Raw genomic sequence first — 115,343 nt, forward strand, 5'->3', positions numbered from 1 at the left:
TTGGATTCGTTACAGATAAGGCTGGCTTTTACTTTGGTATTCTCTGTATTTGTGTTGTTGGCATTCTGGCTTTCGAAACGACACGCCAGAAGCTGGCCACAGAAAATCGTCGTCAATCGCTTTGGAATAAGCTCCGGGAATATGAAAACACAGCATGGCGTAGATCTGGTTCCCTGGAATGATGTTGCTCGTATGGATCTCTTCTATAGCCATCCTCGATTACCACCCTGGCTACGCATTGGTCTTCGGCCGGGCGCATTCAGCGAACAGGTGGAAAAGCCCCGTTTACAACGCATGGGCATGGGGCTCGATGTCAACATCCCGGTATCGGTGGACGTCGCACCGGAAGTAGTACTGCAAACAGCTCGGCAGTATTGGAAGGAGGCTGAGCACATCCGTAGCTGAAAGATTGGCCCTAACGCGTTGTCGTGTGTGGCGCTTGACGGTGGCCGACCGGCGCGGGTGCAAATGGAGTGCCACGGTCAAGCGTCGGTTTCGAACAGCTTGTTGGTCGTAAAAAGGTTGGTCGATGTCCATCGGTGTGGCTGTCAAAGCGCTAGTTGTCTGGTTTGCGATACTGGTCCTTGCCGTATTGAACGGGTTGCTGAGGGAAAAGGTGCTTGTTCCGAATTTTGGTGCGATCCCAAGTATGGTATTGAGCGGTGTTTTGCTGAGCATCATTATTCTCGTGCTCGCTTATCTTCTCGTGTCTTGGGTAGGTGGGCAGGGATCAAGGCAGTTCTTGCTCATCGGGGTAGGTTGGCTGGTACTAACGTTGATTTTCGAGTTTTCGTTCAGCTTGTCTCGTGGCGCGGAGCTTTCCAAACTTGTTGAGGCCTACACTTTCAAAGGTGGCAATCTTTGGCCGCTTGTACTCGTGGTTACTGCGGTATCGCCATGGCTGGCCGCCAGGCTCAGAGGTTTGCTCTGATGGGCGGTACGCTTAGCAAGGCGGTCAAGCCGTTCGCCTGCGGCTCACTCGAGCGCTCATCACTTCGCGTCCGCTCGCACGTGCCTTCAGCGTTGCCCGCCGATCAGGTTGGAAGGTCGGAAGACCGGCTACCTTGACGTGGGAGCTTTGCAATGGAATATGGGGGCAAATGCGTGGTGTTGGTGTCACAGTCGGGTTACTCGGAATCACACAAGGCCCTGTTGCGACAGTTCATCGATGACGGTGTCGAACTGTTCTGTGCCCAAGGCAAGGAATGCGAAAAATGGGAAGAGGCGATGGATGGCTTGTGCGTTCAATTGGATGCTTCGGGTGAGAAGCCAGGGGCATTCTGCACAACCACGTGCCACCCGAACGAGTCGATCGAGGAAGTGGTCGAGTTCGCGAAAAACTGGAACATTCACGAGGGGCGGTATTGCGACGTAAAGGTTTTCGAGATCTGACGGTTCCAGCATGCCACGGGCTGCGCTCACCCGGGCACTCATCACGCCGCTCCCGCCTTTGCCATGGTTGCGCGAGCCGGGCACCGCTGTCCCGGGTGTTCGCCCGAAAAAGGACCATGGGTTCCCGGCACGAAGCAGAGCGGGTGGCAGACAACCGGACTGCATCATGAAAGGTGCATCGTCTGTATCGGGGGTGACGCATTTTGCGGTTGATGTCGAATGCTTCGGTCAGTGCGTGGGAAACCGATGAGTGATTGGACGGGGTGAGGAGTGGGCAGACATGACATCCGGGATTGTGTGCCCGAAGGGCTGGCTGCCTACCCGGATTCGATGCGCAGGCTTGCCTTCGTGGGAGCGTCGATTGTGGTATTGCGGTACGAAAGCGTGAATAGACTCGTCGCGGTTGAGGTGTTCGAATTGAGCACGGGGCGCCCGTCCAACCCGGTGTGGCGCCACTACCTGCAGAACCCGTTTGTGGGCAACTCGCACGAACATCATGCCGCGGGCAGCTGGGGCCACGGCATCGCCTGGAGCCCTCGGGGCCGGTGTCATGGGTAGACAGGTCAAGGCGTGGGCCTCTCTGGAAGGGATGCTCCTCTGGTTGGTCCCAGTCATCGTCCTGTTGCTTTTGAATCAGCGTCCATTGGGGCTGGATATCACTGCAACTGAAACGAGCGGTCTGGGTAGAGTTTCCGCGTTTCCCGGAGTATCGGCCATTCATCTCTTCGCCGCGTTGGTGCTTCTTTTCCTGATGGGGTTGGAGGGTGAGACGGAACGATTGATACGCTTCGTACTAGGGGTGGGGGCGGTTTGTCTCGGCCTGTACTCTCTGTGGTGGCCCGGGGTGATGGCGACGTCATTCCCATTGGCGATCGGTGGCCTTTTTGCCGCCCTTCATGCGGCCTCTGGAAAATCGGCGGTGAGAACCGAATGAATCGGCTGGCGTTTCCGGCACCAACCGAGTTGCGTGTCGATCCGCTGAAGGTGAAGGGAGAATCAACACATGACGATACGGTGTCCTCGTACGCTGCGCCCAGCCGGACATCGGGCGTTTCGCAGTTTGCTGCAGTGGGCAGCATCGTGATCGCGAAAATATCGCGCCATGCCAGCCGCCGCTCAACCGGGCGTTGGATTCAGGGAGCTTGAGTATGCGGGTCGAGGAGCGACTTTCCGCCGCGAGAAGCAAGCTCTCGCACTTTGGTCAGGAGGTGCGGGCGTTGAGAGCCGGGGGTTTCCGGTACGCAGTGTTTTTCGGTTTCTTGATGGTGCTGCTGGCTCCGATTCTAGTGCTGGAAATCATCGTGCTCCTCGTGTTTGGTTTCGATCTGGAGATCATGCAGACCCGAGACGCAGCGCTTTCGACTGAAATTGACGTGGAGGAAGTGCCCAAAGAGTTCAGGCCACTGATTCCGCTGGCGATGAAATGGGGCATAGGTGATTCCGAGACGCGGGAGGCAAGGATCAAAGCGGCGTCGCCGTCCGAACTCAAGCATCTGGAAGAAGAAGTGGGGCCACAGATGCAGGGAATCGCGGACTGGCTCGATAGTTACTCGGAAGCAGCGCTGGGCGGGTCGGCAACGGCGGGATACTTCATATTTCTGCAGACGGCATATGAAGAGGTGTCCGATTATCTTGAACGGTATGATCGCCGATAGGGGGTGAGGACTGTTCGCTGTGCTTGCTCGGAGGTTATGCCGTCTGCACCTGCCGAAGCCGGGATTTGGGTGTGTCGACCGGGCCTGAAGACCGGGCAGGTCGCCGCTTACCGCGGCGATAGACCGAAGGAAACGTGTGGCCTATGGATCTGTCTTTGATCGCACTGCTGGCCGGCTGCTTGTTGTTGGCAGGTCTCTTGTACTATGTGATCTTTGTCCGGCGCGAGCATCCTGTCAGCCCTTGGGGGAAATCGAGCCTTGTAACCCTGGTGTTTTTGTTGATCCCGGTTCTGCTCATTGCGTTGTGGTACCAGGCGGGGGCTCAGGATCGGCTGGTCCAGATCGGGTTCACGCCATATCCCGGGTTAGTCGCCAGCAGCGGTGTGGCCACCGGCTTGGGAGAGAGGCCCGTCTGGGTTTTCTCGGTCGACGGTGGGGCAGAGCCGGTTCTGGAGTTTTACAGGCGCCCAGACAACCGCAAGGGCTGGGTGCTTGTTTCCGACGGGCGGTCTCTGCTGCTGTTCGAGCGGGAAGGGAAGTCGGTTGCGGTATCTGCGGTGGCGGATAGCGTGGCGTTCACGATGTTGAAAGGCGGTTGAGGGTCCGGCATCGTGTTCGGGCGGTTCGCCGTTGCGTTCATCCCGCGACTGCCCGGAACGAGCTGGGTACCGGGCGACCTCGGCATGAGATCCAGAAGACCAGTGGACGGGACGCGATGGAAAAGCTGATTGGGAAAACCATCCGGATTGCGGGCATGATCATTGAGATTGTGTCCGATGACGGAGAAAGCTGGCAGTGCCGCAACCTTACGACCAGAGAAACGGTTGTGATGAAAAAGGCCGTGATCGAAAGGGCGATCAGGCTGGGCCAGGCCGAAGTGGTGTCTGCTCCAGAGGGTCACTAAGAGACGGCGCGGTACAGGTCGTTGTGAACGGGTGTGCCACCTGAACTCCGGGGATGCATGGGGCATATCTTTCGCACGGCTCGCGGAGCAAAAAATTGCCGGAAGCGGATCCATCTGGGGACAATAGGCTGGAAGAGTGAGAGAAGGTCACGTCACCCGGGTATTGGGGATGGAAAGGGATGTCTCAATCCAAATACTTTGAAGACGGAGGTTGGGAGAGGGTGCAAGCGCCCTTGCGGGCAGTCGATCCCATTCTTGAAACCTTTGCGAACGCGAACGGCCTGGTCGTTTCACACAACGACAGAGGCTGGCCCTCACGGTCAATCGTCTGGTACCGCGATGATGTCCGTTGCCTGATACAACTCTATTTGGCCTCCGAAGAGGCGATCACCTTCGACCTTTGGCTGTGCGCATCTCAGGACCGGGGAAAGGATCGCTATTGGATCAAGGAAACGCTGCTCAAGGACAAGCCGGTGGAAGCATTCGCATCGCAGCTACCGTTTCTGTTGGAGTCCGGTCGGGAAAAGCTCGTCGAATGGAGCATGGCACCGGAGGCAATGGAATATGCGGTTACCACAAACTGAAGGGTCGCTGACAATCGGGTCGTGCCGCAGGCAGTTTTGCACCGCTCCCGAACGGCCCGTATTCCGCGCCTGTTCTCTCGAACCGCCGGCCTTGCTTCGCACGAACGATCTCTCCGTATCCGGTGCCGTCGAGCGAGGTCATGTGCGCTCCCCGATTGATGGCATCTGGCAGGATCGAGGGTCGCGATGAAGTTCAGACAGGGGGCGAAAAACGATTCAAAAGCCATAGCGCAGCTTTTTGCGTCGGTGTTTACCGATTCGGACGGGGACGATGAGGGGTTGTTGATCAGTCAGTTGGCCGCAGGTCTGTTCGAAAGCACGGATGAGCAAGATCTTTACAACTTTGTCGCCGTCGACGTCGGCCGGATAGTCGGGTCGATCTTTTTCAGCCGTGTGACTGTTGAGCATGGGCTGGACGCCTTCATCCTGGCACCGGTTGCCGTGCTGAGCGACCGTCAGGGTGAAGGCATAGGACAGGGATTGATCAATCACGGCCTGGGTGAACTGAAGCGCAGAGGCGTCAGCCTGGTCCTGACCTACGGAGATCCAATGTTCTACCGAAAGGTCGGTTTCCGTCACGTTTCGCCAGAGATATTGAAGCCTCCCTTTGAACTTACGCAGCCCGAAGGATGGCTCGGTCAATCACTGGTCGACGATCCGATCGAGGCTTTTTCCGGCAGGCTCACCTGTGTCGAAGCCTTGAGCTCCCCGGTGTATTGGTGACTGAGCCATGCGGGCAGGCGCAAACACATTGGCGGCCGGGACCTTCGTGGTGTCCGCTCGGATGCCCGGCACGCCGTTTGTTCCAGCGAGTGGTCCGTGGGTGTCGACATCAAGGGTGCCTCGGCTTGTTTTCCGACTGCGTCGAATGGGGGCCTGAAAGATGGTCTACGAATGTCGCCTGAACAAGGTGGGACGGCAGCACCTCTTTGCCGGTGTACTGACCATCGCCGGACTCTGGCTGTTGAGCCGCTTCGACGTCGCCGGTGCCGGGTATTGGTGGGCGTATGCCATCGGGATTGCATTGGCCATTGCGGCTTCTTACCTGATTGGGAACTCCCGGGTACGCGTCGCAATAAGCGGTGAGACCGTGACGGTCGAGCACAGCGGCATGGTCCATGCGAATCTCTCGGTCGACGCGATAGCCAGCGTCGCCGTGAGCGGCTCCGACAGCACGTCGAGAATCGTGGTTGTAACCAGCGACGGGTCGAAGTACTACATCCCGTGCGAATGCTTCAGCCAAGCCGAAGTCGACGGGTTGCTGCAGGCGCTGGGCAAGTCATGACATCGCATCCAGACTGCTCGCCTTCGTGCTCCGTACCCGGAGATCCGAGGCCGGCCGGCGCCTTTGTGCTGGCGCCAGTCGTCACGGTTCACACTGATGGCCGCTCCGTCTGGGACGCTATCGACCTTGGCCGTGTGGCGAGCGGGCCCGGGGCATGAGCCAGCTGTTTCGGTTTCCGGGCGCGCTTGAACGCGATCCTGCCATCGACGAATGGATGCGGGCGCATGTCGACGTACTCGGCACCCTCGCAAGGCAGTGGTTTGACGTCATGCGGACCCGTGGAGACGATGTCCGCGAGCTATTGCACGATGGCCATCCCACCGCGTGTGTCGGGGATGCGGCATTCGCCTACGTCGATGCATTCAAGGCCCATGTCAATGTGGGATTCTTCCGTGGCGCCGGGCTTCCCGACCCGGGAGGCCTGCTGGAGGGCAATGGCCGGTTCATGCGCCATGTGAAGCTCAGGCCCGAGTGCCAGTTCGACGTCGCGGGGCTCGAGGCGCTGATCGAGTCCGCCTACGTCGACATGAAGCGTCGTCTCGAACAGGACTGACCCGTGAGCGCGCTGCACGACAATCCCGTCGAGCCGCTTTCGGCCGGGGTGTCCCGTCCGCCGCGCGGCAAGGCAGATGGCGCTGCCGACGTTGTACCAATGACGGTCCCTGCCCACCGCTGTCCGAACAACCGCATCGCGCCGAGGACGCCGAACCCTTGCACCTGGTGATGTTCGACATCGATGGAACGCTGGTGGATTCCCATGGGTTCGATGGCGATCTTTTTGCGCATGCGGTCAGGTTGGAGCTGGGCGTGCAGGTCGATGGCACCTGGCAGTCGTATCGGCACGTGACCGATAGCGGTGTCCTCGAAGAGGTGCTGCAGCAAAACGTTTCAGCAGGCGAGCGGCCGCAGGCCTTCGAGCGGGTCAAGCGCCGCTTTGTCGGCCTGGTTCAGGACTACATCGCAAAGAGACCGGCCGGATTGGCGCCGATTCCGGGTGCTCCGCAGCTGATCAAGGCGCTTCGCTCGAGGCCCGGTGCCGTGGTGGCGATCGCCACCGGGGGCTGGCGCGAGACGGCCGAAATGAAGTTGAAAGCCGTGGGGATCGAGTTCGGAGGTTTGCCATTCGCCACATCCTCCGACGCAACGGCGCGAATCGATATCATGCGACTGGCCGAGCAGCAGGCGCGCCTGTTCGGGCGCATTACGCGGCGAACCTATTTCGGTGATGCACCATGGGACAAGAAAGCGAGTGCGGACCTCGGTTATGACTTTCTGGCGGTTGGGACGCGGGTCGAGCACCCGCGCAGCTTCGACGACCTGTCGGATCAGGAATCGGTGCTCAGTGTGCTCGGCGTATGAGCGTCCGCTGCATCAGGCGCGGGGCCCCGGCCTTGCGTTGCGGCTGCAACCTGGCGGCGTGCCTGCAGCGGGCGATCGATGTATGCCGCCACCTGATGTCGTCTTGAGTGCCGGGAGGGCATGACATGCGCCTTTCTTCTGCAGACAGATCATTCGTGGAACGCCGCGAGAGACGGGTGAGACAATGGCCTGTCGTAGGCACTGGCTGCCTGGTACTGATCGCGGCATACGGGGCCTGGTTATGGTGGCGCCTGCCGTACCTGATAAACCCGTGGCAGGTGATCGAAAGCCTCGAAGCGGGGACCTTGTCGGAATCGATGATGAACGTGATGGTCGTCATGTTGCCGGTGGTGGTGGCTGCGCTGCTCGTGTTTGCCTTGGTGGTCGTGCTGTTGTGGTTCGTGGCATTGTCGAACGAGCGCCGGTTGCTGGGTCTGCTGCGCACGCTGGAGGCGGCTTCAGGAGATGGCACAGGGAAAGGCGGTGGTTGACGTGCAATGGGGTAGCCGGAGCGTCACGGTCGAGATGTCGAGCCATGTGGTCGAACCGCACGATGCGCACGATCGGTCGTCCGGGCCCTGAGCGCTGCTTGACGGGGGCTGCGTGAGTCAGCGGATCGCTTTCTATCTGCACAACAGGACATACGGCTATTTTTCCAATTTCGCGCCCTACGCGGTATATCTGGAAGGCAGGATATGGCCGACCACGGAGCACTATTTCCAGGCGCAGAAGTTCGCAGGGACACATCACGAAGAGACGGTGCGACGCGCCAAGTCGCCGATGGAGGCGGCAAAACTCGGACGGGACCGAACTCGCCCGTTGCGGCCGGATTGGGAGCGGGTCAAAGACGATGTCATGCGCCACGCATTGCGCGCCAAGTTCACGCAGCATCCCGACCTGTTGGAGCACCTGCTCGCCACGGGCGATGCGGAGATCGTCGAGCATACGTCGAACGACAGGTACTGGGGGGATGGTGGTGACGGCAGCGGAGAGAACCGGTTGGGGAGCTTGCTGATGGAACTGCGCGCGGCGCTGCGAACCGAGGCGTAGGGGTGGCGGGGCAGGTGGTCTGCGACATACGCCGCTACCGGTCTTGTGACCTGCGGTCGCTCGGGCGCATCTATGCGGCGTCGATACGTCACCTGGGTCCCCAGCGGTATACGGAATGCCAGGTCGCGGCATGGTCGAGCTTTCCCGACGAAGGCGGGCGTTTCGCCAACTGGATCGAGGACGCGTCGACCATCGTGGCGGTCACCGAACAAGGCGAATGCATCGGCTTTGGCGGTATCGAAGAAAGCGGTCATATCACCGCGCTGTTCGTGTCGCCGCCGTACCAGCGGCGCGGCGTCGGGTCGCGACTGCTCGAGCGACTGCTGTCAGTGGCCGGAGACAGCGGCTGTCGAACCGTCAGCACCGCGGCGTCGGAGTTTTCGAGGCCGCTGTTCGAGCGGTTCGGTTTCCGCGTACAGGAGATCGAACAGACCGTGTTCAAGGACGTGACGTTTCAGCGCTACCTGATGCAGTCACGGCTCTGAACCGACCCGCCACGAACAGGAGGACGCATGGAACTGCACGAAAACTGGGACGTCGTGAAGGCGCTGTTTCGGGATTCTTTCAGATCGTCGTTTCATTACGCGATCGCAACCGTCGGTAAGGACGGCCAGCCGCATGTCACGCCGATCGGCTCACTGATCCTCGGCGAACCGGGGTGCGGGTTCTATTTCGAGCGATTCACGCAGCGCATGCCGCGCAACCTCGGGGCCGACGGCCGTGTCTGCGTGCTCGCCGTGAACAGCTCCCGCTGGTACTGGTTGAAGGCGCTGTTCCAGGGTCGCTTCGCCAGTCCGCCGGCGGTCCGCCTTTATGGTGTCGCCGGGCAGCTGCGTCCTGCGGACCGGCGCGAAAAGGCGCTGTGGCTGCGGCGGGTGCGACGGGTCAGGTTCAGCAGGGGTTATGCGTCGATGTGGGCGGACATGGATCGCGTGAGGGAGATCCGGTTCGACCGCATCGAACCGGTACACATCGGCGCCATGACGCGTGGCCTCTGGCCGGCGCAAGCGGTGCCCGACGACGCCTGAAAAGGGATCGCTCCCTGGCGACTCGGGCACCGGCGGCCGATGCCAGACCCGGGTGGGAGCGCGGGGCTCCCCCGGTGGGTCATACGAAGAGATTGACGTCGGCCTGTTGGGCCCGCGGCAGGAAGCTGGCGGCCCCGACCCATTCCTCGATCTCCGGTATGAAGTCGTCCTTGCCGTAGTCGAACAGGTCCACGGTCATCTGGCAGGCCACCAGTTTGACCTCGGCCTCGATGCACAGATCGCGCAGTTCCTCGATCCGCGCGACGCCCTTCTTGTCCATGGTCTTGCGCATCATGCCGGTCGCCATGGCCTGAAACCCGGGGACCAGCGACATCACCGAGGTCGGGATCGGCAGGTCCCGGCCGCGCAGCCAGTTCGGGCCTTCGGGCAGTTTCATCGGCATCGCCGGATTACCGAGCGGCGACACCTTCAGGTCGAGTTCCTTCTTCAATAGCGACAGGCCGTAGAAGGTGAAAAAGATCGCGACGTCCCAACCCAGCGCGGCGGCCGTGGAGGCGAGGATGAACGGCGGGTAGGCCATGTCCAGCGTGCCCTTGGTGGCGATGATGGTCATCGATGGCGTGTGGGCGGCCGCCCGTTCGGCCATTTTCTCGTCGAACCGTTGGTCGAACCAGGCGTCGAGATCGGGAATCGGCAGTTTGGCCATTGCGGCTGCATCGTTCATGGGATGGTTACTCCTTTGTTCAGACCTTGCGGATGCGGAAATGGAATTCGCCGTCGGCCTCCTGGCTCGACAGCATCTCGTTGCCGGTCTGGCTGCAGAACGCGTCGAGATCCTTGACCGAGCCCGGGTCCGACGCGGTGATCTCGAGGACCTCGCCGGTGTGCATCGCGGCCAGTGCCTTTTTCGTTCTGAGGATCGGCAGCGGACAGTTCAGACCGCGTGCGTCGAGGGTGTGGATGTCTTGGTTCATCGTCGTGCTCCTTGGTCTTCGTTCAACCGCTACTGGAGGCTTCAAGTCGACCGGTCGGTCAACTTTCGGCACAAAAAAAGTCAGCTCTCGGCGGCCCTTTCGATCCTCAACGTCTTGATCGCCGGCCCGAGGATGCGCACGACCTCGGGGTCGTTGCGCGACTTGGCGAGCAGGATCACGCCTTCGAGGAAGGCCAGCATCGCCTGCCCGGTCGCGGCGGTGTCGAGCGGCGCGATCACCCCGCGCTCGACCGCCTCGTCCAGGGTCTCGTGGAAACGCGCGCTCGCCTTCTGGAACACCGCATTGATCTTGGCGCGCAGGACCTCGTCGCGGGTACTGACCTCCAGCGCCAGATTGCCGAACAGGCAGCCGGGCATGCGGCCTTCGAGGTCCTTGGCCGCCTTCTGCCAGTAGTAGGCCGCGTCGATCAGGTAGTCGAGGCGCTCGAGCGGCGGCAGGTCGCGATCGAACGCCTCCGCGACGAAACCGTGCGCCCAGTCGTCCGCCATGTCGTCGATGACCGCCATCGCGAGGTCCTGTTTCGACGGAAAGAAGTGATAGAAGCTGCCCTTCTGCACATTGGCGAGGTCACAGATCTCCTTGATTCCGACGTCCGCATAGCTGCGCCCGTGAAACAGTTCGCGGGCGGTGCTCAGGATGCGCGTTCTTGTGTCGGCGGCGAGGTTCATGGAACCGCATTGTAGTAGACCGGTTGGTCAAGTCAAGCGCCCTGGCTTGTCGTGACGGGGGGCGATCGCTGCCGCGTGCGTTCTCGACCGGTACGGTCGTGCCGTCGGCGCGTTGACGGCTACTGGAACTTGATCCGGCCGCGCAGCTCTTCGGCCGTGGTCTGGACGTCGCGCAGATTGCCGTCCGCGTCCGTCCCCACGATGACGCCCTTGCCGGCGACCGGGATCACGGTGTCGATCTGGAAGCGTCCCGTGGTGCCGCGGATGAAGCATTCTTCGTCGAAGTACAAGCGGTCGCCGGTCGCGCCGACCGCGTCGGATTCGATGGTGTCGAAGCCGATCAACCGCTGGATGTCGGTCGCGTCCTCGACCTCCGCGTCGGTGACGGTCTGCTGTGCCGGGTCGATCAATAGCGCTTTCATGATGCTCTGGTGCTCTCGTTGGTTCAGGCGGTGGCGTGCGACGCGGGGGCGAATCGCGCATGGCCATGGTTGTTGCGGGTCGGTGCGGGGCAATGCCGCTTGCGTCTCCAGGCTGACAATCTAACGAGCGATGCCGATGCGGGCCAGTTGGAAGTTTGAAAGACGTCGATAGCTGCCGGCTATTGACGCAAGGCATGCCGTCAAGCCGCAGTCGCGCTCGGGACTCACCCGAAGGCGCGTCGTCAGTCGTCGAGCTTGTTGCGGATCGCTTCGGCGATCTCGGCGAGGCGTTGCGGGTCGGTGATGCGTTGGTCGAGTCGATCCGTGACCGCGAAGGTGTCCTGCGCCTCGGCCCCGGCGGTGGCGATCCGCGCGTGGTGCAACCGCAGCTTCTTCGCCGCGAACGCCTGGCCGACCAGCGACAACAGGCCGGGGCGGTCGCTGGTCTTGAGGATCAGCAGCGTGACCGCCCGGTTTTCGTCCTGCTCGAAGTCGATCTCGGACGGCATCTGAAAGCTCTGCAGTTGGCGCGGGATGCGCGGCTGGCCCTTCGGCGGTTCGGCGTCGTTGAGTCCGTCTTCAATGAAATAGCGGATGCCCTGCAGTCGTTCCTCGACGTCGATCTGCGAACCATCCTCTTCGAGCACCAGGTAGCTGTTGACGCTCAGTCCCTGAACCGTGGTCTGGATGCGTGCGTTGAGGACGTTGAGTCCGAGTTGGTCGAGCAGGGCGGTGGAGTGGGCGAACAGGTCGTCACGGTCGGGCCCGTAGACGAACAACTCGGTGCAGCGGTAGACCTTGTCCTGGCGCAACGCGACATGAATCCGGTCGATGGCCTTGCCCGGCGGCCACAACAACTCGGCGTGCCAGATGATCGCGTCAACCGAGTTCTGCAGAAAATAGTCTGAAGTGAACGACATCCACAACAGGTTCAGCTGTTCGTTGTCGTAACCCTTTTTCAGCAACACGATCCGCGCCTCCGCCTGGCGCTCCGAGATCACCTCGTCGGGATCCTGGGGCTGATCGAGGCCGCGTTCCAGTGCGGCAGCGGTGCGTGCGTGGAGTTGATCGATCAGGGCGGCCTTCCACGAGTTCCAGCGTGCCGGGTTGGTGCCGCGCATGTCGGCGACGGTCAGCAGGTACAGGTAGTCGAGCCGCATCCGTGTTCCGACCCGGCTGGCGAACTGCTGGATCACATCGGGATCGTCGATGTCCTGATGCTGCGCGGTGTGCGACATCACCAGGTGGAAACGCACCAGCCACGCGATCAGGTTGGCGTCGAATTCGGAAAGGTCGTGGCGCAGGCAGAACTCGCGCGCATCCGCAGCCCCGAGTTCCGAGTGATCGCCACCGCGTCCCTTGGCGATGTCGTGAAACAGGCCCGCGAGGTACAGCAGCTCGGGTTTCGGCAGCTGCGCATAGACCTGGTTGCAGCGCGGACACTCCTCGGCATGCCTGGCCAGCGCAAAGCGCCGCATATTGCGAATCACCATCAGGATGTGTTCGTCGACCGTGTACACGTGGAACAGGTCGAACTGCATCAGCCCCGACACCGTGTTGAACGCCGGCAGGTAACGCCCGAGTATGCCGTAGCGGTGCATGCGGCGGGTCGCATGTGTGAGGCCGTCGTGCTGGCGGAAGATCTCGATGAACAGCGCGCGTGCGCGGATATCGCGGCGGAAGCGTTTGTCGATCAGATGGCGGTGCGCGCGGATCAGGCGGATCGTGCTGGCGCGCACGCCCTGGAGTTCCGGATGCTGTTGCAGGATCAGGAACAGCTCCAGCATCGCCAGTGGATATCGCGCGAAGATCCCGGTGTTGACCACCTCCAGGTAGCCGCTGCGAGCCTGGAACCGGCGGTTGATCGGCACCGGATCGCCGAGTTCGTTGTTCAGCAGGATCGCTTCCTCGAACAGCTGCAACAGCATCTCGTTGAGGCGCTGGATCTCGATCACCCGTCGGTAGTAGTCCTGCATGAACTGTTCGACTGCGAGATTGGCGCTCGCATCGGTATAGCCGAACTGTTTCGCCAGGGCGCGCTGGTGTTCGAACAACATCCGGTCTTCGTGGCGGCCGGTGAGCAGGTGCAGTGCGTAGCGCACGCGCCACAGGTGTTCGGCGCCGCGATGCAGCTGCCGGTATTCGTGGTCGTTGAGGAAGCCGTGTTCCACCAGTGCCGCCATCGTGCTGACGCCGAAGTGGCGTTTCGCGACCCAGCCGATCGTCTGGATGTCGCGCAGGCCGCCCGGTCCCTCCTTGAGATTCGGCTCGAGGTTCTGGCCGCTGTCGTCGAATTTCGCGTGCCGCTGGCGCTGTTCCTCGAGCTTGGCCGAGAAGAACTCGCGGCTCGACCAGAAATTCTCCGGACTTATGGCCTCGGTGAGTTGGTCGAACAGCGCGTGATCGCCGGCCACCAGCCGCGATTCGACCAGGTTGGTGATCACCGTGATGTCGGCGCGGGCCTCTTCGACGCATTGCTCGAGGCTGCGCACGCTGTGCCCGACCTCCAGGCCTATGTCCCAAAGGAACATGATCAGCGGCTCGATGTGCTCGGCCAGCTGTTGTGGCTCGACCGAGGTCAGGATCAGCAGATCGACGTCGGAAGCGGGGTGCAACTCGCCCCGACCGTAGCCGCCGACCGCGACCAGGCTGGCCTGCGCATCGTCCGGCAGATAGCGACACCAGACGCGGTGCACGATCGCGTCGGTGAACAGCGCCGCCTGGCGCACCAGCAGGCTGGCGCGCGTGCCCTGGGCGAACCGTTCCGCCAACAGCGCGCGTGCGTCGCGCAGGGTCTGTTTGAACGCGGTCAGCGGCGCATCGCCGGCCGCAATCCGCCGGTCGAGCGCTTCCAGCAGGGAATCAGTCATCTTGCTCAGGCAGTCGCTGCCTGCCGCTCTTCGGCGCGCAGGGTCAGCACCTCGTATCCGGTCGGGGTGACCAGCACGGTATGTTCCCACTGCGCGGACAACTTGCGGTCCTTGGTGACCACGGTCCAGCCGTCGGGTAGCAGCTTCACGTTGCGTTTGCCCGCATTGACCATCGGTTCGATCGTGAACGTCATACCGGTCTGCAGCGCGATGCCGGTGCCGGCTGCGCCGTAGTGCAGCACCTGGGGGTCCTCGTGGAAACCGCGACCGATGCCGTGCCCACAGTATTCCTGCACCACCGAATAGCCGTGGCTCTCAACGAAACGCTGGATCGCGTGTCCGATGTCACCGAGCCGGTGGCCGGGCTTGACCAGCTCGATCCCTTTCCACATCGCCTGATGGGTCACGTCGACCAGGCGTTGCGCGAGAATCGAAGGCTGGCCGATGAGGAACATCTTGCTGGTATCGCCGTGGAAGCCGTCCTTGATGACCGTGACGTCGATATTGACGATGTCGCCGTCCTTGAGAATTTTGTTCCCGGGAATGCCGTGGCAGACCTGGTGGTTGACCGAGGTGCAGATCGATTTCGGGAAACCGCGGTAGTTCAGCGGGGCCGGCACCGCGCGCTGTTCGTTGACGATGTAGTCGTGGCACAGGCGGTCGAGTTCGTCGGTGCTGACGCCGGGTCTGACGTGGTCGCCGATCATCTCGAGCACCTCGGCGGCGAGGCGGCCGGCGACGCGCATCTTCTCGATCTCGTCCGGCGTTTTGATGATCACGGCCATCGGCGCCCCTCAGCTGCTATTTGGGTTCGAAAATCAAGATCTTGGCGTCAATTCCGCATTGAGGCCCGGGGTCGCTTATGGTATAAAACGCGCCGCTTGGCGGCAATGACCGCTTAGGCGCCCTGTTTGCAGGGTTAATTTTTAACGACACACACGTACCGCTAAGCGGCGCCTGGGTGCCCGGTTCAGGCCGGGTCGGTCGTCGCGGTCCGTGGAGGCTCAACCCAACCGTAATACCGGAGTATTCATGAGCAACGTTTCCATGCGCCAGATGCTTGAAGCTGGCGTACATTTCGGCCACCAGACCCGTTACTGGAACCCGAAGATGAGTCCCTTCATCTTCGGCCATCGCAACAAGATCCACATCGTCAACCTCGAAAAGACGTTGCCGTTGTTCAACGACGCGATGAACTTCGTCGGCAAGCTGTCGTCGAACGGCGGCAAGGTGCTGTTCGTCGGCACCAAGCGTTCGGCGCGCGACGTGGTGCGCGAGGAGGCCGAACGCTGCAACATGCCGTTCGTCAACCACCGTTGGCTGGGCGGCATGCTGACCAATTTCAAGACCATCAAGCAGTCGATCAAGCGCCTCAAGGAACTCGAGGCGATGGATGCGGACGGCTCGATGGCGGCACGCTTCCATAAGAAAGAGGCGCTTACCCTGCGCCGCGAGAAAGACAAGCTGGAGCGCAGCCTGGGTGGCATCAAGGATATGAACGGACTGCCCGACGCATTGTTCGTCGTCGACACCGGGCACGAGAAGATCGCTGTCGCCGAGGCGCGCAAACTGGGCATTCCGGTCATCGGTGTGGTGGACACCAACAACGATCCGGACGCCATCGATTACGTGATCCCCGGCAACGACGACGCCATCCGTGCGGTGCAACTCTACGTACAGGGCGCGTCCGCGGCGATCCTCGAGGGCCGCGCCGCAGCGGCCACCGCAGCGGCATCCGGCCGCGGCGAGACGGCGGATACGACAGCCGGCTGAGTTACCGGGCCGGGTCGACATATCCAGACAAAACGCCCCTGTCCGGCTTGCCGGCCGGGGGCCGTTTGTTATCAGAAAGATTCTGCGAATTGAGGAAATACGAGCATGGCGATCACCGCTTCCCTGGTAAAGGAACTGCGCGAGCGTACCGGCGCAGGCATGATGGAATGTAAAAAGGCATTGACCGAGACGAATGGCGACATCGAGGCGGCCATCGAGAACATGCGCAAGTCGGGTCAGGCCAAGGCGGCGAAGAAGGCCGGCCGCACGGCGGCGGATGGCGTGATCGTGATCGCCGTCACCGACGGCGGCGCGCGCGCTGCGATGGTCGAGGTCAACTGCGAGACCGATTTCGTCGCGAAGGACGACAATTTTCGCTCCTTCGCCGATGCCGTCGGCGAGCGCGTCCTGCAGAGCGACGTCGGCGACGTCGATGCGTTGATGGCGTTGCCGCTGCACGAAGGCGAGGACACCACGATCGAGGAGGCGCGTCAGGCGCTGGTGTCGAAGATCGGCGAGAACATGAACGTGCGCCGCTTCGTGCGCAGCGCCGCGCAGGGTGCGATCTTCAGCTACAGCCACGGAGTGCGCATCGGTGTGCTGATCGATCTGAGCGGCGGGGACGAGGCGCTGGGACGCGACCTGGCGATGCACATCGCGGCGAGCAACCCGATCTGCGTCAGCGAAGACCAGGTGCCGGCCGATCTGCTGGCGAAAGAGCGCGAGATCACCGAGGCACAGGCCAAGGAGAGCGGCAAGCCGGACAACATCGTCGAAAAGATGGTCGAGGGCCGGATGCGCAAGTATCTTAGCGAGATCACCCTGCTCGGGCAGGCGTTCGTCAAGGATCCGGACACCACGGTGGGCAAGCTGCTGAAGGCAAGCGGCGCCACGGTGAACGGGTTCACGCGTTTCGAGGTCGGCGAGGGTATCGAGAAAAAGGTCGAGGACTTCCGCGAGGAAGTCATGGCCCAGGCCGCCGCCGCCCGGGGCGAATAACCGGTGCGCCCTGCGCCTCGGCGCAGGGCAGTGCCCCGCACCCTAATCAAACGAGGTCGGTCCAGTCCTTCCATGCCAGAACACCCTGCCACGCGCCGGATACTGCTGAAGCTGAGCGGCGAGGCCCTGATGGGCGACGGTGATTTCGGCATCGATCCGGCGGTCATGCAACGGATCGCCGGCGAGATCGCCGAACTGGTGGCCGACGGTGTGCAGATCGGCCTGGTGATCGGTGGTGGAAACATCTTTCGCGGCGCCGGTCTCGCGGGTGGCGGGTTCGACCGGGTCACCGGCGATCACATCGGCATGCTGGCGACGGTGATGAACGGTCTGGCGATGCAGGACGCGCTGCGTAAACAGGGCGTGGATGCACGCACGCTGTCCGCATTCCGCATCGACCAGGTATGCGAGTACTACAGTCGCGATGGCGCCGTCCGTCACCTCGAGGCAGGCCGGGTCGTGATCCTCTCGGCCGGCACCGGCAACCCGTATTTCACGACCGACACCGCGGCCAGCCTGAGAGCGATCGAGATCGGCGCCGACGTGATGATCAAGGCGACCAAGGTCGATGGTGTCTACGCGGCCGATCCGGTCAAACACCCCGATGCCGACTTCTATCCCCGCCTGAGCTACGATCGCGTGTTGCGCGAGGGGTTGGCGGTCATGGACGCCACGGCCGTGGTGTTGTGCAAAGAGCAGGCTATGCCGCTGCGGGTGATGAATATCAACACGAAAGGTGCGCTGCGGCGCGTCATCAGGGGTGAGTCGCTCGGCACCCTGGTCACGAGTGGAGAGGAGTCATGATTGACGACATCAAGAAAGACGCGGCCGGCCGAATGGCCAAGAGTGTCGAATCGCTGAGTGATAACCTGGCGAAGGTGCGCACCGGTCGGGCCCATCCGAGCCTGCTCGATCATCTCACGGTACCGTATTACGGCTCCGAGGTGCCGATGAAGCAGGTCGCGAACGTCGGCGTCGAAGATGCGCGGACCCTGACGGTGCAACCCTACGAACAACAGATGGTCAGCGTGGTCGAGAAGGCCATCCGCGAGTCCGATCTCGGGTTGAACCCGAACTCGGCCGGCACGCTGATCCGCGTGCCGATGCCGCAACTGACGGAAGAGCGGCGCCGCGATATGACCAAGATCGTACGTCACGAGGCCGAGCAGGCGCGGGTCGCGGTGCGCAACATCCGTCGCGACGCCAACAACGATCTCAAGGCGCTGGTGAAAGACAAGCTGATCTCCGAAGACGACGAGCGCAGAGGTCAGGAGATCATCCAGAAGCTGACGGATCAGCACGTCAAAGAGATCGACGAACTGCTGGAAAAGAAAGAAAAAGACCTGATGTCGGTCTGAGGCCGCCGAGGCAGCAATGTCCGACGGTGCGCAAACGGGGGAGAGCCCGATTTCATCCGGGAAGGTGCCGGAGCACGTGGCGATCATCATGGATGGCAACGGTCGCTGGGCCGAGGCGCGTGGCCAGGCCAGACACGCCGGGCACAAGGCGGGTGTCGGCAGCGTGCGCAGCACGATCGAGGAATGTATCCGGCATGGCGTGAAGGTGCTCACGCTGTTCGCGTTCAGCAGCGAAAACTGGCGCCGCCCGGCGGCCGAGGTCAACCTGCTGATGGATCTGTTCCTGACGGCGCTGCAACGCGAGGTCAAACGCATGCAGAGCAACGAGATCCAGCTCCGCGTGATCGGTGACATCACGGCGTTTCCCGACAAGCTGCAACGGCGCATCCGCGCCTCCGAGGACGCGACGCGCGCCAACCAGCGCCTGATCCTGCAGATCGCCGCAAACTACGGTGGACGTTGGGACATCACCCAGGCCGCGCGCCGACTGGCGCACGCGGTGCGCAGCGGCGAACTCGATCCGGATACGATCGACGAGAAGGCATTCGCGAACGCGACCACGCTGGACGGCCTGCCGGATCCCGATCTCTTCATCCGCACCGGCGGCGATCTGCGCATCAGCAATTTTCTGTTGTGGCACTGCGCCTACACCGAGCTGTACTTCACGCCGGTGCTGTGGCCGGATTTCGACGCCACGCAGTTTCGACTCGCCCTGGACGAATTCGCCAGCCGTCAGCGACGTTTCGGACGGACCGGCGCACAACTCGAGAAGGCCGACTAGTGCTCTGGCAGCGGGTACTGACCGCGCTGGTCCTGATACCCCTGGTGGTGGCCGGCATCCTGAAGCTGGACACCGTGGCGTTCGCGCTCGTGCTCGGGGCGTTCGTGATGCTGGGTGCACTGGAGATGGCGCGTCTCGCGCAGCTGCACCAGCGCCCGGCACAGGTCCTGTTTGCGGTCGGCACCGCGTTGGCGCTCGGCCTCGCCTGGCACTTCCTGCATGGCGCGGCGCTGCAGGCCGTGCAATGGGCGATGGCGCTGTGGTGGGCGGTGACCACGGTCATGCTGTTCTCCAGACGTCGCGAGTTGCGTCGGATCGAGGGTTCCCGCCCGTTGATCCTGGTGCTCGGTGCGCTGGTGCTGGTCAGTGCCTGGATCTCGGTGGTCGACCTGCACCGGGTCCGGCCCGGTGGTCCTGCGCTGGTGCTGTACCTGTTCGTGCTGATCTGGGTCGCCGATTCGGGCGCCTATTTCGCCGGACGCGCCTTCGGTCGGCGCAAGCTGTCGCCGTTCGTCAGTCCCGGCAAGACCTGGGCGGGCGTGTTCGGTGCCCTCGCGGGTGCGGCGCTGAGTGCCGTCGCGCTGGTGCAGGGCGGCTGGGCAGGGGCTGCGACGGTGCCCGGCATGGTGCTGCTGGTCGCGCTTGTCACCCTGCTCTCGATTGGCGGAGACCTTTGGGAAAGCCGGCTCAAGCGTGAGGCGGGGGTCAAGGACAGCGGCCAGCTGTTGCCCGGACACGGCGGTGTTCTGGACCGCATCGACAGCCTGCTGGCAGCGGCGCCGGTGTTCGCGCTCGGTGCCGTGCTGTTGGGGACGACCACATGAGAGGCATCGCGGTCCTGGGTTCGACCGGGTCGATCGGGCTCAGTACGCTCGATGTGGTCGCGCGTCACCCCGATCGTTACCGGGTGGTCGCGCTGAGTGCGAACAGCGATGTCCAGGGCATGCTGGCGCAATGCCGGCAGTTCGGTCCGGAACTCGTGGCGATGGCGGATCCGGACAGCGCGCGTGCGCTGGCCGCGGCGCTCCGTGAAGAACACCTCGCCATCGAGGTGATGGCCGGTCCCGAGGGGCTGGAGGCGGTCGCCACCCATCCCGGCGCCAGTGATCTGATGGCCGCGATCGTCGGTGCCGCGGGCATGCTGCCGACCCTCGCGGCGGTCCGCCTGGGACGGCGCATCCTGTTGGCCAACAAGGAATCGCTGGTGGTCGCCGGGGGGCTGTTCGTCGCGGCGGCGCGTGCCAGCGGGGCCCTGGTCCTGCCGATCGACAGTGAACACAACGCGGTGTTCCAGTGTCTGCCCGCGGATCGACCGGCCGGTCTCGCCGGGGCGGGTGTCGAGCGTATCCTGCTGACCGCATCGGGCGGCCCGTTCCGGCGCTACGCGATGGCGGCGCTGCGCGATGTGACGCCCGCGCAGGCTTGCGCCCACCCGAACTGGCAGATGGGTCGCAAGATATCGGTCGATTCGGCCACCATGATGAACAAGGGCCTCGAGGTGATCGAGGCACACTGGCTGTTCGACGCCGCACCGGAGCAGATCGAGGTGGTCGTGCACCCGCAGAGCGTGATCCACTCGATGGTCCAGTACGTCGACGGCTCGGTGCTCGCGCAGCTCGGCAACCCGGATATGCGAACGCCGATCGCGCACGCGCTGGCCTGGCCGGAGCGGCATGCCGCCGGGGTCGCGGCACTGGACCTGTTCGCGGTCGGGCGGCTGGATTTCGAACCGCCGGATATGCAACGCTTTCCCTGTCTGCGCCTGGCCTTCGAAGCGGTCGCCGGCGGCGGCACCGCACCGGCCGTGTTGAATGCGGCCAATGAAGTCGCCGTGGCACGCTTCCTCGAGGGGCGGCTCGGATTCGTGCAGATCGCCGAGGTCGTCGAACGCACCCTGGCGGAGTTCGCACACGGCCCGGCCGACGACCTCGAGACCCTGCTCGGTGTCGACCGGCGTGCCCGTGCAATGGCGGAACAAGAGGTGGCCGCGCTGGTCTGACTAAACGATGGACGACCTCCTGCTGAAAGTTGGCGCATTCATAGTCGCGATCGGGCTGCTGGTCTCGGTGCACGAGTTCGGGCACTTCTGGGTCGCGCGGCGCCTCGGCGTCAAGGTGCTGCGGTTCTCGATCGGTTTCGGTCGCCCGCTGTGGCGGCGACAGGCTTCACCGGACGCCCCTGAGTACGTGATTGCGGCGATCCCGCTGGGCGGCTACGTCAAGATGCTCGACGAGCACGAGGGCCCGGTCGCACCCGAGGAGGTGCACCGCGCGTTCAACAGACAGTCACTGTGGGTCCGCTCGGCGGTCGTCGTGGCCGGTCCGCTGTTCAATTTCCTGTTCGCGATCTTCGCATTCTGGCTGGTGCTGACCCTCGGTGAGACGGGCATGCGCCCGCTTGTCGGTGCGGTGACCGCGGATTCGCCGGCGTCCCGGGCCGGGTTCAGTGGCGGTGACGAGATCCTGTCGATCAACGGTCAGCCGACGCCGACCTGGTCGCTGGCGGTCCAGGAGATCGCTGCGGCTTCGGTCGGCGAGCCGACGCTGCGCGTCGGCGTGCGCGACGCCGCCGGCAACGAGCAGGTGCGGTCGATCCCCTCGAGCGAGGTCGGCGATCTGGCGGAAACCAAGGATCTGCTGGCACATCTCGGTGTGACGCCCGAGCGTCCGGCGGTCCCGCCCGTGATCGGCAGGGTGATCGCTGGCGAGCCCGCCGATGCGGCCGGCCTGCGCGCGGGTGACCGGGTCGTCAGCGCGGATGGTGAGGCTGTTCCCGATTGGGGGCACTGGGTGGACTACGTGCGCGAGCGGCCCGGTGCCGAGATCCTGTTGCAGATCGAGCGCGGCGGACAGCCCCTCGAGGTGCGTCTGACCCCGGCACCGCTGGTGCAGGACGGTGCCGTGATCGGGCGTATCGGTGCCGCCAACCAGCCGGCCCCGGAGCTGATCGCGCGTTTCGAGGTCGAGTACCGCATGGGGCTGGCGGAGGCGATGCCGGCCGCGGTACAGCGCACCTGGGAGTATTCGGTGCTGACCCTGAAGGTCATCTGGCGCGTGCTGACCGGCGAGGCGTCGATCCACAACCTCAGCGGTCCCATCACCATCGCCGATGCAGCGGGCAAGACCGCGAGCATCGGGTTTGTGTACTTCCTCAAGTTTCTGGCGATCGTCAGTATCAGCCTCGGCGTGCTCAATCTGCTGCCGGTGCCCGTGCTCGACGGCGGACACCTGCTGTACTTCGCGGTCGAGGCGATCAAGGGCAGTCCGCTGTCGGAAGCGGCGATGATTCAGGGACAGAAGATCGGCCTGCTGATGCTCCTGGGCCTGATGACCCTGGCGTTCTACGTCGATATCCTGCGCATTATCGGTTAGCCCGGGCGGACCCGGCGCTGCAGTACTGCGGGTGTGCACAGCTTGCGCTCGCGTACCAGCCTACTTTTGGTCTGACTGATACCCTATAATCGCGAATCTTCCGCCGGCCGGCACCCGATCACGTGCGTGCCGCGATCACAAGTAAGGGTGTTCGAGAGAGATCAGATGCGGGCTTTACTCTGGTGCGTATTGTTGCCTTGGCTGGGGTTCGTCGCGCAGGCCGGGGCGGTCGGTTTCCAGGTAACGGACATTCGCGTCGAAGGTCTGCAGCGGATCACAGCCGGTACCGTATTCAACTACCTGCCGGTCAAGCCCGGCGACCAGGTCGATCTGAAACAGACCTCGGACATCGTCCGGGCACTCTACAAGACCGGCTTCTTCAAGGATGTCCGACTCGAAAAGCAGGGCAGCGTACTGGTCGTCGTCGTGACCGAGCGGCCGGCTATCTCTGAGATCAATTTTTCCGGCAACAAGTCGATCGACAGCGACGCCCTGAAGCTCGGGCTCAAGGAGATCGGGCTTGCGGAAGGACGCACCTTCGAGCGTTCGGTGCTCGAGAAGATCGAGCAGGAACTCGAGCGGCAGTATTTCAACCAGGGCAAGTATGCGGTCAAGCTGACGTCCACGGTGACGCCGCTGGAACGCAATCGCGTGTCGATCGACATCAATGTCGTGGAAGGCAGGACGGCGCGTATCAAGAAGATCAACATCGTCGGCAACCAGAACTTCGACGAAGATGACCTGCTCGACGAGTTCGAACTGTCGACCGGCGGGTGGCTGTCCTGGCTGACCCGGGACAACCAGTATTCGCGGCCCAAGCTGGCCGGCGACCTGGAGGTGCTGCGCTCCTACTACCTGGATCGCGGCTACGTGAATTTCAAGATCGAATCGACCCAGGTCACGATCACCCCGGACAAAGAGGACATCTACATCACGATCAATGTCACCGAAGGCGAGGTGTTCTCGATCAGTGATATCCGTCTCGCGGGCGACATCGAGGGAGAGCCGGACGAGTACTTCCCGTTGATCCACCTGCAGCGGGGACAGCCGTTCGCACGCAAGGCCGTGGTCGAGAGCAGCGACCGCATCTCCGCGAAGCTGTCCGACCTCGGTTTCGCGTTCGCGAACGTCAACAGCATTCCCGAGATCGACGAGGAAGGCAAAACCGTCGCAGTGACGTTCTTCGTCGACCCGGGCAAGCGCGCCTACGTGCGGCGCGTCAACATCAGCGGCAATTCGCGCACCCGCGACGAGGTGATTCGCCGCGAGTTCAGGCAGATGGAGTCGACCTGGTTCTCCGGGGAAAAACTGAAGCTGTCGCGCGAGCGCGTCCAGCGCACGGGTTACTTCGACGGGGTCTCGGTGGAGACGCCCTCGGTTCCGGGCTCGGCCGACGAGGTCGACATCAACATGACGGTCACCGAAAAGCCTTCCGGTTCGCTGCTGGCGGGTATCGGGTTCTCGCAGTCGGATGGTGTCGTGGTCAATGCGTCGATCAGCCAGGACAACTTCGCTGGCACTGGCAAGAAGGTATCGCTGGCGTTGAAGACCAGCAGTGCGAACCAGCACTACCAGGTGTCGTACACCAACCCGTATTACACCGTCGACGGCATAAGCCGGGGTTTCGACCTGAGCTATCGTTCGACCGACTTCGACGACCTCGATACCGCCGACTACAAGACAGACGATCTGATTGCCGGCATGAGTTTCGGCATCCCGTTGAGCGAGTTCAACCGGTTCAATTTCGGCGTCGCCCTGCATCACATCGATTTCGAAGTGGGTTCACAGCCGTCGGAGGAGGTGCTGCAGTTCGAAGAGGACGAGGGCAACCAGTTCCTCAATCTCGAACTCACGCTGAACTGGCGTCACGACTCGCGCGACACGGCGATCTTTCCGAAGGCCGGTGCATTGCAGTCGTTGTTCGCCGAGGCCAGCGTGCCGGGCAGCGATCTGAGTTACTACAAGATCTCGTATGAACACCGCCGCTACTGGCGGGTGGCTGGCGAACTGGTGTTTTCGTTGAGCGGCGAGATCGGATACGGCGATGCGTACGGCAAGACCACCAGCCTGCCGCTGTGGGAACATTACTACGGCGGCGGTCCGGGAACGGTGCGCGGTTTCGCCGCCCGTTCGATCGGGCCACGTGACTCGCAAGGCGATCCGATCGGTGGTAATGCGATCTATGCGGGAAGCGCCGAACTGCTGTTCCCCCCGCCGTTCCGTGGCGCCGGTGAATCGGTGCGCCTGGCGGCGTTCGTCGATGCGGGTGCGGTGATCGACACGCGCGATACCGACCTGTTCGATACCGATGAGTTGCGTTATTCGGCAGGCCTGGGCCTATCCTGGTTGTCGCCGGTCGGCGCACTCACGATAAGCTACGCCATACCGTTCCAGGCAGACGACCAGGACGAGAAAGAAGAGTTTCAGTTCTCGTTGGGTACAACGTTCTGAAGTTGAGGGGTGAAATGATGAGATTCCGATGGATGGCCATACTGCTGGCCGCCGCGAGTTGCCTTTCGGGCATTTCATCCGCAGCGGAGGTGTCGGTCGCGGTGGTCAATGTGGCGCGCCTGCAGAACGAGGTGCCGCAGATGGCGCGGGTGCGCGAAAAGATCAAGCAGGAGTTCGTCGCGCGCGAGGCCAAGATCACGGCGCAGGAAGAACAGATCGGGCAGCTCGAAGAGAAACTGGTGCGGGATCGCAGCAATATCAGCGATGCCGAGGCGAAGAACCTGCAGCGCGACATCCGTTCGCGCACCCTGCGATTCGAGAACGCCAAGGAAGAACTGGAGAGTGACCGGCGCCTGCGGCTCAACGAAGAGATGGACCGCCTGCGCCGGGTGTTGTCGGAGGTGATCGCAGAGGTCGCGAAGGCCGAGCAACTGGATATCGTTCTGGAGAGCGGTGTCACCTGGGCCTCCGAGCGCGCGAATATCACCGACAAGGTGCTGGCGCGCATGCGCGAACTCGACCAGGCCGCGAAGTAACGGGTCGCATGGGGTTCACGCTTGGACACTTGGCGGAGGTGGCCCGCGCGCAGCTGCGCGGTGATCCGCAGATCGTGATCGAAGCGGTGTCGACCTTACAGGATGCGCGGCCGGGCTCGATCAGCTTTCTCGCCAACCGCCGCTACCGGTCTTATCTCAAGGACACCCATGCGTCCGCAGTCATCCTGGAAGAACAGGACGCCGCCGATTGCCCGGTAGCGTGTCTGGTCACCGACAACCCCTACCTGGCGCACGCGCGCGTGATGCAGGCCCTGCATCCCGACCCGGCCGTCGAGCCGGGGGTGCATCCGACGGCCATCGTGGAACCGGGTGCAACGGTGGCCGACACGGCGCAGATCGGCAGTAACTGCTACGTCGGGCGCGGCGTCACGATCGAGGACGCGGTGGTGATCGGCCCCGGCTGCGTCGTGCTGGAGAATGCCCATGTGGGTGCGAATTCCCGCCTGGTCGCGTCGGTTACGCTGTGCCCGGAGACCCATCTGGGCCGGCGTTGCCTGATCCACCCGGGCGTGGTGATCGGTGGCGACGGTTTCGGTCTCGCCAACGATCAGGGCGCCTGGCAGAAGGTGCCGCAGATCGGCCGTGCCGTTCTCGGCGACGACGTCGAGGTCGGTTCGTGCTCGTCGATCGATCGCGGTGCGATCGGCGACACCCTGATCCACGACGGCGTGAAGATCGACAGCCAGGTGCATATCGCGCACAACGTGGAGATCGGCGAGCATACGGCGATCGCCGGTTGCGCGGCGGTGGCCGGATCGACCCGCGTCGGCGCCTATTGCACCATCGCCGGCGGGGCGGGCATCACCGGACACGTCGAGCTGACCGACCGGGTGCACGTCTCCGGGGTCACCTCGGTAACGCGATCGATCACCAAGCCAGGGGTCTACACCAGCACGGTCCCGGCGATGGAGCATTCGATATGGATGAAGAATTTCGCGCGTCTGCGCCAGCTGGATGACATGGCGCGGCGCATCAAGCAGCTGGAGCAACAGCTGGCCGCATTGCAGCGGTAAGCCGATAAGTACGGCCGAGATGGGCGGGTACCTCTGGGACGCACCGACCGGACAACTAGAAACATTCCTTGGAGGTCACTTTAGACGCTATGGACATACTCCAGATTCAAAGCATGCTGCCGCACCGTTACCCGTTTCTGCTGGTGGACCGGGTGCTCGAGAGCGAGCCCGGCAAGCGGCTTGTCGCGATCAAGAATGTGACCTTCAACGAGCCGTTCTTCCAGGGGCATTTCCCAAGCAAGCCGGTGATGCCCGGTGTATTGCTGATCGAGGCGATGGCCCAGGCCACCGGACTGCTGGCGATGGAGAGCGCCGATGTGCCGAAGGAGGCCATCTACTACCTGGTCGGTGTCGACAAGGCGCGTTTCAAGCGCCCGGTCGTACCCGGCGACCAGCTGGTGTTCGAAGTCGAGGTGCTCAAGCACAAGCGTGAGATCTGGGTTTTTGCCGCCGAGGCAAAGGTCGACGGCAGCGTCGTCGCGTCCGCCGAGATCATGTGTACTGCGCGGAATCTCTGAACGTGATCGATCCGCACGCACTGGTCGACCCGGACGCGGAACTGGACGAGGGCGTCAGCGTCGGTCCGTTCAGCGTGATCGGTGCGGGTGTGCATATCGGCCGTGGCACCACGATCGGACCGCACGCGGTGATCAAGGGTCCCTGTCGCATCGGTCGGGACAATCGGATCTTTCAATTCGCGTCGATCGGCGAGGATCCCCAGGACAAGAAATACGCCGGCGAGCCGACCTCGCTGGAGATCGGTGACCGCAACCAGATCCGCGAATTCGCGACGGTCCACCGCGGCACCGTGCAGGACGAGAGTTGTACCCGCGTTGGCAGCGACAACCTGCTGATGGCGTATACGCACGTTGCCCACGACTGCCGCATCGGCAATCACGTGATCCTCGCGAACGCCGCTTCGCTCGGTGGTCATGTACGAATTGCCGACTGGGCGATTCTCGGCGGCTTCAGCATCGTCCATCAGTTCTGTCGCATCGGTGAGCACTGTTTCACCGCGATGGGCAGCGCGATCAGCAAGGATGTGCCGCCGTACATGATGGTCGGTGGCCATCCGGCGCGGCCGCATGGCATCAACAGTGAAGGGTTGCGCCGGCGGGATTTCTCGGCGCAGCAGATCAGCAACATCAAGCGGGCCTACAAACTGCTCTACAGGTCCGGGCTGGCACTGGCCGAGGCGAGTGCGCAGATCGCCAGCGCGGCGGAGCAGAGCCCGGAGTTGCGCGTGATGGTCGATTTCCTCGCAGCGAGCGAGCGCAGCATCGTACGTTGACCTTGGCGATGGGGCTGCGGATAGGCATCGTCGCCGCCGAACCCTCCGCCGACCTGCTGGCGGCCGGTCTGATGCGTGCGCTGCGTGAACAACTTCCGGGGGTACGCTTCGAAGGTGTCGCGGGTCCGCTGATGCAGGCGGAAGGCATCGACCAGTGGGCGCCGATGGACAGTCTCTCGGTGATGGGCCTGTTCGAGGTGTTGCGTCACCTGCCGCGCCTGTTGCGGCTGCGCAGTCGGTTGTTGGCGCGGTGGCGGGATACGCCGCCCGCACTGTTGATCGGCGTCGATGCCCCGGATTTCAACCTGACCCTCGAGCAACGCCTGCGTGACAGCGGGGTGCCGACGGTGCATTACGTCAGTCCCACCGTCTGGGCGTGGCGCAGCGGACGGGTCAAGAAGATCCGCAGCGCGGTAGACCTGCTGTTGACGATCTTTCCGTTCGAGACCGACTTCCTCGCCGCACGTGGTGTCACCGCCCGCTACGTCGGGCATCCGCTGGCCGCCGAGATGCCGCTCGCACCGGATCGCGACGCCGCCCGCCGCGCCCTGAAGATCGACCCGGCGGCGCCGGTGCTCGCGGTGTTGCCCGGCAGTCGGCGCAGCGAGGTCAGCCGCCTGACGCGGCCGTTCGTGCAAACGGCCGCGGCCCTGCACGCCGAGCAGCCGCGCCTGCAGATCGTCGTACCGCTGATCAACGAGGCCACCCGCGCGCTGTTCGAGGCCGATTGGCGACGCTATGCGCCGCAGCTGCCGGTCTCGATGTCGCTTGGCACCAGCCGCGCCGCGATGGCCGCTGCCGACGTGCTGCTGCTCGCGTCCGGTACCGCGACCCTGGAGGGCCTGTTGAGCAAGCGTCCGATGGTGGTCGGTTACAAGGTCAATCCGGCCACCTATGCGGTGGTCCGCTGGTTGCGCCTGCTCAAGGTCGAGCACGTCGCGATCGCGAACCTGCTGGCCGGTGAGCGCCTTGCCCCGGAACTGATCCAGGATGCGTGCGAGCCCGAGCGGCTGCTGCCGCCGTTGCGCGATTTCCTTGCCGACGCCGGGCTGCGGAACAGGATCGCGGCACGCTACACCGAGATCCACCGCACCCTGCGGATCGACACCAACCAGGAGGCGGCGCAGGCGGTGGTGGCATTGCTCAGGGAGCGCGGCCTTGTCTGAAGGATGGCAGTGTGGGATCGACGAGGTCGGCCGGGGACCGCTGGCCGGTCCGGTGGTCGCCGCCGCGGTGATTCTCGACCCGGCGCGGCCGATCGAGGGGCTGGCCGATTCGAAGGCGCTGAGCGCGCGGCGGCGCGACCTGCTGTTCGAGCAGATCTGCACCCATGCGGTCGCCTGGGCGGTCGGTCGCGCCGAGGTCGCCGAGATCGACCAGCTCAACATACTGCAGGCCAGCCTGCTGGCGATGCAGCGCGCGGTCGCGGGGCTGTCGCCGGTACCGGTCAGCGCGCTGGTGGACGGCAACCGGCTGCCGCAGCTGCCCTGCCCGGGGCGCGCGATCGTCGGCGGCGATGCGATCGAGCCGTGCATCTCGGCGGCCTCGATCGTCGCCAAGGTGCTGCGCGACCGCGAGATGGTCGCGATGGATGACCGCTATCCCGGCTATGGCCTGGCGCGGCACAAGGGTTATCCCACCGCCCAGCACCTCGCGGCGCTGCGCACCCTGGGGGTCAGCCCGATCCATCGCCGGTCGTTCGGGCCGGTGCGGCGGATCCTCGCCCAGCCGTGAGTGAACACGAATAATAAATTCTTTTATCAGTTGGTTATCGTTTAAAAGTGATGTTGTTTAGAGGATATGGCGCTACCGCCACGTGCACCCAGAACACCGGTCGTGTCGCGCTGGCGGGCAGGCGAGCGGACGGGTATTCTCTGAACCTCCTGCCTCATCCAGCGTGACACCGATTCGCCCGATGGCCGCCGAGTTCGTCCACCTCCACGTGCACTCCGAGTACTCGCTGGTGGACGGTGTCGCGCGCATCAAGCCGCTGGTCAGGCGGGCGGCCGAACTCGGCATGCCGGCGGTCGCGCTCACCGACCAGTCGAACATGTTCGCGCTGGTGCGTTTCTACAAGGCGGCGATGGCCGCCGGTATCAAGCCGATCGGCGGCGTCGATGCCTGGGTACGCAATCCGGACGATGCGAACAAACCGGACCGGCTGATCCTCCTGGTGCAGAACCGCGACGGCTATCGCCACCTGACCGAGCTGGTGTCGCGCAGCTATCGCGAAGGCCAGCACCTGGGACGCGCGATGATGGAACTCGACTGGTTCACGCCGCAGTCCACGGCCGGGCTCATTGCGTTGTCCGGGGGACGCGAGGGCGACGTCGGTCGGGCGCTGATCGCCGGCAACCAGCGGCTCGCCGAGCAGCGCCTGGACGCCTGGCTGGCGTTGTTCGGTGACCGGTTTTACCTGCAGCTGGTGCGTACCGGGCGCGAGAACGAGGAGGACGCGGTGCACGCCAGCGTTGCGCTCGCCGCGGCCAAGGGCGTGCCGGTGGTCGCGACCAACGGGGTCTGTTTCCTTACCGCCAACGAGTTTCAGGCGCACGAGGTGCGCGTCTGTATCCACGAGGGGCGCACCCTCGACGACCCGCGCCGGGTAAAGGGCTATTCGCCGCAACAGTTTCTGCGATCGCCCGACGAGATGGCCGAACTGTTCGCCGACATACCCGAGGCGCTGCAGAACGCGGTCGAGATCGCCAAGCGCTGCAACCTCGAGATCACGCTGGGCAAGAACTTTCTGCCGGACTTCCCGATCCCGCAGGACATGACGATCGACGACTTCTTCCGCGCCGAGTCGCGCAAAGGTCTGGAATGGCGCCTGCGACGCATCCTGGATCCGGACGCCGCCGACTTCGCCGAGCGCCGCAGGCCGTACGACGAGCGTCTCGAGATCGAACTCGACGTGATCACCAAGATGGGCTTCCCCGGCTACTTCCTGATCGTCGCCGACTTCATCCAGTGGGCCAAGGACAACGATGTCCCGGTAGGTCCGGGGCGTGGTTCGGGTGCCGGGTCGCTGGTCGCATATGCACTCAAGATCACCGATCTCGACCCGCTCGAGCACGACCTGCTGTTCGAGCGCTTCCTCAACCCAGAGCGCGTCTCGATGCCGGATTTCGACGTCGATTTCTGCATGGACAAGCGCGACCAGGTCATCGATTACGTGGCGCGCAAATACGGCCGCGACTCGGTATCGCAGATCATCACCTACGGCTCGATGGCGGCCAAGGCGGTGGTGCGCGACGTCGGCAGGGTGCTGGGGCATTCGTACGGCTTCACCGACAGGGTCGCGAAGATGGTGCCGTTCGAGATCGGCATGACGCTCGACAAGGCGCTGACCGAGAGTGAAGACCTCAAGCAGGCGTACGACAGCGACGAGGAGGTCACGCAGCTGATCGACATGGCCAAGCAGCTCGAGGGCCTGGCACGCAACGCCGGCAAGCATGCCGGCGGCGTGGTGATCGCGCCCGGCAGGTTGACGGATTTCAGCCCGCTGTACTGCGAGGCCGACGGCAGCAACCTGGTGACCCAGTACGACAAGGACGATGTCGAGGCGGCCGGGCTGGTCAAGTTCGACTTCCTCGGCCTGCGCACGCTGACGATCATCGACTGGGCGTTGAAGACCATCAACCAGGTGCGTGCACAACAGGCCCAGCCGCCGATCGACATCGCGGCGATCCCGATGGATGACAAGGATGCGTTCACGCTGCTGAAGAGTGCCGAGACCACCGCGGTATTCCAGCTCGAATCGGCCGGCATGAAGCAGCTGATCAGCAAGCTGCAGCCGGACTGTTTCGACGACATCACCGCGCTGGTCGCGCTGTTCCGCCCGGGTCCGCTGCAGTCCGGCATGGTCGACGACTTCATCGCACGCAAGCACGGCATCCAGGAGGTGGTCTACCCGCACCCGGATCTCGCGCCGATCCTGGCATCGACCTACGGTGTGATCCTGTACCAGGAGCAGGTCATGCAGATCGCCCAGGTGCTGGCCGGGTATACCCTGGGCGGTGCCGACCTCTTGCGTCGGGCGATGGGTAAGAAAAAGCCCGAGGAGATGGCCAAGCAGGGCGAGATCTTCCGTACCGGCGCGGTCGCGCGCGGCGTCGAGGAGTCCACCGCGACCTATATCTTCGACCTGATGGAGAAGTTTGCCGGGTACGGTTTCAACAAGTCGCACTCGGCCGCCTATGCGCTGGTCTCCTACCAGACGCTGTGGCTGAAGACGCACTACCCGGCCGCGTTCATGGCGGCGGTGTTGTCGTCGGACATGGACAACACCGACAAGGTGGTGACCTTCATCGAGGAGTGCCGTGCGATGCGGCTCACGGTCGAACCGCCGGACGTGAACCGCTCCGCCTACATGTTCACGATCGACGGTGACGATACCGTGATCTACGGCCTGGGGGCGATCAAGGGTGTGGGCGAGGGTGCGATCGAGGGGATCGTCGAGGCGCGCGGGGCCGGTCCGTTCCGTGACCTGTTCGATTTCTGTTGTCGCATCGACCTGAAGCGTGCGAACCGCCGCGTGCTGGAATCGCTGATCCGGGCCGGCGCGCTCGATCGACTGGGCGCGAACCGCGCGACGCTGATGGTGCATCTGCCATTCGCGCTGAAGATGGCCGAGCAGTGTGCGGCGATGCAGGCCACCGGGCAGGACGATCTGTTCGGCATGTCCGAGCCGCAACCGGCGCAACCGACCACCGGCGTGGTGCCGGACGCGGTCGACGAGTGGGATGATGACCAGCGGCTGGCCGGCGAGAAAGAGACGCTGGGCCTGTTTCTGACCGGCCACCCGATCGATTTCTATGAGGCCGACCTGCGCCAGTTGGTGAATTCTCGGATCGCCCGGCTGACGCTCGACGACGTGCGCGAGACGCGCGGTCGTCGTGGCGGCGGCAAGAAGGTCGTGGTGGCGGGCATGGTGGTGGCGGTCAACCGGCGCAATACGCAGAGCGGCACCATGGCCTCAGTGTTGCTCGATGACAAGACCGGCCGGATCGAGGCGACGTTGTTCAGCCAGGCCTACGAGCGCTATCGTGACGAGGTCGCGAACGATCGTGTGCTGGTGGTCGAGGGCACGCTGGTCCACGATGAGTACCGTGGCGGCCTGAGTATCCGGGCCGATGCGGTCTGCAGCCTGGAACAGATCCGTATCGAACGCGCCGCGCTGGTCGAGGTGTGTCTGCGCGGCGAGGTGCTGCGTGAGCGTGGACTGGGTGTGGCAGCGGCGACCGACGCGCTGCGCACGCTGCTCGAACCGGTGCGCGGGGGCGCCTGCGAGGTGCGCGTCGTGTATCGCCGTGGCGGTGCCGAGGTCGGTCTGCGACTGGGTGCCGGGTGGCGGATACGGCCGGGCGACGCCTTTGTCCGGCAGGCGCAGCGACTGGTCGGCAGTGACGCGCTGGCGTTTCGTTTCCGTGCCGCACCGGCGAAGGCGCAGGCGACGGCGCCGGCGATGGATTTTGCACACTCGGGCTGACACGCCGGTGCGTCACCCCTCATCCGACCGCTGTGGCCCGGCGCAATCGGTTATCATGGCCGCCGGCAGCACCCTCAAACCCGATAGCGACGATGAATCTTGACTTTCTCGAATTCGAGCAGCCGATCGCCGAGCTGCAGGCCAAGATCGAAGAATTGCGCCTGGTCGGCAACGACAACGAGATCAACATCCAGGAAGAGATCGAACGCCTCGAGGGCAAGAGTCGATCGCTGACCGAATCGATCTTCTCGAGTCTCACGCCGTGGCAGATCTCGCAGCTCGCACGTCATCCGCTGCGGCCCTATACGCTCGACTATGTGGCGCGGCTGGTCGACGACTTCGAGGAACTGCACGGTGACCGCACCTTCGCGGACGACAAGGCGATCGTCGGCGGATTGGGCCGCATCGACGGGCGGCCGGTGTTGCTGATCGGCCACCAGAAAGGCCGCGACACCAAGGACAAGATCCACCGGAACTTCGGCATGCCGCGACCGGAAGGGTATCGCAAGGCGCTGCGCCTGATGCGCATGGCCGAGCGATTCGGATTGCCGATCATCACCTTCATCGACACGCCGGGGGCCTACCCGGGGGTCGGTGCCGAAGAGCGGGGCCAGAGCGAGGCGATCGCGCGCAACCTGTTCGAGATGGCCGGCCTGCGCACGCCGATCATCGCCACGGTGATCGGCGAGGGAGGGTCCGGGGGGGCGCTCGCGATCGGCGTGGCCGACCGTCTGATGATGCTGCAGTACAGCACCTACTCGGTGATCTCGCCCGAGGGCTGCGCCTCGATCCTGTGGAAGGACGCCGAGAAGGCGCCGCTCGCCGCCGAGGCGATGGCGATCACCTCGAAACACCTCAAGGATCTCAAACTGATCGACGACATCGTTCCTGAGCCGCTCGGTGGAGCGCACCGCGATCCGGATGCCGTCGCCCGCAACCTGAAGAAGGCGCTGTCGGCAGCGCTCGACGACGTGGCCGATCAGCCGGTCGATCGCCTGCTCGAGCTGCGCTACGAGCGACTGATGTCGTACGGTGTCGTCGCCCGCTGACCGGTCGTTCCGTCCGCAGCAGCTGCTGCCACTCATCGTCAGCGACCTGCCGCGACCGGCGTCCTACTGGGTCGGGTTCAGTGGCGGGCTCGACTCGACCGTGTTGTTGCACGCGCTCGCCGTGCTGCGCGCCGAACTGCCGGCGCCGCTCAGGGCAGTACACATCGATCATTGCCTGCAGCCGTCGTCCGGTGATTGGGCCGTCCATTGCCGTCAGGTCTGCGATGCACTCGGCATCGAACTCATCAGCCTCGTCGTGGATGCGCGTGCGGCGCCCGGTGAGAGTCCGGAGGCGGCCGCGCGACGTGCCCGCTACGCGGCGATCTCGGGCGCGCTGGGCCCGCAGGCGATGCTGTTGACGGCCCATCATCTCGACGACCAGGCCGAGACGTTGTTGCTGCAGCTGCTGCGCGGCGCCGGGGTCGAGGGCCTGGCGGCGATGCCGATGCTGCGGCCCTGGCAGGACCAGTGGCACGCCCGGCCGCTGCTCCGTTGGTCGCGTGCGGCACTGCGCGACTGGGCGCAGACCCAGGGGCTGCGTTGGGTCGAGGACCCGAGCAATGCGGCGACCGCCGCCGACCGCAACTATCTGCGCCAGCGGTTGATGCCGCTGTTGCACGCGCGCTGGCCGGGTGCCTCGCAGGCGATCGCGCGCAGCGCGGTGCACTGTGCCGAGGCCGCCGAGCTGATCGCCGAACAGAGCCGGGTCGAGTTCGACCGGGTGGCCGATGCCGAGGGCCGACGCCTGCGCGTCGACCGGTTGTGCGCATTGCCGCCGGCGGCGGCGCGGCACCTGATGCGCAGCTGGCTCAAGGTACTTGGTGCGCCGCCGATCCCGCACCGCCGCCTGCATGAGGCGCTCGGGCAATTGTGCCGGTCGCGCGCGGACGCCACGGTGCGAGTCGCCTGGGAAGGGGTCGAGCTGCGCCGCTTTCGCGGCGAGGTCTGGTTGCGGCGTTCGACCACGCCACCGTGCCCGGCGGGTCTGCTGCACTGGGGCGGAGGAGACGTGCTGGATCTGGGCCCGGGCATCGGTCGCCTGCGCCGACACCTTGCCCCGGGCGGTATCGACCGCGAGCGCTGGGAACGGGGCAGGGTCGAGGTCGGGTTCCGTGCGGCCGGACTACGCTGCCGCCCGGTGGGTCGACAGGGCAGTCGCAGCTTCAAGAAACTGGCCCAGGATGTCGGCATGCCGCCGTGGCTGCGGTCGCTGGCGCCGTTGCTGTACATCGACGGCGAGATCGCGGCGGTCGCCGACCGGGTCGTGTGTGAGCCCTTTGGCGCGCAACCGGGTGCGTCGGGATGGCACCTGGTCTGGGAAGACCCCGGCGATTGACGGCGGGCAATGGCGGCAACGCGTGGCGCGTCGTCGGGGACCCCGGTAAGCTCCCCCGCAGAATGCACGCGCCGGAAGCCCATGACCTTTGTTGACAGCTACGCCGCGCGCCACCCATGGCGTGGCGTCACGGTGAACCTGCTGCTGTTGGCCGCGCTCGCACTGCTGGTCTACGGACTGCAGGCGCCGATCCTGACGCTCGAGAAGTTCTATTTCTTCAGCAACACCGTCAGCCTGTACGGTGCGCTGCAGACGCTTGCAGCGGAGCAGGAATGGGGGCTGTTCGCATTGGTGGGCACCTTCAGCGTGCTGTTCCCGGTGATCAAGATCGTGCTGCTGCTGCTGATATGGAATCTCGATGCGGCGTTCGGCGACGCCCACCGGCGCCACCTCGCCTGGCTCGCGGCGTACAGCAAATGGTCGATGCTGGACGTATTCGTGGTTGCGCTGCTCGTTGTATCGGTCAAACTCGGCGCGATGGCCCAGGCGCGCGTCGAGATCGGCGTCTATGCATTCGCCAGCAGCGTGATCCTGACCATGCTGCTGTCGAACTGGATCGGCCGCCATGCCGTCGAACCGCTCGCGTCGGCGCCGTCGAAACGATCGAACGAGGAGTGAAAGCGATGCATGTGACCCTGGTACACGTATTCGTAAAGCAAGCTCATCTCACCGAGTTTGTCGAGGCCTGCCACCTGAACCACGTGGGGTCGACCGCGGAACCCGGCAACCTGCGATTCGACATCCTGCAGGATGCAGCGGATCCAACGCATTTCGTGCTGTACGAGGCCTATGTCGACGAGTCGGCGGCCAAGGCACACAAGGAGACCGCGCACTATGCCGCGTGGCGCGACCGCGTGGCCGACATGATGGCCCGCCCGCGCGAGGGGCAGCCCTTCGTGGGGTTGTATCCGGTGGTTTGAATCCTTGCCCACCTTGGGGTCGCCACCCGCTGTGCGATACAATGCCCGGTTTACATCCGGGGGCCAGCATGCGCGACATCAATCCCATTACGAACAGCATCGCCGATCTGAGAGGGCGTCTCGCGTCCCTCAGGGGGTATCTTTGACTACGAGGGCAAGCAGGAGCGCCTGACCGAGGTCCAGCGGGAACTCGAAGACCCGGGTGTCTGGAACGATCAGGAACGTGCGCAGTCGCTCGGCCGCGAACGTGCCTCGCTCGAGGCGGTGGTGGTCAACATCGACGAGCTCAGTGCCGGCCTGGCCGATGCCGCCGATCTGCTCGGGATGGCGGTCGAAGAAGGGGACGCCGATACGGTCGACTCGATCGCCGCCGATGTCGAGGGCTTCGAGGAACGTATCGCCGAACTGGAGTTCCGCCGCATGTTCTCCGGCGAGCTGGACGAGGCGAATGCCTTTCTCGACATCCAGGCCGGTTCAGGTGGCACCGAGGCGCAGGACTGGGCCGAGATGCTGCTCAGGATGTACCTGCGCTGGGGCGAACAACACGGGTTCGGGACCGAACTGATGGAGGTCTCGCCGGGCGAGGTCGCCGGGATCAAATCGGCGACCATCCGCTTCGAGGGCGAGTACGCGTTCGGCTGGTTGCGTACCGAGACCGGTGTGCACCGGTTGGTGCGCAAGTCACCGTTCGATTCCGGCAATCGTCGGCACACCTCGTTCAGCTCGGTGTTCGTATCGCCGGAGATCGACGATTCCTTCGAGGTCGAGATCAATCCGGCGGATCTGCGTATCGACGTCTACCGCGCTTCGGGTGCCGGTGGACAGCACGTCAACCGTACCGAGTCGGCCGTGCGTATCACCCACCTTCCGACCGGTACGGTCACGCAATGTCAGAACGATCGCTCGCAGCACAAGAACAAGGACCAGGCGATGAAGCAGCTCAAGGCGAAGCTGTACGAGCTGGAGATGCAGAAGCGCAGCGAGTCGCAACAGGCGGTGGAAGACAGTAAATCGGATATCGGCTGGGGCAGCCAGATCCGCTCCTACGTGCTCGACCAGTCGCGCATCAAGGATCTGCGCACCGGTATCGAGACGGGCAATACCCAGGCAGTGCTCGACGGTGGCCTGGACCTGTTCATCGAGGCCAGCCTGAAGAGCGGGCTTTAGACAACGGAGAAGCCGCTGCGACGCGTCAACCATCGCGGTGCGTTGCGGCCACACAAGACATGACAGATCAGCAGCAAGACCAAAACAAACTGATTGCGCAACGGCGTGCCAAGCTCGCCGCGATTCGCGAGAACGGCAATGCGTTTCCCAACCGGTTCCGGCGCAATGTGCTGGCGGCCGAACTGCACGACCGGTTCGGCGACAAGAGCAAGGAAGAACTGGAACAGCTGCACCAGCGGGTCTGCGTCGCGGGCCGCATCATGGCGCAACGCGGTCCGTTCATCGTCATCCAGGACATGTCCGGTCGGATCCAGTTCTACGTCGACAAAAAGAAGCTGTCGCAGGAGATCCTCACCCGGATCAAGGGGTGGGACATCGGTGACATCGTCGGCGGTGAAGGACCGGTACACAAATCGGGCAAGGGTGACCTGTACGTCTATCTCGACGATGCGCAACTGCTGACCAAGTCGCTGCGCCCTTTGCCCGAGAAGTGGCACGGTCTGGCCGACCAGGAACAGCGGTACCGGCAGCGCTACGTCGACCTGATAGTGAACCAGGAGGCGCGCGATACCTTCATCCTGCGCTCGCGTATCATCGAGTACATCCGCCGCTATTTCGTCGACGCCGGCTTCCTCGAGGTCGAGACGCCGATGATGCAGGTGATCCCCGGTGGCGCCGCGGCGCGGCCGTTCGTCACCCATCACAATGCACTGGACATGGCGCTGTATCTGCGTATCGCGCCCGAGCTGTACCTGAAGCGCCTGGTGGTCGGTGGCTTCGAAAAGGTCTTCGAGATCAATCGCAATTTCCGCAACGAGGGGCTCTCCACGCGACACAACCCCGAGTTCACGATGATCGAGTTCTATGAGGCCTACGTCGATTATCACCACTGCATGGACCGCACCGAGGAACTGCTGCGCGGTATCGCGCAGAATCTGCTCGGGACCCAGCAGGTCGAATATCAGGGCGAGACCTACGATTTCGGCAAGCCGTTCGCCCGGATGTCCGTCAAGGAGTCGATCCTGCAATTCAATCCGGATATCGCGGCGGGCGACCTGGACGACCTCGGGCGCGCCACTGCGCACGCCCGGCGACTGGGTGTCGATGTAAAACCGAGTTACGGACTCGGCAAGGTGCAGGTCGAGATCTTCGAGAAGACCGTCGAGCATCGCCTCAAGGATCCGACGTTCATCACCGCGTATCCCACCGAGGTGTCGCCGTTGGCGCGGCGCAACGACGAGGATCCGTTCGTCACCGACCGCTTCGAGTTCTTCGTCGGCGGACGCGAGATCGCAAACGGCTTTTCCGAGTTGAACGACCCGGAAGACCAGGCCGAGCGGTTCCGTCACCAGGTCGAGGAAAAGGAGGCCGGCGACGAGGAGGCGATGCATTTCGACGCGGATTACATCCGGGCCCTTGAACACGGGCTGCCGCCTACTGCCGGCGAGGGCATCGGTGTCGACCGCCTGGTCATGCTGTTCACCAACTCACCGTCCATCCGCGACGTGCTGCTGTTCCCGCATATGCGCCTCGAGGCCTGAGCGGCATCCGCGCAATTTCTCTCCGTTGAGTGCGTCCACGCACGCCCGGCGCAATGTGCCGGACGTGCGCGATGACGCGTAAAAAATTGATCTCGATCAATAATCCCGTTCCAAATCTGAGGAATTATTGACAGCGTTTTGTCGCCGGCCTCCTCCGCAGTATCCAAGAATAATAAGGCGATCGAACCGGGAAGCGGTCATCACTGCCTAGGCCCACGTGGTCGAAAAGAAACCACTGCGGACACCTCGGGTGTCGGGGAGAAAAGACCGAATGACGGAACACAAACCCAGTCTTCGCAGACGTTCGATCGCATGGCTGTTGGCGGTCGGGGTTGTTATTGGCATCCTGTTTTGGGGTGGTTTCAACACGGCGATGGAGATGTCGAACGAGATGACGTTCTGCATCACCTGCCACGAGATGCGCGACACGGTGTACAAGGAATACCAGGAGTCCGTGCATTTCCGTAACCCATCCGGTGTACAGGCGACCTGCGCCGACTGCCATGTGCCGCGTAGCTGGGTCCACAAGGTCGCGCGCAAGATCCAGGCGACCGGCGAGCTCTACCACAAGGTCGTCGGTACCATCGATACACCGGAAAAATTCGAGGCCAAGCGCTGGGAACTGGCGAACCGCGTCTGGGACAAGATGCGTGCCACCGATTCGCGCGAGTGTCGCAACTGCCACCATTTCACCGCCATGGACCTCAGCGAGCAGGATCGATCGGCGCGTAAGAAGCATGCCGCAGCACCGGAAGAGGGAAAGACCTGCATCGACTGCCACAAGGGTATTGCGCACGAGTATCCCGACCGTCCGAAGGATGCCGACGAGGTCGCTTCGCGATGAAAGTGCAGCGTGCAATGTCAGTCTCGATCCTGCTGCTGGTCCTGCTCGCGCCCGCAGCGGCGGAACCGGACGAAGGGACCTTGTTGCGGGCTGCGCACGAGGGCAGGACCACGGATGTCGGGCGGTTGCTCGAATCGGGTACCGACGCCAATGCACGCAACACGCTCGGCAAGACAGCGTTGATGTTCGCTGCCGAAGAGGGTTACGAGGAGATCGTCGGACTGTTGTTGGAAAAAGGCGCCTACGTCAATGCGCAGACCAAATCCGGCTGTACCGCATTGTCGCTGGCTGCCGAGAATGGTCAGCTGCGCGTCGTCGAGCAGTTGTTGCACAGCCGTGCCGACGTGTCGATCAAGACGCGCGCTGGAGAAACCCCGCTGTTCATGGCCGCGCGCAGCGGCGTGGTCGAGATCCTCAAACGGCTGGTCGATGCGGGCGGCGATCCCGGCGCCAGGGACCGACACGGTCGGACGGCACTGATGGCGGCGGCCGAGAACGCGGAACCGGAAGCGGTGACTTTCCTATTGTCGCGCGGGGCCGTGCCGGATGCCGTGGATCGACACCACGCGAGTGCACTGATGTTTGCCGCAGCCGCGGGTCATCGTGCGGTGGTCGAGGCGTTGATCAGTGGCGGTGCGCCACTCGACCAACGCGACGATCTCGGTTCGACAGCGTTGCTGTGGGCCGCGGAGCTCGGTCGCGTGGATTCGACCGACGCGTTGCTGGAGGCCGGCGCGGACGTCAACGCGCGCAACAACGAAGGATGGACCGCGCTGTTCGAGGCCGCCTACAACGGTCACGCCGAGGTGGTCGAGGCACTGCTCGCCCGGCATGCCGACACGCTGATCAAGGATACGGCCGGCATGGCAGCGGCCGACTATGCCGCGGATCGTGGGCACCCGGCGATCGCATCGCGGCTACGTCAGGCGGGGCCACGGCAGGAGTGACCGCCAAGCGCCGTCGTCGCTGATCCCCACCTGATCAGGCGGCGCTGCGGAACGGACTGCGGCGCAGTCGACTGTGCACCTTGAGCGGCCGCAGCAGCAGCGATTTCGCGGTCATCGCTTCCGGTTGTTCCATGCCCATCAGTTGCAGCACGGTCGGCGCGATGTTCGACAGGCCGCCGACGCACGACAACTGCCAGGTGTCCTCGTCCATCACCAGGCAGGGGACCGGGTACACGGTGTGCTGGGTGTGCGGCTCGTCGGACAGCGGGTCGATCATCTCCTCGCAGTTACCGTGGTCGGCCGTCAGTATGACCGAATAGTCCGCGGCAACCGCCGCACCCAGCACCCGACCGACTTCCCGATCCAACGTCTCGACCGCCGCGATCACCGCGTCGCGCTCGGCGGTATGGCCCACCATGTCGCCGTTTGCGAAGTTCACCAGGATGAAGCCGTAGCGCGCGCTTTCGATCGCGTCGACGACTGCATCGGCGACCTTGGTCGCGCTCATCTCCGGCTGCTGATCGTAGGTGCTCACCTGCGGCGAGGGTACGACGTGTTGGCTCTCGGCCGGATATGGCTCGGCGCGCTGGCCGTTGAAGAAGAACGTCACGTGCGCGTACTTCTCGGTCTCGGCGCAACGGAACTGGGCGATGCCATGCGCGCTGACGACCTCGCCGAGCGTGGTGGCCGGGCGCTCCGGCAGGAACGCATAAGGGAGATCGTAGCGCTCATCGTAGGCCATCAGGCAGGTGACCCGGTTGAGTGGTGCGTCGCGGCGATCGAAGCCGTCGAAATCCGGCAGCCCCAGTGCGGCGACCAGCTGTCGCGGCCGATCCTTGCGGAAGTTGAAGAACACCACTTCGTCGTCGGCCCCGACCGGTTGGAACGGTGGCAGCAGGATCGGCTGGATGAACTCGTCGTTGTCGCCCGCCGCGTGCGCCGCCCGGATCGCGCTCTCCGGGGTCAGGGCGTGGTGACCCTCGCCGTGTACCAGTGCCCGCCAGGCCTTCTCGGTGCGATCCCAGCGCCGGTCCCGGTCCATCGCGTAGTAACGTCCCATCACGCTGGCGATCGCACCGCCGGCTTCGTGCAACGCAGGTTCCACGTCGGGCAGGAAATCCGGCGCCGAGCGCGGTGCCGTGTCGCGGCCATCAGTGATCATGTGCAGCAGGGGTCTCACGCCGTGCTGGTGGCAAAGGTCGATCAGCGCCCCAAGATGCTTGAGGCTCGAATGTACGCCCCCGTCTGAGACCAGACCGAGCAGGTGCAGCGGACGCCCGGCGGCAGCCGCACGCTCGACCGCCGCCAACAACGCCGGATTGCGGAAGAACTCGCCCTGGTCGATCGCATCGTCGATGCGCACGATGTCCTGGCGGACGATGCTGCCGCAACCCAGCGTCAGGTGTCCGACCTCCGAGTTGCCCATCTGTCCGTCGGGCAGGCCGACGGCCGGCCCCGAAGCGTGCAGCGCGGTGTGCGAATAGCGGGCGAAATAGGCGTCCAGATTCGGCGTGTTGGCGAGTGCGACCGCGTTGTTCAGACGTCCTGGATTGATGCCGAAACCGTCCATGATCACCAACACCACGGGACGGCGGGGAACACCGTTGAATCTGCTCATTGACTACACTGCCTCATCTGACGAGGCGCTGCCGGCCGCGAATGCCTGATGCGACGAGGCAGCGCTGTTCAACAAATAATAGACACGATTCGTGCCAGGGGTCTGCAGCGGGAAACCCGACGCTGTGACCGGTTTTTTGCGCATCAGTGCAGTGCGTCGGCGTCGCCGATGCTTCATGCCGGTGCGCGACGCGATCCTGTCACACAGCGGTGCCGGATACGTGGCATCCTTCGGCAGCGGGCCATCGGTTATTTGACGCTGGTCACTTAAGTCGCATTTGTAGGCGCCGGATCGTCCGGGGCCTGTAACGGCACGCGGAAAGCGTGCTAAATAGCAACGCGTCCGGACGGGGCAGTAAACACAAAGGAAGGGGGTCAGGTGAGTACTCAATTGGCGGGAAACGATCAGGCGAACACGCAAGCGGCGGGTCACAAATGGGTGTATGCGTTCTCGGAAGGTGACGGCAGCGACAAGAAACTGCTGGGGGGCAAGGGCGCCAATCTGTGCGAGATGACGCAGATCGGTCTGAACGTGCCGCCCGGGTTCGTGATCACCACCGAGGCCTGCCTGCATTTCCTGGATTCCGGCACCAAGACGGTCCCGGACGACATGATGAGCCAGGTCCGCGAGCATATGGCGCGCGTCGAGGCGGCGACCGGAAAGGGGTTCGGTGATCCGGCGAATCCATTGTTGGTTTCGGTGCGCAGCGGTTCGGCGATGTCGATGCCGGGGATGATGGACACGATTCTCAACCTCGGTCTGAACGCCGAGACCTTGCAGGGCGAGATCCGCCAGACCGGCGATCCGCGATTCGGTTACGACGCTTACCGGCGTTTCATCCAGCTGTTCGGCAAGGTCGCGATGGGCGTACCCGACGAGTTGTTCGACAGGGAGTTCGACCAGGTCAAGCAGGCGGCCAATGTCAAAGAGGATGTCGGTCTGTCGGCGGAAGATCTGAAAGACATCAGCGGTCGCTTCCTGCGGGTGTTCCAGGAACACACCGGTCGCCCCTTCCCCGAAGACCCGTACGAGCAGCTGGAGATCGCGATCAAGGCGGTGTTCGGCTCCTGGATGGGCAAGCGCGCGGTCGACTATCGGCGCGAGTTCAAGATCACCCCGGACATGGCCAACGGCACCGCGGTGAACGTCTGCACCATGGTGTTCGGTAACCGTGGCAACGATTCCGCGACCGGCGTTGCATTCACCCGCAACCCCGGGACCGGCGAAGACAAGCTGTACGGCGAGTATCTGGTCAACGCCCAGGGCGAGGACGTCGTGGCGGGCATCAGAACGCCGAAACCTATCCATCAGCTCGCGGTCGAGATGCCCGAGATGGCGCGTCAGCTCGACCAGCTGCGCGATCGCCTGGAGTCTCATTACAAGGAGATCCAGGATTTCGAGTTCACGATCGAGCGCGGGGTCCTGTACTGCCTGCAGACACGCAACGGCAAGATGAACGCGGTGGCGATGGTGCGCACCTCGGTCGAGATGGTGAACCAGGGCCTGATCACCAAGGAGCAGGCACTGCTGCGCATCAACCCGATGCACCTCGAGCAGATGCTGTATCCGCGCCTCAATCCGGGTTTCAAGGGCGAGCCGATGGCCCAGGGCCTGCCGGCGTCACCGGGCGCGGCATCGGGTTACGCGGTGTTCGACGCGGATCGCGCCGAGGTGCAGGGCAAGGACATGGGACGCCCGGTGATCCTGGTGCGCGAGGAGACCAAGCCCGAGGATATCCATGGCTTCTTCGCCTCGCAGGGCATCCTCACCAGTCGTGGCGGCAAGACCTCGCACGCCGCGGTGGTCGCACGCGGCATGGGCAAACCGTGCGTCGCCGGCGCCGAGGGCATCCATGTCGATGTGCAGCGACGCGAGGCGCACGTCGGATCGCACGTGATCCGCGAGGGCGAGATGATCACGATCGACGGGTCCAGCGGCAACGTCTACTTGGGTCAGGTGCCGATGGTCGAGCCGGAATTCTCCGATGAGCTGAAACGCCTGCTGCAGTGGGCGGACGAGTTCGCCTATCTGCGCGTGATGGCGAATGCCGACACGCCGGAAGATGCGGCGCGCGCGTTGAAGTTCGGCGCGCGCGGCATCGGCCTGTGCCGCACCGAACGCATGTTCAACGCGGTCGACCGTCTGCCGGTGGTGATCGAGATGATCGTCGCCGATACGCTCGAGCAACGCCAGGCCGCATTGGATCGCCTGCTGCCGATGCAGCGTGGGGATTTCCGTGCATTGTTCGAGACCATGGCACCGCGTCCGGTCACGATCCGTCTGCTCGATCCGCCGATCCACGAGTTCCTGCCCAGCGAGCGCCAGTTGCAGAGTGACATCGAACGACTGATGCACCTGCGTGATTCGGTGCAGGGCGTCGAGGTGCTGGCGGGATCCCTGATGCTGCTGGAGAGCGAGATGGCCAAATCCGGTCGCGATTCGATCAAGCAGATCGTCAGCCTGGAGATGGTCGAGGCGACCCTGGCGAAGAAAGAGCAGATGCTGCGCAAGGTGCGTGCGCTGACCGAGGTCAACCCGATGCTCGGTCATCGCGGCGTGCGTCTCGGGATCACCTTCCCGGAGATCTACCGGATGCAGATCCGTGCGATCCTCGAGGCCGAGGCCGAGTGCCTGAGCAAAGGGCTCGAGGTGCATCCGCAGATGATGGTGCCGCAGGTGTGTACCGCCGAGGAACTTCGCTGGATCAAGAAGTATGTCGACGAGATCCGCGCCGAGGTCGAGCAGAAGACCGGACAGACATTGACCTGCCGCTTCGGCACCATGATCGAGGTGGTACGTGCCTGTATGCGTGCCGAGTGTCTCGCCGGAGAGGCTGACTTCTTCTCGTTCGGCACCAACGACCTCACCCAGGCGACGTTCTCGTTTTCGCGTGAAGATGCCGAGAACAAGTTCCTGCCGATGTACAACGAGCGCGGCATCCTGCACGACAACCCGTTCGAGGTGCTGGACACCAAGGGCGTGGGCAAGTTGATGGAACTCGCGGTGCAGTGGGGGCGTTCGGCGAAGTCGGAACTCTCGGTAGGGATCTGCGGCGAACACGGCGGGCATCCGTCATCGATCGCGTTCTGTCACAAGGCCGGCCTCAACTATGTCTCCTGTTCGGCCCCGCGCGTACCGGTCGCGCGCCTGGCCGCGGCGCACGCGGCGCTGAGCAGCTGATCCGCTGAAGTGCGGTCGCCTGGCCCCGGGTCAGGCGGCCGCCAGATGGCGTTCGCTCAGCGCGAACATCAGCAGTGCCCACATCACGACACTGTTGTCACGCCGTCCGCTGTCGTGCTGCTGCTGCAGCTTGTGCAGGTATCCCGGGTTGAACAGCCCGTTTTCGGTCATCGCGGGTGCCAGCACCTCGCGGCGGTATTTCTCGCGCAGCGGTCCGCGGAACCACTCGGCCAACGGGATGGAGAAGCCCTGTTTGGGACGGTACATCACCTCATCCGGCAGGTAGGGCCGGAGGGCACGTTTGAACAGGTGCTTGCCATCGCCGCCGGACAGCTTCCACTCGGGCCGCAGACCGGACATCCACTCGACCAGCAGATGATCGAGCAGGGGTACCCGGACCTCGAGTGCATGCGCCATGCTGGCGCGGTCCACCTTGTGCAGAATGCCGACCAGGAAGGTTTTCAGGTCCAGGTATTGCACCAGTGACAGCGGATGGTCGGTAGGTGCCTGGGCGGCGTGTTCGCGCAGTACCTGGACCGCGTTGTATCCGGCGAGTTCACGTTTCAGCTCGGTGCTGAACAGCGACGCGCGCTGTCCGTCGGTCATGCGCGAGACGCTGTGGAACCAGGCGCCGACGGTGTCGCGGGCGAGGGACTGGAAGGTCGTCTTGGCACGCAGGAACTGAGGCGCCCAGTCCGCTTTCGGGTACAGGGCGCCGAGTGGTCCGAACACCGTACGGCGCAGCGCCAGCGGCAGACGACTGCGCAGCTGTTCCTCCGCCAGGTGCAGGCGGTAGCGCCGGTAACCGGCGAGGTTCTCATCGCCGCCGTCGCCGGACAACGCCACCGTGACGCGACGCCGGGCCGCTTCGCAGACGCGGTAGGTCGGCATCGCGGAGCTGTCGGCGAACGGTTCGTCGAAAAGCCAGCCCATCCTGTCGACCAGGTCGAAGTCGTCGGCCTTGACGGTGTCGGTCTGATGGTCGGTGTGATAACGCTCGGCGACCTTGCGTGCATGCTCGGTCTCGTCGAACGCCGCGACGTCGAAGCCGATCGCGCAGGTCTTGACCGGCTGCTGTATCAGGCCGGCCATCATCGCGACGATCGCACTGGAGTCGACGCCGCCGGACAGGAATGCGCCCAGCGGCACCTCGGCCACCAGCCGCACGGCGACCGCCTCGCGCAGGCGCTCGATCAATTCCTGTTCGGCATCGGCCTGGTCGGTCACGCCGTTGTCCGCAAAAGGGATGTCCCAGTACCGGTTGCTGCGCGGCAGGGTCGACTGACCCTGTTCGATCAACAGGGTGTGGCCGGGGGGGAGCTTGCGCACCGCGTCGAAGATCGTGCGCGGCTCGGGAATGTAACCGTAGGCGAAGTAGTCCTCGATGGCGCGCGGGTCACGGGCGCGTGGCAACTTCGGGTGTGGCAGCAGGGCCTTGAGTTCGGATCCGAAGACCAGGTGACCGTTGGGCAGCAACGCATAGTACAGCGGCTTGATACCGAGCCGGTCGCGGGCCAGGAACAGGTGCCGCCGGCGTTGATCCCAGATCGCGAACGCGAACATGCCGCGCAGGCGTTGCACGCACGCCGGTCCCCACGCCTGCCAGGCGTGGAGTATGACCTCGGTGTCGGAATGCGTGCGGAAACGGAACCCCAGTGCTTCCAACTCCGGGCGCAGCGCGGTGAAGTTGTAGATCTCGCCATTGAATACGATCGCCAACGAGCGGTCGTCGTTGAACAGCGGTTGCTGGCCGCTGGCGATGTCGATGATCGACAGGCGACGATGACCCAGTGCGACACCTGGCTCGACATGAATGCCCGATTCGTCCGGGCCGCGGTGGGTGATCGCGTCGGTCATCCCGCGGATCAGTTCCGCAGGCGGTGGATCCATGCCCCGAGTGTCAAAGATTCCGGCAATACCACACATGTTGCGTCAATGCGCGATGCCGCGCTGTTGCATGAGTCGGTCGTACACGCCGCCGTAGGCGGCGATCATCTGCTTCATACTGAATTGCTCGGCCACGCGCCGGCAACCGGCGTCGCCGTGGCGCTGCCGCAGATCCGGATCTCCTGCGTACCCGGCCATCTGATCGGCGAGCGCCTGTGCGTCGCCGGCCGGCACCCGTACCCCGGTGCGACCGGCCTCTACCAGTTCGGCGTTGCCGCCAACGTCGGTCGCGATCACCGGCAGGCCACTGGCCATCGCCTCGAGAATCGTATTCGAGATACCTTCGGCGAGCGAGGGCAGCACGAACACGTCGAAGGCACGCATCAGCTCGGGTATGTTGTCCGCGCTGCCGGGCAGCCAGGCCTGCCCGCTGAGTCCCGCGTCCGCGAGCATCGCCAGGCACGGGTCCCGCAGCGGACCGTCGCCGACCATCACCAGGCGCATGCGCCCGGCCAGTTCCGGCCGCTGTTGGCAGAGCGCGATGAACGCGGCCGTCAGATTCCCCTGATCCTTGACCCCGTGCATGCGCCCGACCGTACCGAAGACGACGTCGCCGCCCGCCGCGAAACCGGGAGGGAGAACCGTGCTGCGTCCGGCATGAAAGCGGGCGTTGTCGACCCCGTTGTAGATGCGGCTCACCTTGTCCGCGGCGATCCCGACACGTCGCACCAGGTAGTCTTCGAGTTCCCGCGACAGGGCGATGAACCGTTGCACCAGCGGACTGTGCAGGCGGCGCAGCCAGCGATAGCCGCGGCGGCTGCCGTCCGGGTCGCTGACGTCCCAACCGTGTTCGCCGTGCACCCGGCACGGGACGCGTGCCAGCCAGGCCGGGATCTGCGCCTCCAGGCATCCGATGTTTCGACTGTGCACGACGGTCGGACGGATTTCGCGAAACAGCTGGTAAAGACGACCCCACATCGCGAAGTCGTGGCCTGGGCGCTTGTGCATCTCGTAGATCGCGACATCACCACGCAGGATACGGTCACGGAACGCGGTCGCCTCGGTCAGACAGACAATGGCGTGGCGGTAACGGTCGGCGGGCATCTGGTTGACCAGGTTCACGACGCCGTTCTCGAGTCCGCCGACCTGCAGGCGGTAGATCACATGGGCAATCAGCGGAGGCGCGTCGTCGCTGACGGCAGCAGGCGGCAAGTTCGGGCCCCCAGAGGTTAGCGGACAGTGCAGGGTGGCGTGATTATCGCAGCCGCGCCGGCCCTGTGAAAGACCGGGCGCGGCATGCGCCCGATCAGCCTTCCAACATGTTGCGGACCTCGGCGATCTCGTCCGCCGAACCTTCCATGTCGACGATCACGACCTCCGGTTCCATGCCGATCTTCGCGAACGCAGGTACGTTCGACCAATCGGCGTCGCTGCCGGCGCGACCCTTCAATGCGAGGTTCTGCAAACGGGCGACCGTCACGACGTCGGCGTAGGTCGGCGCCGGGCCGGGGTCGTAGCTCAGGTCCTGGCAGGCGACGGGGATGTTCGCCAGCGATGAGGCGAAGTTCCAGTGCTTCAGGATCGTCGCACCGATGTCCGGTCCGAGTTCGCCGATCAGGTCGGAGAGTAATTCAGGATCGATGTTGAAACCGAATTCGTCTTCGAGCTTGGTGAGGATAGGCAATGCCCCGATATTGTGGATCAGGCCACCGAGCATCGCTTGTTCGTTCTCGAGCATCGGGAGGTTGTTCGCCAGCACGCGGCTGATGGCAGCGACCTGCAGGCTGTCGTCCCAGATCACCCGGAACTGTCGGTCGAGTGCCTCCGAGGTCGCCTGGAAGATCTGTTTCATCGCCAGGCTCACGACCAGGCTGCGGACCATCTTAAGGCCGAGCCGTGTGACCGCCTGCTGGATCGAGTCGATCTCGACCCGGCCCCGGTAGAGTGGGCTGTTGGCCACCTGCAACAGGCGCGCCGACAGCGCCGGGTCACTGGCGACCATGCGTGCGATCGCGCCGGCGTTGCTGTTCTCGCTTTCGACCTCGTCGCGCACCCGCAACGCCACCTCGGGGAGGGTCGGCAGCTGGATGCGGTTGTGTTCGATATCGTCGCGGATCTCTTGCGCCAGGTTGTTGGCCTTAGCTGCGTTGAGCATGGGGGCTCCGTCGTAGGGTGATCGATACCAGTACTGCGGACGGGAGGCGCAAAACTTGAGTGTAAACGGGCGATTTCAGCCCGCGTCAGTCGCGGGAAACGGGTAGGGCAGTGCGCGCAACTCGAGGACCGGTCCGGAAGCGTCGCGCAGGCGGACGTCACCGGCCTCGGCACTGCTGATCTGGAGCACCGCGAGCACCTCGAAACCGCCGTCCGGTGACGGTGCGGCGGCGACGATCCGCCCGGCACCTTGGCCGGATTCGCTGCTTGGCGAGTAGACCTCGGTGCCAGGTTGCGGCCGTTCCTCGCCGGAGATGTGGGCGTGATACATGCGGCGTTTGAGTTTGCCGAGGTACTGCATGCGCGCGACCACTTCCTGGCCAGTGTAACAACCCTTGGTGAAACTCACCCCGCCGATCAGCTGCAGGTTCGCCATCTGTGGCACGAATGCCTCGACCGTGTCGTCGAACACGTTCGGCAGCCCGGCGCGGATGTCCATCAAGGTCCAGAAATCGGGTCCGGTCGGTTGTGCCCCGGGGAGGGCCTGCGAATACAGTTCGGCAAGCCTCTGCGGCGGGCCCAGTACCTCGAATCGTGGGCGGTCGCCGGGGACCCGGATCACGCTCAGTCCGTCGCGGGTGATGCAGCCCTTGTCGGCCGTCGGCGCGAACGGCAACAGTGCCGCCGCACAGTCGCCGGTGAGGCCGAAACGCGCCAGTTCGTCGCTCGCGTCGGCCAGCGTCACCTGGGCGCGCAGCACGAACATCTGCAAGCGCTTGAGGATCGCGTCGCGGCGCTCGACCGGCAGCTGCAGGTACAGGTCGTCACCGCGTTGCAGTATCCAGAAACTGCCGAGCATGCGGCCCTTCGGGCTGCAATAGCTGCTCAGTTGCGCCGTTTCGGGTGTGACCAGGTTGATGTCATTGGTCAGTTGGCCCTGCAGGAAGGTGCGCACGTCGGGGCCGGCAGCGCGGATCAGTCCGAAGTGCGAGAGATCCGTGATCGCGCAGTCGGGAAATGCCCTTGCCGGCGGCGGGTTTTGCGAGACGAGTTGCTGCCAGGTGTTCATGTTTAAGGGGTTCGCAGGTTCGGCTCGTGGCCGTATCGAAACGGGAAAGCGGTATGATAGCGAATTCCCCCCGCCGATTGATCTTCCAAACCAAGGGATTTTTCGTGTCTTCTGCTGCACTGCGCCCCGGCTGTCTGGTCCTGTACAAGATCCACCCCGCGATCGTCAGCGGCGTCAGCGACAAGATCGAGATTCAGTTGGCCGGCGGCAAGTCGAAGCGCGTGCGCGACAAGGACGTGGTGCTGCTGCACCCGGGGCCGCTGACCAGCCTCGGGGCCCTGGATGCGGGCGAGGCGGCGATCGACGAGGCCTGGGAACTGCTCGAGGGCGAACAGGTGGCGTTGGCGGAACTGGCGGAGTTCCTGTACGGCGAATTCACCCCCGCAGCGGCCTGGGGGGCCTGGGGCATCCTGCAGGACGGCCTGTACTTCGAAGGCGACCCCGAGCGTATCCAGCGGCGCAGCGAGGAGGCGGTGAATGCCGAACGCGAGGTGCGCGAGAGCAGGCAGCGTGCGGAGCGCGAGTGGGCCGGGTTTCTCGAGCGGGTGGATGCCGGGCGCCTCGAGGACGAGGATCGCAAGCGCCTCGCCGAGGTCGAACGGGTCGCGTTCGGCACCGCGGAGCACAGCCGCATCCTCGCGGCCTTCGACCTGCCGGCCACCACGGAGGCCGCGCACCGTTTCCTGATCCGTTGCGGTTACTGGGACCCGCACCACAATCCCTGGGCGGCGCGCGCCGGCGCCCGGCTCGAGCCGGTCGAGATTGGGGTGCCGGAGCTGCCCGACGAGCCACGCCGCGACCTCACCGGGCTGGATGCCTGGGCGATCGACGACGCCGGCAATCAGGATCCGGACGATGCACTGAGCATCGACGGCGAGCGCCTGTGGGTGCACATCGCCGATGTCGCCGCGCTGGTGCGACCGGGTGGGCACGCCGATCTCGCCGCACGGGAGCGCGGGGCCAATCTGTATCTGCCGGAACGCATCCACACGATGCTGCCGGAGACCGTGACCCACCGTCTCGGACTGGGCCTCGCTGAGCGATCGCCGGCGTTGTCGTTTGCTTTCGGTTTCGTCGACGGTCAGCTCAGCGACATCGAGGTCGTGCCTTCGTGGGTATGCGTGCAGCGCGCGACCTACGACGAGATCGATGCGCGGATGCACGAGTCGCCGTTCGCCGAGATACGCCGGTTCACCGATGCGTTCCGCGCACGGCGCATCGCCAGTGGCGCGGCGCGCATAGACCTGCCCGAGGTGTCGGTGCGTTTGGTCGATGGCGAGGTGTCGATTCGTCCGCTGCCCAAGCTGGCGAGCCGCGACATGGTCACCGACGCGATGCTGATGGCGGGCGAGGCGGCGGCACGTTTTGCCCAGGCCAACGGCGTGGCGATCCCGTTCGTCGCACAGCCGGCACCGGACAGCGTGATGCAACCCGGCTCGCTGGCCGAGATGTATGCCTACCGTCGCCTGTTCAAGCCGAGTCGGGTGACCCTGGAGGCGGCACCGCATTTTGGACTCGGCCTCGAAATGTACGCGCGCGCGACCAGCCCGCTGCGGCGATACGCCGACCTCCTGGTGCATCAGCAGTTGCGCGGATTCGTGACCGGTTCGACGATCCTGTCCAGCGACCAGGTCCTCGAGCGTGCGGCCGGCCTGGAGGCGGCGGGCGGCGTGATTCGACGCGCCGAGCGCACCTCGAACCTGCACTGGAAGCTGGTGCACCTCGCGCGCCACCCGCAGTGGCAGGGCGACGCCGTGGTGGTCGGTCTCGAGGAGCGCAAGACCCTGGTGATCATTCCCGAACTGGCGCTCGAAACGCGCATCCGAAGTGCACCGGAACACGCCCTGAACCAGGTCCTCAGGCTCGCGGTTCGCGAGGTCGACGTACCCGCGCAGTCGGTCTACTTCCGCGTCGTCGGTTGACGACGGCACCGGCACCGGCACCGGCACCGGCGGCGCGCGGCGACGGGGGTCTGCGGCTAGAGAATTCGCGCCAAGTCCGTATACTTCGCGTCTTCGCTGCTTGGTGATCTTCCGGAGACTGACAATGACCGCGACAGGCGGGCCCGGGCCCGACAAGAATACTGGCGTCACGAAGCCCTCGGAGGATTTTGCCGCCTATTGTGAGGCCGAATTCGATCGCCGCCTGAACTCCGGTGAGCCGTTCAACCAGGCGCAATACCGCAAGGCGATGGACATGGTGCTGGATCGCCTGGTCAGGCTCGAGACCGAGGGCAAGCCATGATCATCAACAAGATCCGTGCGCGCAACGTACTGAAGTACGCGGAATTGTCGATCGATCTCGCCGAGCGTGGCCTGATCGCGATCAGCGGCCGCAACGAGTCGGGTAAGAGCAGCATCGGCGAGACCGTGTGTTTCGCGTTGTTCGGCCGCACCTTCTCGATCCCACCCGACGAGATAGAAAAGGTCGTGCGCTGGGGCGAAAACCACTGCAGCGTGACGCTCGAGTTCTCGGTCGAGGATCAGCGCTACGAACTGGCCCGTTTCCTGGACCGCGACGGCATGCACAGTGCCAAGCTCGCATTGTCCGGCGACATCGAAAACCCGATCGCACGCGGTGTGGGGGCGGTTGCCGACGCACTGTTCGCGATCCTGGGTTTCGAATACGAGGAATTCGTCGAGTCCTTCTACCTGGCCCAGCGCGAGATCACGACGCCACACCCGCACAGCCAGGCAATCAAGATCATGGCGGGCGTCGCACCGCTGGAACAGGTGGTGCACAGCCTGCAGGACGAGATCGCCGAGCGTGAGGATCTGCTCGGGGAGATCCGCGCCGAGTGGGAATCCGTCGATCAGGACGTCCAGGCGCTCGGCATCCAGGACGGCCGTATGCCGCGTCTGGAAGACGAGCGTCATCACACCAGTGTACAGATCGAACAGGTCAATGCGCTGGTCGACGAGATCAATGTCGAACTCGACCGTTACGCCGCGAACGCGGCACAGATCGAGCGTGCACGCAGCGCCAGTGGACGTGTGGGCTTTCTGCGGTTTCTGGTATTGCTGCTGGCGCTCGCCAGCGGTGGCCTTTGGGCCTTGTTGACCTATGCCGGGCATCTGCCGCAGGCCGAACTCGCCCGCGAGTTGTTGGCGCGGCATGTCCCGCAATGGAACGATCAGAAGGTCCTGTGGATCGGTTATCTCGCCGCGGGCCTGGGTGTGTTGTTCCTGTTGTTGTGGATCCGCAAGGCGGGTATCCGGCGCCGGATCGCCGAACTCACCGCGCAGGGTGCTCAGCTTGCCGGCGTACTGGCGCAGGCTCGCGCGATCGATATCGAAGACATACCTGAAGAGGAAGGCCTGGCAACCGAGTCCGACATGGATGACGAAACGCCGGGCGAGCACGATGATCCGTCGATGCATGCGCCGGCAAGACCGGACGATGCAGAGTATCAGGCCGTGCACGGACAGCTGGACGGGGCGAGGTCGCCAGTGCGGGTGGCACAGGATTACTGCGAGCGCGAAGCGGCCTGGCTGACCTACGTCGGCGACCGTCTCAATGCGCAGATCGCAGAACTCGACATCGAGATCGACGACGAGGAATCACGCCTGCAGGAAGCGTTGAATCTGTCCGAGGTGCTCAACGGATTGACCGACAAGCGGGAAGATATCGAAGAGCGCATCGCCTGTCGTCAGCGTGGCCTCGAGCTGCTGCACGGTGCCATCCTGCACCTGTCGAACACCTTCAATCGTGATGTGAAGGAGCTGGTCGGGCGCCTGTTGCCGTTGTTCACCGACGGTCGCTACGAGCATCTGCAGATCGACGAAGGCCTCAATGTGCGGGTGTTCTCGAGCGAGAAACGCGATTTCATGGACCTCGACGAGGTCTCCAGCGGCACCCAGCGCCAGATCATGCTGGCGCTGCGTCTGGCGTTGTCCAAGAAGCTGCTCGGTCGTACGGTCAAGGGCCGGCAGTTCGCATTCCTCGACGAACCCTTTGCGTTCTTTGACGACGAGCGCACGCGCCGTGCCCTGTACGCCCTGACCGACCTCGGCGACGACATCAGCCAGGTCTGGATCGTCGCGCAGGACTTCCCGCAGAACTGCCAGGTCAAATTCGACACCAAGATCTTCTGCGAGCGTGGCAGCAATACCCTAACGGTGGCCGGCTGATGTAGAATGCGCGACTCGCGACCTGGTGTCGCACCCATGCCGCGAAATCCGGAGAGGTGGCTGAGCGGTTGAAAGCGCACGATTCGAAATCGTGTTTACGTTAGCGCGTAACGAGGGTTCGAATCCCTCCCTCTCCGCCAATAAACAAAAGGGCCCCCGCGTGGGGCCTTTTTGTTTATCAGGGGTGCGGAGGCTTGATGAGACAGGTTCGCCCGGAGCGAACTTGAACGGCGCCGCTTTTTCGGCGCCTGCCCGCAGGGCGGAAGCCATGGATGGCTGGAGTAGCCCTTCGGTTCGATAAAGAACGCAGGAAGCATTCTTGACCGCGCTTGCGCGGCCCCAAGGGCGAGGCGCAGGGGAGCGCCGAGTCAATACCTCCCTCTCGGCCGATCGACTCCACAGCCCCACCGGCCATTGGTCGGTGGCGCCGGCTAAACTGAGTCTGCGGGCAGACGACGAGGCCAACGGCCTGGTGGTGGCCATGCGCATGCAACTTCCAGCTTCACAGCGTTCCGTGCCGTCACCGGGGTGGCTGATTCGCCCTCCAGTGCGCGGTCACGATATCGGGGGGGTGTCGCAGCCGCCAGCCGTGCAGGACTCGGCGCGCGCCACGCCGGGCACCGGCCAACCGTTGGCAGCGGCCACTCGGACGGCATTCGAACCGCTGTTCAGACATGACTTCAGTCAGGTGCGTGTACACGCCGGCAGCCGGGAAGACGCCCTGCTTTCGGCTCGCGGGGCGAGCGCCTGTACGGTCGGTTCCGACCTGTTGTTCGCCCATGGCCAGTACCGACCCGATGCGCCCCACGGGCGACGTCTGATCGCGCATGAGCTGGCCCACGTGGTCCAGCAGGCCGGTGGCCGCGGTGCGCCGGGTATGGCGCGAGAAAGCGAGGCGGGCCAGGCCGCTGAAAAAGCGGTCAACGGCATGCACGCGCCGGTCGCTGCGGGAACGGTGACGCATGGTACGCCCCAGTTCAAGGACGACGACCATGCGGCGACCACACCCAGGCAATTCATCGAACGCTTCGAGAATGTGTGGGGAAAGAATCTCAAGGAGGGCGCCCTGGCAGCGGCGCTCTATGAACTGGCCTGGCAATCCCCGCGCCACTACGCATTCGTACTGGAGGTCTTCGGCGCGCTGGACGCGGAAAATCAGCTGCAGGTGGCGACGGCTTTCTTCAAGCAACTCTCGAGCGATACGTGGCTGGCTGAGCTGGCACTGACGCCCAGCGGCCGTACCCTGTTGACCGGCATTGCGAATCTGCTGCCGACACGCGACGCGCAGCGCCGCCGGGTCGAAAAGATCGTGGCCGCCGGTCCACAGAACGAGCGCGAGCAGGAGCGCAAACAGGCCATCGACCGGCTGAAAAGAGAAGGCGGGAATGTCGATCTGACCTTCTACACCCACTATGAAGGCATGGACATGGCCGAGTATCTGCTCGAAGGCATGGCCAAAGGTCGTGTAAAAGACAAACGCACCGACGCAGCGTTTCCGATGGCGGCGTTCGATGACATCGGCGCGGCGCTGGCGTTCATCGCCCGGCGCCACCAGGACGCCACCGGCTTCGTGCGCGGATTGCATCTGATGGGGCATGGCACCGAAGACCACTTCGGTTTCGGCGAGCACTACTACAGCAGCGCCTACCTCAACAAGAACTACACCAGCGGGCAGTTCGCCGGGTACATGGCTGACGGCGCCACGGTCTACCTGGAAGGTTGCGACGTGGCCAAGGGCGAGGCGGGCAAGCGCTATCTGCAGGCGGTGGGGCGAATATTCTTCGGCAGTGAAAAGGCCGGTTTTCTCAAGGGCAACACCTGCAAGGTGATCGGCATGGGCGAGATGACGGAATGCGAGCCCCGTACGCTGCGCTGGCCTTCGGATTTCTGACGACCACGGCAAAGCGGCCGGCTGCACGCGGGGCCAACGGTCCAATGAGGATTCGGACGGCTGTTGGGGTATGCTCCGCGGGTCGCAGCTTCGCGTGGATCACCCGGGTCGCCGGGAGCGCGTCGTCGACCGATGAACTGTTGCCACCCTTGAGGACACGCTGATGCGCATTCTGCATACGATGCTGCGGACCGGTGACCTGCAGCGCTCGATCGATTTCTACACCGGGGTACTCGGCATGCGCCTGCTGCGCCAGAAGGAGTATCCGGATGGCAAGTTCACGCTGGCGTTTCTCGGCTATGGTGACGAAACGGATCACACCGTCATCGAACTGACCTACAACTGGGGCGTGGACCGGTACGAGATGGGCAATGCCTACGGCCACATCGCGATCGAGGTCGATGACGTCTACCGTGCTGCAGATCAGATAAAGGCACGCGGCGGCAAGATCCTGCGCGAGGCCGGGCCGATGAACGCCGGCACGACGATCATCGCGTTCGTCGAGGATCCCGACGGCTACCCGATCGAGCTGATCGGCCGCAAGGGCCATTGACGGTCAACGATAGACTCCGACGCGTACTGTGGGGCATCGGGGCGGGCTCGGTAGCGCGCCCGCGATCACCGCGCGGGCCGTTGTATCTGCACGATGTACGCAACACAAACGAAAGCCCCGCCGGGGTGGCGGGGCTTTGCGTCTGCGCAGTCATCCGGGGACCGCGCGATGGCGTCTCAGATCACCGCCTTGCCGCGCGCCGGCTCACCGCGCGACTACCGACGATACCCGCCAGCAGCAACAGTGCCGTGGCCGGTACCGGCACCTGCGTGTCGCGTGGGGTCACGGCGATATCCAGGATGGTCTCCCAGCCCTGCGGATCGGTGGTCCTGAGGGGCGCCGCGTCGAAGAAGTCCCAGCCGATGTAAGTGAGGCCGGCAGAGAACCATGCCACGCTGGCCGCACCGCCGGTCTGGTAGACGGTGTTGGCGGCCGCAACGCCGGTCAGACCGGAGGTGCCACTGAGATTCGGCAGGCTGGCCGGTCCACCGGCGAACGGGGTTGCCGCGGCGGCGGCGGTAATGCTGCTGCTCGACGCGGTCGAAAAATCGGTCTCGCCGAACGCGGTGCCGAGCAGCGCGTTGACCATCGCGGCGCCGAATCCGTCGCCCGTGGTGTAGTAACTGCCCACAACGACGACCTGACCACCCGACGCCATGAAGCCGGTGATCTCAGCAATCGCAGTCGCACTCAGTGCCGAGGAGAGGTCACCGTTCTCTTGTTCCGGGATCACCAATGCATCGGCGCCGCTCAACGCGGTACCGAAGACGCCGTCCGCGGTGCCGGTGAAGGTGCTCACTGTGTGGCCGAGCGTGGTGCTCAACACGGCCTGGATGTTGTCGGACTCCTCGGCGACGAAACTGGCATCGTCAAACACCGCGACGGCGGCTGCACCGGCGCCCTGACTGGCGAACAGCGCCAGCGCCAACGAGGCGCCGCCAAAAAATTTCGAAAGGCCTGTTATTTTCATTCGGATCATTCTCCAGTGTCTTGACGCCGGTTCGGCCCGGCGTCGATTCGTGAAACGACTTTGGGGCTTTACGCAAAAATAGTGCCGGATATGAAATTTCCTTATTCGACAGTGACCTAGGGTGCCGATCGGCGAGCCCCCGGGCAATTCGCGGTAAAGGTGTTAAATAATTCGACAAATCAGGAGCTTCCGTCTGATTCGTTACGTGACTAATTAGGAAATCCGATCCCAGGCTGGCACCCGGGGGGTGGCGCTTTGTCGACCGCCGCACCCAGGTGGATGCATGCCCCAACCGACACTTTGGATGAGCGCCGCTCAGGGTGACACGTTTCGGCGCGGTGAAGACAGGGGGCGCTTACGGGCGGTAAGTGGCGAGCCGGGTGACAGGACGCCCAACGACCGCCGCTACGCGACCAGTTCGGCCTTGTCGACCGGCAGTCGGTAGAGGCGCCTGCCGGTCGCCGCGGCGATCGCGTTGATTACCGCCGGGGCGACCGGCGGCACGCCCGGTTCGCCGATCCCGGTCGGTGGCTCGGCCGATGGGACGATGTGGACCTCGACCTGCGGCATCTCGTCGATCCGGATCGGCGCATAGCCGTCGAAGTTGCCTTGTTCGACCCGGCCGTCGCGGAGCGTTATCGCACCGTGCAGGACCGCCGACAACGCGAAGCCCACGCCGCCCTCGACCTGCGCACGGACGTTGTCCGGGTTGATCGCGATACCGCAGTCGACGCCACAGACGATGCGCTCGACCTTGACGCTGCCGTCGGGCGCGACGCTGACCTCGGCGACCTGCGCAACAAAGCTGTTGAACGACTCGTGCACCGCGACACCGCGTCCGCGCCGCTCGCCTTTGCGGCCCGGTGGCAAGGCATTGCTCCAACCGGCCTTGTCTGCCGCCAACTGCAGTGCCGCCGCATGCCGGGGGTGGCCGTCGAGCAGCTGCAGGCGCCACTCCACCGGGTCCCGGCCGGCGATCGCGGCAACCTCGTCGAAGAATGCCTCGGTCGAAAACGCGGTATGCGACGAGCCCACGGAGCGCCACCACAACACCGGGATACCGATGTCCGCCGGTGAATGCAGATCGACCGCCAGGTTTGGGATCGCGTAGGGCAGGGTGGATGCGCCTTCGACCGAGACTGCGTCGATGCCGTCCTTCACCAGCATCTTTTCGAACGGTGAGCCGGTCACGATCGATTGGCCGACCAGGCGATGCTGCCAGCCGACCAGTTGGCCTGCGCTGTCCAGCGCGGCCCGCAGCTTGTGATAGAACGCCGGTCGGTAGTAGCCACCGCGCATGTCGTCTTCGCGCATCCAGACCAGTTTGACCGGTGCGCGCCCGTCGATGGCCTTGACGATCTGCGCGGCCTCCAGCAGATAGTCAGAATCCTTGCATGCCCGACGACCGAAGCTGCCGCCGGCGAACAGCGTATGAATGCCGACCTGCTCCGGCTGCAGGCCGAGTAGCGCCGCCACCGCGTGTTGGTCACCGGTATGCAACTGCTCGCCGTTCCATATCTCGCAGCCCCCGTCGGTGAGCCGCATGACGCAGTTCATCGGCTCCATCGCGGCATGCGCGAGATAGGGAAACTCGAACGCCGCCTCGACGGTCCGCGCCGCACCGGCGAAGGCCTGGTCGGGGTCGCCATCCATGCGGGCGCTGAGCCCCGGTTGCCCGGCAAGTTCGCGATAGCCCGCGACGATTTCGTCACTGCCGCGCTTAAAGGCGTGGCTGTCGTCCCACTCCACTTCCAGCGCATCGCGCCCCTTTTTTGCCGACCAGGTATCGTGGGCCAATACCGCGACGCCTTGCGGGATCTGCACGACATCGACCACGCCGTTCACGGCCTTCGTCGCGGTAGCGTCGAAGGTCTTGACCTCGCCACCGAACCACGGGGGATGCGCGACCACGGCGACCAGCATGCCGGGCAGCTGCACGTCCTGGGTGAAAAGCGCACTGCCGTCGGTCTTGGCAGCGCTGTCGACGCGCGGCGCAGACTTGCCGATCAGCTGGAAGTCGCGCGGATCTTTCAGCCTGACGTCCTGCGGTACCGGCAGCGTGGCTGCCGCTTCCGCCAGCTCGCCGAAGGTCGCAGTGTTACCGGAGCCGGAATGCCGGACGACGCCCTTGTCGACCGTGATCTCATCGGCCGGCACCTGCCAACGGGCGGTCGCCGTGGCGACCAGCATCGCCCGTCCGGCCGCACCAGCCTTGCGCATCTGCTCCCAGGAATTCGCCATCGCGGTACTGCCGCCGGTGCCCTGTGCAGATCCCCAGAACAGATTGTTGTAACGGGTCGCATCCGCCGGGGCACTCTCGACCCGGACCTGTGCCCAGTCGGCGTCGAGCTCCTCGGCAAGCAGGGTCGCCAGCCCGGTGTAGGTACCCTGGCCCATCTCCAGGTGCTTGGAGATCACGGTCACGGTGTTGTCGGCACCGATACGCAGAAAGGCGTTCGGTTCGAACAGCATCTCGCCGACCGCGCGGTCGCCGGCCTTCCCCGGGCCGGCCTCGGCGGCGGCCGTGGCGACGCCGGGCAGGCACAGGCCCAACGTCAGTCCCGCGCCGGCCTGGAGAAAATGTCGACGACTCAGGTTCGCAATGATGTGCCGGTCGATCGGGGTGGCGTCACTCGTGTCGGTCATGGTGGTCCCCCTCAGGCCAGCGTCTTGGCCGCATCGTGGATCGCCGCGCGGATCCGCAGATAGGTGGCGCAGCGACAGATGTTCCCGTTCATCGCGCCATCGATGTCGGCGTTGCTCGGGCTGGGGTTGTGACTGAGCAGTGCAACCGCGCTCATGATCTGCCCCGACTGGCAGTAGCCACACTGCACGACGTCACGTTGACGCCAGGCCTGCTGCACCGCTCGACCGATCGGGTCGCGACCGACTGCCTCGATGGTGGTGATCTCGGCGTCGACTGCGGCCGATACCGGGAGCGAGCACGAACGCACCGCGGCACCGTCCAGATGAACCGTGCAGGCGCCGCACAGGCCGACGCCGCACCCGTACTTGGTGCCGGTCATCTGCAGCCTGTCCCGCAGCACCCAGAGCAGCGGCGTGTCGGGTTCGACATCGACCGAATGTGCCTGACCGTTGATGTTCAATTCGATCATGAGACGGCTCCCGTGATGCGTGCGCGGTGACGTCGGGTCCGCGGTCGTCGACGCATGGACCTAGTCTGGACCATGCGATCGAGCGCCTGCTTATCCGGATTGCAGGGTTATTTGCTGCCGGGTCTCCGGCCAGGCGCCGTTGCGCACCGCGGTCAGCGAACCAGCTTGGTGGTGCCGAACCAGCGCTTGCCCAGTTCCTCGATCCCCTTGGTCCCATGCATCCGGTCGAGGAAGTTCTCGGTCCAGTTGATGAACTGTGCATCGCCGGCAGGCAGGGCGATGCCGATCGGTTCGTAGGTCAACAGCGAGAACACCGATACGAACCCGGCGTCCGGATGGCTTTTCAATGTCGACAGGCAGATCGGATAGTCGGTCAGCAGGCCATCGGCCGCATCGTCGGCGACCAATGCAGCGGCCTTGCCGTAGTCGTCGATGCCGAACAGGGTTGCCTTCGGAAACAGCTCGCGCGCGAAGTCCTCGCTAGTCGACCCGGCGAGCACCGCGAGCCGGGTTTCCGGCGAATTGAGATCATTCGATTCCTCGGCAGCGGCCAGGGCCTTGTTCTTGGTCACGATGCACTTGCCGGATACCAGGTAAGGTCCAACGAAGGCGACGCGCAGGTTGCGCTGTGCAGTGATCGTCATGTTGGAAATCACCACGTCGACCTGGCCTGTCTGGAGGGCAGGCAGCAGTTCGGTGAACGGCAGCACGCGGACTTCGAGCTTCACACCCATCAGGTCGGCCATCACCCGCGCCAGGTCCACATCGAAGCCGGTCGCCCTGCCGTTCGCGTCGACCAGGCTCATCGACGGCATATTGCCCGACGTGCCGAGTACCAATACACCCCGGTTCACGATGCGGTCGATCGCCGATGCATCCGCTGCCGACGGTTGGGAACATGCGATGACGAACAGGGCGAAGCAGGCCAACAGGCGCGCGAACGGGGTGCGATGCATCGGGATACCCTCTGGTAGTCCAAAACAATGGGGGTGAGTGACCTGCGAACTTAGCAGATGAGGCCGCCGCGTCAAACCGGAAAGCGGTGCTGCGTCGCGCGACGCCGGCGGACAGCCCGAAGGGATCCTCCGGTGTCGGTTAGACTGTGATGAAGCATATCCACCTGATCGTGGATGCATCGTCTACACGCGTCTCCGGAGGTCGCCGTGGTGAAGGACAACAGTCTGAATAGGGTGCTGGGTCTCGGCATTGTGCTCGCCGCATTGGCGGGCGGATGGATGCCGTTGGGTTTCGCCGACGAGGGCGTGGCGCAGGCACAGCTCGATGCCGCCTGCGAGGCGGCCCGCGAACGCCGACTGGCCCCTGAACGTGAACGCTACATCGAGGAGTGCGTCGTCACTGGACAGCGGCCCGACCGGTCGGCCTGTGAGCGCTTCTACGCCGACTACGGCGCACAGTCCGGCCACCGCGCGCCGCTGTATTACGACCTGCCGGAATGTGTGAAGGCGTTCGAGTATCGCCGCAGCCACTCCTCGCGATGATCTGCTCTCCCGGCCAAGCGTCGCTTCGGCTTCCCGTTTCGTCTGACCCTCAGGGGTTGCCGAGCAGCAGATAGACAGCACTGGGATTGTCGTCGGCAAAGGTGCGTCCGAACGCCAGGTAGGCGGGACCGAGGAAGGTATCGGCACCGATGAACAGGCTGGCCGACGGGCGGGTCTTGTTTCCGGCGGTGATGTCGGCGCCGATGGCGCCACTGGTGGCCTCGATCGATCCGCCCAGATAGACACCGCGTCCGAGTGGCGCCGGCAGGCTGGCGATCTTGTAGGTGTAGACCGCGCGGGCAAGCGCAATGTCGCTGCCGACCAGTTCGTCCATGCGGTAACCGGAGCCGCGCAGAAAGCCGCCGAGCAGGAAGGGGTCGTAGATCGGTACCTCGTCGATGAGGCTGGTGCCGTAGTAGCCCGCCAACTGCAATGCGTGGTTGTCGACCGTCACTGCACCGACCAGCAGCAGTTCGGTCTTGTTGTATTCGTCGTCCGAACCCCAGCCCTGCACGGTACCGTAGGTGCGCAATTGTGCGAGCACGCCGTTGCGCGCAAAGCCCGGGCTGTCTATCTGGTCGAACACCAGGCTGACGCTGTAACCGGCCTGGTTCAGGTCGTGGTCCGGGAAGATTGGCAACAGGCCGAAATCCGCGTCGGCCTCCAGCGCGCCCGCAAAGACGCCCGCGCGCAACTCGCCGTATTTGTTCTGTACGCCGAAATCCAGGTGGGCGCGCGCGGTGCTGACGCGGTATTCGCCTATCCGGCTGCCGTTGATGAACAGCACCACCGGCTCGTCCTGTAGTTCGATCCAGGGCGCGACGAAGGCACCGGCTGTCACCGAGATCGGCTGATAGAACTCGCTGGTGAGGCGTTGGACATGCCCGATCTGCAGATCGTTGCGCCACTCTGCACCGAGGCTGTTGATCCAGGTGCTGCGGTGGCTGAGGCTGGCATTGAACCGGGTCTGCTCCGAATCGGAGGCCAGGCCGAGACCGAATTTCACGTAGTTCGGCCCCCATGACTTCTCGACACCCTGGACTTCGACGGTGCGTGTGCCCTGGCGGTCGATTATCGTGTAGTCCATGCGTTCGAAATCGCCGCGCCCATAGACCTGCTCGAGCCGGGTATCGAGGTTCTGCAGGCTGAAATCGGTCTCCGGCCGCCGACGCAGATCGATCCCGGGCACTTCGGCCAGTTCGCGCTCGATCACCGCCGGGTTCACCCGGCCACCACGGGTCGCGACGCGCACCTCGCGGACCGGCGGCACCTGCGGGAGGCGTGCCGCCACGGTCTGCCGCCAGGCCAGGTACTCGGTCTCCGACACCGCGTACCGACGCAGCTGGTCGGCCACTGCGCGGGCCGCTGCCTCGCCCTTCTCGACCAGCGGCATCGCCTCTGCAAACTGGGTCGAGCCGAAATCGCCGAGTTCCGGCTGGATCAGGATGTCGCCGGGATGCAGTGCGGCCAGCGAATGCCGCACGTTCTGTTCCATCATCACGTTGATCATCTGCAGCGAGATCCCGAATGCCGAATTCAACGCATCGCGCGGCAACAGGCCGCTACCGACATTGACCGCAATCACGACGTCGGCGCAGGCCTCGCGCGCGGCATCGATCGGCAGGTTCTGCAACAGACCGCCGTCGACATACAGGACACCGTCGATCGTGACCGGGGCGATCGCGCCGGGCACCGACATGCTGGCACGCATCGCCTTGACCAGATCGCCGCGGCTGAACTCCTTGATCGTGCCCTGTTCGATGTCGGTGGCGATCGCCCGGTAGGGGATCGGCAGCTGGTCGAAATCCTGGTCCGGGAAGTTTCCGGCCCGTTCGACCAGTTCGCGCAGCAGGAATTCGACCTTGTAACCGCCGGTTGATCCTGGCGGCGCCAGCAGACTGTTGCCGCGCTGGCCCAGTTCGAACCGAAACAGGTTTTCGTGGTCGTCGCGTTTCGCGCGATAGGGTTTTTCCGTTCGCGGTGGGTCGTCGGTGAACAGCTCGTCCCAGTCGATCTCGGCCAGCCGGGCCTGGATCTCGTCGACCGGGACGCCCGCGGCGTAGACGCCGCCGACCAGTGAACCCATGCTGGTTCCGGCGACGCACGAGATCGGGATGCGCATCTCGTCCAGCACCTTCAACACGCCGATGTGTGCGACACCGCGCGCGCCGCCCCCACCCAATACCAGCCCGATGCGCGGACGCGTCTGTTCTGTGATGCCGGGCGCTGGCCACAGCGCGGCCCCGAGCGCCGACAGGGCAAGGACGAGCGGCGCTATGCCGGAACGACGACAGCGAAGCATAGAGTCATCTCAAGGGGCGGTACCGGGCGCGATGGCCGGCGACAGGTTAACCCGGACACCATGGCCGGTTCCAGGACGGCGCCGCCCGCTTGGCGGGTCGATTGTTGGCACGGGCAGTGCAAACAAAATCGCTGAGTCCCTGTTTGATGCCGTCCCGTTCGCCGTTCGTATGCATACGGGGTCGCTACAGAATGACCGGCGAGTTCGCTAAGATGCGCGGCCCGCCGAATCCCCCAGAGTGGCAGCCGGCGCCATCCACGCCCTGGATGAGCCGGTGTGCAGTTGTGTGCAGTGATGATGGATAGCGCCAAGACGCCAAGACAGATACGCGTGCTGTTGGTCGACGACAGCACGGAACGCCGCGAGTCGGTCGAGCGCTCGCTGGCCGAGGTCGGCTGCAACGTGGTCGGTTTCGCGTGCGGACTGGACAACCTGGTGCAGCGGGTCAACGCGGCGAATCCCGATGTCGTGATCATGGATATCGAATCGCCCAGCCGGGACATGCTCGACAGCCTGAGATCGGTGCAGGCGAGCGCCCCGCGGCCGATCGTCATGTTCACCCAGGACGATGACGGCGAGACGATCACGCGCGCGACGCGTGCCGGCGTGAGCGCCTACGTGGTGGACGGCATCAGCCAGAAGCGCGTGCGGCCCATCGTCGATGCAGCAATCGAGCGTTTTCTGCAGTTCCGCGAGCTGACCGAGGAACTGGTAAAGACCCGGGCGCAGCTTTCCGAACGCAAGGTCGTGGACCAGGCCAAGGGCATCCTGATGAAACAGCGTGGCATGAGCGAGGAAGAGGCCTACAAGGCGATGCGCAACCTCGCGATGAACAAGAACAAACGCCTGGTCGACATCGCCGAGGGCATCGTCGCTGCGGCAAGCCTGTTGATCTGACACGGGCCGGGCGCGCCCATCGCCGCGGCGCGCCGTCGGTGCATCGACCCCCTGCGATGCATTGCACCAAGTTGTGCTGCCAGCGCCACCGTTCGTGGTTGTTCCGCACGGCTTTGGTGCAGCGCGTCAGCGTTTTCCGGACGCCGCCGGGCCCTGGTCGACATGGCCAGGCGACCGGTCTGCGACACGGCGACACCCCCGCCAAGGCCCTGAATCGACGGCAATTGCAGCGGTACAGGTAGGGATTCCGGCGTTCCCGCACGGGCGGCAGATGTCGAGATGGCACGCCGCTTGCTCTACCTGTCTGCAAACGAGCGATGTTTGCTGACCGGTGAACCCAACGGCGGGCCCCACCGAAAACATGCTCCGGCGGCCGACGTGGGCCGCACCAGACAACGGCGTCTCGTCACAGCTACCTCGGTAGCTGCGACGGAACGCCTTTTTTTTGGCCTGAATTTTTCGTAATGAGGTTTGACAATGACTCGAAATGACAAGCGGCTGAACCGTCGCAGCTTCATCGGGCGCACTGCGCTCGCGGCCGGACTGCTGCTGACCCTGGGGGGGCTGGGCAACGCCGTGCGGGCGGCGGTCGGTGAACCGGAGAAGGAAGATCTCAAGTTCGGCTTCATCAAGCTCACCGACATGGCGCCGCTCGCGGTCGCCTATGAAAAGGGCTACTTCGAGGACGAAGGCCTGTATGTGACGCTCGAGGCGCAGGCCAACTGGAAGGTGCTGCTCGACGGCGTGATCGATGGCCAGCTGGACGGTGCGCACATGCTCGCCGGTCAGCCACTGGCCGCGACCATCGGCTTCGGCACCAAGGCACACATCGTCACGCCGTTCTCGATGGACCTCAACGGCAACGGGATCACCGTGTCCAACGAGGTCTGGGAGCAGATGAAGCCGAACGTGCCGAAGCAGGCCGACGGCAAACCGCAGCACCCCATCAAGGCCGACTATCTGAAGCCGGTGGTCGACAAGTACAAGTCCGAAGGCAAGCCCTTCAAGATGGGCATGGTCTTCCCGGTGTCGACCCACAACTACGAACTGCGCTACTGGCTGGCCGCCGGCGGGATCCATCCAGGTTACTACGCGCCGCACAAGGGCGACATCACCGGCACCCTGAAGGCCGACGCGTTGTTGTCGGTCACGCCGCCGCCGCAGATGCCGGCCACGCTCGAGGCGGGCACCATCTACGGTTACTGCGTCGGCGAGCCCTGGAACCAGCAGGCGGTGTTCAAGGGTATCGGCGTGCCGGTGATCACCGACTACGAGATCTGGAAGGACAATCCGGAGAAGGTCTTCGGGATGACCAAGGAGTTCACCGAAAAATATCCCAACACCACGGTACGCGTGGTCAAGGCCCTGCTGCGCGCCGCCAAGTGGCTGGATGCCAACGACAACGGCAACCGTCCCGAGGCAGTGAAGATCCTTTCGCAGTCGAACTACGTCGGCGCCGACTACGAGGTCATCGCCAACTCGATGACCGGCACCTTCGAGTACGAGAAGGGCGACAAACGTGCGGTGCCGGATTTCAACGTGTTCTTCCGCTACAACGCGACCTACCCGTATTTCTCGGACGCGGTCTGGTACCTGACCCAGATGCGCCGCTGGGGCCAGATCGCCGAGCCCAAGGCCGACGGATGGTACGACGAGGTCGCCAAGTCGGTGTATCGCCCCGACATCTATCGCAAGGCCGCCGAGGAACTGATCGCCGAGGGCAAGATGACCACGGAGGAGTTTCCGGATTTCGCGAACGAGTCCGGTTACCGGGCACCGCAGACAGAGTTCATCGACGGCATCACGTTCGACGGCACCAAGCCCAACGATTATCTGAAGGCGTTCGCGATCGGGCTCAAGGGCGACGAAACCCTTTGACCGATGCCGCGGGACCGGGCCTGTGCCCGTCCCGCGACGCTACTGGATAGCAAACCAACGAGGAGCACACGATGATCAGTGCAATCCGTGATCGCAGGACCTTCGGGCTTGGCGCATTGGACCGCGTACTCGACTTTCTCGCCGGCGACGGCCTGACCAGGCTGAGCGGCAGCCTGGTGCGCAACGTGCTGGTGCCGCTCGCGGCCATCCTGGTCTTCCTGCTGTTGTGGACCGCGGGTGCCAAGCAGGTGCAGACATCGCTTGGCGAGTTGCCAGGGCCTTCGCAGGTGTGGGAGCAGAGCACCGCGTTGTATGGCGAGCACCGCGCTGAGCGCGAACGTGAAACGGCGTTCTATGACCGTATGCAAGAGCGGATCGACAAGGCGATCGCCGCCGGCAAGTCGGACGAACGGATCGACAAGCTACGTGACCGCAAGTACACGGGCAAGGCGACCTTCATCGACCAGATCTTCACCAGCCTGTGGACCGTGATGACCGGGTTCCTGCTGGCGTCGCTGATCGCGATCCCAATCGGCATCGTGATCGGCATGAGTCAGACGCTCTACCAGGCGTTCAACCCGATCATCCAGGTGTTCAAGCCCGTCTCTCCGCTCGCCTGGCTGCCACTGGTCACGATGGTCGTCTCGGCGGTGTACGTCAGCAGCGATCCCTGGTTCGAGAAATCATTTCTGAACTCGGCGATCACGGTCACGCTGTGCTGCCTGTGGCCGACCATCATCAACACCGCGGTGGGCGTGTCCGGCGTGAGCAAGGACCTGATCAACGTCAGCCGGGTGCTCAAACTCAACTGGTTCACGAAGACCACCAAGATCGTCCTGCCGTCGGCGATCCCGATGATGTTCACCGGTCTGCGCCTGTCGCTGAGCATCGGCTGGATGGTGCTGATCGCTGCCGAGATGCTGGCGCAGAACCCGGGGCTTGGAAAGTTCGTCTGGGACGAGTTTCAGAACGGCAGCTCGAACTCGCTGGCACGCATCATGGTCGCGGTGATCGTCATCGGGATCATCGGCTTCCTGCTGGACCGCGGCATGTTGATCCTGCAACGCACGGTGAACTGGGACAAGAGCGCAGTGCTCCGCTGAAGCAGGCGCGCCTTCGGATTTCGCAACAGGTTTAGGAAGCGTCATGAGTAGTTATCTGAATATCGATTACGTGAGTATCACCTTTCCGACCGACAACGGGCCGCTGAACGTCCTGAAGGACATCAGCCTCAAGGTCGAGCAGGGTGAGTTCATAACGCTGATCGGCCACTCCGGGTGTGGGAAGTCGACCGTGCTCAACATCGTCGCCGGCCTGTTGAATGCGACGCAGGGCGGCGTGCTGCTCGAGGAAAGGGAGGTCACTGAGCCCGGGCCCGACCGTGCGGTGGTGTTCCAGAACCACTCGCTGCTGCCCTGGCTCAGCGTCTACGACAATGTGCGCCTTGCCGTCGACCAGGTGTTCAAGGGTCGGAAGTCGCGGGCGCAGCGCGACGAGTGGACGCGTCACAACCTCGAGCTGGTGCACATGTCGCATGCGCTGGACCGCAAGCCGGACGAGATCTCCGGTGGCATGAAGCAGCGCGTCGGGATTGCGCGTGCACTGGCGATGGAACCGAAGGTACTGCTGATGGACGAGCCGTTCGGTGCGCTGGATTCGCTCACCCGGACGCACATGCAGGACTCCCTGATGGAGATCCAGGCCCGCCTGAACAACACCGTGATCATGATCACCCACGACGTCGACGAAGCGGTTCTGCTGTCGGACCGGATCGTGATGATGACCAACGGCCCGTCCGCCGAGGTCGGCCAGGTCCTGAACATCGACCTGCCGCGGCCGCGCGACCGGCTGACACTGGCCGACGACCCGCTGTACAACCACTACCGCGCGGAGGTGCTGCGGTTCCTGCACGAGCGCCATCAGAACCCGGAGAAGGCGCACGAGGCTGCCGTTTCGGCACCACCCGCGAACGTGGTTGAGCTGCCGCGTTCGCCGGGCCGCCGCAGTGGCCGCTTGCTGGAAAAGACCCGGCTGAGCATCGGTTTCGTCCCGCTGACCGACTGCGCACCCCTGGCAATCGCGCAGGAGAAGGGATTCTTCGCCCGTCACGGACTGGACGTGACGCTGTCACGCGAGTCGTCGTGGTCGAACATCCGCGACAAGGTATCGACCGGCATTCTCGACGGTGCGCAGATGCTCGCGGCGATGCCGCTCGCCAGCGTACTGCCGAGTTCGCGCTCGCAACCGATGGTCACGGCGCTCAGCCTGGACCTGAACGGCAATGCGATCACCGTTTCGAAGGAGCTCTACGGGCGCATGCTCGGCACCGGCGTGGACGGCCTCGACACGCCGCAGGGATCGGCGCAGGCATTGCGCCGGGTTATCGAGGATGACTTGCGACAGGGCCGCAGGAAGCTGTCGTTCGCGATGGTGTTTCCGGACTCCTCGCACAACTACCTGCTGCGTTACTGGATGGCGAGTGCCGGTATCGACCCGGACCGTGACCTGGACCTGGTCGTCGTGCCGCCACCGCAGATGAGCAACTACCTGCGCGCCGGCCTGTTGTCCGGCTACTGCGTCGGGGAGCCGTGGAACACCCTGGCGGTCAGCGAGGGGCTCGGGCATACGCTGGTGACCAGCTACGACATCTGGAACAACCATCCCGAGAAGGTGTTCGGGGTGACGCGTATCTGGGCGGATACCAATCCGAACACCCACGTCGCGGTCGTCGAGGCCCTGCTCGAGGCGTGCCAGTGGCTGGACGAACCTCATAACCGCGTCGAGGCAGCGCAGATCCTCAGCCAGGGGCGCTATGTGAACGCCCCGGTCGACGTGCTGGAGAAGTCGCTCGCCGGGCATCTGCAGTACAGCGCCGGCGAGGCAGTGCGCAAGGTCGAGGATTTCAATGTCTTTCACCGCTACCTGGCGAACTTTCCCTGGCGTTCACACGCGGTGTGGTTCCTCAGCCAGATGGTGCGCTGGGGACATGTCACGCCGGAGATCAACATCGAAAACATCACGCGCGCGGTGTATCGCCCCGCGGTCTACCGACAGGCGGCGGCAGCGCTGGGTCTGCCGGCCAGTGAGCACGACTGCAAGATCGAGGGCGAACACGAAGCGCCATGGCAGATGGCGGTGAGCGAACGCAACGTGCTGATCGGCCCGGATCGATTCATGGACGCGCGTCGTTTCGATGCGACCCGGGTACGCGATTACATCGCGTCGTTCGCGGCGGTCGCGTCGCTGAGTGAACGTCAGGCCGCGGACGAGTTGCAGCAGGCGCAGGCGTCCATCGGCTGATCGGGCAGCGGGAATCAACGACCGCCGATCGCAGGCGGGAAGGACAGGATACAGGATATGAAACAGAGACTGGTGGTCATCGGCAACGGCATGGCGGGCATCCGCGCCGTCGAAGAACTGCTCAAACTCGAACCGGAGTTGTACGAGATCACGGTGTTTGGCAGCGAGCCACACCCCAACTACAACCGCATCATGCTGTCGCCGGTGCTGGCCGGTGACAAAGAGGTGAATGACATCATCCTCAATCCGCTTGACTGGTACCGTGACCACGGCATCACCCTGCATAGCGGTTCAGAGGTGACGGGAATCGACCGCGTGGGACAGCTGGTGCAGACGCAGGACGGCGTGCAGACACCCTACGATCGCCTGTTGATAGCGACGGGGTCCATGCCGTTCATCATTCCGGTGCCGGGCGCCGACAAACCGGGCGTGATCGGGTTCCGCGATATCAACGACGTGGAGACCATGCTTCGATACGCCGCCAACGGGGGCAGCGCCGTGGTCATCGGCGGTGGCCTGCTCGGGCTCGAGGCCGCCAACGGCCTGCGTACCCGGGGGATGGACGTCACCGTCGTCCATCTGCTCGACAGCCTGATGGAACGTCAGCTCGACAAGCCCGCGGCGGCGTTGCTCAAGGCCAAGCTAGAGCAGCGCGGACTCGCGTTCCGGATGCAGGCGCAGACCAGCGAGATCCTCGGCGAAGACCGCGTGACCGGGGTGCGCTTCGCCGACGGCAGCGAGGTCGCGGCCGACCTGGTCGTGATGGCGGTCGGCATACGACCGAACATCACGCTGGCCAAGGACGCCGGCATCCATTGCGAACGCGGCATCGTGGTCAACGATACGATGCAGACCTTCGATCCTAAGATCTATGCGGTCGGCGAGTGCGTGCAGCACCGTGGCGACTGCTACGGGCTGGTCGCCCCACTGTTCGAGCAGGCCAAGGTCGCCGCGAACCACCTGGCGAAGATGGGGATCGCGCGTTACGAAGGTTCGGTGACGTCGACCAAGCTCAAGGTCACCGGCATCGACCTGTTCTCGGCCGGCGAGTTCAACGAAGGCGAGGGCGACGAGACGCTGGTGCTGCAGGACCCCGCACAGGGTGTCTACAAGAAGCTGGTGATCCGTGACGACAAGGTCAAGGGTGCCGTGCTGTACGGCGACACCCTGGACGGTACCTGGTACTTCACGCTGCTGCGCGAGGGCACTGACATCTCGGCGTTTCGCAGCACCATCCTGTTCGGCCAGCACGACCTCGGCGATGCCGGCCACGGCGACGCCACGGCCAGCGTGATGGCGCTGCCGGCCAGCGCCGAGATCTGCGGCTGCAACGGCGTCTGCAAGGGCGACATCGTCGACGCGATCGCGAAGAAGGGCCTGTTCACCCTCGACGAGGTGCGTGCACACACCAAGGCGTCGAGTTCGTGCGGTTCCTGTACCGGTCTGGTCGAGGCGATCCTGGCCAGCACCGTCGGTGAGGGTTACGACCAGACACCGAGCAAGAAAGGGATGTGCGGCTGCACCGAGCACAGCCACGACGACGTGATCGCCGCGATTCGTAACGGTGGTCTGAAGTCGATGCAGGCGGTGCGCCACGCGCTCGACTGGAAGAACCCGGACGGCTGCGCGAGTTGCCGGCCGGCACTGAATTATTACCTGCTGGCCAATTGGCCGGGCGAGTACCAGGACGATGCGCAGTCGCGGTTCATCAACGAGCGCGCCCACGGCAACATCCAGAAAGACGGTACCTATTCGGTCGTTCCCCGCATGTTCGGTGGGCTGTGCACCGCCGACGAACTGCGGGCGATCGCCGACGTATCCGACAAGTATCGGGTGCCCGAGATGAAGGTCACCGGTGGGCAGCGTATCGACCTGTTCGGAGTGAAGAAGGAAGACCTGCCGGCGATGTGGGCCGACCTGTCGGCGGCCGGTTTCGTCTCCGGACACGCCTACGGCAAGGCATTGCGTACCGTGAAGACCTGTGCCGGCAAGAACTGGTGCCGGTTCGGTACCCAGGATTCGACCGGGCTCGGCGTGCAGCTGGAGAAAATGACCTGGGGCTCCTGGATGCCGCACAAGTTCAAGCTCGCGGTGTCGGGATGCCCGCGCAACTGCGCCGAGGCGACGATCAAGGACTTCGGTGTGGTCTGCGTCGACTCGGGATACGAGCTGCATGTCGGCGGCAATGGCGGGATCAAGGTCCGGGTCACCGACCTGCTCTGCAAGGTCGAGACCGAGGCGCAGGTGCTCGAATACTGCGCCGCTTTCATTCAGCTGTATCGCGAACAGGCGCACTACCTGGAGCGTACGGCGCCCTGGGTCGAGCGTGTCGGGCTGAACTACATCAAGCAGCAGGTGCTCGACGATGCGGACAACCGCAAGGCGCTGCAGGAACGTTTCCTCCATAGCCAAACCATCGCACAGGTCGATCCCTGGAAGGCACGCGCCGACGGCGAAGCGGCGTACGAGTTCCAGAAGATCCGCGTGACCGCTGCGTAACCCGACAGATGCAAGACCGGCAGATGCGCCGACGTTGATGAATCAGGTGAAAAGACCATGAACAACTGGATAGAAATCGCACCACTGGACGCGATCCCGCGCCTGGGAAGCCGCGTGATCAAGACCGACACCATGGATGTCGCGGTCTTCCGTACCAGCGACGATCAGGTATTCGCGCTACGCGACGCCTGTCCGCACAAGGGTGGCCCCCTGTCGCAGGGCATCGTCCACGGCGCCTCGGTGACCTGTCCCCTGCACAACTGGAAGATCGATCTCGCCTCGGGCGAGGCGTTGGGTCCGGACGAGGGTTGTACCAATGTGTTCGCCACCAAGGTCGAGGGTGGCCGGGTCTACCTCGCGTTGAAGGCCGACGAGGCCGCGGCCTGATATGCGCGCGCAGGCAGGGATGTCAGGGATGAGCGCGATCGCTTCGGCCGAGTGCCCAAGGTGACCCAGATGCCGCCATCGCCAGGGCGCGATGCCGTGCGACAGGTACGCACCACCTGCCCCTACTGCGGCGTCGGTTGCGGCGTCGTCGTTTCGATCGATGCGAAGGGTGGCGTAGAGGTACACGGCGACCGTGATCACCCGGCGAATCTCGGGCGCCTGTGTTCCAAGGGTACCGCGCTCGCGGAGACGCTCGACCTCGACGACCGCCTGTTGTATCCCGAGGTCGACGGTCGGCGTACCCAATGGGACACCGCCCTCGATGCGGTCAGCGGTCGTCTGCGTTCGATCATCGATGAGCATGGGCCGGATGCGGTCGCTTTCTATGTCTCGGGACAGCTGTTGACCGAAGACTACTATGTCGCCAACAAGCTGATGAAGGGTTTTATCGGCTCGGCAAACATCGATACGAACTCCCGGCTGTGCATGTCGTCGGCGGTCGCCGCGTACAAGCGGGCGTTCGGCAGCGACACGGTACCGTGCAGTTACGAGGACCTGGACGACGCGGACCTGGTGGTGCTGGTCGGGTCGAACCTGGCATGGTGTCACCCGGTCCTCTATCAACGACTGCTGGCCGAGAAGAAACGCCGACCGGCGTTGAAGCTGGTGGTCATAGATCCGCGCCGGACCGCGAGTTGCGACGGTGCCGATCTGCACCTGCCGCTGCGCAGTGCGACCGACGCGGTCCTGTTCAACGGATTGCTGGCGTGGTTGCAGCAGAACGGCCACGCCGATCAGGCATTTGTCGATCGGCACACCGAAGGCGTCGGGCAGGCGCTGCGACTGGCGTCCTGGTATGCACCGAGCATGCGCACGGTCGCCGAACACTGCGGTCTGTCGATCGATGACGTCGCGCGTTTCTTCCACCTGTTCGGGTCGACCGAACGGGTCGTCACGCTGTTCTCGCAGGGCATCAACCAGTCGAGCAGCGGCACCGACAAGGGTGGGGCGATCATCAACTGTCATCTGTTGACCGGGCGCATCGGCAGGCGCGGCGCCGGGCCCTTCTCGATCACCGGTCAGCCCAATGCGATGGGTGGCCGGGAAGTGGGTGGTCTCGCCAATCAGCTGGCGGCGCACATGGATCTGGCCGACCCGCGGCACCGCGACCTGGTCACGCGCTTCTGGCAGGCACCGAACCTGGCGCAGCGCCCCGGTCTGAAGGCGGTCGACCTGTTCCGCGCGGTCGAGGAAGGCAGCGTCAAGGCGATCTGGGTCATGGCGACCAATCCTGCGGTCAGCCTGCCGGACAACGCCCAGGTGCGTCGCGCACTGGCGCGTTGCGAATGCGTCGTGGTGTCGGACTGCGTCGCGTCGAACGACACGCTCGGCTTCGCACACATCCGTCTACCGGCACTGACCTGGGGCGAGAAGGACGGCACCGTGACCAATTCCGAACGCCGGATCTCGCGTCAGCGGTCGTTCCTGCCGCCGCCAGGCGAGGCGCGTCCCGACTGGTGGATCATCAGCGAGGTGGCCAGGCGGCTGGGTTATGCCGGTTTCGACTATAGCGGGCCCGCGGCGATCTTCGATGAACACGCGCGCCTGTCGGCATTCGAGAACGACGGGCGGCGCGATTTCGATCTGTCCGGCCTGGTCGGGCAGGGCGACGCCGCCTACGCGGCTTTGCGTCCGGTAAAGTGGCCCCGCCGGTTACCCGATGCAACACCGGCCGAACCCTTCGCCGATCGACGGTTTTTCACCGCCAATGCGCGGGCACGCTTTGTTGCGGTCACGCCGCGTCCCCCGGCACACGCCGGCGATGCAGAATTTCCCTTGATCCTGAATACCGGTCGGGTGCGCGATCACTGGCACACCATGACCCGGACCGCGAAGTCGGCGCGGCTGTCTGGCCACACGGCCGAGCCGTTCATCGCGATCCACCCGCAAGACGCACAGCGCCTGTCGGTCGGCCACGGTCAGCTGGCGCGCGTGGCGAGCCGCTGGGGAGAGTCGATACTGCGCGTCAGTGTCAGCGACCAGCAGCCGGTCGGTCAGGTGTTCGCACCCATGCACTGGAGCGACCAGTTCGCGGCGGCGGCGCGTGTCGGCGGCATGGTCAACCCCGCGGTCGATCCGATCTCCGGGCAGCCCGAGTTCAAGCACACGCCGGTGCATGTCGAGCCGTACGCGGCCAGGTGGTACGGGTTCGTCCTGACCCGGCGCGCCCTGGATCTGTCACGGGCGGTGTACTGGTCGAAGGCCCGGAGGCCGGGCGTCTGGTTGTACGAAATGGCCGGTGACGGCCTGCCGGGCAGCTGGCCGGAGTATGCGCGGGAACTGCTCGACGACGGGCAGGGGGGTGACGAGTGGCGCGAGCTGCATGACTCGACCGGTGCGAACTATCGCGCGGCGCGGATCGTCGCCGGCCGCCTGGACGCGGTGATGATCGTCACACCGGAATACGTGCTGCCTGCGCGCGAATGGCTGGTGGCGTTGTTCGCGAAACCCGAGCTGCACGATGCCGAGCGGGGCCGCCTGCTGCGCGGCACGCCGCCACCCGGCGAACAGGACGCGGGCGCGATCGTCTGCTCCTGCTTCAGCGTCGGCATCAACACCCTCACCACCGCGATCCTCGACCAGGGCCTGATCACGCCGGAGGCGCTCGGCGAGGCGCTGGGCGCCGGGACCAACTGTGGTTCCTGTGTGCCCGAGATGCGTCGCCTGATTGCCGATCTGACACCAGGCACGGGTGCGCAATAGGGTCGCTGAACGCACCCGGTCCGGCACGCGCCCCCAGCCGCACACGCGCCGGCGATGCGGCACGCCGAGCGGCGGGGTGGTACATTCGGGTCAATCCTGGCGAATGACTGCATCCGCCATCGCTGTACGGACCGGTTGATGCACCCTGAACCTGATCCCCTTTTGCGTCGTCTGCGTTGGCTGACCTGGACCATCGTGCTGGTCCTGGTGGTCTGGCAGTTCCTGCCCTGGGCCGAACGTTACCTGATCGGCCTGAGCAGCGAGCCGCGCGCGGTCACGGCGCGTGGCGAACTGGCCGGGGACGAGCGTGCGACCATCGAGATCTTCGAGTGTGCCAGTCCATCGGTGGTGTTCATCAGCACCCGGCAACGCGTGCGCGACTACTGGACACGCAACGTGTTCAGCGTGCCGCGTGGTACCGGATCGGGCCTGGTGTGGGACGACCTGGGCCACGTCGTGACCAACAATCACGTGATCGAGGGTGCCTCGGAGGCGATCGTGCGCCTCAACGACGGGCGCAGCTACAACGCGGTCCTGGTCGGTGCCAGTGAGGCGCACGACCTGGCGGTGCTGCGCATCAACGTGCCGTTCGATCGTCCGCCTCCGGTTCCGATCGGCAGTAGCAACGATCTGAAAGTGGGCCAGAAGGTATTTGCGATCGGCAACCCGTTCGGTCTGGACTACACCTTGACCAGCGGCCTGGTGTCGGCCCTCGACCGCTCGCTGGCCGAGTCGAACGGTGCCACGATCGAACACCTGATCCAGACGGATGCGGCGATCAATCCGGGCAATTCGGGCGGGCCGCTGCTCGACAGTGCAGGGCGCCTGATCGGCATCAACACGGCAATCTACAGCCCCTCGGGTGCCTACGCGGGGATCGGGTTCGCCGTGCCGGTGGATACCGTGAACCGGGTCGTGCCGGAACTGATCGCGCGCGGCAAGTTCGTAAGGCCGGGTCTCGGCGTGTCGGTCGATGCCGACATCAATCGCCTGCTGATGCGCGAACTCGGTATGCAGGGGGTCGTCGTCCTCGAGGTCGAGCCCGGCTCGGCGGCCGAGGCGGTCGGCCTGCGTGGTACCGAGGTCGATCGTGACGGCCGCGTGATACCGGGTGACGTGATCATCGCGCTGGACGACACCCAGGTGGACTCCGTGGCCACGCTGTTGTCGCGGCTCGACGATCACCGGGTCGGTGATCGCGTCACGTTGCGCCTCTGGCGTGCCGGGCGCGAGACCGAACTCGAGGTGGTGCTGCAGCCCGGCGCCGATTGACCGCTGGCTCGTGCCGGCGCCATCGCGCACGCAACGACCGCTTCAGCGCGTGACCGGAACGGATACCGCCTGGCGCGATCTCGGGTGCGCGTTGAGCCGTGCCGCCAGCTTGCCGGCCAGCCGTTGTATGCCCTTGCGCGTGACGACATCCTGCTGCCCCTTGATCTCGATCACCAGGTCTTCGGCCACCTCGCCGGTACGCGCGTCGACCAGGCGGGCCATCAGGTAGCTGAACAGGAAGCTCGGCTTGTGCAGCCGCCCGACCACGATCCAGTCCGCGCCCTGAGCACGGGCCAGCTGCGCGGCGACGTCACCGTGCTCGAACAGGTAGCCCACGCCGGCGTTGGCCTCGTCCGCCACCGCCGGGTCGATGCTCACGATCTCGGTGTCAGCGGCCTGACCGAGGGCCTCCTCCAGCATCACGCCGAGCGACGCGACATACTGCCGGTCGGCCGCCGTGTCGGCGATCGGGGTCAGGTTCCGGGACTCGAAAGCCAGCACAGCGACCCCGGTCGCACCGGCACAGGGTGACAGGCCGAGGCAGCACACGCAGGCCAGTGCACCGAACCATGTCGAACAACGTATCGCAGGCCGCATCTCAGACATCAACATCCCCTCGTTCAACGAAGCCGGGATCGGCGGACGGTGCGCCACCGCTGCGACGGTGTGTCCGTGTCAGCCGATGCGCCGATGCTTGGCCAAGCCGTCGGTTGCGGGGGTGTCGCTGTCGGGCGGCACGAAGGTGTTGCCCTGCGCGGTCCCGTAGTGGCGTTCGAACTCGTGCTGCAGTTCGTGCAGGCGCGCGTCGATGGCTGCCGTGGACATCCTGCGGTGGCGTGCAACACCGACCTCCACCTCGGCGAGCACCCGTGCCGGTGACGCCGACATGAACAGGATCCGGTCGGCCAGCTGAACCGCTTCACGCAGGTCGTGGGTGACGAACAAGACGCGACAGCGTTGTTGTTCCCAGACGTCGAGCAACAGACCACGCAGCTGTTCAGCGGTCGGTGCGTCGAGCGAGACAAAGGGTTCGTCCATCAGCAGCAACTCCGGCTGGACGACGAACGCCCGGGCGAGCGCGACACGGCGTTGCATGCCGACCGAGACGCGACCCGGGTGGTAGTCGGCGAACTCGCGCAAGGCCATCGCTTCGAGCAGCCGGTCGATGCGTGCGGACGCCGCGCGTGGATCGTCCAGTACCAGGCGGATGTTGTCACGCAGCGTCAGCCAGGGCAGCAGGCGCGGATTTTGGAACACGTAACCCAGGCGCCGGCCCGAACCGGGCCAGGTGATCCGTCCGGTGAACTCCGGGTCCAGTCCGGCGACGATGTTGAGCAGGGTGCTCTTGCCGCAGCCGGAGGGACCGATCAGCGCGACGAATTCGCCGTCGCGGATCGCGAAGCGGATGTCGCACAGGACGGGGCGGCTCGGGTTGCGCGCGAACCGCTTGTCGTCGACCTCGATCACCAGGTCCATCGCCGCGCACTCAGGGTTCGTCCGCAGGCCGGCCGGCCGCGCATCCGGTCGGCAGGCCGCACGTCGGTGGCGGGTCGCGCAGACCGGGTGTGGGCGACCCGCCGTGCCGCAGGCCGTCGGGCGCGGCGCGCGTTCACGGAAGACGCCATCGGTTGGATGCGCGTTCGAGCGGCTGCAGTATGCCGTACTCGATCGCCAGCATGACGAGGATGAAGGCCATGCTGTAGGCGAGGATCGCGGCGACGTCGAACAGCTGGAAATAGAGATGCAGCTGGAAACCGACACCGTCGCTGCGGCCGAGCAGCTCGACCACCAGTACCACCTTCCAGATCAGCGACAGGCCGTTGCGCGCAGCGACCGTGAAATACGGCAGCAACTGCGGCAGGGTGACGAAAAGCAGCGTCTTGCGCCGCCCGATGCGGAAACTGTGCGCCATGGCCAGATAGTCGCGGTCGAGCACGCGCGCACCTTCGCGCAGGGTGACGATCACATTCGGCAGCTTGTTGATCGCGATCGCGAGTACCGCAGTGGTCTCCAGCAGCCCGAACCACACGTATCCCAGTACGATCACCACCAGTGCCGGTATGTTCAGCAACAGGATCAACCAGGGATCGAGCAGCAGGTCGGCGGTACGCGAGCGTCCCATCAGGATGCCGATGGCGCTGCCCAGCAGCATCGCGATCAGGAACGCGAGTGCGACGCGGCGAAGCGTCGCGGCGAGGTGGGCCAGCAAGGGACCCTGAGTGGCCTCCCGCCATCCCCACGCGGTGACCTCGATCGGCGAGGGTAGCATCGGGTCGTCGAGCAGGCCGGAAAGGATCTGCCATCCTGCCAGCAGCAGCACGGCGGAACCCAGACGCAGGGCGGCGGGGGAAGGATTCAGCATCGCCGTTCAATCGTCGTCGATCCCCCAGAAGGTCCCGGGACTCAGACCGCCGCCCGACAACACCGCGTGTTCGCCGCCGATCTCGCCGAGCAGGTCGGCGAGGCGTTCGGCCGACGACAGCCGCTCACGCGTCATCGGCTCCGGTATCCCGGCCCGAAAACCATCGCGCAAGGCCTCAAAGGTGGCCTGGTCCGGTGCCGCCATCAAGGGGCGCAGGGCGTCCCACTCGGCATCGGACGTCGCCAGCAGGCGTCGCGCCTTGCCGATCGCGGTCTGGAAACGATCGACAAGCTCCGGCTGTGCGCGCGCCCAGCGGTCGGCGAACACGTAGCCGATCAGTGGCAACTCGGCATCAAGGCCAAGTTCCCGGGCCACCTCGCGCGCCTGTATCAGCACCCGCATGCCCTTGGCGCGCAGGCGCGCGACGTGCGGCCAGAAATTGATCACCGCGTCCAGACGTCCCTCTTCGAGCTGGCGATTGAGCAGCGGCGGCGCGCCGTAGACCGGTTCCACGCTCTCGGCAAGGTCGGGCCCACCCTGGTGCAGCGACAGTGCACGCAACAACAGCCAGTTCTTGTCCAGGGGCCCGCCGGCGATACCGACCCGTTTCCCGGCCAGGTCACGCAGGGCGTGGATCGGCGATGTCGCCGGTACCACCAGTGCGCCGGCGGCACTCGAGTACCCGATGAAGCGCAGGTCGCGTCCCGCCGCACGCTGACGCGAGACCCACAACCAGTCGTTCAGGGCCATGTCGACCTCGCCACCCTGGAGGGCCACCATCGTGGCCTGTTTGCCGGCCAGTTCGATCACCTCCAGACGGATACCCGCAGCGCGGTCGAAACCGTGCCGGCGAACCGTCTGCAGCTCCCAACTCGCGGTGCCGAACTTCAGTACCGCGATACGGACCGGCGACTCCGCGAATGCCGGGCAGGCCAGCATCAGCATCGACAACAGGAACAGTGATGCGGCACCGATATCCGTCCGGCTTGGGCGGCGCGTGGATACCGGTGACGACAGATCCAGCATGTATCACTCCCGAACGTGCATGGCTGGCGCGCGATTTGCGTCGCCTGCGGCGAGGACTCGATCCGGGTCGTGGTCGATCCGGCGTGATCGAAGAGAAGCAAGTCATGGGCCAGTCCACGTCGAATACGGTCAGCCACGCCCGCCCGGTAGCGGGTGGCGGGCTGCGCCTGTGGTTGCTCTTCGGCCTGTGGATGGCCGCGAGCGGGTCGATGCACGCGGCCAACGGATTCGAAGAGATCGCACCCGGGGTGTACATGCGCCCAGGCGTACAGGCGACACCGGACGCCGAAAACCGCGGACACGTCGCGAACCTGGGCTTCATCATCGGTCGCGAGCGCGTCGTCGTGATCGACGCCGGTGGCAGTTACGCAGAGGGCGAAACGGTGCTGGCCGCCGTGCGCCGGGTGACCGACAGGCCGATCGCCTGGCTGGTACTGACGCACATGCATCCGGACCATGCGCTCGGGGCCGCGGCGTTCGCCGACCGTGGCATACCGATTGTCGGACATGCGCAGCTCGGCGATGCGTTGAATCGACGCCGCGACGCCTACCTGCAGCCGGTCGAAGCCTATCTCGGCCAGGCTGCCGCGGGTACGCGCATCGTGCTTCCGGATATCGCGGTCACGCCGGGTCAGCTGTTTACCCTCGACCTCGGCGGCCGGGTCGTGGAGTTGCAGGCGCATCCGACCGCGCATACCAACAACGACCTGAGTCTGTATGACCGGCAGAGCGGCGTGCTGTGGCTTGCCGACCTGTTGTTCGCCGACCATGTGCCGGTGATTGACGGCAGCGTGCGCGGCTGGTTGCGACTGATCGACGAGCTCGGCGCGCGCGAACCGGCACTCGTCGTGCCCGGACATGGCCCGGTGCGCCCCGACTGGCGGACCGATCTGCAGCGCGAGCGGGAATACCTGGATGCGGTTGCCAGCGGCGTGCGCACGGTGATTGCCGCCGGCGGCGATATCGGCGACGCGCTCGAGCGCGTCGTTCCGGCGCAGCACGCGCACTGGTTGATGTTCGATGAGTTTCATCGGCGCAACGTCAGTGCGGCATTCGCCGAACTCGAGTGGGAATGAACGGCAGCGGGTCCAATCGCGGCACTTGGCATCCAATTTGGATCTTTTTCCCGAGGGTCTTCGTTCGACCGCCACCCCGGAGAATCCGCATGCCGCCTGTTGCAGAACTGGGACGCCGGCTGATCAACGCGGTACGACGCCGACACAACTTGGCCCTGACGTTCGGCCTGCTGATCGGTGCGTCCGCTGTCGTCGCTGCGGTGCAGCAATCCGAGCAGAGCCGTTGGCCGGAGATCCGCAGTGCCCTGTTCGGTGAGCGGGCCGTCCAGGATGGTGCCGGGCTGATCGCGCTCGACACGCCGTCGCGTGCGCAGGACGCGGCGGTGGTGCCAATCGAGATCGCGACGCGCTTCGAGCAGACACCGCAGCGCTTCATCAAGAAGCTCTACCTGATCATCGACAACAATCCCTCGCCGGTGGCCGCAGTGTTCGAGTTCCCCGGCGACCGGGCATGGCACAGCATCGCGACCCGGATCCGGGTCAATGCCTACACCGACGTGCGCGCGGTGGTGGAACTGAGCAACGGCGAGATCTACATGACCGGCAACTTCGTCAAGGCATCCGGCGGCTGTTCGGCGCCGGCGTTGAAGGATCCGGCTGCCGCGGCCGCACAGCTGGGTCGCATGAAACTGATCCTGCCACCGGAAGACGGCGCGGACGATCTGCTGCTCGCCCGTCTGATGGTGCGGCATCCGAACAGTTCGGGCCTGCAGTTCGACCAGATCTCCCGCAACTTCATCCCGGCCGACTATGTGCAGAATATCGAGGTGAGCTACAAGGGCGCGCCCCTGTACAAGGTCGCGACCGATATCTCGATCAGCGAGAACCCGTCGATTACGTTTGGTTTCATCCCCGACCCGGGAGACGCGACGCTGGTGGCCCGGATCACGGATTCGCAGGGGCGGCAGTTCGAACAGCGGTTTCCGGTCGCATCCTCGCCCTGAGCGGCGGGCGCGGGGCTGCGCGGCGGTGACCGATCAGAAACAGCGCAATGTCGATTCGGCCTGCACCTCGCGCAGGTGGGTGACGGCGTTCTTCGCCCAGTTCGAGCCTTTGTAGACGGCCGCCCGGCCGGTGCCCGGCATCTGCTGCAGTCTCAGCAGTGTCTCGACACGTTCGTATTCGTCGTAGGGGATCGATTCCGCGATGAAGTCGATGCTGCATGCACACTTGCGCAGCAGGTCCGGAGAGGTGCCGTTGGACAACATGCAGCCGAGCACGTAGTCGGCGATGACCGCGCTTGGATAGGCGGCGGTCTGCGGGGTGGGCTGCTCGCAGTCGGCCGCCTGCAGCGAACTGACGGACAGGGCGCATGCCAAAAGTACCGGGAGCGGCGATCGCATCGATAATCCTCCTGTGTCTGATAACGGCGGTTCGGCGGCTCACGGCCGACCGCGCGACCTAGGTCGTCAATGGACCTCGGCGGTCTGGCGAAAATGCAATTCCTCTTCGACCATGTCGCCGGCCGCGGTCGCCATGCGCGTGCGGATCAGCAACAGATCGCCGGGCACCTGTTCGGAGTAGCCGAACACGTACTCCTTGTCCGCGTAGCCGTCGAACGCGGCCAGCGTCTCGTCGCTGGTGAACGGCACCACGGTGATCATTGTCGCATCCACCTGTCGCTCACCGACGGTGGCGCGCGTCTGCACGATCTGTGGCGTTCGAAACGCCTTGCGGATGCGGTTGCGGAAATGTGCGACCGGCGTGCCGGTGTGCTGCGCCATGTCGCGGATGTCGCGCTCCAGGAACTGCACCGCGACCGGGTTGCCGCGATAGCCGTGCGTATCGGGGAACCTGATCCGATCCTCGCCGCTGAGGAACTCGAATGACAGATCGCGGCGCGCCTCATCGACCACCCCGGTGACGGTCATCCGGACTTCGTCGACCTTGTCCACCCGGCCTGTGGCGCGACTGGCGAAATCGTAGACCAGCGTCTGTCCCTGTCGCGTCTGTCTGAGATGCTCGCCGAGGAACACCAGCTCCTGTGCCCGGTTCAGTTCCTCGGCCGGCGCCTCGGCAACAGCGCGTGCGGCAGCAAACGCGAGGCACGCGATGGGCAGCCATTTCAGCAGACGGTACAGCGACATGACGACGGGTCTCCGGTGGTTTCGAACGGGTAAAGACATCGGCGGGATACCGGCAGCGAAGCAGGCCCGGGCCGCCGCACGGCTCAGCCGAACAGCCGCTTGAGCCAGCCGAACAGGCCGCCGCCTGTGGATTCGGCCGGCCGCGGTCGTGCACCCGTCGTCGTTTCCCGGCGGGCGCCGGCGACCGGCGCGGGCCGAGCCGGTGCCGGGTCCGGGTCCGGGGCCGCCGTGGGACGGTTCGGGACTGGGTTCGCGACTGCCGCCCGGTGTTGCTCGTAGTGGCGTCGCAACACCGAATCACTGGGCGGCAGCGCGAGGAATGCCTGCCAGGCGAACGCGGCGGCCGATTCGTGGTGCCGACGCAGTGTCGAGTCTTCTGGGTAGTCGGATCTGTACATGGTGTGCTCCTGGCCGAATGCGTGGATGCGCCGGTCAGCTGCCTCCGGCGACGAAAATCCCGAATGCGCGCGGTCCCTCGCCGGTGGGTATGCGGTCGGTCACTTCGAGGCTGTGGCTGTCGAGGATCAGCAGCTCATTGCTGAACCAGCTCGCGACATAGACGCGTTCGCCATCGGGGTCGGCGACGATACCCTCCGGAAACTCGCCGACCGCCCGTTCCGCAACGACCTCGAGTCGCGCGCCGTCGATCAGCGACACGCTGTTGGCGTGCTGGTTGGTCACATAGATGCGCGTACCGTCCGGCGACACCGCGACCGCGTAAGGGGTGCTGCCGACAGCGATGGTCGCGATCGGCTGCAACGTCCTGGCGTCGATCACGCTCAGGTCGTTGCTGGCCACGTTGGCCACATACAGGCGTGCCCCGTCCGGCTCGATACCGATCCCGAACGGGCGTTGTCCGGTCGCCACGTGACCGACTACCGCCAACGTGGTGGCATCGATCACGCTCAGCCGGTTGTCGTCGCGGTCGGCGACAAAGATTCGCGAACCGTCCGCAGCAACCGCCACGCCCGACGGTGCCCTGCCAACGCCGACCCGGGCCAGCGGCTTGAGTGTCTGCGCGTCCAACACCTGCAGCTCGTTGGCGAACCAGTCGGTGACGTAGACGCGGCTGCCGTCGGGGCTCAATGCAATGCCGAGTGGCCCCTGACCGCCGACGCCCTCCATCGTCACCTCGTGCGAGCGGCCGTCGAGCCGATAGATGCGCCCGGTTTCGGGATCGGAGATGAACACGTCGTGGCCGTTGCGCGACACCGCGACGCCGGCCGGTCGCTCGCCCACGGCGATGTCCACCGTCACGCGACGCTCGCCAAGATCGATCACCGAGATCGAGCTGCTGTCCTGGTTGGGGACGAACGCAAAAGGCGCACCGATGGCGCCGCCGGCAAGCAACACCGCCGTGGCCGCCAGGGCCCGTGCACCATGCACTGCGGGATGTGGCGTGCGGCGGTGACCCATTCAGCCCCCTTCGATGACCTTCTTGGCGTTGTCCAGCCCGGACTCGTAGACACCGGTCACAGCATCGACCGCGGCCTGGTCGCTCAACTCGGCTGGCGGGTCGTTGTTGGGGTAACCGCGGTAGAACGCGCCCTTCCAGGTGACCCGGCTCCCCCCGTCGGTCGGTGTGACGTTGATCCACGACGAGTAGTTGGTCACCGGCAACACCTTCACGTCGACCTGTTCTATCCGGTAGAACAAGGCGTGCTTGTCGCCGTCGTATTGCTCGAGCACCTCGAAGATCTGTCCGCCACCCCCCAGCGTCAGGGTGCGCGTCGCGCCCGGCTGATTGCCGCCCTCGCCGGTGGTCGAGGTGACGGCCGGGTGCCAGCTCATGTTCTGGAAGTCGCCGATCACGGACCAGACCTTGTCCGGTGGGGCGGCGATATCGCGCGTGATCACGACTTTTTTGCGAGTCGGGCCGTGCGCAGAGCTGATCCCCGCGTAGGCGACCAGGAACGCGATCAACGTTATCAATAGACGTTTCACCGAGGCTCCTCCCGGGCGATGCGACGATGGAAGTTACGGGTTGGGTGACTGTGTGATGAGCAATGTCCATGCCGAACCCAATGCCCGGGGTTGCGAGCAGCCTCCGAGTGACCGCCCGGGCGCATGCGCGGTAAGCAATCCGGCATCGCCACCCGGCTGCGGTGCCGGGTGTGACGGCGACGCGTTACATCGCTGACACGCTGTGTTGCATCGTGGCCGCGATCGCGGTCCACCCACTTCGACAGAGCCTGTGCAATACGGTGTCGGTCGAATCGGGCGGTACATCGCGGCGCCCGTCCACACGCGTGGTACGTCCCTTGCTTGGGGGGTAAGGCAGGCGATCGGCCGGGCGGCCGCGAGAGGACCGTTATCGATGCGAACATGTCTGGTGTTGTTACTTGCGGCACTGTCGACGGGTGCCCAGTCGCTGACCCTGGAGATCGGGCTGCTGGGGCGCCATCCGGAGGAGTCGCTGCCGCTGACGTCGCTGGAACCACGCATCGTCGACGATGGCGTGGCCGGAGCGGAGCAGGGCATACGTGACAACAACACGACTGGACGGTTCACCGGTCAGTCGTTCGTGCTCGATCCGGTGGTGATACAGCCGGGTGAGTCCGCCGCCGCTGCGTTCCGCGCGCTGCACGCCAAGGGGGTCCGCCTGTTCCTCGTGAACCTGTCGGCGGCCGACCTGCTGGCGGTGGCCGACCTGCCCGAGGCGGCTGACAGCCTGTTGTTCAATATCGGCGCAACGGACGACAGGCTGCGCGTCGCCGAGTGCCGAGACAATCTGCTGCACACCGCGCCGAGCCGGGCGATGCTCACCGATGCGCTGGCCCAGTATCTCGCCTGGAAGCGTTGGACACGTTGGTTCCTCGTCGTCGGACGGGGGCCCGCCGATACCGCGTATGCGAGCGCGCTGGAGCGTGCCGCCAAACGTTTCGGCGGTAAGATCGTCGAACGCAAGGAGTGGACCTTCGATGCCGGCGCACGTCGAACGGACTCCGGCCATTTCCACGAGCAGCAGGCGGTGAACGCGTTCACCCAGGTCGACGACTACGACATCCTGCTGGTCGCCGACGAGGCCGACAGCTTCGGCGAATACCTCAACTATCGTACCTACCAGCCGCGTCCGGTCGGTGGTACCCAGGGGCTGACCGCGACGGCATGGAGCGGGGTGTTCGAGCAATGGGGGGCGACCCAGTTCCAGCGCCGGTTCAACAGCGTAACGGGACGGTGGATGACCCCGTTGGACTACGCGGCCTGGCTCGCGGTACGCAGCCTCGGCGAAGGCGCCACACGCACCAGTTCCGCCGATCCGCAGGTGTTGCACAGCTATCTGCTGGGTCCGGAATTCAAGCTGGCGGCATTCAAGGGCGTACCGGTCGGTTACCGTGAATGGAACGGCCAGCTGCGCCAACCCCTGCTGATCGTGTCGCGGCGGATCCTGGTGTCGGTGTCGCCGCAAGAGGGCTTTCTGCATCAGTTCTCACCGCTCGACACCCTCGGTTATGACCGCGCGGAGGTCCGCTGTGCCAGGTGAGGCCAGCCGATCAGGCAATACAACAGGAGGAACCCAAGCATGAGAGTTGGTTGCAACCCGGTGGCGCTGCACGCGCTGGTGATGGTCTGCGGGTGGGGCATCGCGGATCCGGCCGCCGCCTATACCGTGTACGTGTCGAGTGAAAAGGACAATGTGATCACCGTGGTCGACGGTGAGACGCTGGAACGGCGGGCCCAGGTCGGCGTGGGTCAGCGTCCGCGCGGCATCGCGTTGAGCCGTGACAACAAGGTGTTGTATGTCTGCACCAGTGACGAAGACCACATCGAGGTACTCGATCTGGCCACGCTCAAGGTGACCCATACGCTGCCGTCGGGGCCGGACCCCGAACTGCTCGCGCTGGGCCCCGAGGGGCGCCTGCTGTACGTCGCCAACGAAGACGACAACATGGTCACGGTGGTCGACGTCGAGTCCCGCAGCAAGGTCGTCGAGATCCAGGTGGGCGTCGAACCCGAGGGCATGGGGATCAGTCCGGATGGGCGATGGTTGGTGAATACCTCCGAGACCACCAACATGGCGCATTTCATCGACCTGCAGAGCCATGCGGTGGTCGCAAACGTCCTGGTCGACCAGCGCCCGCGTGTTGCACAGTTCACGCCGGACAGCAGACAGGTCTGGGTATCCTCGGAGATCGGCGGTACCGTCGCGGTGATCGATGTCGACCGCAAGGAGATCATCAAGAAGATCGGCTTCGAGATTCCGGGCATCCGTGCCGAATCGATCCAGCCGGTCGGCATCCGCATCTCCGATGACGGCAGCCGTGCATTCGTCGCGCTGGGGCCCGCGGCACGCGTCGCCGTGATCGACACGGCCTCGCTCGAGGTCGAGAAATACCTGCTGGTTGGACAACGTGTCTGGAACCTCGCCTTCTCGCCGGACCGCACGCGCCTGTTCACCACCAACGGCGTCAGCAACGACATGTCGGTGATCGATCTGGAAAAACTGCGGGTGCGCAAATCGGTGCCGGTCGGTCGCCTGCCCTGGGGGGTCGTGGTCGCCCCTTGAAAACGCCGGCCCCCCACGAAAAGGTCGCGCTGCAGGCCGAGGGTGTCACCTTCTCCTATGGCAACCGCCCGGTGCTGCAGGATGTCTCGATCGAGGTCCCTGCGGGCAGCTTCTGCGTACTGCTGGGGGTCAACGGTGCGGGCAAGACGACGCTTTTTTCACTGCTCACCCGGTTGTTTCTGTGCCGTCGCGGCCGGATCCGGATCCTGGGTCGAGATCTGCACGCCGACGGCCACCGTGCGCTCGCCGGCCTCGGAGTGGTGTTCCAGCAGCCGACGCTGGACCTTGACCTCACGCTGCGGCAGAACCTGCGCTATTTCTGCGTGTTGCAGGGACTGGATCCCGTGCTCGCGCGGGAACGTATCCAGCAGGCCCTGACCGATATCGGTCTGAGCGACCGTGGTGACGACAAGGTGCGCCAGCTCAGCGGTGGGCAGCGGCGGCGTCTCGAACTGGCGCGTGCGCTGTTGCACCGCCCGCGACTGCTGCTGGCCGACGAGGCCACTGTGGGTCTGGACATCCACAGCCGTCAGGCGATCCTGCAGCAGGTCAGGGCCGAGTGTCGCGAACGCGGCGTCGGCGTGTTGTGGGCGACGCACCTGGTCGACGAGGTGCGCGGTGACGACCGTGTCGTCGTGTTGCATCGCGGCAGCGTGTTGCAGCAGGGATCGGCAGAGGTACTGCTGCGGGAGACCGCCAGCGATACCGTCGAGCAGGCGTTCAATCGGCTTACCCGCGGGGATGCCGCGTGAGGCCGGGGCAGTATGCACGTTGCATGCTGGGGATTCTGGTGCGCGAGGCGCTGCGTTTCCTGCATCAGCGCGAACGCTTTTTCGGTGCCCTGGTGCGGCCCCTGGTCTGGTTGTTCATCTTCGCCGCCGGGTTCCGCTCCGTGCTCGGCGTTTCGATCATCCCGCCGTACGAGACCTATATCCTCTACGAGGAATACATCGTCCCCGGCCTCGCCGCGATGGTGTTGCTGTTCAGCGGTATGCAGGGTTCGCTGTCGATGGTGTACGACCGCGAGATGGGTAGCATGCGACTGTTGATGGTGAGCCCCTTCCCGCGTTGGTACCTGCTGGTGTGCAAGCTCACGGCGGGCACCCTGGTGTCGATACTGCAGGTGTACCTCTTTCTGGCGATCGCGTGGTTCTGGGACGTACGCCCGCCGGCATCGGGCTACCTGCTGGTGTTTCCGGCGCTGCTGCTCGCCGGCTTGATGTTGGGTGCACTCGGGCTGCTGCTGTCATCGTTTATTCGCCAGCTGGAAAACTTCGCCGGGGTCATGAACTTCGTGATCTTCCCGATGTTCTTTGCCTCGTCGGCTTTGTACCCCTTGTGGCGCATTCGCGACTCGAGTGTGCCGCTGTACCAGATCTGCCTGTATAACCCGTTCACCTCGGCGGTCGAACTCATCCGCTTTGCGCTGTATGGCGAGGTCAACCTCGAGGCACTGGCATGGGTCGTCGGGGCCCTGGCGGTATTCCTTGGCGCTGCGATCTATGGCTACGATCCGGCGCGCGAACTGATGCGGCGCAAGTGAACGGTCGGCCTTTTACAAAATGGAACTGACGACATGAATTGGTATGCGATTCGCCAAGCGGTCCTGGCAGTCTTGATCACCGTATCCGGTGCGTGCCCTCTGGCCGGCGGCGCCGACGACGAGCGTGACTGGCCATGCGAGCAGGCACTCGTGCCCGAGATCGATGCCGCCGTGGTCTGGGATGGCCCGGACATCTCGGGACTGTCGGGGCAGTGGGCCAAAGACCCGCAGATCGCGACAGCCGTGCGGCGCCTGACTGCGCGGCGCTATGAACGCGAGACGGCGGAAGCGGTGGTGGAGGCATTTTCAGCCACACAGCCCGCTTCGGAAGGACGTGACCGGCAGCTGAGCCAGCTGTTCGCCGGCGTGCTCGAGGTCATGAACGATGACCGGCGGCGCCTGATCGATGGGATTCTGCGTTATGCGCGCGACCAGCAGCGCCGGGCCGAGGTACTGGGCACCCATCTCGCCGAGATCGCGGAGCTCGAATCAGATCCGTCTGACGCGGCACGCACGCGACTGCACGACCTCCAGCAGCAGGTCACGTTGGAACAACGCATGTTCGATGATCGCGAACACGCACTGCCGTTCCTTTGCACCCGGCCACGCGAGGTCGAACAACGCGTCGGCGAACTGGCAAGGATGATCGCCATGCACCTCCAGTGATCCGGCAAAGCCTCGGTTCCAGGCGTGCATGTCAGCGTATCGGTACCGGTGACGACTCGGCCATCGGCAGTTTGGCCGCTGACCAGCCGTCGGTGCCCTCCGGAAACCACAATACCTGGCGGTACCCGTAGCGCGCGGCGCGTCGGGCCGCGTTCCAAGACATCCAGCAATCGGCCAGGCAATAGATCACGATAGGCCGATCGAGGTCACCACCGGTGAGACGCTGCAGGTTGTCGTGAAAGTAGCGTTCGAGTTCGTCGGACAGGCGCCCGTAACCCACGTTGGGCAGCCACACGGAGCCGGGGATGTTGCGCCGCGCGGGCGGCAGCCACAGCGCAGTCGCACTCAAACCTGCCGGCCGGGGCGGGCGCGGCAGTACGTCGATCCATATCGCTGCCGCTTGCGTGGCAGCACGGGCCAGATGGGCGACCTCATCGGTGTGCACGGTGCGTGCGCCGGGCACATGGTCTGGCACCGGGGCGCGAAACGCGTCGATCCGGTAACCGTCGCTGGAAAAAAAGGGTGTCTGCCCTTCAGCCGAGGAAGTGGCGTTCAGGAGCAGACACAAAGTGGACATGAACAGGCACCGGGCAAAACTGCACGGTGCCTGCCAGCGGCCGTTCATTGCCCGATGGCCATCCCTTTGGCCATCGGTTCGATCGGGTGGTCGTCGGAATCGAGCAGCGGTACGTGATAGCCGATCAGGACCTGCTGCATCCGCGGTTCGAGGCGGTCGATCAACGCATTGACTTCATGCTTCCATTGCCGTTCGTTGCGTCGCAGCCCCATTGAGACGTTGAATGCCAGGTCGACGCCGTCGACCTTTGCGGGTAGGGGTGTGACATGCAGCGGTGGTTCCTGGCGCGCGGCCGTATAGCCGGCGATCGGGCCCCAGATGACGGCTACGTCGATGGCCCCGGATGCCACGTCGCGTACGGCCTGCGTGGCCGGCGTGAAGTAGCGTGTGTCGACGGTCCGCTGGTACGGCTGCACCTGACCCATCAGGCCATACCGTGCCAGCAGCGTCGCCGGTGGCGTGCCGGCGACCACGCCGATACGCAGTGCACGCAGTGCCGGGTCGTCGAGCGTGGTAACGATGGGTGCGCCGTCATCGCGTTGCACGAGGCTGTACACCGATCGGTAGTAGGGGTTGGAATTCTGTACCAGTTCGTTGACCGAGGTCACCCCCATCACCAGGTCGCACAACCGTGTCTGCAGGGTGTTGCGTACGAAACCGACACTCTGCGGCCACCAGCGATACACCAGGGGGCGATGCAGTTCTTCGGCAATCAGCTCGGCGATATGGTTCTCGAAACCTTCCATCTCCCTGTTGGAGAACGGCAGGTTGTTGGCATCGCCGCACACCGCGAGATAAGCCGTGTTGCGACCCTCGCGATCGGTCGGCGAGCCCCATGCAATGCCGGTCGTCAGACCCAGCAGGCCGGTCAGTATCAACACAAGGCAGCGCCGGTCAGACATCATCCACGCAGTCTATTGTGTGACTTTCGGAAACTTGTCGGGGCGTGTCGCACCCGGTATCGCGCCGTCGGCGCGCGCCTTGAGGTACGCGAACAGATCCGGGAGATAGGGCAGCACATTCATGTTGTCGGCGAACCCCGGCATGACGAAATTGTCACGTCCCTGGCGACCGCGCACCACGACATCCACAAACTGCGGAAAGGTCATCTGCTCCATGGACTTCATCAGTGCCGGCGCGTATGAACTGCCAAGCCCTGCCGGGCCGTGACATACGTGACACTCCGAATGGTAGCGTCGAAAGCCGTTGTAGGTGCCGAAGTCGACCTTGCCTTGCTGCAGGAAATACGGTTTATCTGCCGAGAACTCGAACTTGCGGTAGTCGCCGCCCGAGTCTGAAATCGCGTGACTGTTGCCGATGATCAGTGCTGTGCCGGCCGCTATCGTGAACGATGCCCACCGGGTCAGGGTGTTGATGGCCATGAAATTCCTCGCGGGGTGCGTTGGGCGGAACGACCTACAGGCACAACGTGTTCGGCCGTGTCGTCGGGCCGCACCGCCGTCCATCGAACGGCGGTGCGGCGTTTCGCCTCAGAAGTACCTCAGTTGGGCAGCTCGAATACCGTCAGCTGACCGCCGAGCTGGGTATAGTTGCTCAGCGATGCATAGGCACCGACGGCACCGAGTCCGGCAGTCGGATCGGTGAGGCCGGCGGCCATACCGATGCCGGCCCAGCCGCCGAGTCCGGACAGGACTGCGACGTACTGCTTGCCGTTGTGCATATAGGTGTTGACGTTGCCGATGATGCCGGACGGCGTCTTGAACTTGTACAGTTCCTTGCCGCTCTTGGCGTCGACTGCCTTCAGGTAACCCTCCAGGGTGCCGTAGAACACCACGTCACCGGCGGTTGCCAGGGCTCCACTCCACACCGAGAACTGCTCCGGGTTCGACCAGACGATCTTGCCCTTGTCGGCGTCCCAGGCGATGAAATTGCCCAGGTGGTCGCCGCCCGGCGCCGGGTACATGCTCAGTGTCGCACCGACATACGGCTGACCGGCGGTATACGAGACGCGGAACGGCTCGTAGTCCATGCAGACATGGTTGGTCGGGACATAGAACAGGCCGGTCTTCGGCGAATAGCTGGACGGTTGCTGGTCCTTGGAGCCGAGCGCCGCAGGGCAGATGCCGGTGCTGTTGACGTCCTCGCCGTTGTGATGGGTCGAGTACTGTGGGACGACCTGCGGCCGTCCGGTCTCCATGTCGACATGGGTCGCCCAGTTCACGGCCGGATCGTATTTCTCGGCGACCAGCAGCGCGCCGTTCTCACGATCCAGTGTGTAGCCGAAGCCGTTACGGTCGAAGTGCACCAGTGCCTTGTGCATCTTGCCGTTGATCTCCTTGTCGACCAGGATCATTTCGTTGATGCCGTCGTAGTCCCACTCGTCGTGCGGCGTCATCTGATACACCCACTTCGCCATGCCGGTATCGGCGTCGCGTGCCCAGATGGTCATGGACCAGCGGTTGTCACCGGGACGCTGCACCGGGTTCCAGGTGCTCGGGTTGCCGCTGCCGTAGTAGACCAGGTTCAGGTCCGGGTCGTAGGAGTACCAGCCCCAGGTGGTGCCACCGCCGATCTTCCATTGGTCGCCTTCCCAGGTGGCGGTTCCGGAATCCTTGCCAACCGGCTGGCCGAGGTGCGTGGTCTTTGCGGGATCCATCAGGGTGTCGGAATCCGGGCCCATCGAGTAGCCGCGCCAGACCTGCGATCCGTCTTTGATGTTGTAAGCGGTCAGGTGTCCGCGGACACCGAACTCGCCGCCGGAGATACCGACGTAGACCTTGTCCTTGACGACCAGTGGCGCACTGGTGCCGGTGGCGCCTTGCTTCGGATCACCGTTGGACACCGACCAGACCTTCTTGCCGGTCTTGGCATCGAGTGCCACCAGCGTGGCATCGGCCTGGTACAGGAAGATCTTACCGTCGCCATAGGCGACGCCGCGGTTGACCGTGTCGCAGCACATCACCGGGATGACACTGGCGTCCTGACGCGGTTCATACTTCCAGATGATCCTGCCGTCGTTGTTGAGGTCGAGCGCAAATACGGTGTTGGGGAAGGGTGTGTGTACGTACATCACGTCGCCGATCACCAGTGGACCGCCCTCGTGGCCGCGCAGCACGCCGGTCGAGAATGTCCAGGCGACCCGCAGGTCTTTCACGTTGTCCGCGTTGATCTGGTCGAGTTCGCTGTAACGGGTGTTGGCATAGTTGCCGTTCTGCATCACCCAGTCGTTCGGGTTCTGCTGCATCTTGAGCAGCTCGGCATTCGCAAAGGCGCCGCCCGAGGAGCCGATCGCGAGCGCGATGACGGCCGCTCCCGCGGTGGATTTGAGTCGCATCATCATGGTCTTGCCTCTCTGGTGAAATCTTTCTTTGCCGGGAAATCCCTGACGTCTGCGATCGTCCGGACGCCGGAGAGCCGTGACTTCGGTTTGCTCGCCGGTCACCCGGTTACAGGGTGCCATTCCCGTCCGCAGGCCGATGGATCCGACGCGCCACCGATTGAACCCATGTCCTGAACGGTGCTATCCGGGCCAGCGGTAGAGGAAAGGCAGCAACCGTGCCAGATTGCCGAGGCACAGGGAGCGGGGGCGGGCAGGCGCCGCGACGGCATCGCTGGCGCTGCGCTAAGCCGTTAAAAGCAATGGAGAATGGCGGGAATCCGCCGATTCCCGACAGATGTTCACGTTGAGCGATAGAACATGCGCCGCTGGTGGCGCGAATTGCGTGCGTGTCTGGCCGCCCCAAGCGCTTTGCAGTTGTACCAGCGCTGTGTCACAGGGGTGACACCACCGACGCCCGCACGGGTAGACTGTGAGCGATTGTGTCGTTGCGTGCGGAAACCCTTGACGGACCTGCTCTATCCCTCTGCCGCCTGCGCCGAGCCCCTGCATCTCGATGTCGGTGAAGGGCATCGCATCTGCGTTCGCGACTTTGGCAATACCACAGGCCACGCGGTGCTGTTTCTGCACGGCGGGCCGGGCAGCGGCTGCCGTATCGATCAACACCGGCTGTTCGATCCGACGCACTATCGGGTGCTGCTGGTGGATCAACGCGGCAGCGGGCTGTCGACACCCGGCGGAGCGGTGAAGGCAAACACCACCGACCGCTTGCTGCAGGATATGGAAACCCTGCGCGACCACCTGGGGATCCGCCGCTGGCTGTTGTTTGGAGGCTCCTGGGGCGCCACGCTCGCGTTGCGTTATGCGCAGACCCACCCGCACGTCGTATCCGCCCTGGTACTGCGCGGGACCTTCCTCGCGCGTTCCCTGGATCTCGCGTGGTTCTTTGGCAAGGCCGGCGCGGCCAGGATCTTCCCGCGCGACTATGACGCGTTCGCCGGCCCTGTGCCGAAGCACGAGCGCGAAGACCTGATCGGTGCCTATCATCGCCGGGTGCACGGCCCGGACACGGCGACCGCGACGACCTGGGCGCGACGCTGGTATGAATGGGGCGATCGCGTTGCGTGCTGGAACCTGTCGGATCGCGTGCAGGATGCGGGTCCCGACGCGCGACGCCTGCTCGCCAAGGTCCGCATCGAGACCCATTACGCGCTGAACAGATATTTCCTGGGCGACCGGCCGCTGCTCGATGGCATCGGGCGGCTGCCGGACGTGCCTGTCACGATCGTGCACGGCGAGCGGGATCTGGTCTGCCCCTGCGAGGCCGCGTGGACGCTGCACCACGCCATCCCCGGGTCACGGCTGGAGCTGCTGCCCGACACCGGACACCTGCTGGACGAGCCGGCGATGACGAATGCGTTGATACGCGCGACCGACCGGTTGCGCGGCGTCTTGAGCGATTGATCGTTCCTGTGCGCGGTGGTCTCTCGGTGAGACCGCCGGTTTGAATCACAACGATGGTCAGAGCTCGCCGGCGATGATGCGCTTCGAGTTGCGCATATTGCGAAACACGATAGGTTGCGCACGTGCCTGTTCGTGTGCGGCGTGGATCGACGCCACGCGCTCCGCGAGCTCGGCGTGGTGCGGCGATTTGCTGCACACCGGATCGGCATTGGTCGCGTCACCGGTCATGAGGTAGGCCTGGCATCGGCAGCCGCCAAAATCCCTGGCGCGTTCCGGACAGCTGCGACAGGGCTCTTTCATCCAGTCGTCGCCGCGAAACTTGTTGAAATCGGGTGAATCGCGCCAGATCCATTCGAGCGAATGCTCGCGGACATTGGGGAATTCCAGCCCCGGCAGTATCCCGGCCGCGTGACATGGCAACGCGGTCCCGTTCGGCGCGACCGCGAGGAATATCCCGCCCCAGCCGCGCATGCAGGGCTTGGGGCGCTGTTCGTAGTAATCCGGTACCACGTACAGGATGCGCATCTTGCCCTTGAGTTGTTCCTGGTATCTGTGTGCAACGGCCTCGGCCCGCTGCACCTGGTCCAGCGTCGGCAGCAGTTGTTCGCGGTTTTTCAATGCCCAGCCGTAGTACTGCGTCGTGGCAAGTTCGACATAGTCGGCGTTCAGTGCATGTGCGAACTGGATGATGTCTTCGATCTGGTCGGTGTTCTGTCGGTGCAGCACGAAGCACAGCACCATCGGGTAATCGTATTGTTTGACGAGACGCGCCATCTCCTGCTTGTGACGGAATGACTCGTTGCGCGCGATCCGATTGTTGATCTCCTCGCTGCTCGCCTGGAAACTGATCTGGATATGATCGAGGCCGGCGGCCTTGAAGCCACGGATGCGCGACTCGTCCATACCGACGCCGGATGTGATCAGGTTGGTGTAGAAACCCAGCGCGTGGGCCTCGGCGATCAGTTCCTCGAGGTCGTCGCGGACCAGCGGTTCGCCGCCCGAGAACCCGAGTTGCACCGCACCCATGCGCCGCGCCTCGCGAAACACGCGTTTCCATTCTTCGGTGCGAAGTTCGCTGTCATAGCGCGCAATGTCCACCGGGTTGGAACAATAGGGACACTGCAGCGGGCACTTGTAGGTCAGTTCCGCAAGCAGCCAGTAGGGGTTAGGCAGACTTGTCTCGGATCCATTGGTGCTCATGTGCGGTACCCAAAAAAGTGAGGACGTCGTTGCTCAGGTTTTCGGCATCTGGAAACTGCCGTTTCAGGTCGTCGATGAGGGCAGCCACAGTGTGTGCGCCGTCGCAGCGGCGCAGTATCTCGCCGGCAGCCGGATTCAGTTTGATCATGCCTTCGGGATACAGGATCACATAGCCGTTCTGCGCCTCTTCCCATTGCAGCCGGAAGGTCGGTGCCATTTCCGGCATGGCGGACAGGTCGTAGGGCTCGCTCATTTCGCTGTCTCGACGTTGTGGTAGGGCGGGCGTTTCTCGATGTATGCCATCCACATGCAGTCGAGCATGGTCCACAGGATGTCGAGCTTGAACTGCAGGACCTCGAGCATGCGTTCCTGCTGCGCACGCGTGCGGTAGTAGTCGAGCGTGATCTCCAGTCCATGCTGTACGTCGCGCCTCGCCTCGCTGAGGCGTTTGCGGAAATAGCGATAGCCGCGCTCGTCGATCCACGGGTAGTGTTTCGGCCAGTTGTCGAGACGTGCCTGATGGATCTTGGGTGCGAACAACTCGGTCAGCGACGAACTGGCGGCGACCTCCCAGGGCTGGCGCCTCGCGAATTCGAGGTAGGCATCGATGGCGAACCGCACACCGGGTAGCAGGAAGCGGTGTGCCAACAGATCTTCGCGGCGCAGCCCGACGGCCTCGCCGAGCAGCAGCCAGGCCTCGATGCCACCCTCGTCACCGGTGGTGCCATCGTGATCGATGATGCGCTGTGCCCACTGGCGACGAACGTCGCGGTCGGGACAGTTCGACATGATCGCGGCATCTTTGCGCGGGATCATCGTCTGGTAGTAAAACCGGTTCGCCACCCACCCCCGGATCGCCTCCTTGTCGAGCTGCCCCGCGTTCATGCGCTGATGGAATTCGTGGTGAATGTGGTAGTAGCGCTCCTTGTCGCGCAGCTTCTGCTCGAACTCCTCGCGGGTCCACGGTGTGTCGTTGTCCAAGCCGGGCGATAGCATCGCGTTCACAGTTCGATCTCCATGCCGTCCACGGCGACCTCGATCCCGGCCTCTGTCAGCTGGGCACGCTGCGCGGAGTCTTCATCGAGGATCGGGTTGGTGTTGTTGATATGGATGAGAATCTTGCGCGGGCGTTCGAGACGTCCGAGCAGTTGCAGGATACCGCCTTCGCCCGACTGGTCCAGATGACCCATCTCGGCGCCGCGTTTGCTGCTGAAACCGCCGCGGATCATCTCGTCGTCGGTCCACAGCGTGCCGTCGACGAGCACGCAGTCGGCGTCCTGCATGTAGGCCTCGATGCGTGCGTCGACCTCGCCGAGACCGGGCGCGTAGAACAGGGTCCCGCCGCCGGCAAGGTCACGGATGCGGACGCCGATGTTGTCACCCGGCACGGTGTTGTGCCTGTGCGGCGAATACGGCGGTGCCTCGCTCTTCAGCGGGACGCCGGTGAATGCCAGGCCCGGTACCTGGGGCATCGTGAACTCCAATTCGTCGGTGCCGACCTCGTGCCAATTGACGCCTCGGAAGTGCGAAAGGATGTTGAAGATCGGAAAGCCGGTGCTCAGGTCCTCCTTGACGGCGGCGGTGCAATAGAGGTCCCAGGGTGCGGTGTGCTCGCGGAGCAACAGCAGGCCGGTGGCATGGTCGATCTGCGCATCGACCAGGAGGATCGCGCCGATCGCCGTGTCGCGTCGGGTCCGCGCCGGCTGCAGCGCCGGGAAGGCCTCGAGTTGCGCGCGGATGTCGGGCGAGGCGTTGAGCAGCAACCAGTCCTGTCCGTTGCCGCTGACCGCGATCGAGGACTGTGTGCGCGGCGTCGCGCGAATGCTTCCGGCGCGCACACCGCGACAGTTGGCGCAGTTGCAGTTCCATTGTGGAAAACCGCCGCCGGCGGCGGAGCCGAGTACGTGTATCCGCATGGCGTGTCAGCGTCGGTTGGCGCATGCCCGGCGGGCGCTGCGCGGGTGTCGGGTCGGGAAGGTGCCCGCTAGGGGCGGGTTGCCGGTGCCGGCTGCGTCTCGGCACCCAAGACGCAATTCGGCCCGGGCCCGCGGGCACATTCCGCGGTGACCCGGGCCGATTCCGTAGATCAGCGGTTGTTGATATACAGATTGATTTCGAAGCCCAGACGCAGATCTTCGAACGTTGGGGTACTCCACTGCATGGTCCTTCTCCTCACTGTTGGTGGTTGCCGGCTCACAGCACTTAATGTAGCCCGGATTCACGACTTCGGGCGGCCACATAACCACGGACATATAAGCAGATCTGGTGCCAAAGTCGCCAAGTCCCCTGGCACTAGGCATTGTGGCCGGGTCACCCGACCGGGGTGTGTCCCGCCGGGTGCAATCCGAATCAATGCTGTGACGCACAGGTGACACGATGGGTTCACTCGCTGCCCAAACCGCCGAGCCAGTCGGCGAGTACACGCATCTCGTCCTCGTTGACGTTCTGCATGATGCCGGCCATGGCCGCGGTCATCGCGTTCTTGCGCACCCCGGCCTTGATGTCCTTGAGCTGTTGGAACAGGTACTCCGGGTTCTGCCCGGCGAGTTTCGGGTAGACCGGCAGCACCGGGGTGTTCGCGTCCGGCCCGTGACACGAGACACAGGTCTTTTCCTGGTAGAGTTTGGCGCCGTCGAGCGCGACCGCGCCGTGGCTGAGTCCAAGTGCGGCGAGGGCGAGCAGGGTAAGGGTTTTCGGCTGCATGGCAGAGTGTCTCCGTCGATGGGCGGGTGTTTGGATGGCTGCAGTGCAGCACGGATGGTCGATATCGCGGAAGGAGCAGATTCCATGCCAGCACAGGGGTTCCGCGGGATGCGCACGAGGAGACTTTGATGTCGCTGTACGGCGCCCGGCACCGCCCGCGGGTGATGGGCATCCTGAACGTCACGCCGGACAGTTTTTCGGACGGCGGACAGCTGCAGGACACCGATGCCGCCGTTGCACGAGCCGCGCAGATGTTGCTCGATGGCGCCGATATCCTCGACGTTGGCGGCGAATCCAGCCGGCCTGGCGCGGCACGCGTTCCGGCCGAGGTGCAGATCGCGCGTGTCGTGCCGGTGATCCGTGCGCTGCGCGAGCGACTGCCGCAGCGGCCCGTGATCAGCGTCGACACGACGCTGCGCAGCGTTGCAGAGGCCGCGCTAGACGCCGGCGCGGACCTGGTCAACGACATATCCGCGGCGCGCGACACGCCGGACATGTTGCGTTGCGTCGCCGAGCGCGCGGTACCGATCGTGCTGATGCACATGCAGGGCGAGCCCGCGACCATGCAGTTGGCGCCACACTATGACGATGTCGTCGCCGAAGTGACCGCATTCCTCGCGGCGCGCGCGCAGGCCGCGCTGGCGGCGGGCCTGCAGCCAGACCAGATCCTGCTCGACCCGGGGATCGGATTCGGCAAGCGCCGAAGCGACAACCTCGCACTGCTGGCCGGTCTGGACAGGATCGTGGCGCTCGGCTACCCGGTGCTGTTGGGGGCCAGCCGCAAGCGGTTCATGGGTCACCTGTGCAACGAGCGTGAGCCCGCCGAATTACTCGGGGCAACCTGCGCGACCACCGCGCTGGCGGTGGCCGCTGGTGTCAGCGTCGTGCGCGTGCACGACGTCAAGCCGAACCGGCAGGCGGCGGATATCGCCTGGGCATTGCGCGTACCCGCAGTGTTCGAAGACGCCTAGCGGTCGGTGCCCCGTTCAGGCCGGCGCGATCTGGATCGCGCAGAATTTGAACTCGGGGATCTTGCCATCCGGGTCGAGCGCCTCGTTGGTCAACAGGTTTGCCGCCGCCTCGTGGTAACAGAACGGCAGGAACACCTGGCCGGTACGCAGGCCGGTGTCGGCGCGGGCGTGGGCCACGACCTCGCCGCGCCGCGAGCGCAGGCGGATTGGCTCGCCGGCATGCACGCCGATCGCATCGAGTTGTTCGGGGTGCAGCGACGCGACAGGGACCGGTTCGATCGCGTCCAGCACACTGGCGCGCCGGGTCATCGCACCGGTGTGCCAGTGTTCGAGCTGGCGGCCGGTGATCAGCACCAGCGGGTACTCCGTGTCCGGCAGTTCGTCGGCATTGGTCAGCCTGGCCGGCACCAGCAGCGCCCTGCCGCCGTCGCGCGGGAACTGCTCGGTGAAGATCACCTCGTCGCCCGGGTCGCCCTCTGTGACGCAGGGGTAGGTTACCGCGCTCTGTCGCTGCAGGCGCTCCCAGGTGATGCCGGCGATGCTCGGCATCGCTCGGCGCATCTCGTCGAACACCGTCTCCGGGCCCGGATAGTTCCAGTCGAGACCGAGCCGCCGCGCCATGTCGACGATGATCGCAAGGTCCTGGCGTGCCTCGCCGGGCGGGTCTATCGCCTGCCGGCCGAGTTGTACGCGGCGATCGGTGTTGGTGAAGGTGCCGGTCTTCTCCGGGAACGCGGACGCCGGCAGGATCACGTCGGCGTAGTGCGCGGTCTCGGTCATGAAGATGTCCTGCACGACCAGGTGTTCGAGCCTGGCCAGTGCCGCGCGCGCGTGCGCCAGGTTCGGATCGGACATCGCGGGGTTCTCGCCCATGATGTACATGCCGCGGATTTGGTCGTCGTGGATCGCGTGCATGATCTCGACCACCGTCAGGCCGGGTCGCGGATCCAGCTCGCAGCCCCAAAGCGATTCGAACCGCTGCCGGGCGTCGGCGTTGTCGACCCGTTGGTAGTCCGGAAACACCATCGGGATCAGACCGACGTCCGATGCACCCTGGACGTTGTTCTGGCCGCGCAGCGGGTGCAGCCCGGTACCGCGTCGACCGATCTGGCCGCTGATCAGCGCGAGATCGATCAGGCAACGCGCATTGTCGGTGCCGTGCACGTGTTGCGAGATGCCCATCCCCCAGAAGATCATCGAAGCCCTGGACGAGGCGAACACCCGCGCCACCTCGCGCAGTGTCGTCGCCGGGATGCCGCAGATCGGCTCCATCGCCTCGGGTGAGAAATCGGCAAGGTGTGCCTTGAGTGCCGCGTATCCCTCGGTGCGCGCCGCGACGAAGGCCTCGTCGACCAGGCCTTGATCGATCACCGCGTGCATGATCGCGTTCAGCATCGCGACGTCGGTGTCGGGTTTGAACTGCAGCACGTAGTCGGCATGCCGGGCGATCTCGGTGCGGCGCGGGTCCATCACGATCAGCGTCTTGCCCTGTCGTGCGGCGTTCTTGAAGAAGGTCGCGGCGACCGGATGGTTCTCGGTGGTGTTGGAACCGATCAACACGATCACCTCGGCCTCGCTGGCGTCGGCGACCGGATTCGATACCGCACCGGAGCCGATCATCTGCAGCAGTGCGGCGACCGACGAGGCGTGACACAGCCGCGTGCAGTGGTCGACGTTGTTGCTGCCAAAGCCCGTGCGGATCAGCTTCTGGAACAGATAGGCCTCCTCGTTGGAGCCCTTGGCCGACCCGAAGCCGGCCAATGCCGTGGGGCCGTGGGCGTCGCGAATCCGCAGCAGGCCGCTGGCCGCGCGGGCCATCGCCTCTTCCCAGCTGGCCTCGCGGAAGTCGCGCAGCGGGTCGCCGGGATCGAGATCGAGCTCGGCATGCTTCGGCGCATCGTCGCGGCGCACCAGGGGTCGGGTGAGCCGGTGCGGGTGATGCACGTAATCGAACCCGTAACGCCCCTTGACGCACAGGCGGCCGTGATTGGCCGGTCCGTCGCGGCCCTCGACACGCAGTATGCGATTGTCGGCGACGTGATAGGTGAGCTGACAGCCAACACCGCAATAGGGACACACCGAGTCGACCCGCGATTCGACAGGCAGCAGGCCGGCCCCGTGCGCCGGCATCAGGGCGCCGGTCGGACAGGCCTGGACGCATTCGCCGCAGCCGACGCAGCTCGAATCGCCCATCGGGTCCTCGAGATCGAACACGATGCGTGCCTGGGCTCCGCGCCCGGCAAGCCCGATCACGTCATTGGCCTGCGATTCGCGGCAGGCGCGGACACATCGGGTGCACTGGATGCAGGCATCCAGGTTGACCGCGATCGCGGGATGCGACAGATCGGCCGGCGGCTGCCGGCGGCCGCCGAAACGCGGCATGCCGACGTCCAACACCTCGCTCCAGTGGTCCAGTTCGCTGTCCGGGGTGTGCGCGTGCTCCGGGGTCGCATCGCTCTGCAACAGTTCGAGGACCATGCGCTGCGCGTGGTGTGCGCGCGGGGAATCGCTGTGAACCCGCGCCCCTTCGGTCGGACGCCGGCAACAGGAAGGCGCCAACACGCGTTCGCCGTCGATCTCGACCATGCAGGCGCGGCAGTTGCCGTCGGCGCGCAGTCCTTCCTTGAAGCACAGGTGGGGGATCTCTATGCCGTGCCGTGCGGCGGCCTGCAGGATGCTCTCGTCCGGGTGTGCCTCGATGCGTCGGCCATTCAGCGTGAAGGCCACCGGCTGGGGTATCTCGTCGGCGCGTGCGGCCATGTTCAGAACTCCTCCGGAAAATACTTCAGCGCGCAGCGCAATGGGTTGGGCGCGGCCTGTCCGAGGCCGCAGATCGACGCGTCCGCCATTACCTGACACAGTTCCTCGAGCAGCGCGGCGTCCCAGTCCGGCTGCGCCATCAACGCGGCCGCCTTCGCGGTGCCGACACGGCACGGGGTGCATTGGCCACAGGATTCGTCGGCGAAGAAGCGCATTGCATTGAGCGCCTGCGCGCGCACGCTGTCGTGTTCGGACAGTACGATCACCGCGGCCGAGCCGATGAAACAGCCATACTCGGCCAGGGTATCGAAATCCAACGGCAGGTGGGCGAGCGATGCCGGCAGGATGCCGCCCGATGCCCCGCCGGGGAAATAGGCTTTCAGGCGGTGGCCGTCGAGCATCCCGCCGCAGAACTCATCGATCAGTTCGCGCACGCTGATCCCGGCCGGTGCCAGATGCACCCCGGGCCGTTGCACACGCCCGCTGACCGAGTAACTGCGCAGCCCCTGGCGACCGTTGCGGCCGTGTGACAGGAACCATTCGGCGCCCCGTTCGAGGATCGATGGGACCCAGTACAGCGTCTCCATGTTGTGTTCCAGGGTGGGCCGGCCAAACAACCCGTACTCGGCGATATATGGCGGGCGCAGGCGCGGCATGCCGCGCTTGCCCTCGATCGACTCGATCATCGCGGACTCCTCACCGCAGATGTAGGCGCCGGCACCGCGGCGCAACTCGATCGAAGGCAGACGGCAGGGCGGATCGGCCGACAGCGCCAGGAGCTCGCGCTGCAGCAGTGCGCGCACGCCGGCGTATTCGTCGCGCAGGTATATGAAGATGCGCTCGATCCCGACCACCTCGGCGGCGATCAGCATGCCTTCGAGAAAGCGATGCGGGTCCTGCTCGAGATAGACGCGGTCCTTGAAGGTGCCGGGTTCACCTTCGTCGATGTTCACCGCCATCAGCCGCGGTCCCGTATAGCCGCGCACGATCCGCCATTTGCGGCCGGCCGGGAAGCCCGCGCCGCCGAGTCCGCGCAGCTTGGCGTCGTCCAGCGTCTGGATGATGCGTTCGGTCGATTCGCCGGCGCTGTCCGCGACCAGGGCCTGCAGCTGGCGGTAGCCGCCGGCGGCACGGTAGGCCGCATAGTCGCGCGCCTGCGCCGGTGCCTGGTCGGCATGCGGCCCGCTGCGGATCACTGTGGCGACGCTGTCCGCGGTCGCGCTCCCGACCGGCCGGGTACCGACCACCGCGACCGGTGCCGTATCGCAGCGCCCGACGCACGGGACGCGCTGCACGCGCACATGATCGCCCAGGCCGCGACGCAGTGCGTCGAGCAGCGATTCGGCGCCGCCCAGGCTGCAGCTGATCGAGTCACATACGCGCACCGTGAGTGGCGGTGGTGGCGTGGCGTCCTGCTTGATGACGTCGAAGTGGTGATAGAAGCTGGCCACCTCGTAGACCTCGGCCGGTGCAATCCGCAGCCGCTCGGCGAGCGCGACCAGCAGGTGCGCCGGGAGGTGCCCCAGGTCGTCCTGGATACGGTGCAGGTATTCGATCAACCGGTCGCGCCGGTCTTCATCACCGTCGAGATAGCGTGCCACCGCCTGCAGATCGGCGGGTGTCGCACGGCGGCCCTTGGCGCGCGCGGCCTTGCGGCGGGTTCGGTCATCGTTCAATGGACGGGGCTCCGATCGGATGGTTGGCCTTGGTCGCGCGTCGTATCCAGGGCCGGATGTCCCGGTCCGGCAGCGGGTGCGGCGCGGCCGGCGGCGATCGCCGCGCGCAGCGCATCGGTCAGTGCCACGGACGGCAGACCGTACGGCAGGATCGCCGACACGCTGCCGCGCGGGTCGACCAGATACACATTGGCCGTGTGGTCCATGCTGTAGTGCTCACTCGTGTCCTTGCCGACGAACGCATAACGTACGTTGAACAGCCGCGCGACGCGGTCCAGCCGGTCGGTGTCGCCGGTCAGGCCGATTATTGCCGGATGGAAGTACCGGGTGTACTCGCGCAACCGTGCCGGCGTGTCGCGCGTGGGATCGAGCGTCACGAACAGTGCGTCGACCCTGCTGGCATCGTCGCCGAGATCGCGCAGGGCGCGGGCGATCCGGCTCAGTCCCGTTGGGCAGACGTCCGGACAGCTGGTGTAGCCGAACAGCAGGACCACGGCCTCGGCGTGCGACTCGTGGAGCGCATAACGTCCACCGTCGGCCCGGTCCAGGGTGAAATCACCACCCAGCCCGATGGCGGCGCTACTGGCGACCAGCTGCAGCAGTCCGGCCAACACCCGGAGTCCGTTGGTCATTCCAGCCCCCCAGCACATCGTTCGATGTTAAGCAGCTTTGGTGCCAGCGGCCAGGCGGCCGGGCACGGGACGGTACGCCGGGCGCCGCGTGTCACGCAGTGCACACAGCGTTCTACGGCGCTGTACCCGCGGCGACACAGTGACACTGCGCGGGCAGGGGCGCATGCCGCGCCCACGGTCGGGCCGCGTCGGCCGACCATTGGCACCTGAATTGCTTTAAGGATGGGGCCCGCGTGGGCGACCGCCGAGTCGGGATGGTCGCCCGAGACAGAGGGTTTAACGAAAACATAAGCAAAAACGATGGAGGAAAACACCATGACGAGCCGGAAGTTGCAGCTGTGTGGCAGTGCCGCGCTGGCGATCTGCGCCGCGTCTGCCGCGATGTCCCCGGCGGCACTCGCCGACGAGACCTGCATGTCGCCGTATATGGCGAAGATCGTCGGGCAGGAGGATTTCGTCTACGTCTGGACGCTCGGCGCCGAGGGTGTCGGTGATGGCCAGGACAAGCTGGTCACGATCGACGTGAATCCGAAGTCCACCAGCTACGGCAAGGTGGTGCACACACTGTCGGTCGGCGGCCGCAACGAGGCCCACCATTCGGGATTCACCGACGACCGCCGGTATCTGTGGGCCGGCGGTCTGGATACCAGCAAGCTGTTCGTGTTCGATGTGCACACCGATCCCGCCAAGCCGCGCCTGCACAAGGTGGTGGAAGACTTCGTGGCCAGTAGCGGCGGCGTCGTCGGACCGCATACCACCTATGCGCTGCCCGGCCGGATGATGATCACTGGTCTCTCCAACAACAAGGACCACGGCGGCCGCACAGCATTGGTCGAGTACACCAACGACGGCGAGTATGTGGCCACGCACTGGATGCCCACCGACGACAACCTGCAGGGCGCGAAAAAGGGTGGCCAGTACGCCGATGGTTACGGGTACGACGTGCGCGCACTGCCGCGGCGCAACGTGCTGGTCACCTCGTCGTTCACCGGCTGGTCGAACTACATGATGGACTTCGGCAAGATGCTCCAGGATCAGGAGGCGATGAAGCGGTTCGGCAACACCGTCGTGGTCTGGAACCTGCACACCCGCCAGCCGAAGAAGGTGCTCGATGTGCCCGGTGCCCCGCTCGAGATCCGCTGCGCCTGGCAGCCTAACCACAACTGGTGCCTGACCACGACCGCGCTGACGTCGAAGGTCTGGATGATCTACGAGGACGAGGCCGGCGAATGGCAGGCCAAGGCGATCGCCGACATCGGTGACCCGTCCAAGGTGCCGCTGCCGGTCGATTTCTCGATCGCCTCGGACGACTCCGGGTTCTTCGTGAACACCTTCATGGACGGAAAGACACGTTATTTCGACATGAGCGATCCGGAACATCCGAAACAGGTCTACGAGACCGTGATCGGCCGCCAGGTCAACATGGTATCCGGGAGCTGGGACGGCAAACGCCAGTACTACACGAGCTCCTTGCTTGCGAACTGGGACAAGAAGGGCGAAGACAACGACCAGTTCTTCAGAGCGTACAACTGGGATGGCAAGCAACTGGACAAGCGGTTCGAGATCGATTTCTACGCGGAAAAGCTGGGTCGTCCGCATCAGATGCGATTCGGCGCCTATTCCCTGTATGCCAAGCGTGATCCCGGACAGGCCGAGGGTTCGGCGCTCGCGGCGATCGAATAGGACGCATGCCGGACGGAGTGCTTCCCGTGCGCATCCATGCGCGCGGGAAGCGGGCTATCGAACCGTCTAGGGTCAACCGGCACCGGCGGTCGCAAGGGGGCGAAATGATCCGGGCACCCGCTGGCGGCGTGATCCTCGCGTTGGTATGGCTCGCATGCCTGTCGTCGCCGGGCGTGTCTGCCGCGCCCGCAATCGAGGGACCGCAGGTCCTGGCGCCGGCCTACGTGGCGTCCGAATTTCGTGCGCCGGCGGCCGGGAGTTACAGCCTACCGGTACTCGGCGACGCAGTGGACGGGGTGGTACTGGATTCGGATGGTCGGGAGCGCCGCCTGTTCGACCAGTTCGGCGACGACAAGCTGGTGCTGCTGAGCTTCATCTACAGCAGCTGCAGTGACGCCAACGGTTGCCCGCTGGCGACCGGCGTGTTGTACAGCGTGTTGCGCAAGATGCGCGACCAGCCGGGGTTGCGTGACCGTGTGCGCATCATCAGCCTGAGTTTCGATCCGGTCTTCGATACCCCGGATGCGATGGCGCTATACGGTGCGGGTCTCGCCGGGCAGGGGGACTGGCGGTTCCTGACCACCGGTTCCGCGGAGGCATTGCAGCCGATTCTGGATGGCTATGGACAATCGGTGATCCGCGACGTCGACGATCGGGGCGACGCCTTGCCGTCGTTCTCGCACATACTGCGGGTCTACCTGATCGATGCGAACAGAAAGATCCGCAACATCTACAGCGTGTCGTTTCTCGACCGGGACCTGCTCATTGCGGACCTGGAGACCGTGTTGCTCGACCGCGATGCGACGACCGTCGAGTCCAATCATCCGGACACGCGCCCGGTTGCCACACTGTCGCGACCGGGCGACCCGCGCGACGGTTACCTTTCCGGACAGTACCAGACGCGCAGTCTGGCGTTGCAGCGGCGGCACGGCACGCCGGCCGACCTGCTGGCGCTCACCGAGCGTCCACCGCTGGGTCTCCCGCCGGTTCCGCAACCCGAGGCGAACCCGGTCACCCGGGCAAAGGTGGCGTTGGGTCGCAAGCTGTTCTTCGACCGGCGCCTGTCGCTCAACAACACCTTTTCGTGTGCGATGTGCCACGTACCCGAACAGGGTTTCACCAGCAATGAACTGGCGACCGCAGTCGGTTTTGAGGGACGCAGCGTTCGGCGCAATGCACCGACCTTGTACAACGTCGCCTACCTGGGTCGGCTGTTTCACGACGGGCGTGAAGAGACGCTCGAACAACAGGTCTGGGGTCCACTGCTCGCAGCGAACGAGATGGCCAACCCGTCGGTCGGTGCGGTGGTGGGAAAGATCCACGGACTGAGCGACTACCAGGGGTTGTTCGAGGCGGCGTTTGCCGGTCGCCCGGTCGGCATGGAGACGCTTGGCATGGCGCTCGCGAGTTATCAGCGCACGCTGTTGGCCGGTGACTCGGCGTTCGACCGCTGGTACTTCGGCGGACAGTCGGACGCGATCAGCGAGCCGGCCAGACGCGGTTTCGCGCTGTTCACCGGCAAGGCCGGGTGCGTCGGCTGCCACCCGGTGGGCGAACACGATGCGCTGTTCACCGATGACCAACTGCATAACACCGGGACCGGCTACCGTGAATCGATGGGTATCACACCGGAATCACACCGCGTCGTGTTGGCGCCGGGTGTCGTGGTCGAGGTGCCGCATGCCGTGATCGATTCGGTGGGCGAACCGCCGCCGCCCGATCTCGGTCGGTACGAGATCACCCAGGATCCCGATGACCGTTGGAAGTACCGTACGCCCAGTCTGCGTAACGTCGCGTTGAGTGCACCTTATATGCACAACGGTTCGATCGGCAGCCTGCGCGAGGTGGTGGCGTTCTACAATGCCGGCGGCGTGGACAACCCGCTGCGCGACGCCCGCATCCACCCGCTCGGCCTCAGCGAAACGGAGATCGATGACCTGGTCGACTTTCTGCGAAGCCTGACCGGTGGCAATGTCGACGCGATCGTCGCCGATGCGTTTGCCGCGCCGGTCGGTGACGTCACGCGCCAGGCCAACAAGTGATCGCTCAGCGCAGGATCAGCAATTCGCCGCGGCCGTCCACCGCGACGTCGCCGAGGTAGCGTTCGACCTCCGGTGGTTCGTCGTCGGGCACCGCTGCACTCCCGATAATGCGCTGCAGGTCGCCGAGCAACAGTGCCAGGAACGGAAGTCGGTGACGGCCGTTGGCGCGCAGCGTGGGACAGACCTGCTGCGGACGCCTGCGCAGCAGCAGTGTGCCCCGGTGCATGCCGTAACCGGCGCGCTCACCGACCTGGCCGCCGACAAACACGGTGCCGGCGATCATGCGATACCCCGCGAGGGCACCGGTATCGCCTTCGATGATCAACATGCCCCGCCGCATGCGTTCAGCGGAGCGTTCACCGGCATTGCCGCGTATGCGGATGACGCCGCCGCGCTGCCCCTGGCGTTCGCCGTCCGCCGGGCCACCGACCCGGTCGCCGGTATCGCCGTGAACCTCCAGGTGGCCACCGTGCAGTCCGCGTCCAGTCAGGTCACCGGCGTTGCCATAGACTGTCAGTCGACCACCACGCATCGCATCGCCGGCGCAATCGCCGACATCGCCGTGTATGGTGATAGAGCCCTGATCCATCGCGCCGCCGACGAAGTCGATGCGGCCGTTCAGCGAGTGGATGACCAGTGCCTGTGAATCGGTCTCGGGATCGACGGAGACGTCAAACAGCTGACCGAGCGGTATGCGTCGGTTGCCCGCACGCAAGACCCAGCGCCGGACATCGTCGATCGGCATGCCGGCGAGCACGGTGGGCAGCAGACCACGCAGATCGAGGCGTTGGGTAGGCGCCTGCACCTGACGCAGTGTGATCGTCATGCGAGCACCTGATGCAGATGAAAGTGGTACTGGCCGAGTTTGCCGCCGTAGTTGCCGGCGGAGATGCGCTGAATACCACCGGCCTGCCCGTGTTCGCACACCGCCTGGATCCCGGTGCGCATCGCATTGCCCACATCCTGCTCGGCTATCCCATTCACCACGATCTCCAGCACTGCCCCGGTTGTTTCGCCCAATTGCGACGGCACCAGCCCACGCAGGGTCGGGCAATAGGCATCGTTGGTCGATGCCATCAATGCCTTGTACTTGGAACCGACCTTCGAGCCGGAGCGGACGATGCCACCGGGGAATGGCAGCACGACGTTCGGCAAGGCGCGCATCGCCTCGACCGCATCCATGCACGCCTCGAGCGCCTGGGCCTGCGTGCGGGCGAGCACCAGAAAGTTACCACCTCCAATCGCCTTGCAGCGCCCGGTGTCCTGTTCGGCGAGGAACTCGCCGTCCATCACCGGTACGCGCCAGTAACGCCGGCCATCGATCAGCTTGCTGATCTGATAGCCGTCTCCGAAGTAACGCAAATTCTTACCGAGCGGCAGACGTTCGTCGCCATCCATGCCGGCGAATACCGCCGTGGTCGGACAGGTCAGCACGCATTGCCCGATACGTGTCTCGAGCTGCTTGGCCAACTCCTTACCGGACATGCCAAACAGCAATACGGCGACGCCCGGGCGGCCGTCGGGCGTTGCAGCGCCCGGCAACTGCGCTTCGATCCCCGCCTCGACGCCGCAGCCGATCACCGAGGTGGCGAATCCGGTCATCGTGTGTGCGGCCTGCATGGCCCAATGGTGATCGATCGCAGTGATCAGTACCCGGGTGGCCTTCATGCCGAATGCCTCGGCAAAGGTATCGTCGATCGTAACCCCGTTGAGCTGCATGCCGTGCAGTCCACATCATTTCGTTGCCGGCGTGCGACGCAAGAGCCGTGCCGGTATGGGCGGGCGACGCCCTGTCGAGGCCTGTAGCGCAAGGTGCCGCATACGCGTCGAACATTGTCATCGTCGCGCTGAGTGTTCGTGACACTGTGACACGAAACAGGTGCAACGGGGTCATGGGTGGGCGCCAAGCACCTGATCTCAGACACCGGCCTGTTTCAGGCACGGCGATTGCAAAAGGCGGTGGTATGACTCAGAGGAGACACCACCAAAGCGGCTGCGGGCGTGTGCTGGTCGACACGCAGGCCCGCCTGCACCTCGGATTTCTCGACATGAGCGGAACGCTGGGTCGGCGTTTTGGTAGCCTCGGGCTGAGCATCGCGGGATTTCACACCGAGCTCTGTGCGCATCGCGCCGCCGACTTCAGTGCCCAGGGGGCCGGCGCCGAGCGCGCGCTGCGCTACGCCCGCGAGATCGCCGGTCAGCTCGGGCTGCGAGGCGGACTGCGCCTGGAGCTCAGGTCGGCGATACCTGACCATCTGGGACTCGGCTCCGGTACGCAGATGGCGTTGGCGGTGGGGCGCGCGGTCGCCGCGCTCTGCGACCGCGCGATGTCGACCCGCGATGTCGCGGCCTGTCTGCGGCGTGGTGGGCGTTCCGGTATCGGCATCGGCGCGTTCGACCAGGGCGGCTTCCTGGTCGACAGCGGGGTCGGCGAGGACGGTGCAGTGCCGCCGGTCACCGCACGCCTAGCGTTTCCGGACGAGTGGCGCGTGTTGCTGGTGATGGACGCCCGCGGGCAGGGGTTGCACGGGGCGCGGGAACTGGACGCGTTCCGCCGTCTGCCACCCTTCCCGCGTGAGGTCTCGGCGCACCTGTGTCATCTCACGCTGATGCAGATCCTCCCCGGTGTGCAGGAACGCCGGCTGCAGCCGGTCGCCGATGGCATTGCCGAGCTTCAGCGCCGGGTCGGTGACCATTTTGCGCCGGCCCAGGGTGGACGCTTCACCAGCACGGCCGTCGCCGATGCGCTCGCCTGGATCGAGTCCCTCGGCTTCACCGGCATCGGTCAGAGTTCCTGGGGGCCGACCGGCTTCGCACTGCTGCCGAGTGAGGCGGATGCGCAGTCGGTGTTGCGCATGACGCGGCAGCGTTTCGGCGATCTGTCGTCGCTACGGTTCGTGGTCACCAGGGCGCACAACCAGGGCAGCCGGATCGAGCTGCAACCGCAATTCGATGCGCTCAAGGAAATGCACTGAGCCATGGCTGAGCGCGATGCCATCCTGCACATGTTCAGTGCTGCGAGCAATCTGAGTCCGTTCGACGTCAACATGGCGATCGACGCGGGCTGGCAACACTGCATCCCGTATACGGCGCTGGGTGCCGATCAGATCGCCGACCTGACCCAGGACGCGATCTTCTCGCGTGGTCCGAAGGGCGTCAGGCGTACCGGCATTTTCATCGGTGGTCGCGACATCCACCTCGCGATGGACATGTTGCGCGCTGCGCGCAAGGCGATGGTGCCCCCGTTCGAGGTCTCGGTGTTCGCCGACCCCAGTGGGGCATTCACCACCGCGGCCGGGATGGTCGCATGCGCCGAAAAACATTTCCGCGCGCAGACCGGCGGGACACCGCTGGACGGCAGCCGTGCGGTGATCTTCGGTGGCACGGGCCCGGTCGGGATGACCTGTGCGGTGCTGCTCGCCCAGGTCGGCGCACGTCCGGTGATCGTCAGCCATCACGACCAGTCCAAGGCGGACGCGGCCGCCGCACAGTGCCGCGAGCGCTACAGTGTGGAGGTCAGCGGCGCTGACGGCAGCGACGATGCGAAGGTTCGCGGCCTGTTGGCCGAAGCCGACCTGGTGTTCAGTGCGGCGAAGGCCGGCGTGCAGGTGCTCGATGCGCGGCAACTCGGTGTCGCGAAACAGGCGCGCGTACTGTGCGATGTCAACGCGGTGCCGCCCGAGGGCATCGCCGGCGTCGGTGTCATGGACGACGGCGTGCCGGTCGCCGCGACGCCGCAGCCCGCAGTCGGGATCGGCGCACTGGCGGTCGGCAACGTCAAATACCAGACCCAGCAGGATCTGTTGCGACAGATGCTCGCGTCCGACGGTCCGGTCTACCTGGACTTCAGGCAGGCCTTCGAGACGGCGCGCACCAGGGTGTGAGATGGACGCAGCCGCGAGATATCTCCTGGTCGGCAACTCGGTACGCTACCTGGCGCAATCCGCGCATGCCGCGACGACTGCGGTCGTGGCGGTCGATGCGTTTGCCGACGTCGATACACGCGCGGCAAGCGTCTTCCACGAGCGCATTTCGTCATGCACTGCGCACGCCTTGTCCCGGGCCGCGGCCGCCGTCACCGGGGATTGCAGCGGATGGATCTACGGTGCGGGATTCGAAGACGATCCCGGCGCCTTGAGCTGGCTGGCGAGACGTCGCCCCGGGATGCTCGGCAACGATCCGTCGGTCCTGCACTGGCTGGCTCAACCGCGGCGCCGCTTCGCGCTGCTGGAGGAGCTCGGTATCGCCTATCCGGAGGTGATGTTCGAATCGCCGCCGGCGCCCGCAGCCTGGCTCGCCAAGCCGCCGGGTGGTTGTGGCGGCAGCGCCGTACGGCGGGCATCGGACCCGGTGCCGACCGGGCCCGCCGGCTACTTTCAGCGCTATGTCAATGGCCCGCTCTGTTCGCTGACGTTCGCCGCCGACGGCGCCGCGATCATGGGCATCGGGTTCAACCGACTGATGGCCCGCTATCCTGCGGCCGGTGACTTCCGCTTCGCCGGCGCGATCGGCGGGCTGCAACCGCCGCCAGCGGTGCGCGAACGCATGCTGGAGACCGCGCGTCGTTTGACCCGGGCGCTGGGCCTGCGTGGCGTCAACGGGCTCGACTTCGTGCTGCAGCGCGGGGAGCCGCTGCTGCTCGATCT

Annotated in this window: 110 protein-coding genes and 1 tRNA gene (2 of these 111 only partly in view); 71 read left to right on the forward strand and 40 right to left on the reverse strand. The window is 64.7% G+C overall.

Annotation, left to right across the window (positions count from 1 at the left end; genetic code table 11):
• The 17 genes from H6955_11215 to H6955_11295 form a co-directional block, all read left to right on the forward strand.
• Positions 1-405 carry the 3' portion of a hypothetical protein gene (locus H6955_11215; GenBank protein MCP5314124.1) on the forward strand. It extends 102 nt beyond the left edge of the window, so only the last 405 of its 507 coding nucleotides appear in the window; its start codon lies off the left edge, out of view; the stop codon is at positions 403-405.
• Between the two features lie 124 nt (positions 406-529).
• Complete coding sequence (locus H6955_11220) at positions 530-931, forward strand: hypothetical protein (GenBank protein MCP5314125.1); 402 nt, start codon at positions 530-532, stop codon at positions 929-931.
• 152 nt (positions 932-1,083) lie between these two features.
• Positions 1,084-1,392: a hypothetical protein gene (locus H6955_11225; protein MCP5314126.1), complete on the forward strand. Its 309-nt coding sequence runs from the start codon at positions 1,084-1,086 to the stop codon at positions 1,390-1,392.
• Positions 1,393-1,942: 550 nt separating this feature from the next.
• A complete protein-coding gene (locus tag H6955_11230; GenBank protein ID MCP5314127.1) occupies positions 1,943-2,326 on the forward strand; it encodes a hypothetical protein in 384 nt (127 codons plus the stop codon).
• On the forward strand, positions 2,323-2,538 hold the full coding sequence (locus H6955_11235; protein MCP5314128.1) for a hypothetical protein: 216 nt from the start codon (positions 2,323-2,325) through the stop codon (positions 2,536-2,538). The genes H6955_11230 and H6955_11235 overlap by 4 nt, the downstream gene beginning before the upstream one ends.
• 2 nt (positions 2,539-2,540) lie before the next feature.
• Complete coding sequence (locus H6955_11240; protein MCP5314129.1) at positions 2,541-3,047, forward strand: hypothetical protein; 507 nt, start codon at positions 2,541-2,543, stop codon at positions 3,045-3,047.
• Between the two features lie 143 nt (positions 3,048-3,190).
• A complete protein-coding gene (locus H6955_11245) occupies positions 3,191-3,646 on the forward strand; it encodes a hypothetical protein (GenBank protein MCP5314130.1) in 456 nt (151 codons plus the stop codon).
• Between the two features lie 116 nt (positions 3,647-3,762).
• A complete protein-coding gene (locus H6955_11250; protein MCP5314131.1) occupies positions 3,763-3,951 on the forward strand; it encodes a hypothetical protein in 189 nt (62 codons plus the stop codon).
• 179 nt (positions 3,952-4,130) lie between these two features.
• A complete protein-coding gene (locus H6955_11255; protein ID MCP5314132.1) occupies positions 4,131-4,535 on the forward strand; it encodes a hypothetical protein in 405 nt (134 codons plus the stop codon).
• Between the two features lie 186 nt (positions 4,536-4,721).
• Positions 4,722-5,258 (forward strand): N-acetyltransferase, encoded by a 537-nt coding sequence (locus tag H6955_11260; protein ID MCP5314133.1) that lies wholly within the window; start codon positions 4,722-4,724, stop codon positions 5,256-5,258.
• Between the two features lie 160 nt (positions 5,259-5,418).
• Positions 5,419-5,820, forward strand: coding sequence for a hypothetical protein (locus H6955_11265; GenBank protein MCP5314134.1), 402 nt, complete (start codon positions 5,419-5,421; stop codon positions 5,818-5,820).
• A 154-nt stretch (positions 5,821-5,974) separates the two neighbouring features.
• Positions 5,975-6,373, forward strand: coding sequence for a DUF1801 domain-containing protein (locus tag H6955_11270; protein MCP5314135.1), 399 nt, complete (start codon positions 5,975-5,977; stop codon positions 6,371-6,373).
• Positions 6,374-6,531: 158 nt separating this feature from the next.
• Positions 6,532-7,179 (forward strand): HAD family hydrolase, encoded by a 648-nt coding sequence (locus tag H6955_11275; protein MCP5314136.1) that lies wholly within the window; start codon positions 6,532-6,534, stop codon positions 7,177-7,179.
• A gap of 176 nt (positions 7,180-7,355) precedes the next feature.
• Positions 7,356-7,670: a hypothetical protein gene (locus H6955_11280; GenBank protein ID MCP5314137.1), complete on the forward strand. Its 315-nt coding sequence runs from the start codon at positions 7,356-7,358 to the stop codon at positions 7,668-7,670.
• A 112-nt stretch (positions 7,671-7,782) separates the two neighbouring features.
• Positions 7,783-8,229, forward strand: coding sequence for an NADAR family protein (locus H6955_11285; protein MCP5314138.1), 447 nt, complete (start codon positions 7,783-7,785; stop codon positions 8,227-8,229).
• A 14-nt stretch (positions 8,230-8,243) separates the two neighbouring features.
• Entirely contained in the window at positions 8,244-8,714 is a 471-nt protein-coding gene (locus H6955_11290) for a GNAT family N-acetyltransferase (protein MCP5314139.1), read from the forward strand.
• A 27-nt stretch (positions 8,715-8,741) separates the two neighbouring features.
• Positions 8,742-9,257 carry a pyridoxamine 5'-phosphate oxidase family protein gene (locus tag H6955_11295; protein MCP5314140.1) on the forward strand — a complete coding sequence of 172 codons (516 nt, stop codon included), beginning with the start codon at positions 8,742-8,744 and terminating at the stop codon, positions 9,255-9,257.
• A gap of 79 nt (positions 9,258-9,336) precedes the next feature.
• Here H6955_11295 and H6955_11300 read toward each other — a convergent pair whose 3' ends face one another.
• The 6 genes from H6955_11300 to map all read right to left on the reverse strand — a co-directional run bounded on the left by H6955_11300 (position 9,337) and on the right by map (position 14,958).
• The gene (locus tag H6955_11300; protein ID MCP5314141.1) at positions 9,337-9,864 is read right to left on the reverse strand and encodes a DsrE/DsrF/DrsH-like family protein; all 528 of its coding nucleotides are present in this window, start codon (positions 9,862-9,864) and stop codon (positions 9,337-9,339) included.
• A gap of 97 nt (positions 9,865-9,961) precedes the next feature.
• Positions 9,962-10,192 carry a sulfurtransferase TusA family protein gene (locus H6955_11305; protein ID MCP5314142.1) on the reverse strand — a complete coding sequence of 77 codons (231 nt, stop codon included), beginning with the start codon at positions 10,190-10,192 and terminating at the stop codon, positions 9,962-9,964.
• Between the two features lie 80 nt (positions 10,193-10,272).
• On the reverse strand, positions 10,273-10,881 hold the full coding sequence (locus H6955_11310) for a TetR/AcrR family transcriptional regulator (GenBank protein ID MCP5314143.1): 609 nt from the start codon (positions 10,879-10,881) through the stop codon (positions 10,273-10,275).
• 119 nt (positions 10,882-11,000) lie between these two features.
• A complete protein-coding gene (locus H6955_11315; GenBank protein ID MCP5314144.1) occupies positions 11,001-11,303 on the reverse strand; it encodes a hypothetical protein in 303 nt (100 codons plus the stop codon).
• Between the two features lie 242 nt (positions 11,304-11,545).
• The gene (glnD, locus tag H6955_11320; GenBank protein ID MCP5314145.1) at positions 11,546-14,173 is read right to left on the reverse strand and encodes a [protein-PII] uridylyltransferase; all 2,628 of its coding nucleotides are present in this window, start codon (positions 14,171-14,173) and stop codon (positions 11,546-11,548) included.
• A gap of 5 nt (positions 14,174-14,178) precedes the next feature.
• Positions 14,179-14,958, reverse strand: a complete 780-nt coding sequence (gene map / locus H6955_11325) for a type I methionyl aminopeptidase (protein ID MCP5314146.1) — start codon at positions 14,956-14,958, stop codon at positions 14,179-14,181.
• A 262-nt stretch (positions 14,959-15,220) separates the two neighbouring features.
• Here map and rpsB point away from each other — a divergent pair, with 262 nt between their 5' ends.
• From rpsB to H6955_11445, 24 genes are all read left to right on the forward strand, one after another.
• A complete protein-coding gene (gene rpsB, locus H6955_11330; protein ID MCP5314147.1) occupies positions 15,221-15,946 on the forward strand; it encodes a 30S ribosomal protein S2 in 726 nt (241 codons plus the stop codon).
• A 105-nt stretch (positions 15,947-16,051) separates the two neighbouring features.
• Positions 16,052-16,945, forward strand: a complete 894-nt coding sequence (locus H6955_11335; GenBank protein MCP5314148.1) for an elongation factor Ts — start codon at positions 16,052-16,054, stop codon at positions 16,943-16,945.
• A gap of 72 nt (positions 16,946-17,017) precedes the next feature.
• Positions 17,018-17,749 (forward strand): UMP kinase, encoded by a 732-nt coding sequence (gene pyrH, locus H6955_11340; protein ID MCP5314149.1) that lies wholly within the window; start codon positions 17,018-17,020, stop codon positions 17,747-17,749.
• A complete protein-coding gene (gene frr, locus H6955_11345; protein ID MCP5314150.1) occupies positions 17,746-18,303 on the forward strand; it encodes a ribosome recycling factor in 558 nt (185 codons plus the stop codon). Before pyrH ends, frr begins: the two co-directional genes overlap by 4 nt.
• Before the next feature lie 16 nt (positions 18,304-18,319).
• The gene (gene uppS, locus H6955_11350) at positions 18,320-19,084 is read left to right on the forward strand and encodes a di-trans,poly-cis-decaprenylcistransferase (protein MCP5314151.1); all 765 of its coding nucleotides are present in this window, start codon (positions 18,320-18,322) and stop codon (positions 19,082-19,084) included.
• Positions 19,084-19,908 carry a phosphatidate cytidylyltransferase gene (locus tag H6955_11355; protein ID MCP5314152.1) on the forward strand — a complete coding sequence of 275 codons (825 nt, stop codon included), beginning with the start codon at positions 19,084-19,086 and terminating at the stop codon, positions 19,906-19,908. Before uppS ends, H6955_11355 begins: the two co-directional genes overlap by 1 nt.
• On the forward strand, positions 19,905-21,083 hold the full coding sequence (locus H6955_11360; protein ID MCP5314153.1) for a 1-deoxy-D-xylulose-5-phosphate reductoisomerase: 1,179 nt from the start codon (positions 19,905-19,907) through the stop codon (positions 21,081-21,083). The genes H6955_11355 and H6955_11360 overlap by 4 nt, the downstream gene beginning before the upstream one ends.
• Before the next feature lie 7 nt (positions 21,084-21,090).
• Positions 21,091-22,455 carry an RIP metalloprotease RseP gene (gene rseP, locus H6955_11365; protein ID MCP5314154.1) on the forward strand — a complete coding sequence of 455 codons (1,365 nt, stop codon included), beginning with the start codon at positions 21,091-21,093 and terminating at the stop codon, positions 22,453-22,455.
• A 165-nt stretch (positions 22,456-22,620) separates the two neighbouring features.
• Positions 22,621-24,906, forward strand: a complete 2,286-nt coding sequence (gene bamA / locus H6955_11370; GenBank protein MCP5314155.1) for an outer membrane protein assembly factor BamA — start codon at positions 22,621-22,623, stop codon at positions 24,904-24,906.
• 14 nt (positions 24,907-24,920) lie between these two features.
• On the forward strand, positions 24,921-25,442 hold the full coding sequence (locus H6955_11375; protein MCP5314156.1) for an OmpH family outer membrane protein: 522 nt from the start codon (positions 24,921-24,923) through the stop codon (positions 25,440-25,442).
• 8 nt (positions 25,443-25,450) lie between these two features.
• Complete coding sequence (gene lpxD / locus H6955_11380) at positions 25,451-26,476, forward strand: UDP-3-O-(3-hydroxymyristoyl)glucosamine N-acyltransferase (GenBank protein ID MCP5314157.1); 1,026 nt, start codon at positions 25,451-25,453, stop codon at positions 26,474-26,476.
• Between the two features lie 89 nt (positions 26,477-26,565).
• A complete protein-coding gene (gene fabZ, locus H6955_11385; protein ID MCP5314158.1) occupies positions 26,566-26,994 on the forward strand; it encodes a 3-hydroxyacyl-ACP dehydratase FabZ in 429 nt (142 codons plus the stop codon).
• 2 nt (positions 26,995-26,996) lie between these two features.
• On the forward strand, positions 26,997-27,767 hold the full coding sequence (gene lpxA, locus H6955_11390) for an acyl-ACP--UDP-N-acetylglucosamine O-acyltransferase (GenBank protein ID MCP5314159.1): 771 nt from the start codon (positions 26,997-26,999) through the stop codon (positions 27,765-27,767).
• An 8-nt stretch (positions 27,768-27,775) separates the two neighbouring features.
• Positions 27,776-28,933: a lipid-A-disaccharide synthase gene (gene lpxB / locus H6955_11395; protein MCP5314160.1), complete on the forward strand. Its 1,158-nt coding sequence runs from the start codon at positions 27,776-27,778 to the stop codon at positions 28,931-28,933.
• On the forward strand, positions 28,926-29,501 hold the full coding sequence (rnhB, locus tag H6955_11400; protein ID MCP5314161.1) for a ribonuclease HII: 576 nt from the start codon (positions 28,926-28,928) through the stop codon (positions 29,499-29,501). The genes lpxB and rnhB overlap by 8 nt, the downstream gene beginning before the upstream one ends.
• A gap of 181 nt (positions 29,502-29,682) precedes the next feature.
• On the forward strand, positions 29,683-33,255 hold the full coding sequence (gene dnaE, locus H6955_11405; protein ID MCP5314162.1) for a DNA polymerase III subunit alpha: 3,573 nt from the start codon (positions 29,683-29,685) through the stop codon (positions 33,253-33,255).
• Between the two features lie 92 nt (positions 33,256-33,347).
• A complete protein-coding gene (gene accA / locus H6955_11410; GenBank protein ID MCP5314163.1) occupies positions 33,348-34,304 on the forward strand; it encodes an acetyl-CoA carboxylase carboxyl transferase subunit alpha in 957 nt (318 codons plus the stop codon).
• Positions 34,288-35,640: a tRNA lysidine(34) synthetase TilS gene (gene tilS / locus H6955_11415; GenBank protein MCP5314164.1), complete on the forward strand. Its 1,353-nt coding sequence runs from the start codon at positions 34,288-34,290 to the stop codon at positions 35,638-35,640. Before accA ends, tilS begins: the two co-directional genes overlap by 17 nt.
• Positions 35,641-35,721: 81 nt before the next feature.
• On the forward strand, positions 35,722-36,258 hold the full coding sequence (locus H6955_11420; protein ID MCP5314165.1) for a paraquat-inducible protein A: 537 nt from the start codon (positions 35,722-35,724) through the stop codon (positions 36,256-36,258).
• A gap of 5 nt (positions 36,259-36,263) precedes the next feature.
• On the forward strand, positions 36,264-36,560 hold the full coding sequence (locus H6955_11425) for an antibiotic biosynthesis monooxygenase (protein MCP5314166.1): 297 nt from the start codon (positions 36,264-36,266) through the stop codon (positions 36,558-36,560).
• A 68-nt stretch (positions 36,561-36,628) separates the two neighbouring features.
• Positions 36,629-37,727, forward strand: a protein-coding gene (gene prfB / locus H6955_11430; protein ID MCP5314167.1) for a peptide chain release factor 2 whose coding sequence is annotated in 2 segments (ribosomal slippage) — positions 36,629-36,703 and positions 36,705-37,727 — 1,098 coding nt in all. Because the reading frame shifts where the segments join, the coding sequence is not laid out codon by codon here.
• A 59-nt stretch (positions 37,728-37,786) separates the two neighbouring features.
• Complete coding sequence (lysS, locus tag H6955_11435; protein MCP5314168.1) at positions 37,787-39,268, forward strand: lysine--tRNA ligase; 1,482 nt, start codon at positions 37,787-37,789, stop codon at positions 39,266-39,268.
• A 271-nt stretch (positions 39,269-39,539) separates the two neighbouring features.
• Positions 39,540-40,112 (forward strand): NapC/NirT family cytochrome c, encoded by a 573-nt coding sequence (locus H6955_11440; protein MCP5314169.1) that lies wholly within the window; start codon positions 39,540-39,542, stop codon positions 40,110-40,112.
• Between the two features lie 14 nt (positions 40,113-40,126).
• Positions 40,127-41,059 (forward strand): ankyrin repeat domain-containing protein, encoded by a 933-nt coding sequence (locus tag H6955_11445; GenBank protein ID MCP5314170.1) that lies wholly within the window; start codon positions 40,127-40,129, stop codon positions 41,057-41,059.
• A gap of 34 nt (positions 41,060-41,093) precedes the next feature.
• On the opposite strand, the gene H6955_11450 is transcribed toward H6955_11445, so the two are convergent.
• A complete protein-coding gene (locus H6955_11450) occupies positions 41,094-42,677 on the reverse strand; it encodes a 2,3-bisphosphoglycerate-independent phosphoglycerate mutase (protein MCP5314171.1) in 1,584 nt (527 codons plus the stop codon).
• A 390-nt stretch (positions 42,678-43,067) separates the two neighbouring features.
• Between H6955_11450 and H6955_11455 the strand changes: the two genes are divergently transcribed.
• On the forward strand, positions 43,068-45,857 hold the full coding sequence (locus H6955_11455) for a pyruvate, phosphate dikinase (protein MCP5314172.1): 2,790 nt from the start codon (positions 43,068-43,070) through the stop codon (positions 45,855-45,857).
• Between the two features lie 30 nt (positions 45,858-45,887).
• On the opposite strand, the gene H6955_11460 is transcribed toward H6955_11455, so the two are convergent.
• The 4 genes from H6955_11460 to H6955_11475 form a co-directional block, all read right to left on the reverse strand.
• Positions 45,888-47,783, reverse strand: a complete 1,896-nt coding sequence (locus tag H6955_11460) for an amidotransferase 1, exosortase A system-associated (protein ID MCP5314173.1) — start codon at positions 47,781-47,783, stop codon at positions 45,888-45,890.
• Between the two features lie 6 nt (positions 47,784-47,789).
• Positions 47,790-48,956, reverse strand: a complete 1,167-nt coding sequence (locus H6955_11465) for a TIGR03088 family PEP-CTERM/XrtA system glycosyltransferase (protein ID MCP5314174.1) — start codon at positions 48,954-48,956, stop codon at positions 47,790-47,792.
• Between the two features lie 94 nt (positions 48,957-49,050).
• Complete coding sequence (locus H6955_11470) at positions 49,051-49,899, reverse strand: HDOD domain-containing protein (GenBank protein ID MCP5314175.1); 849 nt, start codon at positions 49,897-49,899, stop codon at positions 49,051-49,053.
• Positions 49,900-49,974: 75 nt separating this feature from the next.
• Positions 49,975-50,967: a folate-binding protein YgfZ gene (locus tag H6955_11475; GenBank protein ID MCP5314176.1), complete on the reverse strand. Its 993-nt coding sequence runs from the start codon at positions 50,965-50,967 to the stop codon at positions 49,975-49,977.
• Positions 50,968-51,020: 53 nt separating this feature from the next.
• Between H6955_11475 and H6955_11480 the strand changes: the two genes are divergently transcribed.
• From H6955_11480 to gloA, 6 genes are all read left to right on the forward strand, one after another.
• Positions 51,021-52,889: an RNB domain-containing ribonuclease gene (locus tag H6955_11480; GenBank protein ID MCP5314177.1), complete on the forward strand. Its 1,869-nt coding sequence runs from the start codon at positions 51,021-51,023 to the stop codon at positions 52,887-52,889.
• Between the two features lie 124 nt (positions 52,890-53,013).
• Positions 53,014-53,211 (forward strand): hypothetical protein, encoded by a 198-nt coding sequence (locus H6955_11485; GenBank protein MCP5314178.1) that lies wholly within the window; start codon positions 53,014-53,016, stop codon positions 53,209-53,211.
• Positions 53,208-55,097 carry an AAA family ATPase gene (locus H6955_11490; protein MCP5314179.1) on the forward strand — a complete coding sequence of 630 codons (1,890 nt, stop codon included), beginning with the start codon at positions 53,208-53,210 and terminating at the stop codon, positions 55,095-55,097. Before H6955_11485 ends, H6955_11490 begins: the two co-directional genes overlap by 4 nt.
• Positions 55,098-55,147: 50 nt before the next feature.
• Positions 55,148-55,237 (forward strand) — tRNA-Ser (locus H6955_11495).
• A gap of 431 nt (positions 55,238-55,668) precedes the next feature.
• Complete coding sequence (locus H6955_11500) at positions 55,669-56,988, forward strand: DUF4157 domain-containing protein (GenBank protein ID MCP5314180.1); 1,320 nt, start codon at positions 55,669-55,671, stop codon at positions 56,986-56,988.
• Positions 56,989-57,151: 163 nt separating this feature from the next.
• Positions 57,152-57,541, forward strand: a complete 390-nt coding sequence (gloA, locus tag H6955_11505; protein ID MCP5314181.1) for a lactoylglutathione lyase — start codon at positions 57,152-57,154, stop codon at positions 57,539-57,541.
• A gap of 181 nt (positions 57,542-57,722) precedes the next feature.
• Here gloA and H6955_11510 read toward each other — a convergent pair whose 3' ends face one another.
• The 4 genes from H6955_11510 to H6955_11525 all read right to left on the reverse strand — a co-directional run bounded on the left by H6955_11510 (position 57,723) and on the right by H6955_11525 (position 62,583).
• Positions 57,723-58,511: a hypothetical protein gene (locus tag H6955_11510; protein MCP5314182.1), complete on the reverse strand. Its 789-nt coding sequence runs from the start codon at positions 58,509-58,511 to the stop codon at positions 57,723-57,725.
• A 405-nt stretch (positions 58,512-58,916) separates the two neighbouring features.
• A complete protein-coding gene (locus tag H6955_11515; protein ID MCP5314183.1) occupies positions 58,917-61,157 on the reverse strand; it encodes a xanthine dehydrogenase family protein molybdopterin-binding subunit in 2,241 nt (746 codons plus the stop codon).
• Between the two features lie 11 nt (positions 61,158-61,168).
• Complete coding sequence (locus tag H6955_11520; protein MCP5314184.1) at positions 61,169-61,627, reverse strand: (2Fe-2S)-binding protein; 459 nt, start codon at positions 61,625-61,627, stop codon at positions 61,169-61,171.
• A gap of 152 nt (positions 61,628-61,779) precedes the next feature.
• Positions 61,780-62,583 carry a transporter substrate-binding domain-containing protein gene (locus tag H6955_11525; GenBank protein MCP5314185.1) on the reverse strand — a complete coding sequence of 268 codons (804 nt, stop codon included), beginning with the start codon at positions 62,581-62,583 and terminating at the stop codon, positions 61,780-61,782.
• A gap of 210 nt (positions 62,584-62,793) precedes the next feature.
• Here H6955_11525 and H6955_11530 point away from each other — a divergent pair, with 210 nt between their 5' ends.
• Positions 62,794-63,126: a hypothetical protein gene (locus H6955_11530; GenBank protein MCP5314186.1), complete on the forward strand. Its 333-nt coding sequence runs from the start codon at positions 62,794-62,796 to the stop codon at positions 63,124-63,126.
• 49 nt (positions 63,127-63,175) lie between these two features.
• On the opposite strand, the gene H6955_11535 is transcribed toward H6955_11530, so the two are convergent.
• Entirely contained in the window at positions 63,176-65,428 is a 2,253-nt protein-coding gene (locus H6955_11535; protein MCP5314187.1) for a patatin-like phospholipase family protein, read from the reverse strand.
• A gap of 297 nt (positions 65,429-65,725) precedes the next feature.
• Here H6955_11535 and H6955_11540 point away from each other — a divergent pair, with 297 nt between their 5' ends.
• From H6955_11540 to H6955_11575, 8 genes are all read left to right on the forward strand, one after another.
• Positions 65,726-66,325, forward strand: a complete 600-nt coding sequence (locus H6955_11540; protein MCP5314188.1) for an ANTAR domain-containing protein — start codon at positions 65,726-65,728, stop codon at positions 66,323-66,325.
• Positions 66,326-66,802: 477 nt separating this feature from the next.
• Entirely contained in the window at positions 66,803-68,203 is a 1,401-nt protein-coding gene (locus H6955_11545; GenBank protein ID MCP5314189.1) for an ABC transporter substrate-binding protein, read from the forward strand.
• A gap of 71 nt (positions 68,204-68,274) precedes the next feature.
• Positions 68,275-69,306 carry an ABC transporter permease gene (locus H6955_11550; GenBank protein MCP5314190.1) on the forward strand — a complete coding sequence of 344 codons (1,032 nt, stop codon included), beginning with the start codon at positions 68,275-68,277 and terminating at the stop codon, positions 69,304-69,306.
• Positions 69,307-69,349: 43 nt separating this feature from the next.
• Positions 69,350-71,503, forward strand: coding sequence for an ABC transporter substrate-binding protein (locus H6955_11555; GenBank protein MCP5314191.1), 2,154 nt, complete (start codon positions 69,350-69,352; stop codon positions 71,501-71,503).
• A gap of 57 nt (positions 71,504-71,560) precedes the next feature.
• Positions 71,561-74,002 carry an NAD(P)/FAD-dependent oxidoreductase gene (locus H6955_11560; protein ID MCP5314192.1) on the forward strand — a complete coding sequence of 814 codons (2,442 nt, stop codon included), beginning with the start codon at positions 71,561-71,563 and terminating at the stop codon, positions 74,000-74,002.
• Between the two features lie 57 nt (positions 74,003-74,059).
• Positions 74,060-74,389, forward strand: a complete 330-nt coding sequence (gene nirD, locus H6955_11565) for a nitrite reductase small subunit NirD (protein ID MCP5314193.1) — start codon at positions 74,060-74,062, stop codon at positions 74,387-74,389.
• A gap of 69 nt (positions 74,390-74,458) precedes the next feature.
• Positions 74,459-77,152, forward strand: coding sequence for a molybdopterin-dependent oxidoreductase (locus tag H6955_11570; GenBank protein ID MCP5314194.1), 2,694 nt, complete (start codon positions 74,459-74,461; stop codon positions 77,150-77,152).
• Between the two features lie 138 nt (positions 77,153-77,290).
• On the forward strand, positions 77,291-78,424 hold the full coding sequence (locus tag H6955_11575) for a trypsin-like peptidase domain-containing protein (GenBank protein ID MCP5314195.1): 1,134 nt from the start codon (positions 77,291-77,293) through the stop codon (positions 78,422-78,424).
• A 42-nt stretch (positions 78,425-78,466) separates the two neighbouring features.
• Here H6955_11575 and H6955_11580 read toward each other — a convergent pair whose 3' ends face one another.
• The 4 genes from H6955_11580 to H6955_11595 all read right to left on the reverse strand — a co-directional run bounded on the left by H6955_11580 (position 78,467) and on the right by H6955_11595 (position 81,812).
• Positions 78,467-79,030, reverse strand: a complete 564-nt coding sequence (locus tag H6955_11580; protein ID MCP5314196.1) for a DUF2380 domain-containing protein — start codon at positions 79,028-79,030, stop codon at positions 78,467-78,469.
• 69 nt (positions 79,031-79,099) lie between these two features.
• A complete protein-coding gene (locus tag H6955_11585) occupies positions 79,100-79,900 on the reverse strand; it encodes an ABC transporter ATP-binding protein (protein ID MCP5314197.1) in 801 nt (266 codons plus the stop codon).
• A gap of 133 nt (positions 79,901-80,033) precedes the next feature.
• A complete protein-coding gene (locus H6955_11590; GenBank protein MCP5314198.1) occupies positions 80,034-80,786 on the reverse strand; it encodes an ABC transporter permease in 753 nt (250 codons plus the stop codon).
• A gap of 6 nt (positions 80,787-80,792) precedes the next feature.
• Complete coding sequence (locus H6955_11595; protein MCP5314199.1) at positions 80,793-81,812, reverse strand: ABC transporter substrate-binding protein; 1,020 nt, start codon at positions 81,810-81,812, stop codon at positions 80,793-80,795.
• A gap of 104 nt (positions 81,813-81,916) precedes the next feature.
• On the opposite strand from H6955_11595, the gene H6955_11600 reads away from it, so the two are divergent.
• Both H6955_11600 and H6955_11605 read left to right on the forward strand, forming a co-directional pair.
• The gene (locus H6955_11600) at positions 81,917-82,888 is read left to right on the forward strand and encodes a quinoprotein relay system zinc metallohydrolase 2 (protein MCP5314200.1); all 972 of its coding nucleotides are present in this window, start codon (positions 81,917-81,919) and stop codon (positions 82,886-82,888) included.
• An 89-nt stretch (positions 82,889-82,977) separates the two neighbouring features.
• Positions 82,978-83,832: a quinoprotein dehydrogenase-associated SoxYZ-like carrier gene (locus tag H6955_11605; GenBank protein ID MCP5314201.1), complete on the forward strand. Its 855-nt coding sequence runs from the start codon at positions 82,978-82,980 to the stop codon at positions 83,830-83,832.
• A gap of 33 nt (positions 83,833-83,865) precedes the next feature.
• Here the strand turns inward: H6955_11605 and H6955_11610 are convergent, their stop codons facing one another.
• The 5 genes from H6955_11610 to H6955_11630 form a co-directional block, all read right to left on the reverse strand.
• Positions 83,866-84,231: a hypothetical protein gene (locus H6955_11610; GenBank protein MCP5314202.1), complete on the reverse strand. Its 366-nt coding sequence runs from the start codon at positions 84,229-84,231 to the stop codon at positions 83,866-83,868.
• Positions 84,232-84,297: 66 nt separating this feature from the next.
• Entirely contained in the window at positions 84,298-84,975 is a 678-nt protein-coding gene (locus H6955_11615) for a hypothetical protein (protein MCP5314203.1), read from the reverse strand.
• 83 nt (positions 84,976-85,058) lie between these two features.
• A complete protein-coding gene (locus H6955_11620; protein MCP5314204.1) occupies positions 85,059-85,373 on the reverse strand; it encodes a hypothetical protein in 315 nt (104 codons plus the stop codon).
• 34 nt (positions 85,374-85,407) lie between these two features.
• On the reverse strand, positions 85,408-86,391 hold the full coding sequence (locus H6955_11625) for a YncE family protein (GenBank protein ID MCP5314205.1): 984 nt from the start codon (positions 86,389-86,391) through the stop codon (positions 85,408-85,410).
• On the reverse strand, positions 86,392-86,919 hold the full coding sequence (locus tag H6955_11630) for an SRPBCC family protein (protein MCP5314206.1): 528 nt from the start codon (positions 86,917-86,919) through the stop codon (positions 86,392-86,394).
• Between the two features lie 373 nt (positions 86,920-87,292).
• Between H6955_11630 and H6955_11635 the strand changes: the two genes are divergently transcribed.
• Genes H6955_11635 through H6955_11655 form a run of 5 tightly spaced genes read left to right on the forward strand, consistent with a single transcriptional unit; the run spans position 87,293 to position 91,691 of the window.
• Entirely contained in the window at positions 87,293-88,459 is a 1,167-nt protein-coding gene (locus H6955_11635; protein MCP5314207.1) for an ABC transporter substrate-binding protein, read from the forward strand.
• 39 nt (positions 88,460-88,498) lie between these two features.
• Positions 88,499-89,482 (forward strand): PQQ-dependent catabolism-associated beta-propeller protein, encoded by a 984-nt coding sequence (locus H6955_11640; protein ID MCP5314208.1) that lies wholly within the window; start codon positions 88,499-88,501, stop codon positions 89,480-89,482.
• The gene (locus H6955_11645; GenBank protein MCP5314209.1) at positions 89,479-90,234 is read left to right on the forward strand and encodes an ATP-binding cassette domain-containing protein; all 756 of its coding nucleotides are present in this window, start codon (positions 89,479-89,481) and stop codon (positions 90,232-90,234) included. Before H6955_11640 ends, H6955_11645 begins: the two co-directional genes overlap by 4 nt.
• Before the next feature lie 23 nt (positions 90,235-90,257).
• Positions 90,258-91,025, forward strand: coding sequence for an ABC transporter permease (locus H6955_11650; protein ID MCP5314210.1), 768 nt, complete (start codon positions 90,258-90,260; stop codon positions 91,023-91,025).
• 33 nt (positions 91,026-91,058) lie between these two features.
• Positions 91,059-91,691 (forward strand): hypothetical protein, encoded by a 633-nt coding sequence (locus tag H6955_11655; protein MCP5314211.1) that lies wholly within the window; start codon positions 91,059-91,061, stop codon positions 91,689-91,691.
• Between the two features lie 31 nt (positions 91,692-91,722).
• Here H6955_11655 and H6955_11660 read toward each other — a convergent pair whose 3' ends face one another.
• The 4 genes from H6955_11660 to H6955_11675 all read right to left on the reverse strand — a co-directional run bounded on the left by H6955_11660 (position 91,723) and on the right by H6955_11675 (position 95,566).
• Positions 91,723-92,268 carry a PQQ-dependent catabolism-associated CXXCW motif protein gene (locus tag H6955_11660; GenBank protein MCP5314212.1) on the reverse strand — a complete coding sequence of 182 codons (546 nt, stop codon included), beginning with the start codon at positions 92,266-92,268 and terminating at the stop codon, positions 91,723-91,725.
• A gap of 44 nt (positions 92,269-92,312) precedes the next feature.
• Complete coding sequence (locus H6955_11665) at positions 92,313-93,149, reverse strand: quinoprotein dehydrogenase-associated putative ABC transporter substrate-binding protein (GenBank protein ID MCP5314213.1); 837 nt, start codon at positions 93,147-93,149, stop codon at positions 92,313-92,315.
• 33 nt (positions 93,150-93,182) lie between these two features.
• Positions 93,183-93,650, reverse strand: a complete 468-nt coding sequence (locus H6955_11670; protein ID MCP5314214.1) for a hypothetical protein — start codon at positions 93,648-93,650, stop codon at positions 93,183-93,185.
• Positions 93,651-93,769: 119 nt separating this feature from the next.
• Complete coding sequence (locus H6955_11675; GenBank protein MCP5314215.1) at positions 93,770-95,566, reverse strand: methanol/ethanol family PQQ-dependent dehydrogenase; 1,797 nt, start codon at positions 95,564-95,566, stop codon at positions 93,770-93,772.
• Between the two features lie 504 nt (positions 95,567-96,070).
• Here H6955_11675 and pip point away from each other — a divergent pair.
• A complete protein-coding gene (gene pip, locus H6955_11680; protein MCP5314216.1) occupies positions 96,071-97,030 on the forward strand; it encodes a prolyl aminopeptidase in 960 nt (319 codons plus the stop codon).
• A 57-nt stretch (positions 97,031-97,087) separates the two neighbouring features.
• Here the strand turns inward: pip and pqqE are convergent, their stop codons facing one another.
• The 6 genes from pqqE to H6955_11710 all read right to left on the reverse strand — a co-directional run bounded on the left by pqqE (position 97,088) and on the right by H6955_11710 (position 100,933).
• Entirely contained in the window at positions 97,088-98,230 is a 1,143-nt protein-coding gene (gene pqqE, locus H6955_11685; protein MCP5314217.1) for a pyrroloquinoline quinone biosynthesis protein PqqE, read from the reverse strand.
• Positions 98,196-98,483: a pyrroloquinoline quinone biosynthesis peptide chaperone PqqD gene (pqqD, locus tag H6955_11690; protein ID MCP5314218.1), complete on the reverse strand. Its 288-nt coding sequence runs from the start codon at positions 98,481-98,483 to the stop codon at positions 98,196-98,198. The genes pqqE and pqqD overlap by 35 nt, the downstream gene beginning before the upstream one ends.
• The gene (gene pqqC / locus H6955_11695) at positions 98,480-99,226 is read right to left on the reverse strand and encodes a pyrroloquinoline-quinone synthase PqqC (GenBank protein ID MCP5314219.1); all 747 of its coding nucleotides are present in this window, start codon (positions 99,224-99,226) and stop codon (positions 98,480-98,482) included. The genes pqqD and pqqC overlap by 4 nt, the downstream gene beginning before the upstream one ends.
• Positions 99,227-99,231: 5 nt before the next feature.
• Positions 99,232-100,146: a pyrroloquinoline quinone biosynthesis protein PqqB gene (gene pqqB / locus H6955_11700; GenBank protein MCP5314220.1), complete on the reverse strand. Its 915-nt coding sequence runs from the start codon at positions 100,144-100,146 to the stop codon at positions 99,232-99,234.
• Positions 100,147-100,316: 170 nt separating this feature from the next.
• Positions 100,317-100,391 carry a pyrroloquinoline quinone precursor peptide PqqA gene (gene pqqA, locus H6955_11705; GenBank protein MCP5314221.1) on the reverse strand — a complete coding sequence of 25 codons (75 nt, stop codon included), beginning with the start codon at positions 100,389-100,391 and terminating at the stop codon, positions 100,317-100,319.
• Positions 100,392-100,612: 221 nt separating this feature from the next.
• Entirely contained in the window at positions 100,613-100,933 is a 321-nt protein-coding gene (locus H6955_11710) for a c-type cytochrome (GenBank protein ID MCP5314222.1), read from the reverse strand.
• Positions 100,934-101,061: 128 nt separating this feature from the next.
• Here H6955_11710 and folP point away from each other — a divergent pair, with 128 nt between their 5' ends.
• The gene (gene folP / locus H6955_11715) at positions 101,062-101,904 is read left to right on the forward strand and encodes a dihydropteroate synthase (GenBank protein MCP5314223.1); all 843 of its coding nucleotides are present in this window, start codon (positions 101,062-101,064) and stop codon (positions 101,902-101,904) included.
• A 15-nt stretch (positions 101,905-101,919) separates the two neighbouring features.
• Here the strand turns inward: folP and fdhF are convergent, their stop codons facing one another.
• From fdhF to H6955_11730, 3 genes are read right to left on the reverse strand one after another with little or no spacing between them, the layout of a single operon-like run.
• Positions 101,920-104,664 (reverse strand): formate dehydrogenase subunit alpha, encoded by a 2,745-nt coding sequence (gene fdhF, locus H6955_11720; protein ID MCP5314224.1) that lies wholly within the window; start codon positions 104,662-104,664, stop codon positions 101,920-101,922.
• A 2-nt stretch (positions 104,665-104,666) separates the two neighbouring features.
• Entirely contained in the window at positions 104,667-106,361 is a 1,695-nt protein-coding gene (locus tag H6955_11725) for an NAD(P)H-dependent oxidoreductase subunit E (GenBank protein ID MCP5314225.1), read from the reverse strand.
• Entirely contained in the window at positions 106,337-106,972 is a 636-nt protein-coding gene (locus H6955_11730; GenBank protein ID MCP5314226.1) for an SCO family protein, read from the reverse strand. The genes H6955_11725 and H6955_11730 overlap by 25 nt, the downstream gene beginning before the upstream one ends.
• A 381-nt stretch (positions 106,973-107,353) precedes the next feature.
• Between H6955_11730 and H6955_11735 the strand changes: the two genes are divergently transcribed.
• Positions 107,354-108,655, forward strand: a complete 1,302-nt coding sequence (locus H6955_11735) for a selenium-binding protein (protein MCP5314227.1) — start codon at positions 107,354-107,356, stop codon at positions 108,653-108,655.
• A 104-nt stretch (positions 108,656-108,759) separates the two neighbouring features.
• Positions 108,760-110,697: an SCO family protein gene (locus H6955_11740; protein MCP5314228.1), complete on the forward strand. Its 1,938-nt coding sequence runs from the start codon at positions 108,760-108,762 to the stop codon at positions 110,695-110,697.
• Between the two features lie 4 nt (positions 110,698-110,701).
• Here the strand turns inward: H6955_11740 and H6955_11745 are convergent, their stop codons facing one another.
• Both H6955_11745 and fhcD read right to left on the reverse strand, forming a co-directional pair.
• A complete protein-coding gene (locus tag H6955_11745) occupies positions 110,702-111,523 on the reverse strand; it encodes a formylmethanofuran dehydrogenase subunit C (GenBank protein MCP5314229.1) in 822 nt (273 codons plus the stop codon).
• Positions 111,520-112,416 (reverse strand): formylmethanofuran--tetrahydromethanopterin N-formyltransferase, encoded by an 897-nt coding sequence (fhcD, locus tag H6955_11750; GenBank protein ID MCP5314230.1) that lies wholly within the window; start codon positions 112,414-112,416, stop codon positions 111,520-111,522. The genes H6955_11745 and fhcD overlap by 4 nt, the downstream gene beginning before the upstream one ends.
• Before the next feature lie 245 nt (positions 112,417-112,661).
• Here fhcD and H6955_11755 point away from each other — a divergent pair, with 245 nt between their 5' ends.
• The 3 genes in view from H6955_11755 to H6955_11765 are tightly spaced (at most 30 nt apart) and all read left to right on the forward strand, a layout consistent with a single transcriptional unit that may run on beyond the window.
• Positions 112,662-113,672, forward strand: coding sequence for a GHMP kinase (locus H6955_11755; GenBank protein ID MCP5314231.1), 1,011 nt, complete (start codon positions 112,662-112,664; stop codon positions 113,670-113,672).
• A gap of 30 nt (positions 113,673-113,702) precedes the next feature.
• Entirely contained in the window at positions 113,703-114,581 is an 879-nt protein-coding gene (locus H6955_11760; protein MCP5314232.1) for a methylenetetrahydromethanopterin dehydrogenase, read from the forward strand.
• 1 nt (position 114,582) lies between these two features.
• On the forward strand, positions 114,583-115,343 hold the 5' portion of the coding sequence (locus H6955_11765) for an ATP-grasp domain-containing protein (protein MCP5314233.1). Its footprint extends 349 nt past the window's final position; only the first 761 of its 1,110 coding nucleotides appear in the window; it begins with the start codon at positions 114,583-114,585; its stop codon lies beyond the right edge, outside the window.

It is taken from the genome of Chromatiaceae bacterium (assembly GCA_024235395.1).
In the GTDB taxonomy this organism is placed as follows: Bacteria; Pseudomonadota; Gammaproteobacteria; order Chromatiales; family Chromatiaceae; genus Thiosocius.

Coding starts and splice junctions, on each gene's coding strand:
- H6955_11235 (MCP5314128.1), top strand. CDS start 2,323: ATGAATCGGCTGGCGTTTCCGGCACCAACCGAGTTGCGTGTCGATCCG.
- H6955_11610 (MCP5314202.1), bottom strand. CDS start 84,231: ATGCGATCGCCGCTCCCGGTACTTTTGGCATGCGCCCTGTCCGTCAGT.
- gloA (MCP5314181.1), top strand. CDS start 57,152: ATGCGCATTCTGCATACGATGCTGCGGACCGGTGACCTGCAGCGCTCG.
- H6955_11315 (MCP5314144.1), bottom strand. CDS start 11,303: ATGAAAGCGCTATTGATCGACCCGGCACAGCAGACCGTCACCGACGCG.
- H6955_11550 (MCP5314190.1), top strand. CDS start 68,275: ATGATCAGTGCAATCCGTGATCGCAGGACCTTCGGGCTTGGCGCATTG.
- accA (MCP5314163.1), top strand. CDS start 33,348: ATGAATCTTGACTTTCTCGAATTCGAGCAGCCGATCGCCGAGCTGCAG.
- H6955_11515 (MCP5314183.1), bottom strand. CDS start 61,157: ATGACCGACACGAGTGACGCCACCCCGATCGACCGGCACATCATTGCG.
- uppS (MCP5314151.1), top strand. CDS start 18,320: ATGTCCGACGGTGCGCAAACGGGGGAGAGCCCGATTTCATCCGGGAAG.
- pqqE (MCP5314217.1), bottom strand. CDS start 98,230: ATGAGCACCAATGGATCCGAGACAAGTCTGCCTAACCCCTACTGGCTG.
- H6955_11640 (MCP5314208.1), top strand. CDS start 88,499: ATGAGAGTTGGTTGCAACCCGGTGGCGCTGCACGCGCTGGTGATGGTC.
- fdhF (MCP5314224.1), bottom strand. CDS start 104,664: ATGGCCGCACGCGCCGACGAGATACCCCAGCCGGTGGCCTTCACGCTG.
- pqqC (MCP5314219.1), bottom strand. CDS start 99,226: ATGCTATCGCCCGGCTTGGACAACGACACACCGTGGACCCGCGAGGAG.
- H6955_11255 (MCP5314132.1), top strand. CDS start 4,131: ATGTCTCAATCCAAATACTTTGAAGACGGAGGTTGGGAGAGGGTGCAA.
- H6955_11270 (MCP5314135.1), top strand. CDS start 5,975: ATGAGCCAGCTGTTTCGGTTTCCGGGCGCGCTTGAACGCGATCCTGCC.
- H6955_11710 (MCP5314222.1), bottom strand. CDS start 100,933: ATGCAGCCGAAAACCCTTACCCTGCTCGCCCTCGCCGCACTTGGACTC.
- H6955_11555 (MCP5314191.1), top strand. CDS start 69,350: ATGAGTAGTTATCTGAATATCGATTACGTGAGTATCACCTTTCCGACC.
- H6955_11740 (MCP5314228.1), top strand. CDS start 108,760: ATGATCCGGGCACCCGCTGGCGGCGTGATCCTCGCGTTGGTATGGCTC.
- H6955_11250 (MCP5314131.1), top strand. CDS start 3,763: ATGGAAAAGCTGATTGGGAAAACCATCCGGATTGCGGGCATGATCATT.
- H6955_11650 (MCP5314210.1), top strand. CDS start 90,258: ATGCTGGGGATTCTGGTGCGCGAGGCGCTGCGTTTCCTGCATCAGCGC.
- H6955_11470 (MCP5314175.1), bottom strand. CDS start 49,899: ATGCTCAACGCAGCTAAGGCCAACAACCTGGCGCAAGAGATCCGCGAC.
- fhcD (MCP5314230.1), bottom strand. CDS start 112,416: ATGCAGCTCAACGGGGTTACGATCGACGATACCTTTGCCGAGGCATTC.
- lpxB (MCP5314160.1), top strand. CDS start 27,776: ATGGGGCTGCGGATAGGCATCGTCGCCGCCGAACCCTCCGCCGACCTG.
- H6955_11245 (MCP5314130.1), top strand. CDS start 3,191: ATGGATCTGTCTTTGATCGCACTGCTGGCCGGCTGCTTGTTGTTGGCA.
- H6955_11475 (MCP5314176.1), bottom strand. CDS start 50,967: ATGAACACCTGGCAGCAACTCGTCTCGCAAAACCCGCCGCCGGCAAGG.
- H6955_11240 (MCP5314129.1), top strand. CDS start 2,541: ATGCGGGTCGAGGAGCGACTTTCCGCCGCGAGAAGCAAGCTCTCGCAC.
- H6955_11605 (MCP5314201.1), top strand. CDS start 82,978: ATGCCGCCTGTTGCAGAACTGGGACGCCGGCTGATCAACGCGGTACGA.
- H6955_11525 (MCP5314185.1), bottom strand. CDS start 62,583: ATGCATCGCACCCCGTTCGCGCGCCTGTTGGCCTGCTTCGCCCTGTTC.
- H6955_11590 (MCP5314198.1), bottom strand. CDS start 80,786: ATGCTGAATCCTTCCCCCGCCGCCCTGCGTCTGGGTTCCGCCGTGCTG.
- rseP (MCP5314154.1), top strand. CDS start 21,091: ATGGACGACCTCCTGCTGAAAGTTGGCGCATTCATAGTCGCGATCGGG.
- H6955_11225 (MCP5314126.1), top strand. CDS start 1,084: ATGGAATATGGGGGCAAATGCGTGGTGTTGGTGTCACAGTCGGGTTAC.
- H6955_11580 (MCP5314196.1), bottom strand. CDS start 79,030: ATGTCTGAGATGCGGCCTGCGATACGTTGTTCGACATGGTTCGGTGCA.
- H6955_11425 (MCP5314166.1), top strand. CDS start 36,264: ATGCATGTGACCCTGGTACACGTATTCGTAAAGCAAGCTCATCTCACC.
- H6955_11735 (MCP5314227.1), top strand. CDS start 107,354: ATGTCCCCGGCGGCACTCGCCGACGAGACCTGCATGTCGCCGTATATG.
- H6955_11420 (MCP5314165.1), top strand. CDS start 35,722: ATGACCTTTGTTGACAGCTACGCCGCGCGCCACCCATGGCGTGGCGTC.
- H6955_11490 (MCP5314179.1), top strand. CDS start 53,208: ATGATCATCAACAAGATCCGTGCGCGCAACGTACTGAAGTACGCGGAA.
- glnD (MCP5314145.1), bottom strand. CDS start 14,173: ATGACTGATTCCCTGCTGGAAGCGCTCGACCGGCGGATTGCGGCCGGC.
- H6955_11670 (MCP5314214.1), bottom strand. CDS start 93,650: ATGGCCATCAACACCCTGACCCGGTGGGCATCGTTCACGATAGCGGCC.
- H6955_11560 (MCP5314192.1), top strand. CDS start 71,561: ATGAAACAGAGACTGGTGGTCATCGGCAACGGCATGGCGGGCATCCGC.
- H6955_11510 (MCP5314182.1), bottom strand. CDS start 58,511: ATGAAAATAACAGGCCTTTCGAAATTTTTTGGCGGCGCCTCGTTGGCG.
- H6955_11635 (MCP5314207.1), top strand. CDS start 87,293: ATGCGAACATGTCTGGTGTTGTTACTTGCGGCACTGTCGACGGGTGCC.
- H6955_11620 (MCP5314204.1), bottom strand. CDS start 85,373: ATGTACAGATCCGACTACCCAGAAGACTCGACACTGCGTCGGCACCAC.
- H6955_11335 (MCP5314148.1), top strand. CDS start 16,052: ATGGCGATCACCGCTTCCCTGGTAAAGGAACTGCGCGAGCGTACCGGC.
- H6955_11545 (MCP5314189.1), top strand. CDS start 66,803: ATGACTCGAAATGACAAGCGGCTGAACCGTCGCAGCTTCATCGGGCGC.
- H6955_11730 (MCP5314226.1), bottom strand. CDS start 106,972: ATGACCAACGGACTCCGGGTGTTGGCCGGACTGCTGCAGCTGGTCGCC.
- dnaE (MCP5314162.1), top strand. CDS start 29,683: ATGGCCGCCGAGTTCGTCCACCTCCACGTGCACTCCGAGTACTCGCTG.
- H6955_11660 (MCP5314212.1), bottom strand. CDS start 92,268: ATGTCCACTTTGTGTCTGCTCCTGAACGCCACTTCCTCGGCTGAAGGG.
- H6955_11375 (MCP5314156.1), top strand. CDS start 24,921: ATGATGAGATTCCGATGGATGGCCATACTGCTGGCCGCCGCGAGTTGC.
- fabZ (MCP5314158.1), top strand. CDS start 26,566: ATGGACATACTCCAGATTCAAAGCATGCTGCCGCACCGTTACCCGTTT.
- H6955_11595 (MCP5314199.1), bottom strand. CDS start 81,812: ATGCTGGATCTGTCGTCACCGGTATCCACGCGCCGCCCAAGCCGGACG.
- pqqD (MCP5314218.1), bottom strand. CDS start 98,483: ATGAGCGAGCCCTACGACCTGTCCGCCATGCCGGAAATGGCACCGACC.
- pqqB (MCP5314220.1), bottom strand. CDS start 100,146: ATGCGGATACACGTACTCGGCTCCGCCGCCGGCGGCGGTTTTCCACAA.
- H6955_11440 (MCP5314169.1), top strand. CDS start 39,540: ATGACGGAACACAAACCCAGTCTTCGCAGACGTTCGATCGCATGGCTG.
- H6955_11230 (MCP5314127.1), top strand. CDS start 1,943: ATGGGTAGACAGGTCAAGGCGTGGGCCTCTCTGGAAGGGATGCTCCTC.
- H6955_11575 (MCP5314195.1), top strand. CDS start 77,291: ATGCACCCTGAACCTGATCCCCTTTTGCGTCGTCTGCGTTGGCTGACC.
- H6955_11540 (MCP5314188.1), top strand. CDS start 65,726: ATGGATAGCGCCAAGACGCCAAGACAGATACGCGTGCTGTTGGTCGAC.
- H6955_11265 (MCP5314134.1), top strand. CDS start 5,419: ATGGTCTACGAATGTCGCCTGAACAAGGTGGGACGGCAGCACCTCTTT.
- H6955_11675 (MCP5314215.1), bottom strand. CDS start 95,566: ATGATGCGACTCAAATCCACCGCGGGAGCGGCCGTCATCGCGCTCGCG.
- map (MCP5314146.1), bottom strand. CDS start 14,958: ATGGCCGTGATCATCAAAACGCCGGACGAGATCGAGAAGATGCGCGTC.
- H6955_11310 (MCP5314143.1), bottom strand. CDS start 10,881: ATGAACCTCGCCGCCGACACAAGAACGCGCATCCTGAGCACCGCCCGC.
- frr (MCP5314150.1), top strand. CDS start 17,746: ATGATTGACGACATCAAGAAAGACGCGGCCGGCCGAATGGCCAAGAGT.
- H6955_11755 (MCP5314231.1), top strand. CDS start 112,662: ATGACTCAGAGGAGACACCACCAAAGCGGCTGCGGGCGTGTGCTGGTC.
- lysS (MCP5314168.1), top strand. CDS start 37,787: ATGACAGATCAGCAGCAAGACCAAAACAAACTGATTGCGCAACGGCGT.
- H6955_11360 (MCP5314153.1), top strand. CDS start 19,905: ATGAGAGGCATCGCGGTCCTGGGTTCGACCGGGTCGATCGGGCTCAGT.
- H6955_11445 (MCP5314170.1), top strand. CDS start 40,127: ATGTCAGTCTCGATCCTGCTGCTGGTCCTGCTCGCGCCCGCAGCGGCG.
- lpxD (MCP5314157.1), top strand. CDS start 25,451: ATGGGGTTCACGCTTGGACACTTGGCGGAGGTGGCCCGCGCGCAGCTG.
- H6955_11760 (MCP5314232.1), top strand. CDS start 113,703: ATGTTCAGTGCTGCGAGCAATCTGAGTCCGTTCGACGTCAACATGGCG.
- H6955_11625 (MCP5314205.1), bottom strand. CDS start 86,391: ATGGGTCACCGCCGCACGCCACATCCCGCAGTGCATGGTGCACGGGCC.
- folP (MCP5314223.1), top strand. CDS start 101,062: ATGTCGCTGTACGGCGCCCGGCACCGCCCGCGGGTGATGGGCATCCTG.
- pyrH (MCP5314149.1), top strand. CDS start 17,018: ATGCCAGAACACCCTGCCACGCGCCGGATACTGCTGAAGCTGAGCGGC.
- H6955_11570 (MCP5314194.1), top strand. CDS start 74,459: ATGCCGCCATCGCCAGGGCGCGATGCCGTGCGACAGGTACGCACCACC.
- H6955_11480 (MCP5314177.1), top strand. CDS start 51,021: ATGATAGCGAATTCCCCCCGCCGATTGATCTTCCAAACCAAGGGATTT.
- rpsB (MCP5314147.1), top strand. CDS start 15,221: ATGCGCCAGATGCTTGAAGCTGGCGTACATTTCGGCCACCAGACCCGT.
- H6955_11450 (MCP5314171.1), bottom strand. CDS start 42,677: ATGAGCAGATTCAACGGTGTTCCCCGCCGTCCCGTGGTGTTGGTGATC.
- H6955_11615 (MCP5314203.1), bottom strand. CDS start 84,975: ATGTCGCTGTACCGTCTGCTGAAATGGCTGCCCATCGCGTGCCTCGCG.
- H6955_11295 (MCP5314140.1), top strand. CDS start 8,742: ATGGAACTGCACGAAAACTGGGACGTCGTGAAGGCGCTGTTTCGGGAT.
- H6955_11655 (MCP5314211.1), top strand. CDS start 91,059: ATGAATTGGTATGCGATTCGCCAAGCGGTCCTGGCAGTCTTGATCACC.
- nirD (MCP5314193.1), top strand. CDS start 74,060: ATGAACAACTGGATAGAAATCGCACCACTGGACGCGATCCCGCGCCTG.
- H6955_11585 (MCP5314197.1), bottom strand. CDS start 79,900: ATGGACCTGGTGATCGAGGTCGACGACAAGCGGTTCGCGCGCAACCCG.
- H6955_11260 (MCP5314133.1), top strand. CDS start 4,722: ATGAAGTTCAGACAGGGGGCGAAAAACGATTCAAAAGCCATAGCGCAG.
- H6955_11460 (MCP5314173.1), bottom strand. CDS start 47,783: ATGTGTGGTATTGCCGGAATCTTTGACACTCGGGGCATGGATCCACCG.
- H6955_11535 (MCP5314187.1), bottom strand. CDS start 65,428: ATGCTTCGCTGTCGTCGTTCCGGCATAGCGCCGCTCGTCCTTGCCCTG.
- H6955_11300 (MCP5314141.1), bottom strand. CDS start 9,864: ATGGCCGAACGGGCGGCCGCCCACACGCCATCGATGACCATCATCGCC.
- H6955_11600 (MCP5314200.1), top strand. CDS start 81,917: ATGGGCCAGTCCACGTCGAATACGGTCAGCCACGCCCGCCCGGTAGCG.
- H6955_11745 (MCP5314229.1), bottom strand. CDS start 111,523: ATGACGATCACACTGCGTCAGGTGCAGGCGCCTACCCAACGCCTCGAT.
- H6955_11520 (MCP5314184.1), bottom strand. CDS start 61,627: ATGATCGAATTGAACATCAACGGTCAGGCACATTCGGTCGATGTCGAA.
- H6955_11220 (MCP5314125.1), top strand. CDS start 530: ATGTCCATCGGTGTGGCTGTCAAAGCGCTAGTTGTCTGGTTTGCGATA.
- H6955_11485 (MCP5314178.1), top strand. CDS start 53,014: ATGACCGCGACAGGCGGGCCCGGGCCCGACAAGAATACTGGCGTCACG.
- H6955_11305 (MCP5314142.1), bottom strand. CDS start 10,192: ATGAACCAAGACATCCACACCCTCGACGCACGCGGTCTGAACTGTCCG.
- bamA (MCP5314155.1), top strand. CDS start 22,621: ATGCGGGCTTTACTCTGGTGCGTATTGTTGCCTTGGCTGGGGTTCGTC.